At 36.0% G+C, this 103,347-nt stretch carries 64 protein-coding genes and 3 tRNA genes (1 of these 67 cut by a window edge); 42 read left to right on the forward strand and 25 right to left on the reverse strand.

What is annotated here, in order from left to right; translation table 11 throughout:
- The 8 genes from A8B35_RS08425 to A8B35_RS08460 all read left to right on the forward strand — a co-directional run.
- Positions 1 to 348 carry the 3' portion of a FecR family protein gene (locus A8B35_RS08425; RefSeq protein ID WP_075602688.1) on the forward strand. The gene continues 819 nt to the left of window position 1, outside the view, so only the last 348 of its 1,167 coding nucleotides appear in the window; its start codon lies off the left edge, out of view; the stop codon is at positions 346 to 348.
- A gap of 226 nt (positions 349 to 574) precedes the next feature.
- Positions 575 to 4,105, forward strand: a complete 3,531-nt coding sequence (locus A8B35_RS08430) for a SusC/RagA family TonB-linked outer membrane protein (protein ID WP_222844124.1) — start codon at positions 575 to 577, stop codon at positions 4,103 to 4,105.
- 13 nt (positions 4,106 to 4,118) lie between these two features.
- Positions 4,119 to 5,708, forward strand: a complete 1,590-nt coding sequence (locus A8B35_RS08435) for a RagB/SusD family nutrient uptake outer membrane protein (protein WP_083634377.1) — start codon at positions 4,119 to 4,121, stop codon at positions 5,706 to 5,708.
- Between the two features lie 16 nt (positions 5,709 to 5,724).
- The gene (locus A8B35_RS08440; protein WP_222844125.1) at positions 5,725 to 6,663 is read left to right on the forward strand and encodes a zinc-binding metallopeptidase; all 939 of its coding nucleotides are present in this window, start codon (positions 5,725 to 5,727) and stop codon (positions 6,661 to 6,663) included.
- Between the two features lie 20 nt (positions 6,664 to 6,683).
- Positions 6,684 to 8,081 carry a DUF4302 domain-containing protein gene (locus A8B35_RS08445; RefSeq protein ID WP_075602691.1) on the forward strand — a complete coding sequence of 466 codons (1,398 nt, stop codon included), beginning with the start codon at positions 6,684 to 6,686 and terminating at the stop codon, positions 8,079 to 8,081.
- Between the two features lie 72 nt (positions 8,082 to 8,153).
- The gene (locus A8B35_RS08450; protein ID WP_075602692.1) at positions 8,154 to 15,800 is read left to right on the forward strand and encodes a GLUG motif-containing protein; all 7,647 of its coding nucleotides are present in this window, start codon (positions 8,154 to 8,156) and stop codon (positions 15,798 to 15,800) included.
- Positions 15,801 to 15,855: 55 nt separating this feature from the next.
- Positions 15,856 to 18,384, forward strand: coding sequence for a T9SS type A sorting domain-containing protein (locus tag A8B35_RS08455; RefSeq protein ID WP_075602693.1), 2,529 nt, complete (start codon positions 15,856 to 15,858; stop codon positions 18,382 to 18,384).
- A 123-nt stretch (positions 18,385 to 18,507) separates the two neighbouring features.
- Positions 18,508 to 18,951, forward strand: a complete 444-nt coding sequence (locus A8B35_RS08460) for a DUF4625 domain-containing protein (protein ID WP_083634379.1) — start codon at positions 18,508 to 18,510, stop codon at positions 18,949 to 18,951.
- Between the two features lie 873 nt (positions 18,952 to 19,824).
- Here A8B35_RS08460 and A8B35_RS08465 read toward each other — a convergent pair.
- Positions 19,825 to 19,906 (reverse strand) — tRNA-Leu (locus A8B35_RS08465).
- 265 nt (positions 19,907 to 20,171) lie between these two features.
- Here A8B35_RS08465 and A8B35_RS08470 point away from each other — a divergent pair.
- Positions 20,172 to 20,840, forward strand: a complete 669-nt coding sequence (locus A8B35_RS08470) for a hypothetical protein (protein WP_075602695.1) — start codon at positions 20,172 to 20,174, stop codon at positions 20,838 to 20,840.
- A 3-nt stretch (positions 20,841 to 20,843) separates the two neighbouring features.
- Here A8B35_RS08470 and A8B35_RS08475 read toward each other — a convergent pair whose 3' ends face one another.
- Together A8B35_RS08475 and A8B35_RS08480 are read right to left on the reverse strand one after the other, a co-directional pair.
- Positions 20,844 to 21,458, reverse strand: a complete 615-nt coding sequence (locus tag A8B35_RS08475; protein ID WP_075602696.1) for a deoxynucleoside kinase — start codon at positions 21,456 to 21,458, stop codon at positions 20,844 to 20,846.
- An 89-nt stretch (positions 21,459 to 21,547) separates the two neighbouring features.
- Positions 21,548 to 23,062, reverse strand: coding sequence for a GH3 auxin-responsive promoter family protein (locus A8B35_RS08480; protein WP_075602697.1), 1,515 nt, complete (start codon positions 23,060 to 23,062; stop codon positions 21,548 to 21,550).
- A gap of 114 nt (positions 23,063 to 23,176) precedes the next feature.
- On the opposite strand from A8B35_RS08480, the gene A8B35_RS08485 reads away from it, so the two are divergent.
- Positions 23,177 to 23,698 carry a CvpA family protein gene (locus A8B35_RS08485; RefSeq protein WP_075602698.1) on the forward strand — a complete coding sequence of 174 codons (522 nt, stop codon included), beginning with the start codon at positions 23,177 to 23,179 and terminating at the stop codon, positions 23,696 to 23,698.
- Here A8B35_RS08485 and A8B35_RS08490 read toward each other — a convergent pair.
- The 3 genes from A8B35_RS08490 to nadB all read right to left on the reverse strand — a co-directional run bounded on the left by A8B35_RS08490 (position 23,695) and on the right by nadB (position 27,381).
- Positions 23,695 to 24,444: a glycosyltransferase family 2 protein gene (locus tag A8B35_RS08490; RefSeq protein ID WP_075602699.1), complete on the reverse strand. Its 750-nt coding sequence runs from the start codon at positions 24,442 to 24,444 to the stop codon at positions 23,695 to 23,697. The genes A8B35_RS08485 and A8B35_RS08490 overlap by 4 nt on opposite strands.
- A 5-nt stretch (positions 24,445 to 24,449) precedes the next feature.
- Positions 24,450 to 25,718 carry a glycosyltransferase family 4 protein gene (locus A8B35_RS08495; protein WP_075602700.1) on the reverse strand — a complete coding sequence of 423 codons (1,269 nt, stop codon included), beginning with the start codon at positions 25,716 to 25,718 and terminating at the stop codon, positions 24,450 to 24,452.
- Positions 25,719 to 25,806: 88 nt separating this feature from the next.
- A complete protein-coding gene (gene nadB, locus A8B35_RS08500; protein ID WP_075602747.1) occupies positions 25,807 to 27,381 on the reverse strand; it encodes an L-aspartate oxidase in 1,575 nt (524 codons plus the stop codon).
- Positions 27,382 to 27,590: 209 nt separating this feature from the next.
- Here nadB and A8B35_RS08505 point away from each other — a divergent pair, with 209 nt between their 5' ends.
- Positions 27,591 to 29,177 carry a glycine--tRNA ligase gene (locus tag A8B35_RS08505; protein WP_245820779.1) on the forward strand — a complete coding sequence of 529 codons (1,587 nt, stop codon included), beginning with the start codon at positions 27,591 to 27,593 and terminating at the stop codon, positions 29,175 to 29,177.
- 90 nt (positions 29,178 to 29,267) lie between these two features.
- Here the strand turns inward: A8B35_RS08505 and A8B35_RS08510 are convergent, their stop codons facing one another.
- Entirely contained in the window at positions 29,268 to 29,495 is a 228-nt protein-coding gene (locus A8B35_RS08510) for a hypothetical protein (protein WP_075602701.1), read from the reverse strand.
- A gap of 131 nt (positions 29,496 to 29,626) precedes the next feature.
- Positions 29,627 to 30,250 carry a hypothetical protein gene (locus tag A8B35_RS08515; protein WP_083634380.1) on the reverse strand — a complete coding sequence of 208 codons (624 nt, stop codon included), beginning with the start codon at positions 30,248 to 30,250 and terminating at the stop codon, positions 29,627 to 29,629.
- Between the two features lie 313 nt (positions 30,251 to 30,563).
- Here A8B35_RS08515 and A8B35_RS08520 point away from each other — a divergent pair, with 313 nt between their 5' ends.
- Positions 30,564 to 31,322 carry a response regulator transcription factor gene (locus A8B35_RS08520; protein ID WP_075602702.1) on the forward strand — a complete coding sequence of 253 codons (759 nt, stop codon included), beginning with the start codon at positions 30,564 to 30,566 and terminating at the stop codon, positions 31,320 to 31,322.
- Here the strand turns inward: A8B35_RS08520 and A8B35_RS08525 are convergent.
- Entirely contained in the window at positions 31,319 to 32,074 is a 756-nt protein-coding gene (locus A8B35_RS08525; protein ID WP_075602703.1) for a ThiF family adenylyltransferase, read from the reverse strand. The genes A8B35_RS08520 and A8B35_RS08525 overlap by 4 nt on opposite strands.
- A 214-nt stretch (positions 32,075 to 32,288) precedes the next feature.
- On the opposite strand from A8B35_RS08525, the gene A8B35_RS08530 reads away from it, so the two are divergent.
- The 8 genes from A8B35_RS08530 (at position 32,289) to A8B35_RS08560 (ending at position 43,185) form a co-directional block, all read left to right on the forward strand.
- Positions 32,289 to 34,079, forward strand: a complete 1,791-nt coding sequence (locus A8B35_RS08530; protein ID WP_075602704.1) for an ankyrin repeat domain-containing protein — start codon at positions 32,289 to 32,291, stop codon at positions 34,077 to 34,079.
- 317 nt (positions 34,080 to 34,396) lie between these two features.
- Complete coding sequence (locus A8B35_RS08535) at positions 34,397 to 35,086, forward strand: hypothetical protein (protein ID WP_075602705.1); 690 nt, start codon at positions 34,397 to 34,399, stop codon at positions 35,084 to 35,086.
- A gap of 189 nt (positions 35,087 to 35,275) precedes the next feature.
- Entirely contained in the window at positions 35,276 to 36,250 is a 975-nt protein-coding gene (locus A8B35_RS08540; protein WP_075602706.1) for a helix-turn-helix domain-containing protein, read from the forward strand.
- A gap of 540 nt (positions 36,251 to 36,790) precedes the next feature.
- Positions 36,791 to 36,958 carry a hypothetical protein gene (locus A8B35_RS23285; protein ID WP_171973175.1) on the forward strand — a complete coding sequence of 56 codons (168 nt, stop codon included), beginning with the start codon at positions 36,791 to 36,793 and terminating at the stop codon, positions 36,956 to 36,958.
- 161 nt (positions 36,959 to 37,119) lie between these two features.
- Positions 37,120 to 38,697 (forward strand): arylsulfatase, encoded by a 1,578-nt coding sequence (locus tag A8B35_RS08545; RefSeq protein WP_075602707.1) that lies wholly within the window; start codon positions 37,120 to 37,122, stop codon positions 38,695 to 38,697.
- Positions 38,698 to 38,860: 163 nt separating this feature from the next.
- A complete protein-coding gene (locus A8B35_RS08550; RefSeq protein WP_075602708.1) occupies positions 38,861 to 40,117 on the forward strand; it encodes a BamA/TamA family outer membrane protein in 1,257 nt (418 codons plus the stop codon).
- A gap of 226 nt (positions 40,118 to 40,343) precedes the next feature.
- The gene (locus A8B35_RS08555) at positions 40,344 to 41,708 is read left to right on the forward strand and encodes a DUF1254 domain-containing protein (RefSeq protein ID WP_171973176.1); all 1,365 of its coding nucleotides are present in this window, start codon (positions 40,344 to 40,346) and stop codon (positions 41,706 to 41,708) included.
- 40 nt (positions 41,709 to 41,748) lie between these two features.
- Positions 41,749 to 43,185: a DUF1254 domain-containing protein gene (locus A8B35_RS08560; protein ID WP_083634382.1), complete on the forward strand. Its 1,437-nt coding sequence runs from the start codon at positions 41,749 to 41,751 to the stop codon at positions 43,183 to 43,185.
- A gap of 120 nt (positions 43,186 to 43,305) precedes the next feature.
- On the opposite strand, the gene A8B35_RS08565 is transcribed toward A8B35_RS08560, so the two are convergent.
- Together A8B35_RS08565 and A8B35_RS08570 are read right to left on the reverse strand one after the other, a co-directional pair.
- The gene (locus A8B35_RS08565; RefSeq protein WP_171973177.1) at positions 43,306 to 44,640 is read right to left on the reverse strand and encodes a WG repeat-containing protein; all 1,335 of its coding nucleotides are present in this window, start codon (positions 44,638 to 44,640) and stop codon (positions 43,306 to 43,308) included.
- A gap of 576 nt (positions 44,641 to 45,216) precedes the next feature.
- The gene (locus A8B35_RS08570) at positions 45,217 to 46,857 is read right to left on the reverse strand and encodes a tetratricopeptide repeat protein (protein ID WP_075602710.1); all 1,641 of its coding nucleotides are present in this window, start codon (positions 46,855 to 46,857) and stop codon (positions 45,217 to 45,219) included.
- A 182-nt stretch (positions 46,858 to 47,039) separates the two neighbouring features.
- Here A8B35_RS08570 and A8B35_RS08575 point away from each other — a divergent pair, with 182 nt between their 5' ends.
- Positions 47,040 to 49,241 carry a glycoside hydrolase family 3 C-terminal domain-containing protein gene (locus A8B35_RS08575; protein WP_083634383.1) on the forward strand — a complete coding sequence of 734 codons (2,202 nt, stop codon included), beginning with the start codon at positions 47,040 to 47,042 and terminating at the stop codon, positions 49,239 to 49,241.
- A gap of 293 nt (positions 49,242 to 49,534) precedes the next feature.
- Here the strand turns inward: A8B35_RS08575 and A8B35_RS08580 are convergent, their stop codons facing one another.
- Positions 49,535 to 52,417 carry a carbohydrate-binding protein gene (locus A8B35_RS08580; RefSeq protein ID WP_075602711.1) on the reverse strand — a complete coding sequence of 961 codons (2,883 nt, stop codon included), beginning with the start codon at positions 52,415 to 52,417 and terminating at the stop codon, positions 49,535 to 49,537.
- Positions 52,418 to 52,816: 399 nt separating this feature from the next.
- On the opposite strand from A8B35_RS08580, the gene A8B35_RS08585 reads away from it, so the two are divergent.
- From A8B35_RS08585 to A8B35_RS08625, 9 genes are all read left to right on the forward strand, one after another.
- On the forward strand, positions 52,817 to 54,475 hold the full coding sequence (locus A8B35_RS08585; RefSeq protein WP_075602712.1) for a DUF6377 domain-containing protein: 1,659 nt from the start codon (positions 52,817 to 52,819) through the stop codon (positions 54,473 to 54,475).
- A gap of 250 nt (positions 54,476 to 54,725) precedes the next feature.
- Positions 54,726 to 55,397, forward strand: a complete 672-nt coding sequence (locus A8B35_RS08590; RefSeq protein ID WP_139314846.1) for a hypothetical protein — start codon at positions 54,726 to 54,728, stop codon at positions 55,395 to 55,397.
- A 34-nt stretch (positions 55,398 to 55,431) separates the two neighbouring features.
- Positions 55,432 to 58,386 (forward strand): SusC/RagA family TonB-linked outer membrane protein, encoded by a 2,955-nt coding sequence (locus A8B35_RS08595; protein WP_075602714.1) that lies wholly within the window; start codon positions 55,432 to 55,434, stop codon positions 58,384 to 58,386.
- A gap of 69 nt (positions 58,387 to 58,455) precedes the next feature.
- Positions 58,456 to 59,946, forward strand: coding sequence for a RagB/SusD family nutrient uptake outer membrane protein (locus tag A8B35_RS08600; protein WP_075602715.1), 1,491 nt, complete (start codon positions 58,456 to 58,458; stop codon positions 59,944 to 59,946).
- A gap of 10 nt (positions 59,947 to 59,956) precedes the next feature.
- Complete coding sequence (locus A8B35_RS08605) at positions 59,957 to 61,642, forward strand: SusE domain-containing protein (RefSeq protein ID WP_075602716.1); 1,686 nt, start codon at positions 59,957 to 59,959, stop codon at positions 61,640 to 61,642.
- 63 nt (positions 61,643 to 61,705) lie between these two features.
- Complete coding sequence (locus A8B35_RS08610) at positions 61,706 to 63,166, forward strand: glycoside hydrolase family 30 protein (RefSeq protein WP_222844126.1); 1,461 nt, start codon at positions 61,706 to 61,708, stop codon at positions 63,164 to 63,166.
- 81 nt (positions 63,167 to 63,247) lie between these two features.
- Positions 63,248 to 64,708 (forward strand): glycoside hydrolase family 30 protein, encoded by a 1,461-nt coding sequence (locus A8B35_RS08615; RefSeq protein ID WP_075602718.1) that lies wholly within the window; start codon positions 63,248 to 63,250, stop codon positions 64,706 to 64,708.
- 90 nt (positions 64,709 to 64,798) lie between these two features.
- A complete protein-coding gene (locus A8B35_RS08620) occupies positions 64,799 to 65,887 on the forward strand; it encodes a hypothetical protein (RefSeq protein WP_075602719.1) in 1,089 nt (362 codons plus the stop codon).
- A gap of 185 nt (positions 65,888 to 66,072) precedes the next feature.
- The gene (locus A8B35_RS08625; RefSeq protein ID WP_075602720.1) at positions 66,073 to 66,405 is read left to right on the forward strand and encodes a hypothetical protein; all 333 of its coding nucleotides are present in this window, start codon (positions 66,073 to 66,075) and stop codon (positions 66,403 to 66,405) included.
- Between the two features lie 104 nt (positions 66,406 to 66,509).
- Here the strand turns inward: A8B35_RS08625 and A8B35_RS08630 are convergent.
- A tRNA-Gln gene (locus A8B35_RS08630) sits at positions 66,510 to 66,582 on the reverse strand.
- 315 nt (positions 66,583 to 66,897) lie between these two features.
- Here A8B35_RS08630 and A8B35_RS08635 point away from each other — a divergent pair.
- Entirely contained in the window at positions 66,898 to 69,264 is a 2,367-nt protein-coding gene (locus A8B35_RS08635) for an arylsulfatase (RefSeq protein ID WP_083634385.1), read from the forward strand.
- A gap of 229 nt (positions 69,265 to 69,493) precedes the next feature.
- Positions 69,494 to 71,827: an arylsulfatase gene (locus tag A8B35_RS08640; protein WP_083634386.1), complete on the forward strand. Its 2,334-nt coding sequence runs from the start codon at positions 69,494 to 69,496 to the stop codon at positions 71,825 to 71,827.
- Positions 71,828 to 72,646: 819 nt separating this feature from the next.
- Here the strand turns inward: A8B35_RS08640 and A8B35_RS23290 are convergent.
- The 4 genes from A8B35_RS23290 to A8B35_RS23295 all read right to left on the reverse strand — a co-directional run bounded on the left by A8B35_RS23290 (position 72,647) and on the right by A8B35_RS23295 (position 75,630).
- Positions 72,647 to 72,820 carry a hypothetical protein gene (locus tag A8B35_RS23290; protein WP_171973178.1) on the reverse strand — a complete coding sequence of 58 codons (174 nt, stop codon included), beginning with the start codon at positions 72,818 to 72,820 and terminating at the stop codon, positions 72,647 to 72,649.
- Between the two features lie 130 nt (positions 72,821 to 72,950).
- Positions 72,951 to 73,604, reverse strand: coding sequence for a response regulator transcription factor (locus A8B35_RS08645; RefSeq protein ID WP_075602723.1), 654 nt, complete (start codon positions 73,602 to 73,604; stop codon positions 72,951 to 72,953).
- 4 nt (positions 73,605 to 73,608) lie between these two features.
- Positions 73,609 to 75,375: a sensor histidine kinase gene (locus A8B35_RS08650; RefSeq protein ID WP_075602724.1), complete on the reverse strand. Its 1,767-nt coding sequence runs from the start codon at positions 75,373 to 75,375 to the stop codon at positions 73,609 to 73,611.
- A 182-nt stretch (positions 75,376 to 75,557) separates the two neighbouring features.
- Positions 75,558 to 75,630, reverse strand: a tRNA-Gln gene (locus A8B35_RS23295).
- A gap of 523 nt (positions 75,631 to 76,153) precedes the next feature.
- Between A8B35_RS23295 and A8B35_RS08655 the strand changes: the two genes are divergently transcribed.
- From A8B35_RS08655 to A8B35_RS08675, 5 genes are all read left to right on the forward strand, one after another.
- Positions 76,154 to 79,246, forward strand: a complete 3,093-nt coding sequence (locus A8B35_RS08655; protein WP_075602725.1) for a glycosyltransferase family 117 protein — start codon at positions 76,154 to 76,156, stop codon at positions 79,244 to 79,246.
- A 65-nt stretch (positions 79,247 to 79,311) separates the two neighbouring features.
- Positions 79,312 to 79,920, forward strand: a complete 609-nt coding sequence (locus A8B35_RS08660; RefSeq protein WP_083634390.1) for a polysaccharide deacetylase family protein — start codon at positions 79,312 to 79,314, stop codon at positions 79,918 to 79,920.
- 51 nt (positions 79,921 to 79,971) lie between these two features.
- Positions 79,972 to 81,243 carry a phosphoribosylamine--glycine ligase gene (gene purD / locus A8B35_RS08665; RefSeq protein ID WP_075602727.1) on the forward strand — a complete coding sequence of 424 codons (1,272 nt, stop codon included), beginning with the start codon at positions 79,972 to 79,974 and terminating at the stop codon, positions 81,241 to 81,243.
- Between the two features lie 204 nt (positions 81,244 to 81,447).
- Positions 81,448 to 82,254 (forward strand): DUF6427 family protein, encoded by an 807-nt coding sequence (locus tag A8B35_RS08670; RefSeq protein ID WP_139314848.1) that lies wholly within the window; start codon positions 81,448 to 81,450, stop codon positions 82,252 to 82,254.
- Position 82,255: 1 nt separating this feature from the next.
- Positions 82,256 to 83,902 carry a carbamoyltransferase C-terminal domain-containing protein gene (locus tag A8B35_RS08675; RefSeq protein ID WP_075602729.1) on the forward strand — a complete coding sequence of 549 codons (1,647 nt, stop codon included), beginning with the start codon at positions 82,256 to 82,258 and terminating at the stop codon, positions 83,900 to 83,902.
- 8 nt (positions 83,903 to 83,910) lie between these two features.
- On the opposite strand, the gene A8B35_RS08680 is transcribed toward A8B35_RS08675, so the two are convergent.
- From A8B35_RS08680 to A8B35_RS08690, 3 genes are all read right to left on the reverse strand, one after another.
- Positions 83,911 to 84,162, reverse strand: a complete 252-nt coding sequence (locus A8B35_RS08680) for a DUF4834 family protein (protein WP_075602730.1) — start codon at positions 84,160 to 84,162, stop codon at positions 83,911 to 83,913.
- A 112-nt stretch (positions 84,163 to 84,274) separates the two neighbouring features.
- Positions 84,275 to 85,897 carry a S41 family peptidase gene (locus A8B35_RS08685; protein WP_075602731.1) on the reverse strand — a complete coding sequence of 541 codons (1,623 nt, stop codon included), beginning with the start codon at positions 85,895 to 85,897 and terminating at the stop codon, positions 84,275 to 84,277.
- 22 nt (positions 85,898 to 85,919) lie between these two features.
- A complete protein-coding gene (locus tag A8B35_RS08690; RefSeq protein WP_075602732.1) occupies positions 85,920 to 86,381 on the reverse strand; it encodes a dCMP deaminase family protein in 462 nt (153 codons plus the stop codon).
- Between the two features lie 245 nt (positions 86,382 to 86,626).
- Here A8B35_RS08690 and A8B35_RS08695 point away from each other — a divergent pair, with 245 nt between their 5' ends.
- Positions 86,627 to 88,981, forward strand: a complete 2,355-nt coding sequence (locus A8B35_RS08695; RefSeq protein WP_075602733.1) for a hypothetical protein — start codon at positions 86,627 to 86,629, stop codon at positions 88,979 to 88,981.
- A 57-nt stretch (positions 88,982 to 89,038) separates the two neighbouring features.
- On the opposite strand, the gene radA is transcribed toward A8B35_RS08695, so the two are convergent.
- From radA to panC, 4 genes are all read right to left on the reverse strand, one after another.
- Positions 89,039 to 90,400 carry a DNA repair protein RadA gene (gene radA / locus A8B35_RS08700; RefSeq protein WP_075602734.1) on the reverse strand — a complete coding sequence of 454 codons (1,362 nt, stop codon included), beginning with the start codon at positions 90,398 to 90,400 and terminating at the stop codon, positions 89,039 to 89,041.
- 24 nt (positions 90,401 to 90,424) lie between these two features.
- A complete protein-coding gene (rfaE2, locus tag A8B35_RS08705) occupies positions 90,425 to 90,913 on the reverse strand; it encodes a D-glycero-beta-D-manno-heptose 1-phosphate adenylyltransferase (protein WP_075602735.1) in 489 nt (162 codons plus the stop codon).
- Positions 90,914 to 90,987: 74 nt separating this feature from the next.
- Entirely contained in the window at positions 90,988 to 91,341 is a 354-nt protein-coding gene (gene panD, locus A8B35_RS08710; protein ID WP_282037537.1) for an aspartate 1-decarboxylase, read from the reverse strand.
- Positions 91,338 to 92,189 (reverse strand): pantoate--beta-alanine ligase, encoded by an 852-nt coding sequence (gene panC, locus A8B35_RS08715; protein ID WP_075602737.1) that lies wholly within the window; start codon positions 92,187 to 92,189, stop codon positions 91,338 to 91,340. Before panC ends, panD begins: the two co-directional genes overlap by 4 nt.
- A 243-nt stretch (positions 92,190 to 92,432) precedes the next feature.
- On the opposite strand from panC, the gene A8B35_RS08720 reads away from it, so the two are divergent.
- From A8B35_RS08720 to glmS, 4 genes are all read left to right on the forward strand, one after another.
- On the forward strand, positions 92,433 to 93,239 hold the full coding sequence (locus A8B35_RS08720; RefSeq protein ID WP_075602738.1) for a glycogen/starch synthase: 807 nt from the start codon (positions 92,433 to 92,435) through the stop codon (positions 93,237 to 93,239).
- Between the two features lie 34 nt (positions 93,240 to 93,273).
- Positions 93,274 to 94,713 (forward strand): DUF4270 family protein, encoded by a 1,440-nt coding sequence (locus A8B35_RS08725; protein WP_075602739.1) that lies wholly within the window; start codon positions 93,274 to 93,276, stop codon positions 94,711 to 94,713.
- 112 nt (positions 94,714 to 94,825) lie between these two features.
- Positions 94,826 to 96,763 (forward strand): DUF4954 family protein, encoded by a 1,938-nt coding sequence (locus A8B35_RS08730; protein ID WP_075602740.1) that lies wholly within the window; start codon positions 94,826 to 94,828, stop codon positions 96,761 to 96,763.
- A gap of 118 nt (positions 96,764 to 96,881) precedes the next feature.
- Positions 96,882 to 98,717, forward strand: coding sequence for a glutamine--fructose-6-phosphate transaminase (isomerizing) (gene glmS / locus A8B35_RS08735; RefSeq protein ID WP_075602741.1), 1,836 nt, complete (start codon positions 96,882 to 96,884; stop codon positions 98,715 to 98,717).
- Between the two features lie 90 nt (positions 98,718 to 98,807).
- On the opposite strand, the gene A8B35_RS08740 is transcribed toward glmS, so the two are convergent.
- Entirely contained in the window at positions 98,808 to 102,773 is a 3,966-nt protein-coding gene (locus tag A8B35_RS08740) for a peptidase associated/transthyretin-like domain-containing protein (RefSeq protein WP_139314849.1), read from the reverse strand.
- Between the last annotated feature and the right edge of the window lie 574 nt (positions 102,774 to 103,347).

Raw genomic sequence — 103,347 nt, forward strand, 5'->3', positions numbered from 1 at the left:
AAGGTAACTACCGAATCCAACAAAGGTTTAATTATGAAACCAAATGATCAGGTAGTCTTTAATAGAACAGATCAATCTATAGAAATTAATCAGGTAAATGCCAGAAATATGAGTTTATGGAAAGATGGTGTTTTCTATGCCGATGCAGAACCACTTTCTGAGATAATGGAACGTTTGGCACGTTGGTATAATGTAGATGTAAGTTATGATTCGCCAATGTTAAAAACAAAACGTTTTAGTATTGAGGTGAAAAGATATGAAGATATATCAAAGGTGTTACACATTTTAGCTGCAACACAAAAGGTTGATTTTGATGTGGAAGGAAATAAAGTAATTGTAATGAAATAAAAATAAAGCAAAAGTTGCGCCAACAACTTTTGCCCATTTAATTAATTCAATAGTTCCCGAGCGGGGAACTATAATGTAAACCTTATACAAATTTATGTTATTATTTAAACAAAAAAACTTTTATAAAAGAAAGTTTCGATTGGCAACACCTGCTTTTGTAGTGCATTTGCTGCTATTGTTTATGTGCTCTGTCTCCGTAAACGCTAGTGTTTACTCCGAAAATTATATGCTTAGTGTAAAAGGCAAGGATAAACTTTTAACCGAAGTATTTAAAGAAATTCGAAATACAAGTGAATTTACTTTTGTATACGATCACTCCGATGTAGTTGGTATTGTTATCGATGAGGTTTCTTTTGAAGAAGTTAGTGTAGAAGATATATTAGACAACTGTTTGGTTAATACAGGTCTGGTATATGAAGTGATTGACAATGTAATAGTATTAAAAAGACTTGCAGTTAATACATCGCTTAACCAGCAAAGCAAAAAAAGAACCATTACCGGTATTGTAAAAGATGATAAAACTGGTGAATTAATGCCAGGTGTAGCAGTTGTTGAAAAAGGAACTGCTAATGGAACTGTTACAAGCTTCGATGGCGATTACTCTATTGAGGTTAGTACAGAGGGCGCTATTTTGCAATTCTCTTTTATAGGTATGGATATTCAAGAAATTCCTGTCACTTCAGCAATTATTAACTGTGACTTAAAAGAGGAATCGGTGATGATGGATGAGTTGGTAGTAGTGGGAATGCACAAAGTAGATAGACGATTTTTTACTGGGGCTACCGATAAAGTTAAAGTTGAAGATGCTCGTTTGGATGGTATGCCCGATGTTAGTAGAATGCTTGAAGGGCGTTCTGCAGGGGTATCAGTTCAAAATACGTCAGGTACTTTTGGTGCAGCGCCTAAAATTAGAGTAAGGGGTGCCTCTTCAATTTATGGTAATCAAAAACCTTTATGGGTAGTTGATGGTGTTATCCTTGAGGATATAGTTAATGTTGGGGCAGATGAGCTTTCATCAGGAGATCCTGCAACATTAATTAGTTCCGCAATTGCCGGATTAAATGCCAACGATATTGAAAGTTTCCAAATTTTGAAAGATGGATCTGCAACTTCTATATATGGTGCGCGTGCTATGAATGGTGTTATTGTAATTACCACTAAGCGAGGTAGTGCAGGTATGACAACCTTCAATTATTCGGGTGAATTTACCACTCGTATGACACCCAATTACGCCGATTTCAATATTATGAATTCTCAAGATCAGATGGATGTATATGTTGAGCTAGAGCGTAAAGGTTGGCTAGGGCATGCTGAAATATCGAGAGCTCAAAATGGAGGTGTTTATAATAAAATGTATAACGAAATAAACACCTATAATCCAGTTACTGGTTCTTTTATGTTGGAAAATACTCCTGAATCAAGAGCCCGTTTTCTGAATCAATATGAAATGGCAAATACAGATTGGTTTAATGAGTTATTTAGTGCTAAACCAATGCAAACGCACTCAATAAGTATGTCAAGCGGAACCGATAAAGCACGAACATACGCTTCTATTAGTTATTTTGGCGATCCAGGTTGGACACCAGTTTCAGAAGTTCAGCGCTTTACGGCAAATATGAATGTGGCTTATGATATAAATGAAAAGTTAACTCTTACATTTTTAACTAATAATTCATTCCGTAATCAATTTGCGCCAGGTACACTTAATCAACAAGTAGATGTAGTAGCAGGACAACTCTCGCGCGATTTTGATATTAACCCTTTTAGTTATGCTTTAAATACATCGCGAGCCATGACGCTTTACGATGCTGAGACAGGCCAAAGAGAGTTCTTTAGAAGAAATTATACAGAGTTTAATATTCTTCATGAGTTGGAGAACAACTTTATGGAGTACAATGTGGCAGATCTTAAATATCAAGGAGAAATTGACTATAAAGTTACACCAAAACTCCAAGCCAAAGCTTTAGGATCATTTCGTTACTCATCAACTAAGCGTGAGCATAGTATCAAAGAAAATTCAAATCAAGCAAATGCTTATCGTGCGGCTGGTAATCAATTTGTTATTGATAGTAACCGTTATTTGTATTCAGATCCAGATGACCCTAACGGTCAGCCAATGGTTGTTTTACCAGTAGGGGGTATTTACGATACTCAAAACTATTCTATGAGATCATATGATTTACGTGGAACTCTGAATTATAACAATACCTTTTCTGCTGTACATAGTCTTAACTTATTTGGTGGTGCAGAGCTTAGGGCTTCAGATAGAACAAACACGTGGTTTCGTGGGTGGGGTTATCAATTCGATCAGGGAGGAATCCCTTTTGTTGATCCCAATTTAATGAAACAGCAAATCGAAGGGAATAACGATTATTATAGCCATGCTTTACTACATGATAGAAGTACTGCATTTTTTGCAACAAGTACCTATGCTTATAAAGGTAAATATTCTTTAAACCTGACTGGTAGATATGAAGGTTCTAATCAAATGGGGAAATCTCGTTCATCACGTTGGTTACCTACTTGGAATATTGCAACCGCATGGAATATGCATGAAGAAAGGTTTTTTAAATATCTTAAGCCTGTAATGAGTCATTTAACCACAAGGGTTTCTTATAGTTTAACTGCCGAACGTGGTCCTGCTAGTAATGCAGCTGCTTTCTTTCGTAACCAAACAACATATCGCCCTTTAGTTAGTGATAAGGAAAGTAGTATTTTGCTTGTTGACCTTGAGAATAGCGAATTAACTTGGGAAAAGAAGCATGAGTTCAATGTAGGTTTAGATGCTGGTTTTATAGCCAACAGAATTAATTTATCAGGAGATTATTACGTTAGAAATAACTTTGATTTAATTGGTTTAATCAGAACCTCAGGAGTTGGAGGTCAGGTAAGTAAGTTAGCTAACTATGCCGATATGAAATCTAGTGGTGTTGAACTTTCATTAACTACTACCAATATAAAAAGTGAGCGCTTTTCCTGGACAACGAACTTTACTTACTCCTATGCTCAAAACGAAATTACAAAGTTAGACAATACACCTAATATGATGGATTTGGTTTCGGGTAACGGAACTGCCATTGAGGGATATCCGGTAAGAGCATTATTCTCACTGCCTTTTGAAGGATTAAATGGAGAAGGCTTACCAACTTTTGGTACGCATGATGGTGGTACAACCATAACCGATCATAACTTTCAGGAAACCATCGATCTAGATCATTTAGTATATGAGGGGCCGGTAGATCCAACTGTAACAGGTGGTTTTGGGAATGCATTTAGTTATAAGAATTTTAAATTAAATGTATTTGCAACCTATTCTTTTGGAAACGTTATTCGTTTAGACCCGTATTTCTCATCTTCTTATTCCGATTTAGATGCATCACCAAAGGAATTTAAAAATAGGTGGGTAGTTGCTGGAGACGAGAAGTATACAGATATACCTGTAATACCTTCTAAAAGACAAGATGCAGAAATAGCTGATTTAAATGTAGCCTATAATGCATATAACTTTTCAACGGTGCGTATTGCTGATGGTGGTTTTATTCGTATGAAAGAAATATCGTTGAACTACGATTTATCAAAAGAAGTTATTGAGAAGTTAGGCTTAGCATCAGCCTCAGTGCGTTTTCAGGCACTGAACCCATTCTTAATTTATGCCGATAAAGATTTACAAGGACAAGATCCCGAGTTTGTACGTTCAGGAGGTGTAGCTATGCCTGTGCCTAAGCAATTTACATTAACCCTACGTGTTGGATTATAAAATAGAATCGAAGATGAGAAAAAACTTAATACATAATATTAAGACTATAAGCCTTGTTTTTTGGCTAGGTTTTAACATGGTTGCTTGTAACGACTTTTTAGATCAACAACCAGATAATAGAACTGAAATTGATAATGTAGAAACCGTTGCCAAACTTTTAGTAACCGCTTATCCCAATAGTTCACATATTGAGATGGCTGAATTAATGAGTGATAATGTAACGGATCTTGGACCGGCCTATACTTCAATGCAAGTTTGGAATAAAGATATTTACAAATGGGAGCCTGTTATAGATCTAAATCAAGATACACCAGCTGCATTTTGGGCAGCTTGCTATTCTGCTATCGCAGCTGCCAATCATGCATTGGAAGCTATTGATGAATTAGGAAGTACTGATGAACTTTTACCTTATAAAGGAGAAGCTTTACTATGTCGCGCATACAGTCACTTTATGTTGGTAAATATATTCTCGCAACACTATAATGCCAACACTGCAGAAAGTGATTTAGGTGTTCCTTATGCCACAGATCCTGAGGTAACAGTTTTAGCGGATTACAAACGTGAGTCAGTTGCCAAGGTTTATGAGTTAATAGAAAATGACCTTACCGAGGGTTTAAGTATGCTTTCAAATACTGCCTATACAGTACCCAAGTATCATTTTACTATTCAGGCTGCGAATGTATTTGCCTCAAGGTTTTATTTATATAAAGGCGAGTGGGAAAAGTGTATTGAACACGCCAATATTGCTTTGGGTGATAATCCTTTGGTATATATGAGAGACTGGGAAACTTACGACACCTATACGCCGAATGAGTTTCTTGAAATGTACACACGTTCCACTGATAATGCTAATTTACTTATGATGGGATCAGCATCATGGTGGGCCCGTGCATATACAAGAAACCAATATGGAGTAACCGTTCAAAAGCGCGATTATTTTTATGGTTATTACAGTGGTTTGCACCCTTGGGGTGGTGGTCAAGAAGTAGGTTCCGGAACATATATTAATACAGGAACCTATGCCATGAAAAATATTTACAACATGGGAGCTGATATTTGGTTTACGCCAAAATGGGATGAAAAATTTAAATACTCCTATCCTGGTGCGAATACAGGAATTGGTTATATAATGCAACCTATCTTCACAGGCGAAGAGGTTTTACTAAATCGTGCAGAGGCTTTAATTATGGCTGGTAAAACAAGCGAAGGTATTGCCGATTTAAACTTATGGGTAGATTCACATTGTCCATATCCTGGTTCTATACCAGAGTATTTAGAAACCTATTATGGTTATAGGCCTCATGCCGATCTAAACCCAGGTTTTAATATCCCTGAAGAGAATAAGTTGTTAATTCAATCGGTACTAGATATCCGACACAGAGAATTTCTTCATGATGGTTTGCGATGGTTCGATATTAAACGCTATAACTTCCAAATAGAGCACGAAATATTCGGTGGCGTTAGTTTAGTATTGCCACCTAACGATCCACGACGAGCCGTTCAAATACCACAGGACGCGCTTAATAATGGTATAGAGCCCAACCCCCGTGAACCACTGAATTATTCAGACAATGATTACATAACAGCAACCTATGACTTGTAAAATAGATATGATTAAGATGAAGAATTTACTATTTGTATTTATAGCCTTAACTGTACTATTAACGGGCTGTAATAAAGAAGAAGATCTTGGGGAAAGTAGATTAGATACTACAACACCTCCTTTAAGCGAATTAGATCAATGGTTACGCAATACCTTTTTGCCATATAACCTAGAGGTAAAATATAAGTGGGATGATTTTGAGGGTGATATGAAAAAAAACCTTATTCCAACAGAAGAAGATAAGGTAAAGCCCTTAATGGATGTGATGGATAAGGTTTGGATTAAATGCTACGAAGAAGAAGGGGGTGACGATTTTATAAAATCATACATTCCAAAGCTTATTTATCTACTTGGTGGCGCAGGAGTTAATCCTGAAGGAACAATTACCCAAGGTACTGCTGAAGCAGGACGTAAAATTGTGTTGTATGAAGTAAATAAATTTGATGCTACAGAGGCTGCTCGTATCAATCGATTCTTTCATGTTATGCACCATGAGTTTGCCCATATCTTGCACCAAACTACACTTTATGAAGTGATTGGTTACGAGGCAATTTCAAAGGGTAAATACAGAAGTGATTGGAGTAATGTAAGAGAAGCTAATGTGGAAGAATATTTAGGCGAAGGTTTTGTTTCTCCTTATTCGATGTCTTCGCGCGATGAAGATTTTGCAGAAATTATTGCCTATATGTTAACACGTACTCGCCAAGAGTGGGACGATTTTATAAGCCAAGAGGGCGCAAACACAGAGAAACTAAAAGCCAAAGAAGCTATTGTGGTTGATTACTTCAGAAATACTTGGGGTATTGAATTATTTGATCTCCAGGCTTTGATAGCTGAAAAGATTGAAGAAATAACAACTGTGGTTCCAGAAGAACAACCAAAATACATTTCTCCATTTAAATTACAGAGCGACTGCGCCCAATTATGTAGTTGTCAGGAAGTAGTACATGATTAATTAACCTAATGAATACTATTATGATTTACAATTATATAAAGTCAATATTGTTCTTCATTACAGCTTGTCTAGTAGTGAGTTCATGTGTTCCCGAAGCCGAGGATGTTTTTGAGCTATCAGCCTTAGAGCGTGCCGATAAAAACAAAGAAGAATGTTTCAATGCCTTGATAGATGCTGAAAAAGGATGGTTAGTAGAGTACTACCCATTGGTTAAACATTATGGAGGTTATACGTTTATAATGAATTTTACTGATGAGGGTAGAGTGGAAATGACACCCGAAGTTGCCTTTGAAGAAAATGCGACAAACTCTACGTTTAGAGTGCATTCAGGGCAAGGAACTGTATTGTCATTTGATACTTACGGCGCCTTACATCATTTAGCCGATCCGGAAGAGTTACTACCAAAATATAAGAACCAAGATATATCATGGGCCGATTTAACAGAAAACCCGTATGTTTCTTTTGGAACTGGTTATGGAGGAGATTTTGAATTTACCCTTGACTCTATAGGTGAGGAGCAGATTTACTTTACGAGCTTAAAGAGAAAAACGCGTGTTGTTTTTACTAAAATTAAAGACACTAGTGGCAAAGATTATTTGCAGGCACAAAGTGATATGAATGCTATTCTCGAAGAAAAGGCAAGCGATGGTCTTTTTTTGGAGTATAACGGAAAGCAGTTAGAGCTAACGTATGATTTCTTCCATAAGTTTAATATTTATCAACACGATAATATAGGGGTTTATGCTGAAGAACCTATGCCTTTTGTGGTAACAGATACCGGCATTAAATTGTACGAAGCTTTAACTATAGATAACGTGACAGTTTCGGAATTTGATTGGATTGAAGGCGAGGGCATATTTAGATCTGAAGAGGGTGCAATGTTGGTACAAGGACGTACACCGCGTTCAGAATTTACAAGTCCAACTGATTACGCTATTCACTGGGTTAACTTTAAATTAAGTAGCCAAGCATTTTTAGACGATGTAAAAATATTAGAGGCTGAAATGTATAATGCCTCGCAAAACCCAGGCTTATTTGGTGGAGTAAAAGACATCCGTTTTATTATGAATGGATATCCTACAGCTCAAGCTTATTATGGAGGTTCTCACCGTATCGATATTTATTCAGAAATAGCAGCAGTAAGAGAGTCTAACCTTTACTTAATTGGTACTACAGCAATTAGCATGACTGAAACTGCCTTTAATTTTGCACTTAGCTTTGGAGATGGTTATGGAGGTACTGCCGGTTATGCACCATTTCATTCTTTGGTTAATAATTGGCTTTATAACATACTGTACCGGCCTAATGTTTTCAGTGTAGAAGTGGAAGAGCGGTGGAGTTTGGGAGAACGATACACCAATATAAAATTAACCAAAAAAGATAATCCTAATTATTATATCATACTTGAATTAGAATAATTATAACACGCAAGCGAGTTTAGCAAGGTTAGGCTCGCTTGCGCGTAAGTCTATTTTTTTAAACCATTACTTATGAATGCAAAAACTTTACATTTATTCCTGATGCTTCTGTTTACCTGCGCTTTTACAGCAAGGGCACAGTATAGCGGAGGTAGTGGTACGGCCGAAGATCCGTATCAAATTGCCACTTTAACAGACTTAAAAGATCTTTCTTTAACAGAAAGTCATTGGAAATCACACTTTATTTTAAAGAATGACATTGACGCATCAGTAACCAGTGATTGGGATGATGGTGCTGGTACAATAGTTGGATTTAAGCCTATTGGTTACCATATTAATAACTCCTTTTTAGGAGTGTTTGATGGTAAGGGTTACACTATTAGTAATTTATATATTAATAGACCTACCGAGAGTAATGTTGGCTTATTTGGATATCTTGGTGATAATTCGAATTTCGCAACTATTAAAAATATTCATCTTAAAGACGCAGACATTACTGGATATACTTATGTTGGTGGTTTATCAGGTTATGGAGCATATGCTTCAATTAATAATGTTTCTGTATCAGGTATTATTGCTGCTGATGGAGTTAGTAGAGTGTATGCCGGTGGTATTGTAGGTTATTTAAAAGGAGAAATAGTTAATTCTAAAAGCTCAGGTACTGTTACAGCTGCAGATTATGTTGGTGGTTTAGTAGGCTATTTATATTATAAGCCTGATTTTGAATATGCTGCATTTCGTTGCTCTAGTTCAGTTACTGTAACTGCTACTAGCGCTTCTCGTTCTTATTCGGGCGGATTAGCAGGTTATATTTATGGTAAAGTTAATGGTTGTTATTCTACTGGTACAGTCTCAGGAGGCTCGTATGTTGGTGGGTTCGCTGGTAACTTTTCCTACTCTTCAGGGGTAATTTCAAATTGTTTCGCCACAGGAAATGTAAGTTCTACTTATACTACTTCTGCTTATACAGGAGGTTTTATTGGTTACTCTACAGGTACAGTACTTAATTGTTATTATTTAGGTACTTTAAGTACAGTAGGTACCAAATATATTGGTGCTTTTGTAGGATATTATTCAGCGTATTCGCCTAAACTATATAATTGTTTTTATAATTCTGATACTGGTATATCACAAGATGTAGATGGTATTAGTGGCATTTCAATGGCTTCATTTGCTCTGCAATCGTCTTTTCCAGAATGGGATTTTGCATCAGATTGGGAGATGGGAATAAATACTGAAGTTTCGGCATCTAGCTTACCATATCCAAAAGCTTTATTATACGATTCGTATATTAGTTATGATCAAACTATTACTTCAGCAGGTACTGTTTCAGGAGATAAGGGATGGTATAATAATGGTGATCAAATTACATTTACAGCTTCAGCCGCAGTAAGTCCTTATGTATTTGCTGGTTGGTATAAGGGAATCGAAAAATTAGCAGAAACACAAAGCTATACCACTACTGTAAACGGCGATGCGAAATATACAGCACGATATAAAGCAGAGTATAGTGGAGGTGAAGGAACCGAAGCTGAACCGTACGAAATAGCTAATTTAGATGATTTACAATTGTTAATTGATACAGAGGAGGACTTTGACAAGTATTTTATTTTAATTAACGATATTGATGCAAAGGAAACATCGACTTGGGTTGATGATAACGATGTTGACAAGAAAGGATTTACACCTATTGGGAATTATGAATCTAAAAAATTCACAGGAAGTTTTGATGGACAAGGCTATACCATTTCAAATTTATATATAGATAGACCAATTGATCCATATACTGGTTTCTTTGGGTATACATCATTTGCTGAAATTAAAAATTTAAATTTATTAAATCATACAATAATAGGAGGCGATAATACAGGTGCACTGATAGGATCTTCTGCCAATACAGACCTAGAAAACTGTAGTGCAAATGGTTCTGTACAAGGTAAAACTAATGTAGGAGGTTTGCTTGGTAAGTATTCTTCCGGAATGACAGCTGGAGTATCTAAAGGTAAGCTTGAAAACTGCTATTCTGAGGGTTCAGTTAAAGGTTCTGGTACTTATGCTGGAGGTTTAGTAGGTATTGCATCTGGGGAAATTATTGAAAGATGTTATTCTAAGGCTAATGTATCAGGTTACCAAACAGTGGGTGGCTTTGTTGGACGCGCCTCATCAGATTTACAATATTGTTATGCAACTGGTGATGTTGAAGGAAGATGCAGTGTTGGTGGTTTTGAAGGTCAAGCAGGTAGTAGTCAGTCTTCAGTAAGTTTCTGTTTCGCCACAGGTAGTGTATCTCAAAAAGATTTAGGTAGCTCTCAGGATGAATATGGATATGTGGGCGGATTCATAGGTGAAATGACATCTTATTCATATGTTGAGTATTGTTATTCAACAGGTGAAGTTACTAAGCAGTCAAAATATGGTGGTTTTTATGGTGATCTTGGTATGCAAGTAAATAACTATAAAATCGAAAATTGTGTATATGATTACGAAACATCAGATCAACCTGACCAAAATAGAGATGGTATAACAGCCTTATCTACTGCTCAATTTGCTGATATTGCAAACTACCCTGCAGGATGGGACGAAGAGTGGGAGATTGGTGTTATTGAAGCAATCGATACAAAAATCCGTTCATACTCAAAAGTATTGTTAGGTTACGATTATCAAATTTATTATGAAATAGAAAATAATCTTGCAGGTTCGGTAAGCTCAGATAAAGGTCAAGGTTGGTTTAAAGATGGAGATGAAATTACATTAACTGTTACAACTGATTTTGGTTACAAATTTGATGGCTGGTATATTGATGAAGAGAAAGTGTCAGATGAATTAGTTTATACATTTACCGCTTCTCAATTTGCAACCTACACCGCAAAACATATTGGTACCCCATTAACATTCTCAGGAGGTAGTGGTACTGCTTTAAATCCTTATAAAATATCTACGCTCGATGATTTAATTTTAATGGGTAATAGAATAGTAGATGTTAAGGATTCACATTTCATTCTAATTAATGATATTGATGCTTCTGCTTCTACCAATTTAAATGATGGATTAGGTTTTGCACCTATTGGTGAATTTTGGGGAACATTTAATGGCGATGGTTATACTATTTCTGAATTATATATAAATAGACCAAGTGAATCCAAAGTTGGTTTATTTAGTTATTTGTATAATGCTTCTGTATCAGGCTTAAACATGCAAGATTGTAATATTACTGGTGGAGATGAAACTGGTACGCTTTGCGGAAGATTGCATTATGAGGCCCTCTTAAATCGATGTAATATAACTGGAGGTTCTGTTAACGGTAGTAACAGTGTTGGTGGAATGCTGGGTATGGGTTTCAGTTATATATCCTATACTTGGGGTAAAATTGCAAAACTAAATTATTGCTCTGTTGAAGATATTACAATTAGCGGAGGCACTAATGTTGGAGGTCTAGTAGGAGACATGAAAGGAGTTATTAACTCATCTTATGCTAGTGCTACTGTTAATGGAGATAGTAATGTAGGTGGGTTAGTTGGTCTTATGCAAGGCGATTCTGGATTGTATACCGAGTTTAGTTATGCAAAATCTATAGTTACAGCCAAAAATGCAGCAGGTGGTTTAGTGGGTTACATGCAGCGTTCTGCAAATATAAAGAAATCGTATGCCATAGCAGATGTAACCTTAAAAGAAGGAAGCGGAACTACTGATGGTTATGGTGCCGGAGGTTTAGTAGGTTATATTAACGCTAGTACCATTACCGATTCTTACTCAGTTGGAAGTATTTCAGGTCTTGATTTTATGGGAGGTTTAGTGGGCTCCGCAGCATCTCGAAGCAGCATTAGTAATTGCTACACAACAGTAGGAATTAACGCATTTGGTTCTACAAATGCAGGCTTAATTGCTACTATAGATAATGATAATGTTACAGTTACAGATTGTTATTTTGATACAGAATTAACAGGGTATTCTGAAGGTGTGAAAGTTGATGCCACAGAGATCTCTGCCATAACCGCTTTAACAACTGCAGAATCTGCTCTTGAAGCTAGCTTTACTTCTTTTGATTTTGATGGAGTTTGGAATGTATTAACTAACTCTGAAATTGATGATAATGCACGCCCTTATTTAAAATGGGAAACTAATTCAACTAATATTACTGTAAGCGCACAACCAGAAAATCGTGGTAATGTGTTTGGCGAAGGTTGGTTTAACCTTGGAGATGAAGTTACCTTAACAGCACAAACCCTACCGGGTTGGAAAGTAGAAATGTGGAAAAATGGTAGTGATACAGTAAGTGTAAATGCATCTTATGTATTCGATATAGAAGAAGATGCTATTTATAATTTATCAGTAATTTTTGTCGAAGATTTCTCAGCTGCTGGTGAAGGTACAGAAGCATTCCCTTACGAGATAACTTCATTAGATCAGCTCGAACAATTAGGTTATCTGCCAAGTCTATGGGATAAGCATTTCATATTAATGAATGATATTGATGCTTCGGCTACTTCAGATTGGAATATGGCTGATCATGATCAAGATATACAAACACCAGAAGTACCTTTGGGATTTTCACCTTTAGGTGATCATAATACTTACGGTTTTAGAGATAGAGTTGCATTTACAGGTAATTTCGATGGTCAGGGTTATTCTATATCAGGCTTATATATTAATAGACCTTTCGATAATTATATTGGTGTGTTTGGTTTTACTAAAGGTGCTACCATTAAAAATCTTACCATTGATGCAGCTAACTTTTTAGGTGGAAGTTATACAGGAGGTTTAGTAGGGTACACATTTAAAAATCAACTAAAAGAAGAGGAATTTCAGAGTAAATTTGAAAATTGTAATATTATCAACAGTAAAGTATTTGCGAATTCATATGTAGGTGGATTTGCAGGTAACATGTATTATGATATTGTTACAAACTGTTCCGTTCAAAATATTGACTTAACCTCAAGCTCTTATTCTGGAGGATTTGTGGGTGAATTAACTTATGAATCCAAAATAGATGGTTGTTATTCTACTGGTGTAATGAACACGTATGGTGATAATAATGGTGGATTTGCTGGTAGAGCTGTAGGTAATTGTACAATCACAAACTCTTATTCTTCTGTTAATATTGAAGGAAATCAGCAATTGGGTGGATTTGTTGGATACTTCGGACGTGCTGGTTTAATAAGAAATTGCCATGCAACGGGTTCAGCAAAAGCCTATAGTCCTTATGGTTTAGTAGGTGGTTTTGTTGGTTATATTAATAACGGTAAAATTGAAGACTGTTATTCTACAGGTGATGTTACCGCTATAGATTTATTTGCAGGAGGTTTTGCTGGTTATGGTGATGCAGGAGATTTATCTCATATTACCAAGTGTTATACAACAAGTAATGTTTATGGAAGGAGGTATTTAGGAGGTTTTGCAGGTCAATACGACGGTAAAATATCTTACTCATATGCAACAGGTACTGTTGATGGATCTTACGATGGGGCTTACGGGCATACTGACTATGATATTCACTTTGCTGGTTTCGTTGCCTATTTGGGTTCTAATGGTCACATCGATAATTCATTTACATTCTCCACGGTAAAAGGATTTAACTATGTAGTAGGATTCGTTGGAGTGAATCAAGGGTATGTAGAAAGCTGTTACAGTGCTGGAGAACTAGAAGCAACAGGAACAGGTATGGCCGGATTTGCCGCCTATTCTTCAGAAGAAGATCAATCTCAAGTTATCGGATGTTACTTTGATAAAACTTTAGCAGGAACTACGACAGCAATAGGTGCTGGTAAAGTAACAGGTGTTACTGCTCTTGAAACAGCTGCTTTTGCACAAGAAGCAAATATGCCAGAATTACCATTCGAATCTGTTTGGAAAATTGGATTAAATGCTGACTTAGAAGATAATAGCCGCCCTTACTTAAAATGGGAAGAAGGTGGTGCAAGAATAGAAGTAGAATTTACACATCTTAATGCAGGAAACTATAGCGGACATGGATGGTTTGTTGAAGGTGAAGAAGTAAGTTTATCTGTAAACAATGTACAAGCAGGTTTATCATTTAGTCATTGGGAAGTTGATAGCGTATCTGTTTCAACAGATAATCCTTATATATTTAATTTCTCAGGTAATAAAGATGTTGTATATACAGCGCATTTCGTTGAAAATAATATTATTGCTGAAGGAGATGGATCAAAAGATTCACCTTATATCATTAAATCTTTTGAAGAGTTAGTTTGCTTAACTAATGTTACATCAATTTGGGATAAGCATTTCGAATTAGGAAATGATATCGATGCATATGATTCACGAATAGTAAATCAAAACTATGGTCTTTCACCAATTGGGGTAGGATACGAAAAACGATTTACTGGTAATTTTGATGGAAAAGGCTTCACAATATCTAATTTGTATATTAATAGATATGACTCAGAGTACGGTCAAGCCCTTTTTGCTCATGTAGGAGATGAAAATGGAGACCCAACAGTAATTGCAAATGTAAACTTATCTTCAGTATTAATTGGTGGCTACCAAGGTGTTGGTGCATTAGTTGGTCAAATGACTAATACCTATATTGAGAACTGTAAAGCTGATGGTGAAGTTATAGGTATAGGAAGTTATATAGGTGGTTTAGTAGGACGTTCTGAGGATCGTAGTTATATTAAATCATCAGCATATAAAGGTTATGTATCTTCACCAGTTTTAACTTCAAGTATTGCAGTAGGAGGTTTAGTTGGGTATAGTTCAAACACGAACATTGAGTATTGTTACGCAATAACAGATTCTATTATTAGTTCAGGTTCTTCAGTTGGTGGTCTTGTAGGGTATAGTCATGATATCGCCAAAGCTGATGATGCAAGTATAGAAGCTACATATGGTATAACTAAATCGTTTGCTGTAAGTAAAGGTATTAAAGGTGCTTCATCATTTTCAGGTTTAGTTGGAACTAATAACAATGCATTTGTTAAAGAATCTTATGCAGTAGCTAACTTATATGCAATAAATAGTGATTTAACCATGAGTGGTGGGTTAATTGGCACAGGATCAGTTAACTCAGTACAAGATTCTTATTTCAACAGTGATAAAGATGGAGTTGTATATAATGGTTCTGGTAAAGGTATTACTACTGAAGAGTTTGCAGATGAGTTAATTTTCTCAAGTTGGATTTTTGGAACGGAAGGCAACTGGAAGATGGCTTATGGTCAAGGTGGTGAAAAGCGTCCTTGTTTCTATAACATGGATACTTATACAGTTACTTTTAAGGCCGATGAAAATGGTTTGGTTTCAGCTGCTTTAGAAACCCCAGTATCTGAAATTACCGATGATATATTAATGGGTGAAGACTCACGAACTATTACAGCTGTTCCCGATTCAGAATACAGTTTCGCTAGTTGGGATATTGAAAATGGTGGTCACTGGGATATGGATAATATATCTACTTATGTTCCAGGTGCTAAATCAGAAGATATGGTTCTTGTTGCAGTATTTACTAACAATGATGTTAGTGTAAACGATAAAGCGTATGCTTCAATTCAAGCCTACCCAAATCCTGTAAATGATATCTTATATATCGATAATGTGTTGGCACAAACCCCTATACGTTTTGTTAATGTAGCTGGAAAAGTTGTATTCATTGAAAATAACTTTAATGGAGTTTCTATCAATATAGCACACCTTAATCCGGGTGCATATGTAATGATGATAGAAACAACTACAGGAATGCAAAAAATTAAGGTGATTAAAAAATAAATATAAAAATATAGAGCAGCAAACATGTGTTTGCTGCTCTTAAAACCCATTTATTATGAGACAACTATTTCTCTTATCTTTATTTGTGATGGCACTTACACAAGTAAAGGTTGCGGCATGCTCTCACGATTTATCTCATGCTTGTAAATCAAGTACTAATATAAATCACGAACATGATGATGCAAATTTACCAAGTGTTTGTTGGTGGGAAGGCTCAGGTAAGGTAAATAAAAAATTTACACCTCCACCTACACTTCTAAAAAGTGGTTCTGAGAAAAAAACAGAATTTATAGTTTATAAGTTTGGGTTTCCGTCTAAAGAGGCAGAAATAGCATTTGATTATGCAATCTCTATATGGGAAAGTTGTATTCCATCTGGAGTTCCAATTTCAATTGCAGTTGAGTGGTCCCGTTATATGCCTGAAGGAGCTTTGGCTGGCTGTTCACCTAATGGATATAAAAAGTTTTACAATGATCCTTTTTTAACCAATACGCTATATCCTTTTTCTTTATACCATAAATTAAGTTATGAGAATGAGGAATGGGTTCCGGATATGAGTATTACAATTAATTCCAACTTTGAAAATTGGTATTATGGTATAGATGGTAATACACCTGAATCTAGTTATGATTTTGTGACTGTTATGTTACACGAGTTGGCTCATGGTTTTGGTATGCAGGGTGTTTGCAATGGCTATGGAACAGGTTTTGTTTTTGATAAAGAAATTGCCTATACAATTTTTGATAGACATTTAGAAGACGTAGCTGGAAATAAAATTGATAATAGAACTATTTATCCTAAAGGTTCTAACGAACTTTACGATGTTTTAAGAGATAGTTTAATTTTTAATGGAGAGAAGGCAAAACAAGCTAATAATAATGTTAGAGTTGGCTTATATGCACCAGATGCCTTTCAAGCAGGTTCTAGTATTTACCATTTAGGTGAAGATTTTAAGTATGATGATGACAATTCACTTTTATTCTTTCAATTAGATTTAGGTAGAGCTATACATAACCCTGGACCAGTTTTATTAGGGATTTTAAGTGACCTGGGTTGGGATGTAGCCGACCTTGTTCACACATCAACAGATATGGATAATCCATCTGCTAATACTAAAGAAATTACTTTTGAAGTACGAAGCGAGTATAAGCTCGGTGATATTAAAGTATTTTATAAACAGTCTGAAGAAAGTGTTGCTTCATATGTAGAAGCAGTAGTAACACATATAGAAGGAGATTCATATAAAGCTACATTTGAGAATTTGGTATATGGTAACGATTATGGATACTATATTCAAATTAACGATAATGCAGATATCGAACCTAGAAGTTTTTATTACCCAACTACAGGAGCAGTTAAGCCAAAGTATTTTAAGTTTGGACCAGATACTATTAGTCCAGATCTTTATGTACTCGATTTTAATGCAGTAGTTAGAGTTCCTTATAACTATGGCTTTGAAGTTTCGGCCTATGCAGAAGATAATTACGAAATAGATAATGTGTCTATATTTTGGAAAATAGATGGTGTTGAACAGCCAAGTATACCTCTTCAACTAAGCGAAGATCAAGTTAATGTTCATAAAGGACTTATAACTTTACCTGAAACAGTAACGAGATACTCAGATGTAGAGTTTTGGTTTGTAGCCACAGATAACGCCGCTGTACCTAATTTAGTATACTCACCAGAGGCTGATAAACCGGGGCATAAAGTTCAAATAATGGAGTTTGAACCCCTACAGGGTGACTATTTTACTAATTTCGACACTGTGTTTTACGATAATGATGAGAGAATAAATGTATCTCATGATTTTTACATGGATGGGATGAGTATCTTAAAACCATCAACTCATTTTGAATCAAATAGCTTAAATACCAAGCATCCATACGAACTTAAAGAAATACACAGTGCTAGTTTTGCTTATGAACTTGAAGTTCAGGATGGAACTAAAATCAGTTATGATGAAATTGTATTAGTTGAGGAATCAAAAGAGGGGTATACCTTCCCATCATATTATTTTTACGATTATGTAGCTGTTCAAGCTTCTTTCGATCATGGCGAAACCTGGGAAGTTTTAGATAAAGGCTATGATGCCGGAGAGTATGATCCATGGAGACAACTTTGGTCATCATGGCTCGAAACAGGTGATAACGAACCACCAAACTCGTATGCATTTGCAACGCCAGATTTATACGCACATAAAGAAATTGACTTAGTTAATGATACACACCTTGAAGTAGGAGATAAAGTATTAATACGCTTTGTATTATATTCAGATCATATCATCTACGGATGGGGTTGGAGTATTGACAATTTAAGCATTAAATACGAAGAGCCTGATGTAAGTGTAAAAACCAATCACATGGCCGATATTCAGATAGCTCCAAACCCTGTAACTAATCACTTTATGATTCAAAGTGCAGGCTTATATTCAGTTGATATTTATAGTGTAACGGGCTCTAAATTGCAGTCGATAAGCACCTATGGTTTCACGCCAATTTATGTTGCCGACTTAACAAATGGAGTATATATAGTGAAAATAAAAGGAGAGAGTGGTTCTGTGACTAAGAAACTGCTTAAACAATAATTATAGTGTGTTAGTGCCTTTGAGAAATGACAATGCTTAAGGCCTATTAAGTAAGAGTCTGTTTGTAAAAACAAACAAGGCTCTTGCTTTAAATAATATGAAATCGAAAAAAAACGAAACAATATGAAAAATGTAATAAATATTTTAGCCCTGTGCCTACTAATGATGACCATCGCTTGTGGTAAAGACGATGAAAAAGAGTCTACATCTGATCAAACAGCTCCTGAGTTAATCATTGAATCGCCTGTAGATAATACCGATCTACTTTCAGGTAATCAAGTATTCGTAAAGGCCCTTTGTAAAGACGATGTAGCACTTTCAAAGCTAACTGTTACCCTTTCTAAAAAAGCATCAGAGCAAGCCACTACAAAGAGTGTAAAAGAGCCTTGGACTGAAGATGATTTAGTAATTGACCTGAGCGGTACTGAACAGTCTGTTGATGAGTTATTCGGAGAAATTTCGAGCGATGCGCTTGCAGGCGTATATCAATTAAACTTTACTCTTGTTGATGAAGCAGGTAAAACTACCTCAGAAACCATCTCGCTTAATGTAAACATGAATCTTTAATGCGAAGTAATTAGCAGCTAATATTAGATTATTTCGGTAATCAATAACAACTAGTATTGTTATAATATAACAAGCCCCTAGTGAAAAACTCTCAAAGCCATTCTTACAAAAGTAAGGGTGGCTTTTTAATTATAACCTAGTGACTTTCTTACTCAATTGGTCTCCTCTTTTTTCTAGTTCCTTTATTAGCGCCACACTATATATTCACCATAAGAGGCTTCCCCTGCGGGTCGTGCTTTTCGCTATATCTTTGCTTCGCCATAAGGGGCTCACAAAGGATGCCGCTACAATCACTAAGCCAGGCCAGCATAAACAATATGGATAGCAAATAACATAGCCCGCCAATAGCCTAAACGCATGTAGGTTTACGCAAAGCCCCGCTGCAAAACTCCAAAGGCATGCAGATTTACACAAAGCTCCGCTGTAAAAAAATGAAGGCATGCAGATTTACGCAAAGCCCCGCTGCAAAAAATCGAAGGCTTGCAGTTTTACGCAAAACTCCACTGTAAAAAATTGAAGGCATGTAGGTTTACGCAAGGCCCCGCTGCAAAAAAAATGGAGGCTTACAGTTTTACGCAAGGCTCCGCTGCAAGAAACGGAGGCATGTAGGTTTATGCAAAGACTGCCTAAAATATCAATAACAAGGGTGTGTAATACAGGAGGTTATTGTTCTGAAATAAGATTATATATACCTGAATAGTCTTTGAGACCATTAATTATAGTATCGGGGTTACGCATGTAATTAATTTTTATGAATAAATATTACACTACTGCTGCTGTAGGTTAACTTAGGTTGGTTGTCCAATAGTTGTGCAAAACAAAAAAGCCAGACTAATTAAAGTCTGGCTTTCTTTTAGATACAGTTTTAATCTGTACCCAGAGCCGGGGTCGAACCGGCACGGGTTGCCCCACTGGTGTTTGAGACCAGCGCGTCTACCAATTCCGCCATCTGGGCTTGCAAAGCATTGCTGCTTTTTTGCGTGTGCAAATATATATAAAAGATTATATTTCGCAAGTCACTTATCCCAATCTTTTTACTCAGGTCTATCTTTTTTGTGTAACACAGCTGTAGGCATCCTATTAACAAACCTTGTAAGTCACTTTGATAAGCAAATTTAAGCAGCCTACATGCACATAGAAAAACTAGACCTCATAAATATTTAAGAGCTGAAATAAATTGTGATAGAATTATTAAATTCGCCTCTTAATAATTTAGAAATATGACATTGAATAAGATATTCTTACTACTTATATTTATTTTATTATATCTAATGCCAAACCTATCAGCTCAAAAAAAAGAATTTTGGTGGGGTGGAGGAGTGGCTTATCAAGTGCCTACAAACCTAATGGCAGATAAAGATTTTGGTTTTGCCACAGTAGCTAAAGGTGGAGCTGGCTTTTTTGGTACAGGTACTTATTTTTACAATCCGCAACTGTCCTTAACAGGCGATGTGGGCTATAGTTTCTTCCCAAAAGATAAGGAGTTTTGGGATGTGAATAATTATGGCGATGTGAATATGACCTATCAAATGTTGAGTGCCACATTTCAGGGTAACTTTTATTTGAGCGAAGGAGAGGTACGCCCATACTTTGGAGCCCTATTTGGTTTTTATTACTTAATGAATAAAATGAGCTTTACATCTAATAATGAAATCAGTAATCAATCAAAATCTTATAAAAGCAACGAGCTTCAACCCGGAATGGGCTTAGAGTTTGGAACTCTAATTCAGATGGCTAAGAAAGAGAAATTATCCATCTCTCTCCGTTTCTCATATATCCCAAATATCGAATCGAAGTATTTACCCGATGAGCAAATAACCATTAACCCACACGGCAAACAAAACCATTGGGGCTTAGCGCTTAAATACTATTTTGCAGGTAAACGCTAAAGCCTATTTGATATCTTCAAGTTGGGCATCTATTTTTTCGGTAAGTGTTTTAAAAGCCTCTTTGTCGTTGATAAAGTCTAATTCATCAATATCGATTATGAGCACCTTACCATCCGTATATTCATTTATCCAATCTTCGTATCTGTCGTTTAAGTGCTTTAGATAGTCCACTCTAATATTACTCTCGTAATCACGACCTCTACTTTTAATTTGATCAACTAGTTTTTGTACCGATGCTCTAATGTATATTAATAAATCAGGAGCCTGCACTAACGAATTCATTAGTTTAAATAACGATGAATAGTTATCAAAATCTCGTTTGCCCATTAAGCCTAAATCAAATAGGTTGGGCGCAAAGATATAGCCATCTTCATAAATAGTTCTGTCTTGAATTACGGTTTTGCCAGAGGTGCGAATGCTATTCACTTTAGAAAAACGATTATTTAAGAATTGAATTTGAAGGTGGAACGACCACTGCTTCATATCTTCATAAAAATCTGCTAAATAAGGGTTGTCATCTACCTCTTCGTAGTGCGCATCCCACCCATAATGGTCAGATAAAAATGAGGTTAATGTAGTTTTTCCGGCTCCAATATTTCCTGCAATGGCAATGTGCATTATAATTTAATTTAGATATACCCAATACAAATAGATAAACGATAATAGGATTCTTTTTTAATGGCGCTTAGCTATTTAGATTTTGTACTTTATTTATTATTTAATGTTTCGAGTTCTTCTATTATTTTTCTGTTGTTTGATAAGCGAGGCACCTTGTTTTGTCCGCCAAGTTTATCGTGCAACTTAAGCCAATCTATAAATAAATTACTTCTTCCTTTTTGTATTAAAGGAAAATCAAGTGTTATATCATTATATCTTTTGGCTTCATAATCTGAGTTCACATCCTGAAGTTTTTGATCTAAACTCTGTGAGAATAGCTCAAAATTATCGGGCTCTTTTTCAAACTCAATAATCCACTGGTGCTTACCTTTATCTTCAGTACTCATGTACATTGGAGCAGCCGAGTAATCTTTAATAACGGCATTGCTTTGTTGGCAGGCATGCTGAATGGCAGTATCTGAATTCTCAATAATGAGTTCTTCGCCAAATGCATTGATAAAATGTTTTGTTCTGCCCGATATAATTATTTTGTGCGGGTATTTCGATGTAAATTGTACTGTATCTCCTATTCTATAACGCCATAATCCACCATTGGTAGTTATAATAATGGCATAGTTGGTATTCAACTCTACTTCATCAATAGTTAAGGCCAAGGGATTTTCCTTTTCCAATTCACTCATCGGAATAAATTCATAGAAGATACCATAATCAAGCATCAATAACATTGAACTCGAAGTAGGATCATCTTGAATGGCGAAAAATCCTTCGGATGCATTATAGGTTTCGAGATAATGCATTTTACTTGATGGAATAAGCTTTTTGTATTGCTCTCTATAAGGCGCAAAATTGATTCCTCCATGTATAAAAAGCTCTAGGTTGGGCCAAATATCAAGCAAATTGTCTTTGCCAGTTACCTCAAGCATATGCTTAATTAGCACTAAAAACCATGAGGGAACTCCGGTTAGTGAAGTCACATTTTCATTAATAGTGGTTTCGGTAATTTTCACTAATTTCTCCTCCCACTTATTCATTAATGCAATGGATTGTTCTGGTGTTCGTATTAAGTTTACCCAAAAAGGAAGGTTGCCAATTAATATGGCAGATAGGTCGCCATCAAACGAATCGTTTCTAAATTGGTTGAGTTGTTGGCTACCACCAAGTGTTAAACCTTTTCCTTTAAACATCTCGTTTTCGGGATAAAGTTGGTTGTAAATAGCCAATACATCTTTGCCTCCTTTATAATGACACTCTTCTAATGAGCTTTTAGAAACTGGGATGTATTTACTTTTAGATGAGGTTGTACCCGATGATTTAGCAAACCATTTGATATCCTCGCCCCATAAAATATTCTTTTCTCCCTTGCGAACCCTATTAATTTCAGACTCTAAGCTTTCGTAGTTACGGATGGGTACTCTCTTCTGAAACTCGCTTATGGCCTTAATTGTATTAAAGTTAAATTCTTTACCTATGGCTGTATGTTCAGCTTTCTCTAGTAAATCGAATAATTGATTGCGTTGCACATCAGCAGGCCTACTTTTAAACTCATCAATTTGAGTGAGCCTTCTGTGGTTTACCAATGATATTATCGAATTGAGTATGGGCATAAATAAAAGTTTTGTGAGCTAAATATAGTTAATTTGCCTCTATCCAATGTCAAATTATGATGAATAATGCTTCTATTAGCTATGAGTATATTATTTTAGCAAAAAATACACTGAATGAATTATTTCGATATTATTGTTGGCGTAATATTAATTATTGCATTGGTAAAGGGTTTTAAGAACGGACTAGTAATTGAACTGGCCTCATTAGCTGCCCTTGTTTTGGGGGTAATTGGAGCTATAAAGTTTTCTGATATTACAGAAACATGGCTGCTCAATTACTTCAATAGTAACTATATTGGTTTAATATCTTTCTTAGTAACCTTTATTGCCATTGTAGTAGCTGTACATTTAGTTGCGAAAGCTGTTGATAAGTTAGTTAAAGCGGTTGCCTTAGGTACCATAAACCGAGTGTTGGGAGCCGTTTTCTCCTTGGTTAAAATTGGTTTTATAGTGAGTATTCTTCTTTCCGTATTCGTAAGTTTTGATCGTACATTTGATATCATCCCGAAAGAAACCCGAGAATCCTCAATTATTTATGAGCCCCTATCAGAGTTTGCACCAAGCATTTTCCCTTATCTTAACTTTGATAAAAGTGCGAAGGATAAACTAGAGGAAACCATTGGAACAGTTGTTTAAAAGCGACCATTTTTTCCCCAGAACCAGAAGAATTTGAATGCTATAAATAAATGCTCATATAGAGTTGGGATTAATCCATAGTACTGACTCATTATTTTAAAGCGCTCTTTCAAACCAGCTTTAATATTCTGCTTGGTAACACCACCATCTAAAAATAAGGACAGGGTTAATTGTGTATTTATGATTTGCGTAGCTCTTTTAAGTGCAATTAAGCACCATTCAAAGTCGGCAGAGAAGTGATATTTTAGATTATACAAATCAACAATGCTTCGTTTTACAATAAAGGATTGATGACTGACAAGCATGCCTTTTTTAAAGCTTTTCCAATTTAAGTTTTTGGGAGGTTGTAAACGTCGATTGCCAATTTTATTGCCGTTTTCATCAATCATGGTAGTATCGCCATAATAGATGTCAGCATTTTGGGCTAAATTAAAAACCTTGCTTAAGGTATCAGCTTCAGCTATTTCATCGCCAGCATTCATAAACCACAGGTAGTCTCCAGTAGCCAAATGAATACCCTTATTCATGGCATCATAAATACCATTATCTTTTTCGCTGATCCATTTTATAACGGAGTTGCTATGTGCCTTTATAACTTCGGTAGTATGATCAGTAGAAGCGCCATCAACAATAATATATTCGATGTTTTTATAGCTTTGAGCGGCAATGCTTTTAATGGTTTTATCAAGATCGTTTGCAGCATTATACACAACGGTTATAATACTTATTGTGGGCAATGTGTTCATTGGTATTATTTGTTATTAAGCACTTTGTTGTAAAGCTTATGGTACTGTTCAGCTACAACGGCATTTGCATAATTTTTTAAAACAAAATCACGCGCCTCGGTTTGTAATTCATCAATATTCTGATGTTCTAATACACTAATAATACCCTTGGCAAGAGCGTCACTATCTTTTACATTGGCTAAATAACCCGTTTTATTGTGCTGTATCATCTCAGGTACGCCACCTACATTAAAAGCCACAACGGGCGTTCCACATGCTAAAGATTCCATTACTGTATTGGGCAAATTATCTTGTAGCGAAGGCAAAACAAATGCGTCTGCAGCATTGTATAGTTTTATTAAGTCGGTTTTGCTTTTTATAAATTTAAGATTATGCGTTTTATACGGAAACGAGTCTAATAGTTGTTTATCTGTTTTACCAAATACAACCAGTTCCATTTTGTCATTCCATTTGGGATGGTTTTGCTTAATGTAAGCTAAAGCCTCAAGAAGATATTTAATTCCCTTGCGCGGTTCGCTGCTATTGGCGGCCCCAAATAAGATTAGTTTTTTTCGGATAGGAAGTTTAAAGCGTTTTCGGCACTCTTTAAAATCAAGAGGTTTAAATAAATCGGTGTTAATCGGATTTGGTATAGATATAACAGGTTTACTTTTAAGAAGCGTACTATCCAAAGCCAAATTGCGTAACCAATTACTACAAGTAACCATATTTAAATTCGCATCTTCCCAAATTTTATGCTTGTGTTTTAATATACGATAGGATAAATCCTTATCACTTGGTTTCTTTAAGAAAGGGCAGTTTCCGCAGGATTCAATATACTCAAAACACGAGCCTGAATAATGACAACCGCCGGTAAAAGGCCACATATCGTGCATGGTCCAAACAATAGGCTTGCCCAATTTAAATATCCTATTAAGTCCTTTTAATGATAGGAAACCATGATTGATCCAATGCAGGTGTATAACATCTGCTTCTTGTACTAATGGATGATTTACTATATTCTCGCCTGAGGCAGCGGGAGAGAAAGTGTAGCGTACGCTTTTATCCTTTTCAAAAGGTAAAAAGGATACCCTTTCTGCTACAAATTTACCAAACGAGCGTTGTTTGCCCTTGAAAGAATTACTGAGACTATGCACACCCAATTCAGATTTGGCACTATCCTGCACCAATAAATTAACTTCTACACCATGTTTTTTTAGTGCCTCAAATAAGCGAAAGGCAGCTACTGCTGCACCACCTTGAGTTGCTGATTTATTGATGAGTAGAATCTTCATAGCTTATATTTTTTAGAGACAGTAAAACATAAGTTACAAAATAATATACAATTTTGCCTACTTAAATATATACTGCGCAAATACTCTGTTAGCGTTTCGTTCTAAGTTTATTATGGTCGCTGGTGTAATGTAAGCCTTTACTTTCTTTACGGGCCATAGCCATTCTGATGGTTAAATATCCCACGTTTATTTCGTTACGCAGTTCACACAACTTACGTGTAACTGTTGAACTATCGAATAAACTTTCTGTTTCGCGGTAAATTAATTCCAGTCGGTCTAAGGCTCTTTTTAAACGAAGGTTAGAACGTACAATGCCCACATAGTTGCTCATTATTTGCTCAACCTCTTTGTTGGTTTGCGTAATTAAAACCAACTCTTCAGCGTGCGAAGTACCTTCATCATTCCAATTGGGAATTTTAGTTTTAAACTCGGTCTTAGCTATTTTTTTAATGGCATGTTTGGCCGAGAAATCAGCATAAACAATGGCTTCTAATAAAGAGTTTGAAGCCAATCGGTTGGCACCATGTAAGCCCGTTGATGAACATTCGCCAGCCGCATAAAGATTTTTAATGGAGCTACGTCCCTTTTTATCCACCTTGATTCCACCACATAAATAATGGGCAGCAGGTACAATAGGAATCCAATCTTTGGTAATATCAATGCCTAACTCTAAGCATTTGTTATAAATCGTAGGGAAGTGGGCTTTTGTTTCTTCTGCATCCTTGTGGGTTACATCTAAAAATAAGTAATCTTCACCCGTATTTTTCATTTCGTTATCGATGGCACGCGCTACAATATCACGAGGAGCTAATGAACCACGCTCATCGTATTTTTTCATAAAAAGCTCTCCATCGCGGCGACGCAATAAACCACCGTAACCACGCATGGCCTCAGTAATTAAAAACGAAGGACGTTCTTTGGGATTGTATAATGAGGTAGGATGGAATTGTACAAATTCCATATTTTCAATAATGCCTTTGGCTCTATAGGCCATCGCAATTCCATCGCCAGTAGCAATAGTTGGGTTTGTTGTAGTTTGGTAAATATTACCAATACCGCCAGTGGCCATTAAAGTTACCTTAGCTAAAACGGTATCTACTTTTTCTGTTTCCTGATTGAGGAGGTAGGCACCGTAGCATTCAATATCATCGCGCCAGCGATAAGTAATTTCGCCAAGGTGGTGCTGTGTAATAATATCAACGGCAAAGTACTTGTCGTTAATTTCAATGTTAGGATGATTTTTAACTTGCTCAATAAGGGCACGTTGAATTTCAAAACCCGTATTGTCTTGATGATGCAGAATGCGATGCTCAGAGTGACCGCCTTCGCGATGTAAATCGTATCGCTGATCATTGGCTTTGTCAAAGTTGGTTCCCCAATCAATCAGTTGTTTAATCTGATCGGGCCCATTTTCAACCACCATTCTTACTACATCTTTCTTAGAAAGATGATCGCCAGCAATCATGGTATCTTCAATGTGTTTTTCAAAATCATCAGGTTCATACATCACTGATGCAATTCCGCCTTGAGCGTACGAAGTATTCGTTTCTCCTATTTTGGTTTTACTTACTACGAGCACTTTACCGTGATCTGCAACTTTTAATGCAAAACTTAAACCGGCAATCCCTGACCCAATAACCAAAAAGTCAACTTTTTTTCTCATCCTAATTGTGTAAACAAAGGTTTTCCTCGGTGCAAATATATAAATAAGATTAGAGCCAAACAGGCTAGAGCAGAACAAATAGCTATAGATCGTATCTGAATATTCGGAAAAACAGATTTTTAGCTTATTTTTGCACTCTGAAAAGCAAATCCAATGATTTTGGTAAGCTTTTGTTACATTTTGAATTAAAATTTTGGAGGTGAGTGCAAATGCAATTACCATCCTATATTTATATATTGGATATGGCTCAAGAAGATGTTTTTAAAAAGTTAGTGGCCCACTGTAAAGAGTATGGGTTTGTGTTTCAATCAAGTGAAATTTATGATGGACTAGGTGCCGTTTATGATTATGGTCAGCTTGGTGTTGAATTAAAAAACAACATTAAAAAGTACTGGTACGATGCCATGGTGAAGCTAAACGATAATGTAGTTGGTTTAGATTCTGCTATTTTTATGCACCCTACTACTTGGAAAGCTTCGGGCCATGTTGATGCTTTTAACGATCCTTTGATTGATAACAAAGACAGTAAGAAACGTTACCGTGCCGATGTTTTAATCGAAGATTTAATTCAAAAGTTTGAGGTTAAAATTGAGAAAGAAGTAGCAAAGGCGAAGAAGCGTTTTGGCGAATCTTTTGATGAGGCACAGTTTAAAGAAACCAATCCTCGCGTTTTAGCTAACCAAGAAAAAATTACTACTATTCATACGCGTTTTGCAAAAGCATTAAACGATAATGATTTAGAGGATTTAAAACAAATTATTGTTGATTACGAAGTAGCTTGTCCTATCTCGGGAACTAAAAACTGGACTGATGTGCGTCAGTTTAACTTGATGTTCTCTACAGAAATGGGTTCTACGGCCGATTCATCAAGCAAATTATATTTACGTCCGGAAACGGCTCAAGGTATTTTTGTAAACTTCCTGAATGTTCAAAAAACAGGTCGTATGAAAATTCCTTTCGGGATAGCACAAATTGGTAAAGCATTCCGTAACGAAATTGTAGCACGTCAGTTTATTTTCCGTATGCGCGAGTTTGAGCAAATGGAGATGCAGTTCTTCGTTCGTCCGGGTGAAGAGATGAAGTGGTTCGAGTACTGGAAAGAATTCCGTATGAAGTGGCACAAAGCCTTAGGAATGGGCGATGAGAGCTACCGTTACCACGATCACGAAAAATTAGCGCACTATGCTAATGCAGCAACAGATATTGAGTACCGTATGCCATTTGGTTTTAAAGAGGTTGAGGGTATTCACTCACGTACTGATTTCGATTTAAGTTCGCACCAAGAGCACTCAGGTAAAAAGCTACAATATTTCGATCCTGAGTTGAATAAAAACTACGTTCCTTATGTGGTTGAGACTTCAATTGGTGTAGATCGTATGTTCTTAAGTATTATGGCTGGTGCCTACACCGAGGATGTTGTTGAAGATGCAAAAGGTAAAAAAGAAACGCGTGTTATGCTTAAATTACCACCAGCATTGGCTCCGGTAAAAATGGCGGTTCTTCCTTTAATTAAAAAAGGTGGTTTACCAGAAAAAGCACGTGAAATTGTTAATACTCTTAAGTTTGATTATAACTTACAGTACGACGAAAAAGATAGTATCGGAAAACGTTACCGTCGTCAGGATGCTATTGGTACGCCTTTCTGTATTACTGTTGATCACGAAACATTAGAGGATAACATGGTAACCATCCGTTACCGTGATACTATGGAGCAAGAGCGTGTTGCCATTGCTGATTTAGAGAAAATACTTGAAGAGAAAGTAAGCATGAAAAACTTATTTAGAACTATTGTTTAGCACCTAGAATCTAAGGTATATAAATAGAGGATGATCATTACTGATCATCCTCTTTTGCATTGGTCTTTTATTATAGATTAAGTGTATTTTTTATTGTTCCTGCTTTGCAAAGGAAACAATAGACTTTTTAAAATTACTGAGCTCTTCATAATTGATTATAGTTTTAAATGTTTCGTCCGTACCATGACGGAAGAAAGATAGTTGGTGACCATTGTGAATTAGCTTTGCTAAAAATCTAAAATATGGATGTACAAGGCTGTTGTTTGACATGTCTTCAATTGTGTCAATTGCAAATAAGATTTCTTTTTTTTGTGTCATAATAATTCGGGATATGAATGATTAATAATGTGTATGTGTGTATATTCTATTAATTTTTCAGTTTTAACTTGTTAATCTCCATTGAATTCTTTCATCTGATGATTTATAATAAGTGGTTTTACAGACATTTTTTAAATATTCACAGTACTTTTCTCTTGATAAGCTATATTTTCCTTATAAAAAGAGATGACACTGTTGTAGGATAATAATATTGGAACTGTTTCAGAACCTAAGTATTCTATTGACTCTCCGATTATCGAGGCTTTAATACCTAATAAATACAAAATTCGTAATAGCTTTTTATCGCACTCAGCAAAAGCCATATTATTTTTGTGTTTACAAATTGGTTCAACAGCCATAACCATTAGCTGCTTTAAAAGAGAAGTGTCTGTTACTCCTTTTTTTATAGCAAATCTTCCAATGTGAAAAATATCTCCAGTATCTGAACTTACCTTATTAGCAATTAGTAATGGATCTATGCCAAATAGTTTCTGTATCGGTAATATATCTCTATGATTCCATTTAACTATTCGTATTGACCCAATTATTGAATTGTTGCCATCTGTAGAAAAATATATTTTTGAATTGTCAAAGAAATTTAACTCTTCCTTAAAGATAGAGTTGATGTCTTTGTTTATTTCTAATAAGGATGGGCTGTTTAAATGATGATTAATATTCTCATATACTATGAATTCAGATAGGTCAAATAATTGGTATTTTTTGAGTAATTCTACTCTTTGTACGGTTTCTTTCATGGATTAGGATTAGTATCGTTGTATATAAAATTATTTAATACTAATATATTTGTTCAAATCTTATATTGTATTACACTAAAGTGTGGTTGTAGGTTAATATCTTATAATTCTCAATAAATAAATAACGTGCTATGAATTAGAGTCTATGTTTTGGTTGTATTAATCATAAAATATATCTTGCTGCACTTTTACTTGTGTTTTATTAAAAAGAGAAGTAGAATTTTATATAGATGAACAATGAATTTATTATTTATTTTAAGCTAAAATAACCCAGTGGCTTAATCGTAAAGTAGTTGTATAATTAGCAAAGGAAATGACAAATATTGATGATTTTTTTTCCTCAAGAAATAGTATTAACCATACTGAACAAGAATTTTTAGATAATCAACCTACCTATTTAGAGGCTTTTAAGGCAATGGCTAGGACCACGTATAATAGTATATACGTAATTGATTATCAAAATAAAAAATTTGAATATGTATCAGACAACCCGTTATTCTTATGCGGGCACTCTGCCAATGAAGTGCAAGAGATGGGATATGCTTTTTACTTTAAGTATGTTGTAGAATCTGATTTGGATTTACTTTTAAGAATAAACAATATTGGCTTTGAGTATTATGAAGGTATACCCATAGAGCAAAGAAAAGAGTATATTATATCATATGATTTTCATATAAGAAATCAGAATGATCAAGTTATTTTAATAAATCAAAAGTTAACGCCAATTATGCTCGATAAAAATGGGCGTATGTGGAAAGCTTTATGTATTGTATCCTTATCCTCAGAAAGAAGCTCAGGAAATATCAGAATATTTAAGAATGGAGAAAATGTTTTTGCCGAGTATAACGAAGAAGGTAATTTTTGGATGAAGTCGGCAAAGGTAATATTAACCGACCGAGAAAAAGATATTCTGCATTACTCGGTCAGGGGATTAACCATTAATGGTATTGCTGAAAAGTTATTCCTTTCGCCAGATACGATAAAGTTTCACAGGCGAAAATTATTTGATAAACTTGATGTTTCAAATATCTCCGAGGCAATTTCGTATGTTGTTAGTAATAAGTTAATTTAACTGTGCATTAATGTTGATAAGTAAAACTCAGGAAATACCTTTACATCTTTATTTGTGGCAACATTAAATAATACATGGGTACATATACCTCCAAGCATCCAACTAGCAATGGATAGTTGAGGAGGAGAAAGCTTTTCTTTCTCGTTCTTATACTTCCAAATAATTTCTTCTAACCACTCTTGTTTGTTGCCCCAATATTTAAGGTAACTTGAGGCGTACTCAACCACATCAATTTCGTTGAAGCGCTTATTGGGTTTGGCAATGCTTGATAGGGAACATCCTCCAGGATCGATGATGGTGATTAAACCTCCCCATCCTAAATTATAAGGATGAAGTACTGGAATTTGCAATTCTTGACAAATGGAATCAAATAATAGGGGAACATCAGAGGAAAAATCCAAAGCATTGATGGCAATCTTATGGCCTTCAATAATTCCACGCAGATTTTCCGTAGTTAAGTAGTAATCCAGAACGGTTATTTTTGCTGTTTTATTAATTGATTGCAACCTGTTTTTTATGGTATCAGCTTTACTTTCAGATAAGTCGTCTTCTGTATAGTTTTGTCTATTTAAATTGGTGAGCTCAATAGTATCACCATCTACAATTGTTATATTCTCAAAGCCTAACCTTAATGCACATTCGGCAATAACACTGCCAATGCCACTTCCACCTAGTATTATAGGAATATCCTTAATCTTCTCTTGTTCTTCTGGGGTAATGTATAATCTATTCCTATCATATCTAGTTTCCATATTTTGTGTTTTTGGCGCTGTAAAAATAGTGCTTCCTCTATCTAATTGCACTACCCGTTCTTGTGGTTTAGTATTATTTTGTCTGAAATGAATTAAGATATAATACTATGAAAAAAGAGTGCTGTATAGTTAAATAATGTGGTGTTTCTATGATTTAATCCCACTAGTAAATTGAAATAATTAACGAGATTTGCGGCCCACAAAAATATCTTTAATGCATACATCAAAATCCGCGTTATCTTGTTTACTTTTCGTACTAACAGCTTTTTGTTCTTTTGCTGAAGCAAATAAGAAAGACCGTTTGTATTTTGTACAGAATAATACAACTCAGGTTGTTGAAGGAAACCATACGCATATTTCATTACAGAAAGCACCATTTGAAATACAATTTTATAACCACCTATATCAGCCTAATATAGGCTTGCATCATTCAATGCGCATTACAGCGTTCTACAATACAGAACAAATTCCGGAAATGAAAGAGGGAATGCCAATTGCCGATATTCCTTGTTTTAAGCCGGGTACAAGTATGGCGCTAAGTACTGATGGTTGCTATCATGGGGTAAGGTGTAATGCCGAAGCACATGCTTATTTGTTTTATACTGATGCCGAATATAATAGGCTTCGCTTAATAAAGAAAAAGAAGAAATTGAGCAAGTTTAGTTTTTCGGTTGATACCATAAGGGTTTATCATTTTGAAGAGGATGCCATTTCAGAAACTTCTATAGATGTTATTCACTTGGCTTGGGTAAAAGATTTGAATCAGAACGAAGTGTTAGATGAAGGCGAATTCGGTGTTGTTTCAATACATTTTTCCGATAAAAATAATGATCAACAAATACCTTATTGGAACCAACAAGATTCTGTTGGCAGAAGCCCACTTCATCGCTTAATGTTGCGAGATATGAATAACCTTAAACGAGCTCGCTTAATTCACGAAGCTCTTTCGTTCTCCACTACTGATCCGAATCTTAAGGATTCGTATGGTAATACAGCACTGCATTATGCCATGGTTAATGGCAGTACGAATTCACACTATTTTGCACCCCACTATAATTATTCCGGATGTCCCGATGGTCTTTGTGTGCTTGTTTTTTTAGATGACAAAAGGGTAAATCCTAATATCAAAAATTACTATTTTCAGTACACGCCATTGCAGTCATTCTTGGCACTATCCGAATGTGGAGTTAATAGATTAACTCCTTTATCGCTCCTTTTTATGAAGGTGATTAATGAGAATGCTCAATTTAATAAAGAGAGTAGAGATGCCGTAGGAATGAGTGCCTACGATTATGTATTGAAAAGAAGTTTTATGAATAATGAAACCGGAGGCATAGTAGAATTGCTAAAACCAGAAACCAGTTTCAATGCAAATGTAGCTGACGAGATGGTAAATTTTCTTACGCAGATAGATTTCAACACTCCGCTTTCCGACAGTACTTTCTATTTAGAGAATACTCAAACGTTATTGGATTACGAGGTATATCCTAATACTTTTACAGGAGGTCAAACCATATTTCATTACCTGTGCGATGGACGATTTCGCCCCTATGGCTATAGTCACGAAGAAATCATTGCCAACTCCAGACTGCGGGCATTGGTGCTCACCAAGCTATTCGATAGTCCTAAATTAGAAATTAGTTTGGCCGATTCTGAGGGAAATAATGCCTTGTTCTATGCCATTGATGATTGTAACCCTATTATTCTATCAGCACTTTTGGCACATCCCGATATCGATATTTATCAAATCAATAAAAATGGAAATACACCATTAATGAAGCTTCTGAAGAACGGAATTTCAAGTACGCGAATGGAAAATTGGGAGGCATGTTTTAAAATGCTAACTGCTCAGTTTAGTTCAACACATGTATGCGTTAGTAGCTATAATGGAGAAACTTTATTGGATATAATGGATGACTTCATTTTAAAATATGATTATAGATCGATGAGCTCTGTCGTCGAAGTGGTTAAGGATTTTCGGAATAAGCTGATTCCTTCCAATTAATACTGGAAATTTTTTGATATTGAACTAGTACGTTTGTCGACTATTTGATTCAGCTTTTGTTGGATAAGAAAAAACTACAGATAAACTCAATAATAGATTAACTTTTCTTATAATTGCGCTCGCTGTTATATAGCCATTAGTATGATGTTATAAGTCTAGTAAAGCGGCCTAGAATAAGTACGTCAGTAATCTTCTACTGCACAGTAGATTTATCTTTCTTAGATTTGGAATACAACGATTATAAAATTACCATGAGTGTTGCTCAAATAGTGTCCCGACCAACTCAACATAGGAGCTTTTTCAAAAAGTATAGTATTGTGAATAAAGGTGCATTGCTTCTTTCAATATTTTTGTGCTTTTTTTTTAGTGCCAGCGCACAAATGTGTTTAACCGATGTGGAGATTGATAAACTAAACAAGTTAAGTATTAGCGACTACATACAAGCTCAAATAGACAAGGATATTAAAACCTTTTCTGAAGTTAAACCTTCGTTGCAAACAAATTCGAATACGGTTGGCTTCCAATATCATGAGCGTAAATACATTGTAAAAGATTCCTTGCATAAGGTATGGTCGCATTATGTAAATACTAATCCTGCAAAGGCATGGAATACAAGTAAGCTTAATTTTGGCTTCATGTATTGTAAAAATGCAGACCAAATGGTTTATCCCAATGGGCATGTTGATAAGGTTGAAGAGGGGCAGGTGATATACTTGAATTTGCTATTATTAAAGATTAAAAACCTTGCAACAGCATTTGAAATAATCACTTTGAATGAGTTGCAGAAGGTGATGGCATTTAGTTATGTGGATGATAATATTACGAGAGGTAAGCAGCAGCTTAATTTTGAGCAAACTGCTGATGGCCATACAAAGATTATTCATCGAAGTTATTTTAAGAGCAAATCAAAAATCAGAGATCGCTATTTCTATCCCTTTTTTCATACGCGATTAACCAATAGTTATCATAAAAATATGAAGAAGTTGTTCGTAAGGGGAAGTGCATGATCATTATCTTATTAAAGCTGTAATTTAAAGACTAAAGCTCTACCAAAACTGAAGGATGGGATAATATCTTATGCTGAAATAACTTAATTCAAAATGATCTTGCAAAAGGAGTAGTTGTGCTAATTTAGTATTTCCATTCTTACTTATTAATGATTAATATTGTAAGACCTATTTTATCTGAATATTATTATGGCTGTACATATTATCAATTCCTCAATAGATCAGTTTTATCAAATATTAGAAGAGACTTGTACTAAGGTTGATGAGTCTAACTATGTTGTAAATGCAGAGGTAGGTTCAGGCAGTTTTAAACGTTATCAAAAAGCGCATTGGGATTTATACATTGGCCACTTTAAATTAAAGCAGGATCTTCGTTTTCAGCGTTTCCCAGATACTAGTAAAATAGGTAATTATAGTATTTCTTTTCAAGCTTTCTCCAACGACTTAAATACGGATACTTGGTTGAAACCTGAAATTAAAAAAGCAAGTGAGGGTATTGTATTCTATTCAGCGCAATCTACATTAAATAGTATCTGGCTTAAGGATATTGAATGTAGCATGGTTTACATGTCGTTTAACGAGGATTGGATTACAGAGATTGAAAATACTTTGAGATTCCCCAAAGTAATTGGAATAATGCTAGCAGAACGACCTAATCCCACATTCCACGTTCCATTAACTAGCGATATTAGATATTGCCTTCGTCAGATGCTTTACCTACCAAAAGATGTGCAAGGAGATTTTGAATTTCCATACCTCTACACTAAGAGTGTTGATTTATTTACACAGGCAGCAAGTGCAACTATGCTTCGTGCAAGCCAGCAATTAGAAAAGAATGCCATTCATCCGCAGGATCTGAACCTGCTAGAACAGGTAAAGATTCAGCTTATTAACATGTATCAAGAGCCTCCTACATTGAGTGAGTTGGTTGATGCAACCGGGATGAGTAAAAGTAAACTGCAGCGATTATTTCAAAAAGCCTATGGTACTTCTGTTTACCAGTTTATAAAAAACGTAAGACTCGATAAAGCTATGGAACTTCTAATGCAAGGTAATTCGGTTAGCGAGGCAGGATATGATGTAGGCTATTCATCTATTCCGAATTTCTCTTCTGCTTTTAAGGAGCGTTTTAGTTTAAATCCAGGAGAAATCCAATCTAGGTAATTCTGTTTTATACCAGTTCATATCAGAATTTAAGGGCTATATATTAAGAGTTTTATTGCATGTTCTGAGTGTCCGAGGTGATTTCTATATATAAGCGTAAGCTATAAGCGAATAGTTCGTTATTAGAATGTGGTTTTTCTTATGTTTGTATTTATGGGTCATGTCAGGCTTGGCCTCTTTACAAAAGGCTTTTGTTTTATTTGGGACTTTAGTAAGACTGGCTAGCTGAGAGCTTTGCTCTTAGATCCGCCAGCCGCACTTAAGTTTCAAATAAATAAGAAAGTTTTTTGTAAAGCAGCCTTGAATTTCTTTGCTTACGTTTCTTGCTTCAAGGCATCGGGACGATTAAGAATTGAGTATTCTTAATTGTTTCAGGATGAAGTTGGGTTTGGGCAAACAGCCCAATACGTAATAATATTTAGGATAACATTGATTGCATATGAATCTTTTCGATATGCAAATAACTTTTTTCGATAAGAAAGCACTACTAGTATGCTTCATCTTTGTAATGTTAATTAGTAATCAATAAAACAAAACATTATGAAGACGTTTAGTAAAATTTCAATGGCATTGGTATTATTAGCAGGTATCTCTTTTACCTCGTGCAATAAAGATGAAGAAGAAATTGTAATGGAAGAACCAATTCAGCCACTTCCACCAACAGCTGAGCAACCTTTGCCGGAAGCACCTGTTGTGTCACCCTATTAGATTATGGTAGGCTAAAAAGCCCCAAAGAAATTTCCAGGGGCTTCATGATTAACTTGTTATTGAAGGATTTGTATGGTTGCTCTTCTTAACTGCATATATAATTTCAATAATAGATAATAAAAGTATTGTAGTAAGTAGATTAACCATAAAATTATATAGATATGAAACAGATTATTTTCAGCACATTACTAGTGTGCATTTCTTTGGTAACTTTTGCCCAAAAACCAAATATTGTTGTTATTACAACAGATGATGTGGCACCTATGGATATATCAGCATACCATAGAGGATTAGGGGCAGTTAGTACGCCAAATATTGACAGAATTGCTGAAGAAGGGATGATGTTAAGCGATTTTTACGCACATCCGAGTTGTACCGCAGGTAGAGCTGCATTTATTACTGGTCAGTATCCTATACGTACCGGACTAACTTCTGTAGGTCAGCCAGGCTCACATTTAGGCCTGCAAGCTGAAGATGTTACGCTTGCAGAGTTATTAAAAGATAAAGGTTACGCCACTGCTCAGTTTGGTAAAAGTCACGTAGGTGATCGTAATGAGCACTTACCAACCGTACATGGTTTCGATGAGTTCTTTGGAGTTCTTTATCATCTTAATATGATGAACCAACCGGAGCAACCAGAATTTCCAAAAGATCCGAATTATGTGGGACGCCCACGAAATGTACTATACACTAAAGCAACAGATGTAGATGATACTACGGTTGATCCTCGTTTTGGTAAAGTAGGCAAACAGACTATTGAAGATCGTGGAACCTTATTTGCTGATAGACAAGCTACTTTTGATGATGAGGTACTTGAGATTTCAGAAAACTGGTTAGATAAAGTAACGGACGAAAAAGATCCATTCTTTTTATGGTTTTGCCCTACACGTATGCACCAAGAGATATTTGTAAGCGATGAGTGGGCAGGTAAAAGTGGCCATGGAAAATATTCAGATGGATTAATGCACATGGATTACTTAATTGGTGAGCTATTAGACAAATTGGATGAACTTGGTGTAGCAGATAATACAATTCTATTATTTACCTCAGATAACGGTGTAAACCTTTCTCACTGGCCAAGTGCTGGAGCAGCTAGTTTCCGTGGCGAAAAAGGAACCACGTGGGATGGTGGTCATAGAGTACCTATGTTAGTGCGTTGGCCAGGTAAAGTGCCTGCAGGAGAATATAGTGGCGAATTATTTACTGCTGAAGATTGGTTGCCAACTATTATGGCTGCTGTAGGCGAAGACGATATTAAATCAGAGCTTAAGGAAGGAAAGAAAGTAAACGGAACTGAGTACAAAGTACATATTGATGGTTACAACCAGATGGATGTAATTACCGGCAAAGGAAAATCAAACCGTCGCGAGTTTTTCTATTTTGGTGAGAACGATTTAAATGCCATTCGTGTTGACAATTGGAAAGTTCATTTGGCTTTAAAAAATGAGTGGGTAAAAGATAGAGAAATATTACCAGCTGGTATGATTGTAGACATAAAACTTGATCCTTATGAAAGATCACCTGAAACACCAGGTCACTTTCTATGGCAAAAAGAGAAAACTTGGATTCTTCCTCAAATTGCAGGACCAATTATGGAATTCAATAAAAGTCTACAAGAGTTTCCACCACGTCAAAAAGGAGCTGGTTTAGGAGCTGCTGCTATCATGAATCAGATTAACAAAGCAATGGATTCGAATGCAGGTATCGATACACAAGGAGTAAAAAAACCTACTAATTAATGTGATCTTAACTAGGTAGTATAAAATAAATCGGATGTATTAACTGGTTTATTACTGATCAAGTGCAGCATAAAGTAAAGAAGAACTGTTATTCATTGCAGAATAACAGTTCCCTCCCTTGCTTAAACCATCGTCTATTATAACGTATTTAATAAATATTGATATGACACAGTTAATAAAAACCAAGGTTAAAACAACATTTTTGTTATTGGGTTTATTTACTGCTATGATGGTTTGTGCTCAGGAACAGACTGATTCTATAGCGGTAAGTATAAAAGAGGAAAAGCAAAAAAACGTTTCTTTTATTCCATTGCCAGTTATTTCATCCAATCCTACCAATGGGTTTATGTATGGTTTAGCGCCAGGAGCTACTTGGTTTATGGGTGATCCAACAACAACAAGTGTGTCGTCGGGTCTAGGGTCTGTTATTTATACCACAAATAAGCAGTTAATATTAACAGCTAAAACCAATATATTCACAGAGAATGATAATTGGAATTTTTTAGGAGATTGGCGTTACTTTATTACTTCGCAACCAAATTATGGTTTGGGTACAGGACCAAGTTCAAACCAAGTTGTTGACGCAGGTTTTGAATACGAGGATAATATGTGGAGTGCACCCATTGATGGAGCTCAAATGTTAGAGTTTAACTATATCCGTTTTCATGAAACAGCGATGAAGCGCTATAAAGATACCCGTCTTTTCTTAGGAGTAGGTTATCATTTAGATATTCATTCTAATATTCAAGATAACCTACTCGATTTAGAGAGTGAAACGCCCGTATTAACAAGTCATTATTTATATAATACAGCGCATGGTTTTTCTACAACAGGCTATACTATGTCCGGAGTCTCCCTTAGTGCATCCTACGATAGTCGTGATAATACCACCAATCCTTACTCAGGAAGATATGCATACATTAACTTCAGAATGAATCCAGAATGGTTGGGTAGTGATCAGGGGTCAACAATGTTATGGGCCGAATACCGCGATTACATAAATTTAGATAAAAATAGACCGCGCCATATGTTGGCATTCTGGACTTACGCATCATCCGTTACTTCAGGTAATGTTCCCTATTTAGATTTACCAGCATTGGGTTGGGATCAGTTCGGGAAATCAGGAAGGGCTTATACCAAGGGGCGCTTTATGGGCGAAGACCTATGGTATGCCGAGATGGAGTACCGCGTACCTTTGCAGAAAATTAAAGATACATTTGGGGCAGTTGCCTTTGTAAATGCTACTTCGGCCAGTAATAGAATGAACGATGTTCATTTATTTGATCATGTTGATATTGGTGCAGGAGTCGGTTTACGTATCATGATTAATAAAAAGCGTAAAACAAATTTAACGCTTGATTATGCCTGGGGTCAATACGGAGCTAGTGGGTTCTATCTTGGTATTAACGAAACATTCTAATATTATTTCATTTTTTATATTGTAAATAAACAAACCTAACCCTAATTCTTTTCTCACTTTCAATACCTCTGTGCAAAAAGGGGTGTTTTTTCTAGAAATTCAAATAAGAGAAATTATGCGTTTTAAAAATATAATTTATTCAAGTGCTATATTATTTGCGGTATTCACATCGTGCTCGCCTAAGACAGAGAGTTGCAAAAGTAGCTCAGATCCTAAAAAAGCCATTATGAATACTGTAATTGCACAAAAAGATCCGATAATAAGTGTAGCTCCAAATCTTGAAATAGCAGCCATGGGCGACTATGCTGATGCCAAATCAATAGGTACCTTGGCATATGAGTGGGGTTATGCAATGGTGCGTATGGAACAAGCTATGCGCGAATATATCGATGTGCCTAACCCTAAGCCACAAACCAGTTATCGTGCACCATTAAACGAAATAGGTTGGGCTAGGAGACTACCTACAGCAGACGATAAGGATATGCCTACAGCAAATAATGATACCTATTACATGAGTGCAGTTGTTGATTTAACTGAGCCTTACATATTAGAAACTCCAGATACAGATGGACGATATTATGTGGTAAATGTTTTTGATATGTACCACAATTTAACCGAGTATATTGGAAAAAGAAATACGGGTACAAAAGCTCAAAAAGTGGCTCTTGTGCCTCCGGGTTGGACAGGTAAGTTACCTAAAGGCGTTACAAAAACAGTAACATCAAATACAAAGAAAGTATGGCTTTGGGGTAGGGTACACGTACTCGAAGGTGAGGATGTTGCAAAGGTACATGGTTTGCAAGATCAGTTTGTGTTAAAATCTTTAAGTGAATTTGGTGGTAAGCGTAATGTAGTTAAAACAACTACTTTACCTGCTATGCCTGAGTATCCAGTAACAGATTCTTTACGCTTTTATAAATACCTTGCTTTTGCAATGAGTCAAAACGAAATACTAGCGGATGATAAATCTTTAGTGGGACAATTAGAGCGCATTGGTATTAAAGATGGTAAATTTCATGAGTCGGAGCTTAACGAGCATCGTTTAAGAGGATTAAAAGAAGCTGCAGTTGATGGACCATTAGCAATATTAGCTTCTATGTATTCATCTTCGTTTGTTAATAACGGTTGGAACGTAGCCTTAAAATTAGATAATTATGGTTACGATTTCTCTTTCCGTTCTCTTATTGCAGGTCCATATTTAGGTGGTCAGGGCGAAAAAGAAGCCATGTATCCAATCCGATTCACCGATAGTGATAACAAACCTGCATTGGGTGTAAATACTTATAAAATTCACTTTGATAAAGAACCACCAGTAAATTCTTTCTGGTCCTTAACTCTTTACGATGCTACCAATAAATTATTTGTTGATAATGAGTTAAATCGTTATAAGTTTAGTTCAGAGTCTGAAGCACTAAAAAGAAATGAAGATGGATCGTTTGATATCATTCTTCAGAATAAAAAGCCAGAAAATACCGATAACTGGTTGCCTGCTCCGGAAGGAAATTTCTATCTGATTTTAAGAATGTATGAGCCTAAGCAAGAGGTTATTGATTTAAGCTATCAATTCCCACAAATGGTTAGGATGAACTAAATCAGATTATTTATTAGGGTTGCTCATTAAATTATACATTATGGATATGAAAAATATAAGCTTAACGCTATTAGTCATTTTAATGGGGCTTAGTAGTTGTCAGCAGACAAGAAATACTAAAGAAAGTTCTACCAATAATAAATTCAATTCCATTGAGGAACAAGTAGCCTACCAACGTGCTTTTGAAGCCGTGGTTTGGGCTACTCCTGCAACGGCTATTTATCGCTTGCGCGAAGGATTTTTAGATGTACCTGGGGTAGACGATAATGTGGTTGTGGCCTATTCGAAGCCGGCATTATCTATACATAAAGCCATCACAGCAAATACGGCAACACCATATATCACCGCTTATACTGATTTACGTAATGGCCCAGTTGTTTTAGAGGTTCCAGCCGTAAGTGAAAAGGCAAGTTTATACGGTCAAGTTGTTGATGCATGGCAATCAACAATTGCAGGTGTTGGCCCTTCGGGTGCCGACAAAGGAAAAGGAGGGAAGTATCTATTAATACCGCCCAATTACAATGGTCCTATTCCAGCATCGGGTTATATTCCCGTGCAATCCACTACGTATCGCTTGGCGCTTGTTTTTCGTTCAATACGAGGGAAAAATGCTACCGATGAAGATGCTTATGCCTACACGCAAAGTATGAAAATGTATTATTTGGGAGATAAAACCACAGAAACAAAATTTGTTGATGGAATACCTCATAAATTAAATACGCTTCCGCGATATGATTATAGAGCCTTGGAAGATATTCATGCTATTTTTAGTGTGGAGCCAGTTCTTGAAAGGGATAAAGTGATGATGGGTATGTTGGCCTCTATTGGTATTGAAAAAGGAAAACCCTTTAATCCAACTCCGCGCATGAAAGAGATCTTTGATATGGCTGCTAAAGATGCTTATGCCTATATGCACAATTTAGTAGATCAACATCATACAGATGGATTGTATTGGGAAGATAGAAACTGGAGTTTTGTGATGCGATCAGATAATGCTGATGGTTTCGAATTTGTATCAGAAGATCAAATTCAATTAGATAAACGTGCTGCTGCGTGGAGTTTCTTTACTCTTTATCCTAAAAAATTAGGAGAACGTCCCGCTACTGTATATTTAGCGCCAACTGCCGATGATGCGGGTAATGCTTTAGAGGCAGGTAACTTGTATAAAATAACTATTCCTAAGGATATACCAGCTAAGCAGTTTTGGTCTGTAACAGTATATGATGATGTTACTTGGGCATTTATCGATAATGAAATGGAACGTTCTGGTCTGGGTTTATTTAATACCCCGGATATGCAAATGAATGAGGATGGCAGTGTTGATGTATATTTTGGTCCGGAAGCGCCTAAAGGATTAGAGTCTAATTGGGTTCCAACAGAAGGAAAGAAACCATACGTTTGGTTACGTTTATATGGGCCCGATGAGGCATTTTGGGATAAGTCTTTTGTTATGCCAGATGTACAATTGGTAAAATAAACATCTTTTGTTGTATAGTGTCGTTGTTAGCCAACTGGCTAATAACATTGTGTTATGTATGTGAGAAAGGGGTTATGGACATAGTCCATAACCCCTTTCGAATATTTTAAGAAGCCTGTGCTATTTGGCTAATAATCGCTTTAAAGTTGCCATTCCTTTAGCTTTGATATCTTTAGCGGATTTCAAGTTAAAATATAATGAACTTTCTGTCTTCCATACAGTTTTACCCTCTTTGTTAATGTAGCCCCATCCATTTGAAAATTCGACTTCAGCTAATCCATTAATAAATGGATAAGCATATTTAAATTGAGGATTAATGGAGTATTCACCTTTTGTATTTATGAATCCCCAGTAGCCATCCTCTAAAACAGGCGCTAATCCTTCGTTAAACCACATAGCGTATTCATATCGTCCATCAACAGCTTGGTTACCTTCTTTATTGATGAATATCCATTTGTTACCTTGTTTTACAGGAGCAAGTTCATTTATAAACTGCCATGCATCACTATAACTAGGTTCTATTATTACATTGCCTTCTGAATCCATAAAACCATAATCACTACCATTTTTCGTAAAGTAGGTCAAACCATCGTTAAAAAATCCTGCCTCCTCGTAAATAGCAGGGATGGCAATAGCACCTTCTTTATTAATAAATCCTATTTTATAATCCTCTGTCTGAACAAGCGATAATCCCCCGTAAAATGAATTGGGATATCTAAAATCTGAATTTAGGGTAAATTTTACATTAAATGTATTTCCTTTATATTCTATACATTTATAACTATTCTCATTACTTTCTCTTACAAATGCTAAATTGTCATAGAATTCACTCGCGTAAGAATAGGTATCTCCTATATTTACCCCTTGTTTGTCAATGTATTGTACCTTCCCATTGCTGTACGTGAGTGCAAGTCCATTTTTAGAAAATTCATATGCTTCTCTGTATTTATAATCAATAACAGGTTCTAGATTATGGTTAATATAGCCATACACTTCTGTTGTGCTTGTTTCTTCAGTATAATATGGCACTAGAATATAATAATTATCATAGAGGTCAGAATCATTTAGGTTGTCACCATTCTTATTGTAGTGCTTAATGTTATCATTATTTCTATAATAACCATAGTACTCAGTTTCTTTACTATTGTTATAATCCCAAAATGTACTAACAACATCGTTATACTCTGTTTTTTCGGTAATCTCGCGTGTTTTAGAAACGGCAGCCATGTCATAGCTAAAATGTTGTGCGAATTCGAATTCTAGAGTTTTTACATTACCGTCCTTGTCTATATAGCCTCCTTTGTTAGCTTCATGAATTGGCCAGTATTTGTTACTACGACCACCTGTTAATAAGCTCGATCCTGATTCTCCAGGTTTGGGGTCATCTTTTTTACAGGATACTGTACATAATGCAAGGGCTATAAATGCAAGGCCAGCTAGTTTTAAAGTTTTCATATTCATATGTTATAATTAAATGTTTAGGAGTTAAATAGTTTAAACAAGCTTCTTACCCTATTTTATTAATAGAGCAACAGGGCTTTATTGTGGAATTATAAATTGGATGTGTGTTTGCTTTTTATTTAGGTCGCAATATTATAATAAAATGTAATGGTGTGCAATGTTAATCATAATATATTTTTAGTCATTCGTAAAATATCTGTTATGCTGACATTAGATGGATCGATACTTAATATAACTATAAAAGGATGGTAATTGAGGTACTTTTATTCGGTATAGATAATACATTTAGCATATTTTTGATTCCTATATGCAAGCAATTTTCCTTTAAAGCTATTGTAGCTAATATTTCATAGGTATCGCGCAAATATTCCTTACCTATGGAAAAAAAATTCCATAGGTAAGGAAAAAAAACTGCATAGGTATGGAATTTTACCTCCTTGTATATGTTTGATTATCAATAATTATTAAAGGTGAAGAAATCACCTTTTTTAAGGTGTTATCCGGGTTGATAAATAGAATGTAGTTAAGCTAAAGCTACAGTGATGTTCGTTATGCAAAATCCTACTTTAGTTATTTGGCTCCACCAATATTGGTCATGTATGTACTCAACTTTTCTTCGTGCGCCAATCCTATTTTTTTTCGGATGCGATAGCGCGATGTATGCACACTTTGTAATGAGATGTTGAGTATCTGTGCCATTTCGTTACTGTCAAAATTAAGTTTTATCAATGCGCAATGTTTCTGTTCTGTAAAAGTAAGTTCAGGATGCTTTTTCTGCAGTTCTTCGTAAAAACGGTCATTAATTTCTTTGAATCTTACATCAAAATCGTTCCATAAATTCTTTTTCTGATTCAGATGTTTGTGCTGTAATTCCTTATACTTTAATGGTAAATCTTGCTTTATAATATTCAATAGCTCATTCACAGCTTGCTCTTTCTCTAGCATTTGCAGGGCATTGCTGGTTAAATCTTTATTTTTAAGTTCGAGTATGGCATTACTTTTTTCCTTTTCCAATTCTTGCTTAACCGTTATGTTTTTAATTTTGCTTTGATGGCGGTAACGCAGATAAACCACAAAACCACTAAGTATCAAAAGTAGAGAAATCAGTTGCCACTGAAGTCGAGAAGAGTTTTTCGATTTAATAATTAAGTTCTGGGCATTAATCTGATCTTCTCTTTTATTAATGGTCTCTTTATATCTGTTCTTAACTTCAAAAAGGTTTTGATTGCGTTTGTTGGTTAAATTAAACAAGCTGTCAGCCGCATGGGTTGAGGCTAATAAATTACTATAGGCTTTATTCATTAAGCCTTTTTGTTTATAGATTTCCGATATTTTAAGATATAGCTCAGGTTTAAATTCTACATATGCACCATAACTTTCCATTATATCTAAACTCTTGTGGTAATAAAATAAAGCACTGTCTACCTCTTCTTTTGCAACCTTCAAATCTCCCAGAAAAGAGTATATCACTGTTTTGTACTTTTCTTCGTTTTTACCTAAATATTGAAGCGATTTATATAAATGTGTTTTAGATCGGTGGTAACGCCCAAACTGTAAATAAATATATCCTTTATTGGCATCAACATACGGCAAGTGTTTGTCCTTTGGCTTGTTGTAGCTGCATGAATCAAGGTAACTAAACGCAACATCATATTGCTTTTTATCCATATAAAGTGTGGCGATGCTAAAATAGGTAGAGATGATTTGAGAAGTGAAATGATCATTTTCAATTTCTTTGGCTAAGCGCAAGGCATATTCAAAGTGTTGCAGTGCTTTAACTTCTTTATTAAAAATGTTGTACAAAATACCAAGGTTTCGGTTTATGGTGATAATGTAACTCTTAGGGGTGTTTGAACTAACATTTAATTGGGCTTCCCATAAGTTATCAAAGGCCGTTTCGTAGTTTCCCCTAAATCTGTCAATATCGCTTAGGCCAATTAGGCATTTGATGGTATTTATAGAATCGTACTTGCTTTTTGCAGTTGTTAATAACTGGCTCAATTCTCGATACGATTGATTGGGTGTGCTGTTGATATTACTTATGGAAGCCTTCAGTTCTTTTTCTAATTTCACCTTGGATGAATCAATATTAGATTGTGCATCTGAGTAGTGGCTAAATAGAGTGATAAATAATAGCAATAACAGTGGTGTTTTGATTAAGTGTTTGATTTGTAGTGTTCTATTTAATTTTATACTTGCTATATCAATCATTTTATAGGCTTTAAGAGTAGCGTTAGACTAGCTTTATATGTGAGCTGACTAGTTATTGTTCAGTGATAAAATGTTAAATCGGGATGTCAATATAATACTTTTGATGGAAACATTTCATGATTAAATATTTCATTTGCTTATCGTAGCCATGGGGTTTAATTATGAGCAAAAACTATTCGCTGATGCAAAATAAAAAATCTATTGTTTATGCCTTTGTACTATTTGTATTTGGCTCATTACAATTATTAAAAGCACAAGAGCTTGATTTGTCCTATATGGATCCTAACTTACCCATTGAAGAACGGGTTGAGTTACTCGTTAGTCAAATGACTTTAGAAGAAAAAATTAGTCAGATGGTAAATTCGAGTCCCGAGATACCACGCCTGAATGTAAAGAGCTACGATTGGTGGAACGAGGCTTTACACGGAATTGCACGTAATGGAAAAGCTACCATATATCCACAAGCCATTGGTTTAGGAGCAACTTTTGATCCTGAGTTGGCAAATCGTGTAGCATCGGCAATCTCTACTGAAGCCCGTGCCAAGTATATTATTAATCAAGAAATGGGAAACCATAGCAAATATGCGGGTTTAACTTTTTGGACGCCCAATGTAAATATCTTTCGCGATCCGCGTTGGGGAAGAGGGCAAGAGACCTATGGCGAAGATCCATTTTTAATGGCTCAAATGGGCGTTGCTTTCGTGAAGGGATTGCAAGGAGATGATCCTAAGTTTCTGAAATCAGCAGGTTGTGCCAAACACTTCGCTGTTCATTCGGGTCCCGAAGCAGACCGTCATCATTTTAATGCCGAACCCAATAAGCAAGATTTATACGAAACTTATTTACCTGCCTTCGAAGCGCTTGTAAAAGAGGCTAAAGTTGAAGGTGTTATGTCGGCATATAATGCAGTCTATGGCGTTCCGGCCAGTGCGAGCAAACTGTTATTAAGTGATATTTTGCGCGATCAGTGGGGTTTTAATGGATACGTAACTTCCGATTGTGGTGCCATTAGTGGTGTTTGGAATAAACTAAAATACGTAAAAACACCTGCCGAAGCTGCGGCTGTTTCTGTTAAAGCGGGTACCAATTTAAATTGTGGAGGAACTTATAAAAGCCTCAGCAAAGCAGTAGAACAAGGTTTGATTACCGAAGAAGAAATAACTGAGTCTGTTTCTCAACTATTTCGCACGCGTTATAAATTAGGTTTGATGGATGAGGATTTAGACCACCCTTATTTTAAGGTTGGGAAAGAGCATATTCATAGTGATGCCAATGTTGCCTTAGCGCGTGAGGTTGCCCAAAAATCTATTGTACTTCTAAAGAATAGTAATAACACATTGCCTTTATCAAAGGATATTAAGATTCCTTATGTAACAGGTCCTTTTGCCAATTCTGCCGATATGTTAATTGGTAGTTATTATGGAGTAAGTCCTAACCTAGTAACAGTTCTTGAAGGGGTTGCCGATGCTGTTTCTTTAAGTAGTTCATTAAATTATCGTTCGGGAGCATTGCCATTCCAAAAAAATATTAATCCAAAAAACTGGGCCCCTAATGTGGCTGCCGAGTCGGATGTTACTATTTGTGTGGTTGGTTTAACCGCCGATTTTGAAGGAGAAGAGGTGGATGCCATTGCTTCGGGTAACATTGGTGATAAGGTTGATTTAAGATTACCACAAAATCAGATTGATTATGTGCAGCAAATTGCCAAAGTGAAAAAAGGCCCTTTGGTGTTATTAATTGCAAGTGGTAGTCCGGTTTCCCTTGAGGGGATTGAGGAGCATTGCGATGCGATAATGCAGATTTGGTACCCAGGTGAGCAAGGAGGAAATGCTGTGGCAGATGTTTTATTTGGAGATGTATCGCCAAGTGGACACTTACCTATTACATTCCCTAAGAATGTTGCGCAACTTCCGAGCTATGATGATTATTCAATGCAAGGCCGCACTTATAAATACATGACTGAAGAGCCGATGTTTCCATTTGGATTTGGATTAACTTACTCAGAAACGGTTTTGAATGATTTAAAAGTAAGTACAGCCAAAATGAAGAAGAACGATGTGCTGAATATAACTATTGATGTGGCCAATACAGGCGATTACGATATTGATGAGGTAGTGCAATTGTATGTGAGTCCGGTTGAAGTAACAGGAAATATACCGCATACAAGCTTAAAGGCTTTTAAACGTATTTCTCTAAAGAAGGGCGCAACACAAAACGTAAGTTTCGAAATAGAATCAGACGACTTGAAAGTGGTAAATACCGATGGTGAAAAAGTTTGGCGTAAAGGTGCCTATAAAGTAATTGTTGGTAATGCTTCTCCTGGAGCATTAAGCGAAAGATTGGGTGCTGCTAAGCAATTAGAACAAACTATAGTATTTAAATAACGGTTCAAAATTTTTGCACAAAAAAAGGGATGTAACCGTTGTTGCATCCCTTTTTCTTAACCTAAACCCTAATCTATGAAAAAAAACTTCTTATGTCTGTTTAAAGCGGATTTCTTAAAAATTGGAACGCTTTAGAAGCGTTCCAATCTTATAACCTAAACCCTAACCTAATCTATGAAAAACTCTCTTGCTCTTCGATATGGAATATTGCAAAGCGTGTGCCATAAAATTAAGTACAAGTTGTTTTAACTCCAATTAACATTTGATCTAATTTTCTAGGGTTATTTCAGTATTTATTTCTTGATAAATTTAAATAAGTACGCCTCTCCGTTATAAGTAAATCTCAGGATATAAATGCCATTTTGTAAAGAGCTCAGATCAATGCTATTACCAAAATGCTGAGCAACCTTATTTCCAGTTAAATTGTAAACTTCAAGTTGAGTTACTTCAGATAATCCTTTTATGTTAATCCTATCTGTAGCAGGATTTGGATAAATTTCAAAGTTAGGATGTTCTATTATTTGTGCCGATGTAGATATTGCACCATTTTTTAGTCCACTTGGTATAATCTTCATCCAATTAAAATTAAAGCCAGATTTTGTTACGGCTATTGCTAATTCTAAATTACCAGCATTTAATGTAACATCATGAGAAACGCTTGTCCAGCTTTGCCAATTACCCGTTTTAGGAACGGAGATTGTTCCAAAAACCGTTCCTCCACCAAATTCTTCAAGCTGAAACTCAGCTCCGCCGTTTTCACTAGCCACTCTATATTCAATGGTATAGATACCTTTGCTTGGTATGTTAACATGGTATCCCATCCAGTCACTATTATCAATCCATCCAACATTTAGCCCACCTCCAATATCACTAGTGTTTTCTGTTTGAATACCTGACATCTCAAAATAATCTTCGGCTTCAATTAATATTGAACCTTGATCAGTTGGTTTTTCAACAACCGTTATTATGCAATTGGCATATATATCTTCAACACTGGCTTTAATAGTGTATGTTCCGATTTCCTCTCCCACGAATAAGCCATCAGAACTGATGTTGCCATTCGCAAGTTCCCATATTTCTGAAACTGCAATTTCATTGCCGTTTTGATCATATCCTTTTGCTTCCAACTGAATGCTTTCTCCAAGGTAGATTGTGCTTTCTAATGGTTCTATTGTCAGACTATTGAGATAAGGTGGCTGATCTTTTGAGATGTTAAGCTTATCAAAATTTAATGCGCCATTAAAAACCAAGCGAATAACCTGGATACCGGCATTTAGATTTATTGTTTTGCTTTTAGTTTCCCACGCATCCCAGGCTCCAGTATTCGGAATATCCATTGTTGTTATGGTGTTTTCGTTTATTTGCAATTGAATTTCTCCAGTTTCTTCAGGACTAGCAACAGTATATTCTATCTTATAGGTGTTGGTACTTTGCACATTCACCGTGTATTCAAGCCATTCGCCACTTTCTATCCAACCAATTGCATAGGATCCGTTATATCCTTCCGTTATATCCACATTCTCATCCCTATAGTCAATTCCATGGTTGTGGTCTGATAACTCATAATAAGCAGAACATCCAATATCAAAGTTCTCGCCTTCAATTAGACCTGGAATTTGTGCAGGACTGCCTAAGTATGGGCTTTGGTTTCCAGAGCATATTGTTTTGGCATTTGTTGTAACATCAGAACTTGTGCAGTCTGAGTTAAATGAGACTAAGGTAAACGTATAGTTGGTGGACTCGCTTAAATTTGAGAAAGTGTATGTTGTTATATCTTGCTCAAGCTCCACATTTTCTCCGTTAGAACAAGTAATAATATAACCATCTTCATCACTTGCATCTTTCCATGTTAGGCTAATAGAAGTAGCAGATATGTCACTTGCTGTGAATGTGCTAGGTACATCAATTGTACAAGGAGGAGTGCTAGGTTTCACCGCATCGTAAAAAGATTGATCCCAAATTAAGCCATGTGATCCATTTGCAATATTATTATTGCAAAAATCAATCATGTTGTTATAAAGATCAGCAGGTCCTTCCGAATTTGAATTGATTGCATTTTTAAGTTCCTCATAGGCACTGTTTGGTTCAATGGTCCATAGGCACTTATCGTGAGACATTTTTTTAAATGACCATGGGAAGTAATCTACATTATTGTTCACACACCAATCGGTCATGTTTCTGAGGTTGTGCATATCGCTTTCTCCATATTCGCCTAAAATTAAAGGTACGTTTAGGCTATTGCACAAGCTTAATCGGCTATCTAATTGAGATACATCTGTAGAATAATGGTGTGTTTGATATACCATATTGTCATCCCATCTTGTTGAAATACCTGATGTACTTTGTACTTGTGTATTATTCCAATCTAATTTAGCCATATCGGAACCCCACCAGCTACCTTCAGCAACAATAACGTGGTTGTTATCAACTTCTCTAATTGCATTTCTCATGCTAACCATTGAGGCTAATAGCTCAAATTCTCGTCCAGGTTGAGGAACAGGTTCGTTTATTAAATCGTAACCCCATATTATGGGTTCATCGCTATAGTAACTTGCTATGTGTTTCCATACCTTGCTTGCGATTTGCACATTATCATCGTCCCAAAACTTTACCGTTTCTCTTGGTTGACTAGCATTAGAGTTAATATTATCAGCATGGTCGCCAGGATTCTGATAGCCGGGCGCTGCGTGCATATCTAATAAAATATAAATATTATATTTTTTGCAGTATTGAATGAGGCGATCAAAGTATTGAAAGCCATCATTTTTTACAGTTGTTCCATCCCAGAATAAATTATAATGAAAAGGAACTCTTACAGAGTTAAACCCAAGGGAAGATAAATCTGCAATGGCTTGCTCAGTTACATAATTCATGCGCCATTGATGTTCAAATTCTTTGGCTTTATCCATATCGTTACCAAATGCGGTTGATAAGTTATTTAAAAACTGTGTGTGGGTTCTATAATTGAAATCACCCATCATTAAGTACCCTTCCCATAGTAGCCAGTTGCCTAGGTTCATTCCGTTAAAGTAGATATCATTTTCATTGGCGTCAACAATCTTAGTACCGTTGGTATGAATATACTGAGCCTTTATGTTAGCATTTAGGCATAAGAGTAACAATGACAACAATAGAATGTGGCCTTTTTTAAGTAGTGTTTTTTTGTTTTTTTTCATAGTGATTTTATTATTAATTAATAATGCCAGTCAATTAGTAACTGGTAGTAGATAGTATTATAGTAAAAGGGACTAGTTACTCGTAGTTATCAGTAGGTTAACGATTATTAACAAATCTATTGATACAGTTAGCTGAATAAAAACTTAGGGAACAATAAAGTGGATGATAGTTTGTTTTTTATGGGGATAAGGCGTTGTTAAAGAGTGCTTAAGGAGATTGTGTTGTTTTAAATAAAGTGGATTGAATGTTTAAATAGTATCTATATTTATTCAATTATATTAATACCTAAGATTAAAATTTAAAATATTTAGTTTTATTTGTTTTAGAATCATCTCTAGTTAAGAACTGCCTGTCGTTTTTATCATTCTTAAAATGGACTTTAACGTTATTAAGTTGTTATGAAAAATATCTATACACTAATTGTATTTCTGTTTACGCCATTTATCCTTAATGCATCAGAGTTAGATTCACTTATGAATGTGTTGCAAACAGACATCAATAAGAGACCAGCGTATGACGCACAAAAGGAAAATCGTTTAGAAAATTTTACTAAGCTTATTAAAGAAAGAAACTTACAAGGCGAAGAGTTATTTTATATAAATAATCAGTTGATTAAAGAATATGAAGCATACTCTTACGATTCAACACAGCATTATATCAAGAAAAACCTTCAATTGGCTGAATCGATTAACAGTTCTAAATTAATTGACTATTCGCGTTTGCGTTTGACTAATATTTTGGCAAGTTCTGGGCGATATTACGAGGCGATAGAAATGCTTAATAAAGTAAATGCAGCTAATTTTGAGGATGAGCAATTAATAGACTATTATCAAGATAACATTAAGATATTCACGGATCTTAGTGTATATAGCCCACTAAATGATAACTATCAAAAGTATGCTGCAATTGCCCAAAACTATACAGACTCACTTATTCCTTTATTAGGTAGTGATTCAGAAGAATTGCTGTCGATTAAAGAAAAGGAATACCGCGATAAAAGGGAGTTAGAAAAGTGTATGCAAATTAATGATATTCGTTTATCGAAGGCTAAAATGGGCAGTAGGAGATACTCCTTAATAACCTTTGAGCGTTCTTTAATCTATCAGTTGCAAAATAATACTGCGCAAAGAAAAAAGTATTTAATACTTTCTGCCATATCAGATATCAGATCGGCCATTAAAGACAATGCATCGCTTACCGAGTTAGCCTTGATTTTACACAAAGAGGGGGAAGTTGAATTGGCTTATAACTTTATAAAAGTAGCATACGATGATGCATCCTTTTATAATTCGAGGCTGCGTTTTACCCTTATTTCTAATATTCTACCTGTAATTAATCAGGCCTACTATATTAGGGGAGAAGAACAACGAGCCAAAATGCAAAATTTCTTAATCATCATTAGTTTCCTGTCGCTACTTTTTATACTCTCGCTATTTATAGGTTATCTTCAGTTGCGTACGCTTCGTAAGGCGCAGGCAAAGCAACATGAATCTAATCTTTATCAAAAGCAATTAAATAAAGATTTACAGCAAATTAATATACAGTTACAAGAAGTGAATGATGATTTAAAGGAAGCAAACCTTGTTAAGGAATATTATATAGCAAACTTTCTTACCATTTGCTCTAACTATATTGATAAGCTCGATAGCTACAACAAAAATGTATACAAGCAAATTACAAATCAAAAGGTTCAAGCCTTATTAGCTTCTTCAAAATCTAATAAATTACTAGCTGCAGAGGTAAAAGAGTTTTACCATAATTTCGACAGTACATTTTTACATATATTTCCGCACTTTGTTGAAGCGATTAATGCCTTGCTCAATGATGAAGATCAAATTATACTAAAGAATAAAGAAGCCTTAACAACTGAATTAAGGGTTTTTGCTCTAATTCGATTAGGGATTAAGGATAGCTCTCGTATAGCAAAGTTACTTCGCTACTCTGTAAATACCATTTACAACTACAGGGCAAAGCTCAAAAATATGGCTAAAGGCGATCGAGATTCATTTGAAGAAATGGTAATGAAAATTGATGCAACCCATGTGTCAATGGATTAAAAATTAACAATTCTGTTAATATCTGTTAACTAATTAACTCATTTATAGTCCACTTTTTTAGAATAGGCTTATTTTTGTAATCGCCTGTATATTAGTGGTTATTAGTATTTGGGTGTTTGTATTTATCCACTTTTTGAGTCCCTAGCTTCGCAATTCCTCTTTTTTTCAATTCTCTTTACATTCCAAAGATTGATAGGTTAAATCATCTATGTATGCATTGTATATGCATCTGGAATTAAAAGAAAATGAAATGAAAAAACTACTACTAGGTCTGATGATGATGATATGCATCGTAACTGCAAATGCACAATATAACGTTACGCTAAAAGTGATCGATAATCAAGCAGGAGCTTTAACTAATAATGTGGATGACAATAACGAAACGAATGTGTTTTGTTGGGCTGGAAATGATGATGGTACTTTATATGATGGAGATTGGTGGTACCCAATGTATACTGGAGAGTTAGGTAGAGATAATGGGTCATTATTAAAAGAAGATGGAGTATGGACTTGGCAATGTACATTTCATAATGTTGCTCCAGGTGATTACAGTTGGAACCCACATATGAAAACAATTGGTTGGCAAGCCATTAATACACTTTATTATTATGCTGATGATGCAAACCTTTCTTTCACAGTAGCCAGCGATGGCTCTATTAGTGGTAATACAACACTATCTCTTCCTTTAACTTCTACTCAGGTAAGTACAAAAACTTCAGAGCAGTATAAGGTTTACGCAAATAACAAGCGAATTATGGTTGCTGGCATAACAGATATGACACAAGTATTGGTGTATAACATGGCAGGAACATTAGTTAATAAGGTAACAACAGCAGATACAAAATATGCAGTGGAAGTAGATGAGCCAGGTTTGTATTTGGTGATAATAGATGGATCTACATTTAAGGTGAGTGTTAATTAGTCTATAGTATTAAATATCTAAATATTTATTTTTTATGAGTAAAATTCTTAGAAGGGGATATTGTAAACTCCTCTTATGTACAGTGTTGGGGTTGATTGTGTCCAGTAGCGTAGCTGCTCAGCAATCCAAATTGAGTGGTGCAGTATCCGATACAAATGGAAATCCTATTCCAGGCGTATCAATTCAAGTGAAGGGATCAATGCTTGGGACAATTACGGATATGGATGGAAAATATGCGCTTAGCTTAGAGGGAAATACACAGAGCGTTATTGTGTATAGTTTTATAGGTATGCAAAGTCAAGAAGTGGTATGGACTAATCAAACTACTATTGATGTTGTGTTGCTTGATGAGGTTCACGGACTAAATGAAGTTTTGGTTGTAGGTTATGGAACGCAAGAGAAGAAGGATATTACCGGAGCTGTTGCTTTGGTAGGAGCCGAAGAATTAGAGTCGCGACCAAATACACAATTAGGGTCCTTAATTCAAGGTAGAGCTGCAGGTGTTCGTGTAGCTTCAAGTTCTGGTAAACCATCGCAAGGTTTAAGTATTAGAGTGCGTGGTACAAACTCTGTTACGGCAGGTAGTGAGCCACTATATGTAATAGATGGTATACCTACCAGTGATACGCGATCTATCAATCCGGCTGATGTGGAAACCATTACGGTGCTGAAGGATGCCTCTTCAGCCGCTATTTACGGATCGCAAGGTGCCAATGGAGTTGTTTTAATTACAACAAAAAAAGGAACTACAGGTAAACCAACAGTAACTTTTGATGCATATACCGGATTCTCTGAAGTATGGAATACTCTACATGTATTAAATGGTGAGCAGTATAGAGATTTAATGACCGAGATGGGACAGTCAACGGATTGGAACAAATACAATAAGAACACCGATTGGCAAAATGAGATTTTTCAGCGAGGCGCATCTCAAAACTATCAGTTATCTATGTCTGGTAAAAGTGAGCAAACGTCTTATTACGTTTCTGGAGGATGGGTTCAGCAAAAGGGTGCCGTTAGAAGCTCTGAGATGGATCGTGCTAACTTTAAAATTAATTTAGATCAAGAGGTAAACGATTGGTTATCTGTTGGAACTCGAATTGCTTATACAAAGTATCGCGATGTTGATGTAAACGATAACAATGCAGTTAATCAAGGTGGTGTTTTAACAGGAGCCTTAAATACACCGTCGGTAATTGGTATTTATAACGAGGATGGCACTTTTACGAGTAATCCATTTCAAAACTGGGAAAATCCTGTGGCAAGTACCGATGGATCTGAGCGCGAATATAACAGCGAGCGTTTCTTAGGTAATATGTATGTTAAAATACAGTTTCTTAAAGATTTTAACTTCAAAAGTAATTTTGGAGTAGACAATAGTAATGGTGTTTACGATTACTTTTTAGATCCTTACCGCACCAGTTATGGTCGTGCTAAAACCGGAATTGGAACTAATAATACGGATAGATCAAGCTATTGGATGACTGAGAATATCCTTAGTTTTAACAAAAAAATCGGAAATCATAATATTGAAGCTTTAGCAGGTAATGTTATTCAGAAATACCTTTGGGAGAATGCATACATTACTACAGAGAATTTTTCTAGTGATGGCATTACAACCACAAATGGAGGTTCAATCATATCGAGTGCAGGAAATACCAAAGCTGAAAAATCAAATGTTTCTTATTTGAGTCGATTAAATTATGGCTTTGCAGATAAATACCTTATCACAGCCAACTTTAGAGCGGATGCATCTAGTGTTTTTGGTGAGGATAACAGATGGGGTTACTTCCCTTCATTCTCAACAGGATGGCGTATGTCTCAAGAATCATTTATGCAGGATATTTCATTTTTAAATGATTTAAAGATAAGAGCTGGTTGGGGTATTGTAGGTAACGATCAAATTAGAAATTATGCCCACTACGGAACTGTAGGTTCTAACAATTACCCAATTGGAGGTAGTTTAATGCCCGGAACTTATCCTCAAACAATGGATAACAAATCCTTAAAATGGGAAGAATCAGAGCAAACAAATATTGGATTAGATATAAATGTATTTAACGGAAGAATTCAATTTGTGGCAGATGCTTATTTGCGTAAAACTCGCGATTTATTATTGGATGCCCCACTTCCTACAAGTACGGGTTATACTTCTGCTCTTCAGAATATCGGAAACCTTGAAAATAAAGGTCTTGAGTTTAGCTTGAATACAACCAATATAGATAAAGAAATAAAGTGGACATCAGGCTTTAATATCTCGTTTAACCGAAACGAAGTTACAAACTTGGTAGTAAAAAGCTTACCAATGGGTAATGTTGCAGGAAGAGGAGAAGCCATCTTATTAGAAGAAGGACAGCCCTTAGGTACTTTATATGGTTATGTATGGGGAGGTGTAGATCCTGAAACAGGAAATGCCTATTATTTAGATAGCAATGGGGAGAGTACTTTTAACCCAACAGCCGATGATCGTACTGTGATTGGAAATGCGAATCCTGATTTCTTTTATGGTTTTAGTAATACTTTAAGTTATAAAGGAATTGGCTTAAATATTTTCTTTGAAGGTGCACATGGTAATGATATGCTTAATGCTACGCGAATTGATTCGGAGGGTATGATTGATCCTAAAAATCAGCTTGCAACTGTTAACAATAGATGGAGAGAGCCAGGTGATGTTACAGATATTCCAAGAGCAAGTTGGGCAAATACTGATAATTCGCGCATCTCAACCCGCTTTATTGAAGATGCTTCTTACCTAAGATTAAAAACGGTTAGTTTAAGTTACGATTTGCCACAGAGTTTACTATCAAAAATAAACCTTAGCAATGTGCGAATTTATGCAACCGGTGAAAACTTACTCACTTTTACAAACTACAGTGGTTTTGATCCTGAGGTAAATGCTTTTGGAGGTTCTAATACCATGCAAGGAATTGATTATGGTACTTATCCGCAAACGCGAAATTATATTTTTGGTTTGAATGTTACATTTTAATCTTCATTACTACGAGAATATTTAGTAGCAATTTAATACACTTATTATTCTCCCATTAATACAAGCAATATGAAATTACATAAATATATATTAGCATTAGTTATTGGCGTTTCGGCCTCGTCGTGTAACGACTTTCTGGATCTAAAGCCAATTTCGGAAGAAACAACTGCTAATGCCTACAATAAATTAAGTCAAATAGAGGCAGCTCTAACTGGTACTTACGAATCATTTCAATCTGATGCGTATGTATGGAATAATGTACAGTTTCAAGATGTTCGCTCAGATAATCACTATGCAGGTGGCGATAATCCATTTTTTTATGAGGTAGATTATTTAGATATATCTGCAACAAACGAAAAAGTCTATCAAAGTTGGTCTAATATTTATAACGCCGTATTAAAGGCGAATATAGTATTGGAACGTATTCACGATGTTACAGATCCTTTGTTAACCGAAGAAAGAAAAAATGAAATTATTGGAGAAGCGTTATTCTTACGTGCATTTCATTATTACAATCTGGTAAATCTATACGGAGGTGTACCTTTAGTACTTCAGGTAACTAACTCTACAGATGCTTCAAAAGTGAATATCCCGCGTTCAACGGCAACAGAGGTATTTGCACAAATTATTACAGATTTAGAGGAATCAAGTCAACTTTTACCCGATACCTATGGATCGGATGCCAATGTAAATAAAGCACGTGCTACAGCTGGTGCAGCATGGGCATTGTTAGCAAAGGCGTATGCACAAAAGCCGAACCCGGATTATGCCAAGGTGCTTGAATGTATTGCAGAGCTTGATAAAAGTGCTGCAAATTATAGACTGATAGATTATACTCACCTGTTTGATGGTGCACATTTTAATAACGATGAGTCGATACTTGAAGCACAATGGATTGCTGGTTCTGATGGTAACTGGGGCCCACAAATGTTATTGCCACCTTCAATAAGTGGCGATGATTGGAGAAAATTTGTAACGCCTTCTCAAGATTTAATAGCCGCCTTTGATTCAGAAGGTGACGATATCAGAAAAAATGCTTCTGTGTTAATGGAGAACGTTTCATGGATTGATGAATATTATGGTATAGATCAGCCAAGTGATGATAATCCACTACCCAATGATGTGGCTTTTGCTTACAAATGGAAAAATGCATCGGGATGGTCAAGTGCCGACAGACAGTATTTTTTACGCTATGGCGATATCGTATTGCTTAAGGCAGAAGCTTTAAACGAAACAGGGCAATTGGGATTAGCTGCCGATGAAGTAGATCGTATTAGAACGCGAGTTAACCTACCTAAGTTAACGCCAGAGCAAAAAAGTTCAAAGGAAGTTTTAAAGATGCGCATTTTAAAAGAGCGCAGATTGGAGTTGGCGCAAGAGGCGCAGCGTTGGGATGATTTAGTACGTTATGGAGTAGTGGTTCAAACAATGAACGATTTGGTTGAGATTGATTTAAGAAATAATACGCCAATAGATTATAACATGACAGAATCGAAGATTCTATTACCAATTCCACAGCAAGAGCTTGATAGAAATCCTGAACTAGTTCAAAATCCTTAAAACAATAATGATGAAAAATATAATATTGGTATTATTAGTATCCCTAATGGTTTGGGGATGTGAAGAAGAGAGTAATCTCGATCCAAGTGGGAATTGGGAGTTAAGTGAACCTGCGGTAAAAACCTTTAATGAGGGTAATACACTGGTTTTAGACGAATCAAAACCACAAGAGATAATCACCTTTAACTGGGAAGCTGCTGTTTCTTCCGAAAGATATGGTGTATACTACACCGTACTGATTGATTCTTTAGATGCTGAAGATAGTAGTGCTCCAATTCTAAAAATAGATGCTTTAGAAGGAGGAAAAGCCCTGTCGGCAACAACAACTTATATGGAGTTAAATGATGCTTTATATATGACGGGTTTTAAAGCTGGTGAAGATTTGGAATTAACATGGACGGTTGTAGCCAATTGTTTAAGTAAACAAACACAAGCTGGCGAATCGTTAAAAGTAAATAGATACGATGACGATAAACTGTTTTTAGCCGGAGCTGCAACAGAGGTGGGTAACGATGCTTCAAATGCAATTTTAATGTACCGTAATGTTAATGGAGCAAACGAAAAACTGCATTTATTTGAGTCTTACACTTTATTAAAAGCCAATGAGCCTTTCATGGTTTATAATGGTAGGAGTGAAAATGCGGTGCAATATGGTCTTTCCGAAGATGGTAAACTAGTTAAGGATGGTGATCCGATTGTTGTAGATACAGAATCGGTTTATAGAGTTGTTGTTGATTTTGATCAAATGACAATTGAATTAAATCCTATTGAAAGATTAGGGATTATTGGAGCTCCTCTTGAAAATGGTTGGGATTCTGACGAAATGTTAGCCTATAAAGGTATGGGTATTTGGCAATCTGACATTAGCTTTGTTGGTACCGGGAGTTTTATTTTCAGAACAAATGACAACTGGAGTTATAACCTGAAAAAGGTAGTCGGTTCAAGCAATACTATTATGTCAGAAAGCTTTGCTGGCGACCAGGGTATTGATGTAGAAGACTTCTCTATGGATGAACCGGGTTATTATACACTTACCGTAAACTTGGTTGGCGAGGGTTATACCTTAGATGTACAAAAAGCGCCAGAGTCGCGTATGTATTTAATTGTAAACGGAAGTAGTCACGAGTTAACTATGGTAGGCGATGGAATATTTACTACAACTGAATATTTGGCGCTACAACCTACTGATGCATTAATAATTAATACAGAATCTGATGGTTCAGGAATGAGCTATAGCACAAGTGATGCCATTGAAAGTGGTAGTGGCGATAAAGTTGAGGGTACTGTTGCTCTATCGAATATGGATGCAACTTTTTCAACAAGTTTCGATCAGGCTTTTGGTTTTACAGTAGATGTGAATGCTGGCGAATTAACTTGGCACCACTATAATATTAAATTATTCCATTGGGATGATGATGCCGAAGGTGGTTGGGATGATAAAGTAGAAGTACTAATGACTTATTCTCATCCTTATACATTTACCGCTACAACAGATTTGCAGGCAGATTTCGAATCTAAGTTCTTTTCTCCTTGGGATGTTCAGTTTGGCGCTGATGATCCTAATGCCTTGGCGGGATCTATGACTAACGGAGGAGGTTCAAACTTCACTAATATAAGTGCCAGTGGAAGCTATGATGTTACAATTGTTGTGGCTGGTGATTATGCAACAGGAACATACGAGTTTAAAGCCAGATAACTACAGTTGAAACTAGTGTCTGTTACTTTAGCAGACATTAGTTTCATTATTTAATTAATGACGATGATGAAATCAAAAAATACAATTTCAATTACCTTTCTGTTTTTACTAGTTTTCAGTATGATGGGAGCTCGTTGTAAAAAGGATACGGAAGAAACTCCAAAACCTCCAGTTACCCCTGAGGTAATTGATGTTACAGCTTATCTTTCATCTAATGATGGTAGCTCTAAGTTTCAGAAACAAGATTGGACTTTCTCTGAAATCTCAGAAAATGGGAAGCCTACGATTGTAGTTGATGCTGAAACACAGTTTCAGGAGATAGATGGCTTTGGATATACCCTAACCGGAGGTAGCGCCATGCTCTTAAAAGGTATGAGCGATGTAAAACGTAGTGTTTTATTAAACGAATTATTTGGTACACAGGACAATCAGATAGGCGTAAGTTATTTGCGTATTAGTATTGGGGCTTCTGATTTAGATTCTTATACTTTTTCGTATAACGATTTACCTCCAGGCGAAACCGATGTAGATATGACTCAGTTTTCTTTGGCTCCTGATCAAGATTTCTTGATTCCAGTCTTGAAAGAAATATTAGCGATAAATCCTACTATTAAAATATTAGGATCGCCTTGGTCTCCTCCTGTATGGATGAAGACGAATAATGCCACAAAAGGGGGCGAATTAAAAGAAGAGTTTTATCAAGCGTACGCCAATTATTTTGTAAAGTATGTGCAAGAGATGGCTCAAAACGGGATAATTATCGATGCCATTACAATTCAAAACGAACCATTGCATCCGGGCAATAACCCAAGTTTATATATGCCAGCTCTTGCGCAAGCAAACTTTATTAAAACAGCACTTGGACCAACTTTTGAGGCCAATGGCATAAAAACTAAAATTATTCTTTACGATCATAATGCAGATAAACCAGAATATCCGATCTCAATACTCGACGATCCAGAGGCGAAGAAGTATGTTAATGGTTCAGGGTTTCATTTATATGGTGGAGATATAAATAATTTGAGCAAGGTGCATAATGCACATCCAGACAGAAGTTTGTATTTTACAGAGCAGTGGATTGGAGCGCCGGGTAACTTTGGCGAAGATTTGGTTTGGCATACCAATAATCTAATTATAGGTGCTACTCGCAATTGGTGTCGTAATGTATTGGAGTGGAATTTAGCATCAGATCCTAATTTAGGGCCTCACACAGAGGGTGGGTGTACCGAATGCCTAGGTGCTTTAACTATCGATAATGATGATATAACCAGAAATCCCGCTTATTATATTATAGCTCATGCTTCAAAATTTGTACGTCCAGGATCTGTGAGATTAGATTCCAATGTACCATCAAACCTTAACAATGTGGCTTTTTCAACACCCGATGGAAAAACTGTAGTGGTGGTGATTAATAACGCAGATTCTGAACAGGAATTTAACATGCAGGTGGACGGTAAATTAATAACTAGCAAATTGGCTTCAAAAGCTGTAGCTACTTATGTGTATACCCCTGAAGCGGAGTAGGCACGCAGATTAACTAACGCAAAACAAGTAGGATTATCTTCCTCCATTTCGGGAGGTAATCCTAAAAAATAAAGAGACTATATGAACTTTAAAAATTTAATTGCAATAGGGCTTTTAGCTGTGGCATGTTCACCACAAAAGACATGTGAAAAAGAAGTGCCAGCTAACATTGAATGGTCGCATAAATCTAACATTTCAGTTTACGAGACTTCGGCTAATACTGATCATAGGTTATCCGCAACACCATCAACTAGTTTTGGTAAGGCAATACAACCTTTAGAAACAGAATTGGCAGTTTTTGTTAATCCATCTAAGCAGTTTCAAACCTTTATAGGTATTGGTGGAGCAATAACTGATGCGGTTACCGAAGTTTTTGATCAGTTATCAGCTCCAAAGCAAAAAGAATTAATGGATGCTTACTACGGTCCAAATGGTATTGATTATACTTTATTGCGTACCACAATTCATAGTTCAGATTTTGGCAGCGAAAGCTATACTTATATTGAGGAGGGCGATAAAGACTTAAAAACTTTCTCTATTGATAGAGACAAAAAGCTTCGCATTCCAATGATTAAGGAAGCCATGCGATTGGCAAGCGACTCTTTACTATTTTATGTGAGTCCTTGGAGTCCGCCTGCTTTTATGAAAGGACGAGAGAACATGCTTAGAGGTGGTTCATTATTACCAGAATTTTATCAGTCGTGGGCATCGTATTACGCTAAGTTTATTAAGGCTTATGAAGCAGAAGGAATGCCAATTTGGGGACTTACTATTCAGAACGAACCAATGGCCGTTCAAACTTGGGAGTCGTGTGTGTATACTGCTGAAGAGGAAAGAGATTTCTTAAAAAAATACCTAGGGCCAACCTTAGAGAAAGAAGGATTAGGCGATAAAAACATTGTGGTTTGGGATCATAACAGAGACTTAATTACGCAACGTGCCAATACTATTTTTGGTGATCCTGAAGCGGCTAAATATGCATGGGGAATTGGTTTTCATTGGTACGAGCGATGGGCCGGTGGCGAGTCGATGTGGGATAACCTTAAAAATGTAAAAGAATCCTATCCTGATAAAGAATTGTTATTTACAGAAGGTTGTATTGAGTCATTCGACGTAACAGAATATCAACGTTGGTCGAATGGTGAGCGATATGGAAAATCAATGATTAACGATTTTAATGCTGGAACAGTAGGGTGGACCGATTGGAATATTTTGTTAGATCATACCGGTGGACCTAATCACGTAGGCAATTTTTGTTTTGCACCAATCCATGCCGATACACGCACAGATGAATTAATTTATACACCATCGTATTATTATATCGGACATTTTTCAAAGTTCATTCGTTCGGGAGCTAAAAGAGTGAGCACAAGTTGCAGCAGAAGTTATTTTCACAGCACTTCGTTCTTAAATGCCGATGGAAGCATGGTAACTGTTGTAATGAACGATACGGATGAAGCCATCAATTATAAATTAATTGTTGATGAGCTTGAAACCAAATTAGAGATTGCAGCCCACGGAATTCAAACGCTTGTTTATTAAGGCGTCTACAGTTATACCTATTTCTTAATAAGTGCACATTTTTATAACAGTTATGCCCAGCTTGAATTCATATTAAATCTTGATTAAACAATGAACCAAATTAAACTGATCATTATAGCATTAACAATTTCTTTTACAGCAAGTAGTCAAACAGCACATGTTAACTATTTAAAAGAAAACAGTAATGAACCCTCTGCGTATTTGAATCATCTATTTAGTCAGAATGATTTGGTGTTTTTATGCGAACGAATGCATACTGAAATGACTCAGTATGATTTTGTACAAGAAATTATATCAACAGACTGGTTTATCAAAAACGTTGGTTTTGTTATAACAGAGATGTGTACACGAACAATTCAGGATAAGCTTGATAGTCTTCTGTTATCAGAAGACTTACCAAGCGAAGACTTACAGAATGCCCTAATAAGCATATGTCGAAACAATTCAGTACATACTTTATGGAGTAATTCTAGCTTTTACAATTTTGTAAAACACATTTACGAATTAAATCAAAAGTTAGAAGGTGATGACAAGGTTCGTTTAATTGGTGCCGATATCAGTTATTCTTGGGATTCAATAAAAAGTAAAAATGATGCCAAAATTGCCATTCAGCCTAATAGAGATACAGAAATGGGGCAATTTATTGTAGACTGGTATAACAATGATTCTACCCGGAAGGCATTAGTAATTATGAATACAAGGCATGCGTATTTTTCAAAGTACTCTGCTGCAAAATATACAAAATGGAAGTTGCCGCACACTACAACTAATGTTTACTTAAATGAGTGTTCAATGTCAGGAAAGCTTATAAATAAGGGTGTTTGGGACAATTCATTTGAAACTTTAGGTAATAAGCCGATGGCTTTTAAACTAAAAGGCTCTCCATTTGGTAAAGACCCATTCGATCATTTTTATAACAATAAACAAAAACTAATTTGGGAAGAGGTATTTGACCATCTCGTATTCTATAATCCTATAGAAGAGATGTACACTTCTACAGGAGTGAGCGGCCTAGTTACAAGTGATTTTGAAGCGGAATACAACAGACGGCATAAATTCAGGTGGTATAGAAAACCTAAAACCTTTTTTCAAAGAAGGCTTAGAAATAGTAAGCATCAAGAGATAAAAATCAAATTATATAGAAAATCAGGGAACCGTGTTTACTTACGGAAAGGGTAATGACTGATTGAATGATAGCAGGGCATAACAATGTATCATAAGTAATGCGTTAAAAGTATTATTATAAACGATATAGTAGTTAATAAATGACGGTGTAAGCTGATAGTTTGGAGGGGAAACCTCCAGCTACTCATTCTCTCACCGATATGTGCACTTTATTCTATGAAAAACTTAAATCTAAAATAATGGAAAGAAATACATTAGTAGGAAGTGATAGAGGTGGAGGTGAGCAATATTTATCTAATTCTGGAGCAAGTCTTAGTTCAGAAGATTTAATAGCTGTAGGTTTTAAAGAACAGCATCATTTTATTGCACGCAATGCCGTAATTTTTAAACTATCGCGAAATAGGCATTTGTGTTTGGCCAATATTGGTACTATTGAAGAAGAACTCTGGCTTTGCGAATCTGACCATCAGAATGACAAAAAGATTATTGATATGGTTAGCCTCCATAATTATAAATATAACGGATATATAGATATTCAGAAAGTAAAAGGAATCTTAAGTCTAGTAGACTAAAGGTTTAAAGTAGCGAGACATTATATCGTTAACAAGGTGTACTAATATTGCTAAGTATGGCCATAAAAAAAGCCCGATATCAATTTGATATCGGGCTTCTTCTGTTGTCCCACTAGGGCTCGAACCTAGACTCTTCTGTACCAAAAACAGACGTGTTGCCAGTTACACCATGGGACAATCCTAGTCTTTCTCTGTGAAAGCGATGCAAAAGTAATTTATTTTTTAAAACTGACAAAATAAAATACTCAGATTTTCAATCTTTTTTCATATTTATCAGATGTAGGCATATTAGTATATTGTATTGCAGTGATTTAGGTTTTGTGTCTTTAATTTCTCTAACTTTAATAGTCAAAAACTACGTGATACACCTAATTATTAGATATCAGTTAGACACCAATATATTTTATGGCTTAATATATCACCTTTGTTAAGTCTCTTAATTGAGTGTATTCAGGATAATTAAGAACTGTGTTTAAATTTAAAATATACGATATGAAAACGAAGCTATCATTAATAACAACATTAATTCTGTCCTTTATGGGAGTAATTAATGTTATAGCGCAAGAGGTTTTGCCCTTTGCGCCTATACCATCGGCATCAGTAGCCGGAAGAACGCTTGGAGAATCCAGTCATCAGAAGCGAAGTGTACCCAAGCACCTGCCTGATGATGCTCCCAATATTATTATCGTTTTATTGGATGATGTTGCGCCTGGGCAAGCAGGTGCTTACGGCGGAGAGATTAATACACCGACGCTTGAAAAAATTGCCAACGAAGGTATTAGTTACAATCGCTTTCACTCTACGGCTATGTGTTCACCAACTCGTTCAGCTTTGCTTACCGGACGTAATCATCATAGAGTAGGCAATGGCGTTATTTCTGAATATGCCAATGATTGGGATGGCTATTCAGGTGTTATTCCTCAAAGCAGTGCTACAGTAGCTGAGGTGCTTAGGCAATATGGTTATGCTACTTCTGCTTTTGGGAAATGGCATAATACACATCCTTCTGAAACCAGTGAAATGGGTCCTTACGATCGATGGCCAACAGGCTATGGTTTCGAGCATTTTTACGGATTCTTAGGAGGGGAGGCTTCGCAATATGAGCCAACATTAGTAGAGAATACCAATTTAGTTGATCAAAGTAAAATTCATCGCGAGGGTTATCATTTAAGTGAAGATTTGGCTGATCAAGCTATTGATTGGTTGCATAAACACAAATCACTTCAGCCAGAAAAACCGTTCCTCCTATATTGGTCTAGTGGAGCAGCGCATGGTCCGCATCATGTTACTAAAGAATGGGCAGATAAATATAAGGGTCAGTTCGATGATGGTTGGGATGAGTATCGCAAGCGTGTATACGAAAGAGCTAAGAAAATGGGGTGGATTCCGGAGAATACACAATTAACCCCACGCCCAGAATCTATGCCTGCATGGGGGGATATACCTGAAGACGAAAAGGCTTTTCAAATTAGGTTGATGGAAGTTTACGCTGGGTTTATAGAGCACGTTGATGTGCAAGTAGGGCGCATGATTGATGAGGTTGACGAATTGGGATATAAGGACAATACCATTGTGTTTTATATCTGGGGTGATAATGGAGCTTCAGCAGAAGGGCAGAATGGAACCATATCTGAATTGTTGGCGCAAAACACCATAAAAACCACAACTAAACAACAAATTGAAGCACTTGAGAAAATTGGAGGTTTAGATGAAATAGGCGGACCAAAAGTGGAGAATATGCAACACGCCGCTTGGGCATGGGCAGGAAGTTCTCCTTATAAAGCCACAAAATTAGTAGCATCGCACTTTGGAGGCACACGTCAGCCTATGGCAGTAAGGTGGCCTAAAAAAATTAAGGCAGATGCAACACCTCGTGCGCAATTTCATCATGTAAATGATATAGCACCCACTATCTACGATATATTAGATATTACACCACCACGTGTTGTAAGCGGTATAGAACAAGATCCGATCGATGGTACAAGTATGGCATATACTTTTGATGATGCCGAAGCTGAAGGCACTAAGAAAACCCAGTATTTTGAGATTATGGGGAGTCGTGGCATCTATCACGATGGTTGGTATGCCTGCACCTTTGGGCCTCGTATCCCTTGGGTACCTGGATTACCAGAAGGATTCAATACTTGGACACCTGATAACGATACATGGGAGTTGTATAATTTGGATGAAGATTGGTCGCAAGCAAACGATTTAGCAAAGAAGCATCCTGAAAAGTTACAGCAGATGAAGGATATATTTTTAATGGAAGCAACCAAAAATAAAGTTTTACCTATTGGTGGTTCCTTTTGGTCAACAGCGGCTATGCATCCTGAAGATGCTCCTATGAAACCCACTACAGAATGGAATTTCCCTAGTCCAATAACACGTATTCCTGAAGCCAATGCACCACGTATAGGTAACACTAATAATTCGGTTGTAATTAACGCCGAAGTCACTGAAAAAACCAATGGTGTGTTATATGCTTTAGGTCCTCATGCAGGGGGTATTAGTATGTTTGTTGAGAATGGTTATTTAAATTATGAGTACAATTTGTTTTTAATGGAGCGTACTAAAATTAGAGCCAAGAAGCGTTTGCCTAAAGGGAACGTAAAAATAGAAGTAATCTCTCGCATGGAAGAGAATAAAATGTTTGCACCACTTATGGTTACCATAAAAGTGAATGGCGAGGTGTATGCCACGGGCAAAGTGCCTAAAACAGCTCCCTCAATGTTTTCATTTAACGATGGTTTCGATATCGGCACCGATCTAGGTTCTCCGGTTGCAGAATCATATTATGATAAAGCACCATTTGAGTTTGATGGAGAAATAAATACTGTAGTCATAAAATATATTGATTAAGTGTAATTGTGTATTGTAGTAGCTAATCTATACCCTTATCTTTAACCTCCTTTGGTGCTTCTTTAAGTACTAGAGGAGGTTTTTATTTACCCAAGAACTAGGTGGAACACCTATATTTTTAAACTAGGGGTTCAGCAAATAAAAAGGCGGTACTGGTACCCTATTTTTGTTAAAGGAAAATAGTTCCGTTTTAATTTTTGAGTTATTAACAAGTATAAAATAAATAGCTATGCGTAAATTATTAAGCTTCCTATTAATATCCCTGCTAGTCTCATGTACGATGCCGGATGAGGAAAAATCAAAAAAGGAAGGTAGTATTCTACCAATAGGGTGGCCAGAGTTTAGTGGGAAGATTGGTAAAACCTTTGAGGACTCGGATGAAGATTACCCGCAGCCCCTTGAGGCGCCCGAAGAATCGCCCAATATCCTAATGGTTATTTTAGATGATGTTGGTTTTGGACAACCCAGCACCTTAGGCGGCCCCATAGATATGCCTGAGCTTGATAAGCTGGCAGAAGAAGGGCTATTATATAATAAGTTTCATACAACAGGGGTATGTAGCCCAACACGAGCTGCACTTTTAACAGGTAGAAACCATCACCAATTAGGTTTCGGAACCATCTCTGAAATGTCTACAGGTTTTCCGGGCTATAATAGTATTTGGGATAAGGATGCTGCTAGTGTTGCCGAGGTATTAAAGCAAAACGGATACAATACAGCCGCATGGGGTAAGTGGCACAACACGCCCGATTGGGAAACCAACCAAACAGGTCCTTTTGATCGATGGCCAACAGGTTTAGGTTTCGAATATTTTTATGGTTTTATGGGCGGCGAAACCAGCCAGTACGAACCTCAATTGTTTAAAAATACTTTGCCAACAGAACCTACTTTAAAGCCCGAAGATGGTTATCATCTTACAGAAGACTTATCTAAAGATGCTACGCAATGGATACGTCAGCAAAAATCTTTGAATCCCGATAAGCCTTACTTTGCTTATTTCTCAACAGGAGCCATACATGCGCCAATTCATGTGCAAAAAGAATGGATTAAGAAATTTGAAGGCAAGTTTGATGAAGGATGGGATGTACTAAGAGAGCATACCATTGCGCGTCAGAAAAAAATGGGCATCATTCCACAAGATACCAAGTTAACAGAACGACCTGATGCGATTCCTTCATGGGATGAGCAAACGCCGGAGGCAAAGAAATTATTTGCACGACAAATGGAAGTAGTAGCTGGTTATTTAGCACATACCGATCATTACGTAGGCCAATTAATTGAGGCTGCTAAAAATGTGCCGGGCGGAGAAAATACCATGATCATATATGTTGTGGGAGATAATGGGGCTAGTGGCGAAGGAACGCCAATGGGAACCATTAATAATATGATGGTGCAGAATGGTTTCCCTGATAATTTAGAAGATCAGTTAAAAGTGATGGACGAATTGGGAGGTAAAGATTTCGAAAACCATTATGCAGTGCCATGGTCGTGGGCAGGCTCAACGCCATTTCAATGGATGAAACGTGTACCTTCACATTTTGGCGGCACCAGAAACGGATTGGTTATTTCGTGGCCAAAACATATAAAGGCTAGTAACGAAAAACGTTCGCAGTTTCACCATGTGGTAGATATTACTCCAACCATATACGAGGCTGCAGGTGTTCAAATTCCAACAGAAGTAAACGGGGTAAAGCAGGCGCCAATGGCAGGTGTTAGTATGGCATATACCTTTAATAATTCGCAGGCCAAAGATCAAAGAACAACGCAGTATTTTGAGGTTGGCGGACATAGAGCTATATATCACGAAGGCTGGGTAGCATCATCTTTTCATGGTGTACCATGGGCATTTACAGGCTCAGTAGGTTTCGATAATGATGTGTGGGAACTCTATAATGTTGATGAAGATTTCTCACAATCTAATGATTTGGCTGAGCAATATCCCGATAAACTTGAAGAATTAAAGCATATATTCGATATCGAGGCAAATAAATACGATGTGTATCCGCTTGATGACAGGTATGCCGAGCGCGCTTTAAACCCGCTCCGTCCGTCCATAACGCGCGGCAAAACACATTTTAAATACTTCCCCGGAACAGTGCGTATACCAGAGGGAGGAACCCCGCCAGTGTATTCACGTAGTCATACCATAAGCTCAAAAATCAATTATAAAAAAGGCAACCAAGGAGTACTTGTGGCGGTTGGCGGTAATGTGGCCGGCTATACCATGTACATTAAAAACAATAAGTTGCACTATACTTATAATTTCTTTAACAAATCACGATACACCATATCCTCAAGTAGTACCTTGCCAAACGGACCCTTAGAGCTTAAAATGGTATATACCCAAGAGTCAGAAGAGTGGGGTGGCGGAGGATCGGCCAAGCTATTTGTGAATGGTAAAGAGGTAGGTTCAGGAAACATTGATAAAACTGTTCCAATCAGATTTGCAGTAACAGAAACCACCGATATCGGAATGGATTTAGGTTCGCCCGTAACATCCGATTACGAAGCTCCTTTTGCCTTCGATGGTGATTTACAATGCGTCCAATACGATTTAGATTAAGCAAGTAATACAAGAATCAGCCAAAACGAAGAGGTAGCACTAAGCTGCCTCTTTTTTTTGTATAAAGCCACTATTGTCCTAAATAACATTATGTATTGGGCAAATAGCCCAAAGGTAGGGCAAAGAAATTCAAGCCTTTTGTAAAGAGGCCTACCTGACGGCGCTTAAATACAAGCCTGCGAAAAAATACATTCCAATAAAAAATATTCTTCAGGGGGGGCTTCCCTTGCAGGTCGGGCTATGCGCTATATCTTTGTTTCGCCAAAAAGGGCTCACAAAGGATGCCGCTGCTATCCCTAAGCCAAAACTACAAACTCAATATAAATCTGTTTAATACTGACTACTCACAGTGTAATATGTTAAATAAAGGAGTGCCTTTTTTTTGGCTTCTACATCTATTATTTTTTAAAGGTTTAAGGAAGTGGAAAAACGTATAGCATGACCTTAAAAAAAAACACGTGTCTTTTTTAAAAAATCACACGTGTTTTTGGTAAAAATGTAGTGTCTTTTTATCTAAAATATAGTGTCTTTTTTTTGAGCGCTAAGCAAAGTGTGAAAGTCAGATGTCAATTCATTTATTAATAGGTAGTTGTGGCTTTGTTTGTAACGGGGTAAATGCATTAATTCAATCCATTAATTAAGCCTTGGGTTTTATCATTTACAAACAATAAACCTAGCTCATTAGAGCTGATTTTTTGGCGAATTCGACTCTGCTTAAATTAACATAATTAATGTATATAAACAACAAATCCCCCCACCAAACGATGAGAGGAAATGTAAATTCAGATACTATCCTAAAATATCAGAATGCTTCTTTTTTTAGAAAGGGCTAACTGTTGGGTTTTCCGGAAGTGGCTGTTCAGCCGTTGGAGGAAGTGGTTGAATTTTCTCAGGCACTTCTGGTGTTACTTCTTCTTCATCTTTGTTGCACGATGCTAAACTCATTGCACCAATCATGGCAACTACTGCAAATAAAAATTTTAAATTCTTCATCATTCAATTCTTTAATGGATAATTACTTAAATATTACCCTACAAAGATGAAGCAATCTGCAGTCAACTCATTTGGTGATATACTAATATCAAGAAAATAGGTGTATCCCTTATTTATAAGTATGCCAATGTTATATATCGCTAAACAGCTTTTTCTCCAGGGCATAAATAACCAAGCCGGCTATGTTTTTGCAGCCTGTTTTTTCCAATAAGTTTCTTTTATGCGCTTCTACAGTACGGTTCGAAATAAATAACTTTTCTGCTATTTCAATATTCGAGTGTTCTTTACAAATTAGGTGTAAAATTTCAGTTTCGCGTTTGGTTAAGGGTATTTCAACCGCAACTCTATTGGGTTTAGCTTGCGGTGTAAGGCTTTCCATAATAATATTAGTAACCTCTTTGCTATAAAACGTTTCTCCTTTATTAACGCTTCTAACCGCTTCTCTTAATTCATCCTGCGTGCAATCCTTTAAAATATAGCCGTGTGCACCGGCGGCTAGCATGTTTTTAATGTTTTGCCTTTCGTTTAGCATGGTAAGGGCAAGTATTTTAACTTGTGGAAATTGCGAACTTACATTTTTAACCAATTCAATGCCGTTCATTTCGGGCATCATAATATCAGTAATTAAAACATCAATATTTTCTGTTTTTAAAAGTTCAATGGCTTCTATGCCATGTTGAGCCTCAGCAACTACCTTAAATTCATCATTATCCAAAAAAGTCTTTAGTCCCTGTCTGATCATTATATGATCGTCTGTTAATAGTATCTTAATAGTGTCTTCCATATTTTTAGAGCGATAATTCAAATAAAACTTGTGTTCCGTTACCCACTGAGGATTCAATTTGTAGAAAACCTCCAATCAAGTTAGCCCTTGTTTGCATGCTTGTTAAACCAAAAGTACCCGCGTTCTTATCTAGGTCAAAACCTTGTCCATCATCTTCTATGGTAAGGGTAATAATATTTTTATGTTTTAATAGCTGTATGGTACAGCTCTCAGCTTTTGCATGCTTATTTACATTATTAATGGCTTCTTGCACTATTCTATAAATGGTCATTTCAGCTGCCACTTTAATCCTCTCGTCTTTTAGGTTATGGTAAAAGCTAAATGTAGTTCCGGCTAATTCCGATTGCAGATTTATCAAGTCCTCAATGGCTGGTGCTACACCGCGCTGGTCAACTACCTTGGGCATTAGCTTGTGTGCTAAAGATCGGCTTTCGTTGATAGATTCCTTTAGGTAATCATAACCCTGCTGAAATCGATCCTTTGCCATATCGTCAGTAAAACGAACGATAGATCTAACTTTTTCAAAACTCAATAGTGCTGTCGACATGGTTTGTTGCAAGCTATCGTGAATTTCTCGTGCAATTCTACTGCGTTCTTTATCTTCAGTTTCTAAAATGGTATTCATCATTTTTTCATCTTGCAGAACGTGCTCCGTAATATCGGCAAAAACACCCACAATACGACTTGTATTATTTTTCTCGTCTTTCGATGATGAGCCTTTGCATCGGTACCACCTTAATTCATTATTCTTGGTGTAAAATCTGGCTTCTATATTAAATGCTCCACTTTCACTTATGGGGGAGTTTATATAGTTCTCGAATCTTTCCTTGTCATCCCTATGAATTTTTGAAATTAAGAAATCCCAATTTGATTCAATTTCGCTACTGGTATATTCTAGTAAGTTGCAGTCTTTTGGATGCCAGTTTACGCTTTGGTCTTTTACATTATAATCCCAAATTATGGCCTCAGCTCCAATAACGGCCAAAGTAAAACGTTCGTCGCTCTTCAGTAATTCATCTTGGGTATGTTCCAGTGTTCTGAAATTACTTTGTAGTTCTTTGTCTAATAATTCCTTCTCTTTTAGTTTTTTGTATATCAGGTAAAATGCCAATAAAGAAGCGGTTAATACTAACGCAATTAAAATGAGAACAAGGTAGTACAGGCGCATTCCTTCCGAAATGTTTTTTATCCAAATCTCATTTGTATTATTATTTATGATCTGTTCAAATTGTTTAATCTCCCTAATTAGTTTTCGTTTTAGCGAGATATATTCATCGCTACTAATTATTGATAATGCTTTATCTCGTGCAATTAAATATGCATCGCTTTCAATATCACCCTGCGAATTAGAGGATTTAATTATAGAAAATATTTCTTTTTCTAATTGAGTGATCTCGTGTGATATTAATATTGTTTTCTGTAAAAGGCCCTGTTCTCTCTTGTTTAAACCAAGGTGACTTAAGCTATCGGCAATGGAAGTAATGGTAGTTTTAGAGTTTGGCTGTGTTTTTTTATTAATATAAATCAGATCTAAGTAGGCTTTTTCCCAAACAGTATCTTGGGTAATAATAAACTGCATGCAGTAATGGGTAAGGTTTTCGTTACGTTCTCTAATTTTATCGCTTAAATTAATTACTTGTGTACGATTGAATTGACTCTCTCCAAATTCTGAACGGTTTTGAAATAGCAACAGGAATGCGATGAAAATAGCAGCCAAAAACAGAATAATTGTACCGTATAGTATCGAAAAAGAAGTTTTAATATTAGGCATACTTTGTTTGTGAATTGAATTCGCTTATTTTCTTTTTAATTAAGCTCTTTAAAATCAAAGTTATAAAAAGGATTAGAATACTAATTTTAGTAGGTTCAATATAAAAACTAAAGTGAAGGAATAAAAGTGGAGGAGTATAAAAAAAGAAAAGCCCGATATCGTAATGATATCGAGCTTTTGTGTTGTCCCATTAGGTTTCGAACCTAAACTCTTCTGTACCAAAAACAGACGTGTTGCCAATTACACCATGGGACAATCCTAGTCTTTCTCTGTGAAAGCGATGCAAAAGTATATCATTTTTGGATAACTGCAAATTTTTGAAAAAGATTTTTTTCAATTGTTTTTACTTGCCAAGTAGCGCTTGTGCGTATCCTACAGATTATCTTTTAATTATATTATTAATGCTATTTGCATTTTTTTTTGAGGTAAATAATTAATTTCTCTTTTTAAAGACTATTCAAATCATTTTGCACACCATTTTACAGATCATAATCTTTGAAAAAGAGTGTCTCTACAATTAATGATTATGGATGTTGTTTTTTCATCATTAGTAGATGATGAAATAAAAGCTTGGGATAGTTAATAAGCTAAACCAATTCTTAATATATAGTTAAACTCTAAACATTACTATATAATACAAATAGGTTTGAGAAAAAAAATCTTATTTTTGGCATCGAAAGTCAAAAGAAAATAATCTGATGACTGATATACAGTAAGATAGTATATTGTTAAAGTTCTGAATATTACGTTAAAGCGATTATAATACTCATTATTTATTATGAAGAATCATAAGTTTTTGAATAACCTAGTAGGTTGGCTCACTTTTTTTATTGCAGCTGTTACCTACATATTAACGATAGAACCTACAGCGAGCTTTTGGGATTGTGGTGAGTTTATCTCAACATCTTACAAGCTTTTGGTCGGACACCCTCCAGGGGCACCATTTTTTATGATTGTAGGCCGATTCTTTACTTTGTTTGCACCATCACCTGGCGATGTAGCCTATATGATAAATGTAATGAGTGCTTTAGCAAGTGCCTTTACCATTCTATTTTTATTTTGGACGATCACACATTTCGCACGTCGTATTTTCATGACAAAGGAAAATGAGGCTTGGCGTTCATGGGCAGTTATAGCAGCTGGTTTTATTGGAGCTTTGGCTTATACATTTTCTGATACATTTTGGTTCTCAGCAGTTGAGGGTGAAGTGTATGCAATGTCGTCTTTATTTACTGCCATGGTATTTTGGGCTATCCTTAAGTGGGAAGATGTTGCTGATGAGAAATATGCAAACCGTTGGTTGGTGTTAATTGCCTATTTAATGGGGCTTTCAATCGGGGTTCACTTGCTTAACTTACTTGCAATACCTGCCATTGTAATGGTATATTACTTCAAAAAGTTTGATGTAACTCGTAATGGTATAATTAAGGCTTTGCTTATTTCCGGGGTTATTTTAGTAGGTGTATTATATGGTATAATACCATACACTGTTAAAATTGCTAGTTGGTTTGAGCTATTGTTTGTTAACAGCTTTGGTGCTCCATATAACACAGGTATAGCAATATACTTTACTTTATTGCTTTGTGGTTTAGTATTTGGGATTCTTTATACTCACAAAAAACAAAAAGCAATTGCCAATACTATATTGTTAGGGGTTACGGTTATTTTAATAGGATACTCTTCATTTGCGATGATTGTGATTCGTTCTTACGCAAATCCAACCATGGATCAAAATTCTCCTGAGGATGTGTTTTCAATGATGGGTTATTTAAATCGTGAGCAATATGGCGATCGCCCTTTATTTGTGGGGCAGTATTATAATACACCAATCGATCGAGTTAAGTCAAGTGCTAAAGAAGGAGCACCTGTACGTATTAAACAGACTGATAAATCGAAAGATGACGAGTACATAATAGTAGATCATAAGCCTGAATACGTATTTAATGATAAGGCAACTACTGTTTTTCCTAGAATGTATAGCCGTGAAGGTAGACATATAGAGCAATATAAAGCTTGGGCAGGAGATCAAAACAAAAATAATGTTAGAATACCGAATCCAGAAACCGGGCAAACTGAGACCGTTTCTTTACCATCATTTGGTCAAAACCTGAAGTTCTTTTTTAACTATCAGGTTAACTATATGTATTTCCGCTATTTTATGTGGAACTTTTCTGGTCGTCAAAACGATATTCAAGGACATGGTGAAATTCACAAAGGAAATTGGATTTCGGGTATACCGTTTCTTGATAATGCTCGTTTAGGAGATCAATCAAGGCTACCAGATACTTATAAAGAAAACAGAGCCCGCAATAAATATTATATGTTGCCGCTTTTATTAGGAATATTAGGTTTATTATTCCAATACAATGCAGGTAAAAAAGGCAAGCAAGGTTTTTGGGTAGTAATGTTATTATTCTTTTTAACAGGTTTAGCAATTGTTATTTACCTGAATCAAACTCCGCTTCAGCCACGTGAACGTGATTATGCATATGCTGGTTCGTTTTATGCCTTTGCCATTTGGATTGGTTTAGGAGTACTATATGTAATTGATGGTTTGCGCAAACTACTGCCTAATAAAATGGCTGTTGGTATTGCGTCAGCATTAACATTAGTTTTGGTGCCTGGTATTATGCTTGCAGAAAACTGGGACGATCATAATAGAGCTCACCGTTTTGTAGCGCGAGATTTAGCGTTTAATTATCTCGATTCTTGCGAGGAGAATGGAATCATATTCACAAATGGAGATAATGATACCTTCCCACTTTGGTATGCGCAAGAGGTTGAAGGGTATAGAACAGATGTTAGAGTTTGTAACTTGAGTTATTTACAAACCGATTGGTATATCGATCAAATGAAACGCAAGGCATACGAGTCTGATCCAATGCCATTTTCATTAACGCACGATCAATATGTAACAGGTACGCGCGATGTTGTGCATCTATTACCACGTATCAAAGGAAGAGTGGATATGCGCGAGGCGATTAAGTTCTTGGCTAGTGAGAATCCAAAAACAAAACAAATACCTGGTTACGAAGGTCGCATTGAGCACTTGCCATCAAAAGAATTTTCGGTTCCTGTGGATAGTTTAAAAGCCATTCAAACAGGATTAGTTAATGAGCGTGATGCTGAAGAGATTGTTAGTCAGTTGGATATTACATATAATAAAGAGTACATCCTTAAAAATGAATTAATGATCTTGGATTTGATTTCAAATAACGATTGGAATCGTCCTCTTTATTTTGCAGTTACTGTTGGTCAGGATAACTATGCCAATCTTCAAGATTATTTCCAATTAGAAGGTTTTGCATATAAGGTTGTGCCAATTAAAACTAAAAATGCAGATGGTCAATTCGGGCGCATTGATACCGAAAAAATGTACGATCGTTTTATGAATAAATTCCGATGGGGTGGTTTTGATGACCCAAGAGTTTATCTCGATGAGAATCATCAGCGAATGGCCATGAATATCAGAAATAACATGTCGCGATTGGCATTGGCTTTAAATAAAGAAGGTCAAACTAAAAAGGCTGTTGATATACTCGACTTAGCAAGTGAGAAGTTGCCGTCAGATAGAGTTCCTCATAATTATTTCTCTCTGTTTTTAGCCGAAGGGTATTATCAGGCAGAAGATCTTGATGATGGCGATAGAATACTTAATGAGCTATCTACGCAATGCTTACAAGAAATTAATTTCTTTTCGTTATTGCCTCCAAAATTGCAGAATTCAGTGGGTAGCGATTTACAACGTAGTATGGCAATTTATTTTGAGCTAGCTAAAGTGGCTGAAAAATATAACCGTAAAGGTTTAATGGATCAGTTTGAAAAGGATTATCAGAATACAATTTCAGGAATGAACTTTTTAGGTAGATAATATTTATAAATGGGAGGGCATTAATGTGCTTTCCCATTTTATTTATATCTGCATTAATTAATATAATGATACAACCACATAAGTTTTTAAGTAAGGTTTTTAAACAGGCAACTTGGGAAGAAGATGATAGTAAGAACGAGGTTTTTATAACCTTCGATGATGGTCCAATTCCTGAGGTAACCCCATGGGTGCTTGATGAAGCAGATAAATGGAATGCCAAGCTTACTTTTTTTTGTGTTGGAGATAATGTTCGAAAATACCCCGATGTTTTTAATGAAGTTTTAAAGCGTGGCCATGCAGTAGGTAATCATACCTTTAATCATTTAAGAGGGTGGGCTTGCAATAAAGAAACTTATTTCGATAATGTTGACAAAGCTTCAGAATATATTCAGAGCGATTATTTTCGTCCACCGCATGGGCAAATATTTCCTTGGTATCAGGATGAGTTAAAGAAACGTTTTAAAAAGATTGTAATGTGGAGTTTACTCTCGTATGATTATGATCCAGATAGAACAGGTAAGCAGGTTTTTAAAACCGTTGAAAAAAGAATTAAACCCGGATCGGTAATCGTATTTCATGATTCGCTTAAAGCACAGGAGCGAATGCGTTACGCCTTTCCTAAAACCTTAGAGTTAATTGCTCAAAAGGGATATAAAACTCAGGTTTTTAAGTAAATACCTAGAGAAATAATTTATTAAAAATTCGTAATATAAAATTTCAATAGCATGAACGTACTTTTATTAGGATCAGGAGGAAGAGAGCATACAATCGCCTGGAAACTGAGCCAAAGTCCTAAATTAACTAAGCTATTTATTGCACCTGGTAATGCGGGAACTGACGCATTGGGAACCAATATAGAGATAAATCCAAATGATTTTGAGGCTGTTAAAAAAGCAGCTATCGAAAATAAAATAGACATGCTGGTTGTTGGTCCTGAAGAGCCTTTAGTAAGAGGTGTTAGCGATTTCTTTGCCAATGATAGCGAGTTATCATCAATACCAGTTATTGGCCCTAGTAAAGCAGGTGCTCAACTTGAAGGAAGTAAAGATTTCTCAAAGGAATTTATGGAGCGTCATAATATTCCAACCGCAAAATATAAAACAGTAACTGCTGAGAATTTAGAAGAAGGATTATCGTTTTTAGATACCATGAAAGCTCCTTATGTGCTTAAAGCAGATGGTTTAGCAGCAGGAAAAGGGGTGTTAATCATTAGTGATTTAGATCAGGCTAAAGCCGATTTAAAAACAATGCTTGATGGGCAGTTTGGTGATGCCAGTAAAAAAGTGGTTATCGAAGAGTTTTTAGATGGAATAGAATGTTCTGTTTTTGTTTTAACAGATGGATTATCTTATGTAGTATTACCTGAAGCTAAAGATTATAAGCGTATTGGTGAAGGTGATACTGGTTTAAATACTGGTGGTATGGGAGCTATTAGTCCTGTGCCTTTTGCCGATGAAGTATTCATGAAAAAGGTTCATGATAGAATTATTGAGCCAACCGTAAATGGATTAGCTAAGGATAATTTACCATACAAAGGATTTATTTTCATCGGATTAATTAAGGTAGATAACGAGCCATTGGTAATTGAGTACAATGTTCGTATGGGTGATCCTGAAACGGAAGTGGTTATGCCTCGTGTAAAAAGTGATTTATTAGATCTTTTTGAAGCAACTGCAGCAGGAACATTAAACGAGAAATCAATTGAAGTTGATGAGCAGACAGTAACAACCGTTATGATGGTTGCTGGTGGTTATCCTGAAGCTTATGAAAAAGGTAAAGAAATTACCAACCTCGATCAGGTTGCTGATGGTATGGCTTTTCACGCAGGTACAAAATTAGTTGATGGCAAGGTGCTAAGTAATGGTGGCCGAGTTATTGCAATGAGTGCATATGGTGCTAATATGCAAGAAGCGCTTGCTAAGTCGTATAAAAATGCAAATGCAGTTTCTTTTGAGGATCATTATTTCCGCACAGATATTGGCTTTGATTTAAAATAAGAACTGAATTAACTAGGATCAATATAAATGATCATAAGAGCTATAAATAGTAATAGAATAGGAGCCTACTTGATAGTGCTCCTATGTGCTATTGTCAGTTGGATTCGCCCACTGGTTTCTCCAATTGCTGCGGATAATACCTTATCAGTAATTAAGATGCCCTTTTGGCAAAGTTTGGAGTTGTTGCTTAGCTCCTCTGAAATATTGGCATCATTTATAGTCATGTTTTTTGGTTTGGTAATGGCTTTCGCTATCGCTCGATTTTCCTTAAGACATAATCTTTTAAATAAACAGACCGCCCTACCAGCCTTTATGTTTGTGCTTTGTGTTGCAGCATTTCCGCAAAGCCAGACTTTCACTCCCTCTTGGATTGCTGCCTTAGCTTTGCTGGTTAGTTCATCATTAATTTATGAATCACATAGTAAACGAAAGCCAGCCATTTACTGTTTTCTGGCAGCATTCTGGATGGCAGCAGCTAGCCTATTCTATTATAAAGCTATTTTTATTTATCCATTATTGTTCATTATAATAATAACGGTACGCTCCTTCAATTTTAAGTCTTTATTAGCCACTATTTTAGGTTTCTTATTGCCATGGTATCTGTATTTTGGGCTACTTTATGTTCAGGGTGCTGATGTGATGGAAGTAGCAGAGAGTTTTGCAATTAAGAAGGAGATGTTTTTAAACTACGCAAAACTACCCTTGCAAGCATGGATTAATTTCGTACTGTTGGGCCTTTTTGTGTTAATGGCATTTATTTCCATTGCTCAGCATTATAATACCAAAAAGATATTTATTCGGGTGCTTTATAAAGTACTTGTTATAACTACAGTATACTTAACTGTTGTGGCCAGTATAATCGGGTATTCTTTTGAAAGTATTCCTATTATAGCTGTACCTGTTTCCATTTTGTTTGCCCACTTGTTTGATAATATTAAGTCCGTTCGTTGGCAAAATATTTTGATGCTCATTTTAATGGGAGTTGTTATTGTATCACAGATTTTAATGTAATATGAATTCTTCAAAGCCAACCTTATCCATATATGCTATTCAGGATAGGTTAGATAGCGAAACGCCTTATTTTGTTCACGATCACGGTATCACTCTAATGGATCAAGGGAAGATTATAAAGCACCTTACCTTTGAGCGAACATCAAGAAATAAACACGATAATAAACTACAGAATTCGCTATACGATGTTTTAAAAGGTGAGGGGCTATTACATCCAGACGATTATGATTTAGTATTTACAGATAATGTAGTTGGTAGGAGTGTGATTAGTAAATGTGGTAGGCTACGCTTCGAAGCGCCATTATCTGATACTTTATTATCTAATCCTGAAAAAGGAAGGTGTTGGTGGCTCGATCATGAGCGTGATGCATATGCAATTAATCATGAGTTGGCACATATTGGTAGTTGTTTGCCATTTTATGGTGGGTATAAAGAAGATAGTTTGCTTATTCATTTTGATGGAGGAGGGAGTTTATCTAATTTCTCAGCGTGGCACTATATGGAAGGAAAAGTTCAGAATATTGAATTTCATTGGAAGTTTAAATATTTATCTTCCTTTTTTAATGCCAACCCTATCGTATTCGGAATTATTGGTGCCAAATATAATCAACAGAACTCAGTGCCGGGTAAAATGATGGGCTTGGCTTCTTACGGAAGTTATAATGATAAAATAGAATATTGGTTAAAACAGAATAACTACTTTGCCAACCTTTGGGGAAAGAAGGGTGCCTTTTATCAGTTGGCACAAAAAGAATTTGGGTGGAAAGGAAATCAATTACATACTAACGACTCTTTTTTGCAAGATATTGTAGCAACAATGCAGTCTATTTTTATTCGAGAATTCACAGCAGAACTGAAAATATTGCAACAACGAACTAGTGCAAGGCATTTGTATTATACAGGAGGTTCAGCTTTAAATATAGTTGCAAATAAGCATATTGTGGATGCAAATATATTTGAGGATGTATTTATCCCTCCTTGTACAGAGGATAGTGGTTTGTCTTTGGGTGCAGTAGCATATGTGGAGTTTTTAAAGCATGGGAATGTAGCAAAACACTCACCTTATCAATTAAATTGGGGACTAAGTAATACAGCTATATCATTAAATGATATTCCGCAAATTGCAAAGGCTTTGTCGGAAGGTAAAGTAATTGGCGTTTGTAATGGATCAGCTGAGTGCGGACCAAGGGCTTTAGGAAATCGAAGTATATTAGCCCTAGCTAATAGCACAAAATTAGCTAAAAAAGTTAGCGAAGAGCATAAAGGGAGAGAGTGGTATAGGCCCGTAGCGCCTATTATGCTTAAAAAAAATGCACTGTATTATATCGGAGGTAAATCAATTCATAATTTAGCTGATTTCATGCTTTTGGATTTTGACATTCAGGAAGATAAGCAGAATGAGATTGAAGGTGTGGTACATGTGGACGGAACAGCTCGTATACAAACCATCCGTTCAAAAGAACAGAACGCTTTCATGTTTGATTTATTGAGTTACTTGGATAGTAACTACAATTGCAAGGCGCTTATAAATACTTCATTTAACAAACGCGGTGAGCCAATAGTACATTCGCATCAAGATGCTGTTAAATCGGCAAAAAATATGAATCTTGATGGAGTTGTTTTAGATGGAAATCTTCAACTGTTTTAATACAAGTACTATTTTACTTCTTCAAAGTTTACGTATTCTCCCATATCATCAGGAGTCATCTTCTTGTGCTCTTGTGTCTTCTTAATAGTAACCTGTCCTTCGTTACGTTTGCTTTCTCTTCGGAAGTCTTGTTGGCTTTGATTGCCAGTCATTTTATTCACTCTATTTGTAATAAACATAGGTAAAAATACTTTCCCTATTAAGCGAAAAATAAAGTTGAAAACTATAAATATGACTATTACTTTAATTAAAAATCCCATAATATTTCTTTTAACCTTAACGAGAAACAAATATAATATTTGTTTCTCGTTTATAATTATACACTTTTTGTGCCAAAGCTCTAAAATGCCAGTTTGTCAGAATATCACCTAATTAAATTGCCGCTTTGCCATCTTCCAGAAGTTTTAAGGCTTCTTTAAATACTTCATCTATCTCAGAAATTAATGGATAAAATCCTTCATCATCAATTATATTACGGGCTATGTAGGCATTTAATTGAACGCGGATAATATTTTTAGAAATATTAAACTCCTTTTTGTTTAGTTTAACTCCTTCTTTGCTAGCATATTTAACAAAGTCGTTAACCACATTTCTCGATTTAAGAAATTGATCAATCTCTTTCGGTGTTTTGAGTTTCTTTAATTCCTTACGATTGTTATCAGAATATTCTAATGCATAACGATACATCATCGCGTTAGCGGATACCTTGTAGTAATAATTGGTAAGTTGCGTTGTGTCTCTTGCCACAAAGTAATCGGGCATAATACCGCCACCGCCATATACAATTCGTCCTTTCTTGGTTTTATATTGAATCGTATCAGTTACATGTATGCTATCTTGGTTAAAGAATTCTCCGTTTTCAAAACGTTCAATTATATCAAGGTTATATTCATCTACACCTTCTTCGTAGGGTTTTTGAATGCATCTGCCAGCAGGCGTATAATATCTCGAAATGGTTAGCCTTAAGGCTGAACCATCAGCTAATGGAATCTGGTTCTGAACCAACCCTTTACCAAAAGAGCGACGACCAACAATTATTCCTCTGTCGTTATCTTGTATGGCACCAGCAAAAATTTCACTTGCCGAGGCTGAAAATTCATCAATTAAAACAGCTACTTCTGTATCTTGGAAGCTGCCTTTTCCGTTGGCATATACTTCTTGTCGCGGATTCGATTTTCCTTGTGTATATACAATCATATCTTTATCCTGTAAAAACTCATTACATAGGTTAATGGCTACATCAAGGTATCCACCTGAATTTCCTCTAAAGTCGACAATAAGTTTTTTGCAGTTTTGAGCTTTAAGTTTAGCCATTGCTGTTAAAAACTCACCGTAAGTATTTTGTGCAAATCTATTTACTTTAACATAGCCAATTTCATCGGTTGCCATATAAGATACATCTACACTATACATTGGTATTTCGCCGCGGGTAATCTCAAAATTAAGGAGCTCAGATGAATTTCTACGTTGAATACCAACATTTACAATGGTGCCTTTTTCTCCACGTAGTAGTTTTAAAACAACCGGATTTTTAATGCCATTACCCGCAATTAAAGAATCGTTAACTTCTACAATTCTATCGCCAGGTAATAATCCAACTTTTTCTGATGGTCCGCCTGATATTACCGCCACAACCATAACGGTATCTTTTTGGATACTAAATTGAACCCCTATACCACTAAAATTGCTAGATAACTCTTCGTTTACGTTTTTAAGGTTCTTAGCAGGAATATATACAGAATGCGGATCGAGCTTTTTTAGCATTTCAGGTATAATATCTTCTTGCATTTTCACTACATCCACGGTATCAACGTAATCCTCTTTAATTAAGTTGAGGATTGCATCAATTTTATTGGATTGAGGGTGTATTACTAAGGGGCTACTATTGCCTGCGCTTTTCGGCATTACAATATACCCAATTAATATACCTGCGATTAATATTAATCCGAATAATAGAGGAAGTAATATTTGTTTTTTTGTGTTATTATAACTCATAGTTTTATTTGTTCTTAATTGGCTATTGATCAGAGCTGATAGCTATATGAATAACTTCAATATTTGCTCTCTTTAAAAGGATTACTCCATCTTCAATTCGATATTTTTCCGAAAAAACCACTCTATTAATTCCTGCTTGCACAATTAACTTAGCGCATTCAATGCAAGGTGAAGCTGTTACATATAAAGTGGCTCCTTCTGAACTATTATTTGAGCGTGCTACCTTTGTTATGGCATTTGCTTCTGCATGTAAAACATAGGGTTTCGTTAAATTGTTTTCATCTTCACAATTGTTTTCAAAACCAGAAGGGGTTCCATTGTAACCATCGCTAATAATCATTTTATCGCGTACAATAATTGCACCTACTTGTCGGCGAACACAATAAGAGTTTTCGGCCCACACATATGCCATTCTTAAATATCTTTTGTCTAGCAATAATTGTTTTTCACTTGCGGGAAGATCTTTCTCGTTTATTTGGCTCATTAAGTTTAATCTTAAATTGGATTCCTGTATATATTACTGAATCCTGTGAATTACAAAAATAGAAGAAAAAACAGATTATGAGACATTCTACCTAAGTAAGTTCTATTTATAATACGCTTGTTGGGTAAATTTTATAGTTTCTCAATCCGCTTAAATGTTTATCTTTCTAGTGTGTTAAAATATTTTGGCAAGAGAATTGCTATACATATTAACACAACTACTATTACTCACTACAAAACTACTGCATGAAGAAGTTACTAGTACTACAAATACTTCTGTTTTCTTTTTTATTTGCTTACGCCGATGAATTTGAAAGTACAGAAGGATGGCCACGAGTCTTTACTCATGGCAATGCTGAGTTTACAATATACCAGCCACAGATTGATTCATATAAAAACAATACAGTTGAAGCAAGAATTGCAGCTTCGGTTAAATTTCCTGAAAAGGATTTGATTTTTGGAGCAATATGGACTAAAGCCAAAGTAAATACGGATAAAGACAACCGTAGGGTTGCTTTTGATGAGTTACGTGTAACTCAGTCAAATTTTCCTGAATTTGATGAAGCCAACACTGATTTGGTAGAATCTATATTGGCAGAGCGTCTACAACAGTATGACCTTGAAATGTCTTTAGATCGTTTTATGGCATCGTTAGATACCAATACAAATAAAGATGTGGTAAGCCAATTAAAAAATGATGCCCCAACTATTTATTACGAGTCGCAACCAACGGTTTTAGTTTACATTGATGGTGAGCCAATTTTAAAAGATGTGGAAGGTAAAGATTTCGAATACGTACTTAATACTCCTTATTTTATTGTAAAGAGTACTAAGAGTAATCAGTATTATATGCGAGGAGGCGAATGGTGGTATGTATCCAAAGATATTACTTCAGGATGGGTTGAAACTATTCAAGTACCTGCAGATATAGTTGAGTTTGCCGAAAGTCAGTCTACAGAATCAGACGAAGTGCAAGAACTCCCTGAGGATACAAGAACTCCTAAAATTATTGTGACTTTAGAGCCTGCTGAATTAATTACAACCGCAGGAAATCCGGATTATGCCGCACTTTCCGGAACCTCACTGTTATATATAAAAAATAGTGAAACTGATATTATTATGGATTTGGGTACGCAGATGCACTACATCCTAATATCTGGTAGATGGTATCAATCGAAAAGTTTACGTGATGGAAAGTGGTCGTTTATTGAACCTGATTTATTACCAAAAGATTTTGCAAAAATTCCTAACGACAGCGAACTGTCCAGTGTAAGGCATAGTGTTCCGGGTACCGACGAGGCTAATATGGCTTTGTTAGAACAGAGTATTCCTGAAACAGCAACAGTGGATAGGAGTAAAGCAAGTGTTTCGGTACAGTATGATGGCGATCCAAAATTTGCAGCCATAGATGGAACAAGTATGCAATATGCCATTAATGCTGATAAAACTGTGATTAAATATAATAATGAGTTTTATTGTGTGGATGATGCCATTTGGTTCGTGTCGCAAAACGCCAATGGACCATGGGTAGTTAGTACTAGTAGGCCAACTGAGGTAGATAAAATACCAGCAAGTTCTCCGGTTTATAATGTAAAATACGTTTATATTATTGATTATACACCCGAAGTTGTTTACGTTGGATATACTCCTGGTTATACACATGCTTATACTTATAATGGAGTTGTGGTTTATGGTACAGGATATCATTATACACCATGGTATGGACATTATTACTATCCACGTCCTGTTACTTACGGTTTTAATGTGCATTACCATCCATATAGTGGATGGGGCTTTTCGTTTGGGATGAGCCATGGATGGTACGGATGGGGATTCCATCATCATAATTATTGGTGGGGACCGCATGGTTATCACTATGGATATAGATATGGTTGTGGTTATCCTGGGTATAGACCAGGACATCGTCCGCCAAATTATAATAGACCGCGTCAACCTAGACCAGAACACTATAACGCTTATCGCGATAGAGCATCAAGGCCAAATACAAGGCAAGATACTAGGCCAACTCAATTGCCTACTAATAGACCAACAAGGCCTAGTAATGGATCTTCAAGCACGCGTCCTTCTCGACCGTCAGAAAATAGACCGAGTACTAGACCTACAAATCCAAGTGTTGATAGGCCAAGTACACGACCAACTACTCCATCAGGTGGAGGTTCAAATTCAAGGCCATCAACACGCCCTATTGAACCTCAAAATCCAGCTGTTCGTCCTAGTCAGCCAAGTAATAATGCAAGGCCAACAACTAGAGAAAACAATGTTTATACCGATAAAAATGGGAATGTTTATCGCCAGAATAGCTCAGGTACATGGGAGAATAGAAGTAATAAAAGTTGGACACCTACGCAGCCTAGTAACAGCAATATAAATAGAGATTCGCAAATGCGAAACAGAGGCACGCAGCAGAAGCAAAATTATCAGCAAAGTAGGCCTGCTCAACAATCGCGACCAACACAGACGCGACCAGCCCAAAGTAAACCCTCTTATTCGAGTCCGAGTCCATCAAGATCGGCTCCAAGTTCTCGACCAGCACCAAGTAGAAGTGCTCCAACGAGATCTGCGCCAAGCAGAAGTAGATAATAGATAGTTATATTATATAGCCTCCCTTAGAAATAAGGGAGGTTTTTTGTGTTATTTTTAAGCAAATAGTAATTTGAATGCTTCTTCCAACTTGCTTACTTGTGTTACCTGTATAGAGTATTTTGACAGGTCCATATCTTTAGTAAATCGAGGAATGATAATTTGATCAAATCCTAGTTTCTCGGCTTCACTGATTCTTTGATCTATCCTGGTTACAGGTCTTATCTCTCCACTTAAACCAACTTCGCCTGCTAAGCATATTTTTGATGACATAGCAATATCAATATTGGAGGATAAAATGGCAGAAACTACAGCTAAGTCTATAGAAGGATCATTTACTTTTATCCCTCCTGCAATATTTAAAAAGACATCTTTAACAGCCAATTTAAAACCAGCTCTCTTCTCAAGAACTGCTAAAAGCATATTAAGTCTTCGCAAATCAAAACCTGTCGACGACCTTTGCGGAGTTCCATAAGCAGCAGTGCTTACCAATGCTTGAACCTCAATTAAAAAGGGACGCATGCCTTCAATGGCTGCAGCAATAGAAATACCACTTAAATTTTGATGATGATGAGAAAGTAGTAATTCCGATGGGTTGGTTACTTCTCGTAATCCATCACCAAGCATCTCAAATATTCCGATTTCAGAAGTTGAACCAAAGCGGTTCTTTATAGATCTTAATATTCGATACATATGGTTTCTGTCTCCTTCAAACTGAAGTACCACATCTACCATGTGTTCTAATACCTTGGGACCAGCTATATTTCCATCCTTATTAATATGTCCGATAAGGATAACTGGTAAGTTTTGTTCTTTAGCAATTCGCAATAGTCTTCCGGTGCATTCGCGCACTTGTGATACGCTACCCGGAACTGATTCGATTGCCTCGCTACTCATCGTTTGAATTGAATCAATAACCAATAGGTCCGGATTTGTATTTTTAATGTGGCCTTGTACCTTCTCTATTGAAGTTTCACTAACCACATGGCAATTCTCCGAATCGTTGGCAATTCTATCAGCTCTAAGTTTTATTTGTTGCGGGCTTTCCTCTCCAGAAACATACAAGACTTTTCTGGATTGAATTTGAAGGGCCATCTGCAATACCAAAGTAGATTTACCAATACCAGGTTCGCCACCAACTAAAACCAATGAGCCAGGAACCATTCCACCACCTAAAACTCTATTGAGTTCATTATTTGAGGTGTCGATTCTTGGTAAATCAGCAATAGGAACGTTTTTAAGTAATTGTGGTTTTTGCTCGGTTGATTCAAAAGCTAAGGCAGTAGGTACACCCTTGGTTTTTACTACAACTTCCTCAACAAAAGTATTCCATTGGCCACACGAAGTACATTTTCCTATCCACTTTGGTGAGTCCAATCCACAGTTCTGACATACGAATACTGATTTTGCTTTGGCCATTTTTTGCTGTTTAAAGTTTAGATCTTACTTAAGTTCATTGGCAATTCGTTCCACAATGTTAGAGGTTGAAAATCCTTCAACAAACGAAATTGTTTCAACTGTTCCTCCTTTTGCAGTAACAATATCATAACCTACAATATCTTCCGCATTGTAGTCGGCTCCTTTAACGAGGCAATCTGGTTGAAGAGCTGAGATAAGTTCATACGGTGTATCTTCATCAAACAATACAACCAAATCAATAAACTGAAATGCGGCCAATAAAATGGCTCTGCTTTCTTCATCTACAATAGGTCGTGTTTCACCTTTTAGCCTTTTTACTGAAGCATCAGAGTTCAAGCCTAAAACCAGTTTTTGTCCTTTCTCTGCTGCTTTATTTAAATATTCAACATGGCCTCGGTGCACTAAATCAAAACACCCATTTGTAAATACAACTTTGTCGCCATTTTGTTGCCATTTTGAAATCTGTAATTCTGCTTCTGAGCGAGATTTAATTTTTGAAAAAAAATCAGACATATTTTATTGGTTTATATTGTACAAACAAAAAACCCCGGATAAACCGGGGTATGTATCTTATCGTTAAACCTAAATTACACCAACTGATTGGTTGCTGTATCAGGGAAAATAAACGTAGGATTAAACTTTTTTGCTTCATCTAGAGGCATAGATGCATAGGTAATAATAATAATTACATCATTTACAGCAACTTTTCTTGCAGCAGCTCCATTAAGGCAAATTACCCCAGAGCCTCTTTCTCCTTTAATAACATAGGTTTCTAATCGTTCCCCATTGTTATTATTCACTACCTGAACTTTTTCGTTCTCAATAATATTGGCAGCATCCATTAAATCTTCATCGATGGTAATACTTCCAACGTAATCAAGATTTGCTTCAGTAACCGAAACATTGTGCAGTTTCGATTTTACAACTTCAACATTCATCATGCAAGTTTTTTGTAAATCAAATTATCAATTAACCTTACTTTGTCGGCAAATACAGCTATGCAGCCAACAACAAAATCACTATCTCCCCAGTTGTCAACAGGCTGGAGAGTATCTCCATCAACAATTTCAAAGTATTCAACTTCTAAAATTCCTGACTTATTAATTTCATCGGTGACAAAATTAATAACTTCTTTTATATTTTTAGTACTCAATAAGTTTTTAGACTCAAATAATTTTTGAGCTATTATTGGAGCTTCGCTTCTATATTCGTCCGTTAACAACATATTTCGAGAACTCATTGCCAAACCATCTGATTCTCTAATTATTGCACATGGAACAATTTTAATTTCGTAACCCAATAATTTAGTCATTTTTTTGATGATAGCCAACTGCTGAAAATCTTTCTCTCCAAAAAAAGCTTTGTCAGGATTAATTAAATCGAAGAAGCGACTTACCACCTGTGCCACACCATTGAAATGGCCTGGTCGGAATTGACCTTCCATAACCTTATCAAGTTGCCCAAAATCAAATATCCTTTTATCCTCTTCAGGATAAACTTCTTCTACACTAGGATAGTATAAAATTGCACACTTTGTTTGTTCTAACATCTCCCGATCCTGATCTATAGTTCGGGGATATTTATCTAAGTCATTCGGATTGTTAAATTGGTTTGGATTAACAAAAATGCTTACAATCACTACATCCGATTGCTTAGAAGCCTCGTCTACCAATGAAAGGTGTCCTTTGTGCAACGCCCCCATTGTAGGAACAAAACCTACAATTAATCCGTCCTTTTTATAGCCGCTTATTAGTGCGTTTAATTCTTTTGATTTCTCAACAATTTTCATGCCTCTATCTTACTTCTGAATAATAAATATTCACCATTTCTCCAATCTGAAAAACCGCGCAAAGTAAATAATAAAATTGATACAATAAAAGTATTACATTGCTAAGCTTTGTTTAGGTGGTATATTTTTGCTAATTTTGCGGCTTATATTCTGAAATAAAGCTGAATGATTTAGTTAGTTCAACAAAATGAAAGCTTATTTGAGTAATAGAAAATAGGAAGCTAAAAAGTACAAAACGATAAGATGGACAAAACAAAGGTTTTATTTATTTCTCAAGAAATTACCCCTTACCTACCAGAGACAGAAATGTCTAAAATAGGTCGCTACTTACCACAAGGTATTCAAGAAAAAGGTAAAGAAATCAGAACATTTATGCCTCGTTATGGATGTATAAATGAACGTAGAAATCAACTTCACGAAGTGATTCGCTTATCAGGGATGAACTTGATAATTGATGATACCGACCATCCTCTTATCATTAAAGTAGCTTCAATACAAGCTGCTCGTATGCAGGTGTATTTTATCGACAATGAAGATTATTTTCAAAGAAAATCTACATTAGTTGATAAAGAAGGTGCTGAGCATTTAGACAATGATGAAAGAGCCATTTTCTTTGCACGAGGTGTTTTAGAAACAACTAAAAAACTTAGATGGGCTCCAGATGTAATTCACTGTCATGGTTGGTTCACAGGCTTAGTACCTCTTTATATTAAGAAAGCAATGAATGAAGATCCTCATTTTGCTAATTCTAAGTTGGTTTACTCAGTGTATAATGATGATTTTACAACTACATTCTCTGATAGTTTTCGCGATAAGTTAAAACTTGAAGGAATTGAAGATTCAGATATTGAAGTATTAAATCCTTGCAATTTTGAGAATTTAAGCAAATTAGCAATCCAATATTGTGATGGTATTATTCAAGGTCATCCTGATGCTAATAGCGAAATTATTGAATATGCAAAGAATTCAGGAAAACCAGTTCTTGATTTCCAAGCAGAAGATACTTATGTAGATGCGTTCAATTCTTTCTATGACGATTTATTGGGTTAGTATAAATTAATTGCCACTTAACTAAGTACACATTATGCGCTTATCACAATTAATCATGGCTGCGGCTGTAGTTGTATTATCAGTTTCATGTAACGATGATTTTTCATCAGTAGGAGGGAATGTATTGCCTGGTGATGAAGTAATATCAACGCATGTTGAAACAAATACTCTGCAAGCATTGAGTGAAATGTCAGATCCAATTAAATCATCAAACCCAACATCCTTTATTTTAGGAGAGTTGCAGGATGAATATTTTGGGGCATCTAAAGCCGACTTCATTACTCAGTTTTCAGTAGGAACAATTGATGGGACTAGGGATACTACAAGCCTTAAGGCTGCAGATAACTACGAGCTTGATTCAACAAGATTACTGTTAAAGTATCCTTTGAATTCGTGGACAGGAGATACCTTAGCAAATCATATCGTTTCAATTTATGAATTGACAAATTCTTTATCGCCATCGAGTTCTTATAACTCAGATACTAAAGGAGCAGATTTGTCTGATCCAGAAGTTGTTGGTACGATTACCTTTAATGTACTGAATGGTAAAAATGATTCTATCTGGAGTCAAGCAAGTTATGTAGATACATTATCTATTCCAATAGATGATGCAATTGGTGAAAAGATATTTACTGTGGGTGTTGATACCATTACGAACAATACCTTATTTCGTGATTTCTTTAAGGGGTTTTATGTTACTAGTGAATTAGAAAGTGATGATCCTGATGCTGAAGGTTCACTTGTTAAATTCAATCATCGCAGTACAAGTCAAGAATTGGTATTGTATTACAAGCGATATGAAATTGATGCTACGCTAGGTGATACGATTGGTACTACTTTATTTGAAAGAAAGTTCCCAGTTAATAGTGAGAGTGTAAAGATTAATTCTTTTGTACATTCTAATTCTTCCGTTGATCAGTCGGATATTTCAAAATTATTTGTACAACCTATGGCTGGGAGTATGGGAAATATTAAGATTGATAATGCTTTTAAAGAAGCTTGGGGAGATTCAATAGAAAATATTGACTCAGACTATCATTTAGGTATTGCCGCTGTTGATATTAATGTTTTTATAGATACAACAGCTACAAATTATAGAACTTACGCTCCACCTCAATCGTTAAGTATCTATAGAAAGAACGATAAAGATGAATTAACAACACCAACTTTTTATAATGATAATGGAACTTTGTCTTCTGGTATTGGTAGCGGTCTGCTTTATACTGATGTAAATGAAAATGATGAAGTTTATCCATCGCATTATAAGTTTTCTTTTACTCCAGGTTATTTCGAAGAACTAGTAGCTCCTTCATCTTATAATATTGATTTAGTTGATTTTGAAGATATTTATATTATGCCACTAAGTCCAGAATCGAATTTTGATAGAGTGATTTTGCACAATACAGAGATCATTTCTACAACGGATACTATACCTGCTCCATACATTGCGATTAAGTATATTAAATTAAAATAGAAACTTATATATCTTATAATAGCCCTTTCAATTATGAAAGGGCTATTTTTTTATCTAAACGTTTAAGTATCATTTTCTATTTTAGTAATTTTATCAGACTAAAATTTAACAAATGCAATACAGAAATCTAAATGCCGTAGAAATTACTAAGCTAGAGTCTCAAGGTTGTATAAGTGATGACTGGCAGGATATATTTGTTCATCCAAAATTCTCCTCTGATAGGGTCTGTAATTGTGAGTTCTCAGGAAAAAATCACATTGGAGAGCTCAATATTGAGGTTACACTGCAGCATGGCCTAAAAACTAAAGCGGGATTGTATAATTCATGTTTTCATAACTGTAGTATTGGAAATGGTGTTTTTATTAAGAATATTGGTAATCTAATTTCGAATTATCTTATTGAAGATAACGTTCAGATCGTAAATACCAATGAAATAATATGCTCTGGTGAATCTTATTTTGGTAATGGCACACAAGTCTTAGCGGTTAATGAAGCTGGTGGGAGGGAAGTAACTATATATAATGAACTCTCATCCCAAATAGCATACTTACTTTGCTTTTTTAGGCACGATCAGAACTTAATTAATTCTCTTAACAGTAAAATAAAAGCTTATTGTAATACCATTAAATCTGATATAGGCAAAATTGGGACTCACGCAAAAATTTATAATGCAGGGAGTATTTTAAATGTCAATGTGGGTGACTATGCTATTGTTGAAGGTGCTTCTTTATTAAATAATGGAACAATAAATAGTTCAGAGAAAGCGCCTTCATATATTGGAAAAGATGTGATTGCCAGAAACTTTATTTCCACAAGAAATGCAAAGATCACTGATGGAGCACAAATTAATAATTGCTTTATTGGTGAGGCTGTAGAGGTAGGCGGTGGTTTTTCTGCTGAGAATAGTTTGTTTTTTGCCAATAGCCAGGCTTTATTAGGTGAGGCTTGCAGTATTTTTGCTGGACCATATACAGTTACTCATCATAAATCTACTTTGTTAATTGCGGGTAACTTCTCTTTTTATAATGCAGGAAGCGCAACAAATCAAAGTAATCATATGTATAAACTCGGACCAGTTCATCAAGGAACCTTGGAGCGAGGATGCAAAACAGGCAGCGGTTCGTATATTTTGTGGCCAGGTAAAGTGAGCGCCTTTACAATGATATTAGGTAAGCATTATAACAATCCTGACACATCAGAATTTCCATTCTCATATTTAATTGAGGATAATGGAAAGAGCGTACTTATGCCAGGCCAAAATATGTTTAATGTTGGTACTTGTCGTGATACCCAAAAATGGCCTAATCGCGATAAGCGTACTTCAGATCTTCCCCTAGATCTTATTCACTTTGATGGTTTGAATCCTTTTACGATTAATAAAATTGTAAAAGGAATAGAAGTGTTACAAGCCCTAATGAAAAAGGCAAAGCCTGATACCAAGGCGCTCATGTATAGAGGCGCTCAAATTTCTGTTGCATCAATAAAGCGCGGTATTACCTTATACGAGCAGATGTTAACAACTTACATAGGTGATATTGTACTAAATAATTATGATGAAATTGAAAATGGGAACCTGTCACAATCCGATAAACTAAGTGAATGGATAGATCTTGGAGGTTTATTTATTAGGGAAGATAAGCTTGATGCTTTAACTAAGCAAATTGTGGAAACTGACATATCAATACATGAGATTGGAATGTTTCTTCATAATGAATATAAACAGCTATCTCAACTTAGTATGGCTCATGCCATTAGTATTGCGAATTCCTATTTTAATAAGGATTTATACAAAAACGAAAGCCTTTCAGAGTTTCTTGCTAGTTACCATGGTCTTCTAAAAAAGAATGAAACTGCAATAATATCTGATGCCAAAAAGGAGTTTAATGTTAAGAGTAAAATTGGTTTTGGTTTGACATCAGAAGCATTTAAAGAAGACGATTTTCTTAATGTACGAGGCGATGTGAATAACAATAATTTTATAATTGACCTACAAAAAGAATACCAGATAAAGGATGAGAATGTTGAAAATAGAATCAATAACCTAAAATAATACGTGTTTAAGGCCTTAAATGTGTCATATACCAATTGAAGAGAAATTTATTAAAATAATGAATTATATTGCTTCGGTTAAATAAGGTGTTCGCGTTTTACGAATAAATGAAAAAAGTATGTGTGGAATAGTTGCTTACATAGGGGAACGAAAAGCTTACCCAATATTAATTAAGGGATTACAAAGACTTGAATATAGAGGATATGATTCTGCAGGAGTTGCTCTTGTAAACGGATCTATCAATAGTTATAAAAGAATGGGCAAGGTGAAAGACCTGGAAGAGTTTGTTGGTGATAGTTCAACTGATGGGACTATAGGTATTGGTCATACGCGCTGGGCTACTCATGGAGAACCTAATGATACAAATGCGCATCCACATACTTCGATGAACGGAAAGTTTACTTTAGTGCATAATGGAATTATTGAAAACTATGCGCATTTAAAGAAGGAGCTTGTAAATAGAGGGTACGACTTCAAAAGTGAAACGGACACTGAAGTTCTGGTAAACTTTATTGAGAATATTTATCTAGAGCAAAAAGTTGATGCGGAGTTAGCGGTTAGAGTTGCCCTATCAAAGGTGGTTGGCGCCTATGGTTTGGTAATTTCTTGTGCTGATGAGAAGGATAAGTTAATTGCAGCCCGAAAAGGTAGTCCTTTGGTAATTGGAGTTGGCCAGAATGAATATTTTTTAGGTTCAGATGCTTCACCAATCATTGAATATACCGATCAGGTTATTTATATGAACGATGAAGATGTTGCTATTCTTACGAAAGAGGATCTTGTTTTAAAGAATATTCAGAATGATGCCCAGAAGCCTAAGATTCAGAAAGTCGAACTAACGATTGATGAAATTGATAAGGGCGATTACGAGCATTATATGCTGAAAGAAATATACGAGCAACCTACATCAATAATGGATACCATTCGTGGTCGTATCACAATGGATAAGTCGAAGATTTTCCTTGGGGGGATTAATGACGAAATGCAAAAGCTGACCACAGCAAAGCGAATTATAATTGTTGCCTGTGGTACATCATGGCATGCAGGTATGGTTGGTGAGTATCTTTTTGAAGAATTTGCACGTGTACCAGTTGAAGTAGAATATGCTTCAGAGTTTAGATACCGTAATCCGGTTATTAATTCCGATGATGTATTAATTGCTATTTCTCAGAGTGGAGAAACTGCAGATACCTTAGCCGCTATTAAGATGGCCAAAGAACAAGGTGCAACAATTATCGGTATATGTAATGTTGTGGGGTCGTCTATTCCAAGAGAAACCCATGCAGGGGTTTATACCCACGCAGGTGTTGAGATTGGTGTTGCCTCAACAAAAGCCTTTACTTCTCAAGTAACAGCGCTTATGATGATGGCCTTTACTATTGGCCAGAAAAGAGGTTCGTTATATGATGAATTGTATAAGCAACTAATTAATGAGTTGACTTTAGTTCCTGAAAAGATAAAAACGATTCTTGAAAAAACAGCAGATATAAAAGATATCGCATCCTTATATAAAGATGCTAATAATGCACTTTACTTAGGTAGAGGATATTTATTCCCGGTTGCTTTAGAGGGTGCTCTTAAATTAAAAGAAATTTCTTATATCCATGCAGAGGGTTATCCTGCTGCTGAGATGAAGCATGGACCAATTGCCTTAATTGATGAGAATATGCCTGTTTTTGTTGTGGCAACAAAAGATAAGTCATATGAGAAAATCGTTAGTAATATTCAAGAGGTTAAGGCAAGAAATGGTAAAGTGATTGCCGTGGTAACTGAAGGGGACACAACTATTAAAAAAATGGCTGATCATGTTATTGAGGTACCGGATTGTCATGAGGCAATTGCACCTTTATTAACGGTTATTCCATTGCAGATTATTTCATACCATATTGCTGTTTTACGTGGTTGCGATGTGGATCAACCACGTAACTTAGCCAAGTCGGTTACTGTGGAGTAGGGCAGATATATTTTATACAACTATAAAAAAGAAGGCTTCAGTATAACTACTGAAGCCTTTTTGTATTCTGCTATTTTGTAATGCAGTAGCTTATTGCTTCTGCTTTATAAAAGTAACCTCATGTAAGAAGTTAATCTGCTCATTAATGTCTTTGTCGGCAGGTAATACCCATGGTTGACGCCAGTATTCCGGGTTGTAGTTAACCGTTTTAATCATCATTCTACGCTTATCCATTTTATCAACAGAAGTCTTTTTAAACTCATCAGGTTTTTTATCAAATACCTCGGTTGTTGAGAACTCCCTTTTGTACGCCAGTTTAATATTGTCAATGCGTAACTCTGCCGATTGTGATACATTTTTTAAATACCACTTGCCATCCTTTATGTGATAAGAAGCAGTATTATTTTGCTCAAGCACCTCAAATTTCTCGATGGTTTTACCCGGCATTAAAAATTGTATTGGTAAAAGGTACTTACTAGCCGTTTCACTATACTTCCAGTTTAACGATACTAAGGCGAAGGTTTCTTTATCAATAAGCATTGAGCCATCGTAAAGAGCCTTACGAACTTCGGGGTTTTGTGTAAAACTAATTTTGTAACATTTACGCCCCTGAAATTCCACAACACCTTCTGCTGTATATTTATAATCTTTACGGTTGTCGTACTTCAAGAAACTTAAATCCTGATGCAATGGATCAATAATTGGCATTAAATCATCGGTGGTATTTAAAGGCTCATATTTAATTTGCATTGGATAATCCTCAGTGCGGTACTCACGTCCCTCTAATGGCATTGTTTCATGTGTAATTATCGGACCGTAATAATTCTCCTTCTTTTGAATTAGCCCAAAGTCTGATACTCTAAATAGATCGCCATTCTTTTTAATGGTTTCTCGGTATGCTCCCTTAATAAAGATGCTCGATAGAATACTATTTGATCTTTTCTTACGACCCATTTGCTGAATAATCTTTTCGGCATCTATCTTTTCGCTTGTATCCAAATTATTTTGAAGCTGAACCGATTTATCTCTCAGTAAATCATCCACACTCAACTCCGCAGAACCAAAATTAAGGGAACTTATTATAACAATATCGCTGCCACTTACTTCATCAAGATTGATGATAAAATCACCATCGCGGTTTGTTGTGGTAGCAAAAGGTTTTCCTTTAATAGTAATATCGGCGTAAGCTAAATTGTTATTGGCAGGGGATTTCGCTATTGCAGCTCCCAATTTATATTCTTTTGAAAGCGCAAGGTTTTCAACAGTTTCCTGTTCGTAATCAGAAGCCATATCATTTGTGGTAGCCTTTCTATTGCTATTTGTAATGCTTCCTTTTAATACAATTTGAGCTCCGGGTGTACCATCAACAGAAAAACCAGCTACATCAAACCTGAGTTGTTCTGCGGCGTCTGAATTATAAAATTGAATAGATCCTTTACCTAATGAATCCGTTTTTATGGATGGCGACCAATACAAAGTAGAGCGCTCATCGTTAACTACTTTTAAATCGTCGGTACCATCATATTGTGGCGCATAAAACTCACGTACTTTCTCAAAGCCATATAATCTGAAGTTGGCCATTCCTTTGTTGTAGCTCTGTGCATAAACACCAGTTCCTTCCTTTGTATAAATAGATAGTATTGCCTCGGGAGCTCCTGATATATCAATATCGGCAGTAGTTTCGGGCATAATATCAAACATAGGTGAATTGCGCGGCGAGAATACTAATTCGATAGACTTAATAGCCGTAGGATCCATCGACATAAAATCATCGAAGCTATAATTACTATCCATTGTTGCCAATCGTCCGTTCGAGTTGGTCATCCCAATTAAAGAACCATCCACATAAATATAAAAGCGGTGCGGACTTTTACCTGTTAATACAAAATCAACCGTTCGCTGGTTACGCAACTCGGTAAAGCCATCATCATCCGAAAATATTGAATCCTCTTCTGCAGCAAAGTCATCTTGTATGCCGCCCATGTCCTCCGGGTTGCTCACTTCATATACTCTTAAACCCGGAAATGCATCGTACAATAAACTTGTTAAACCGTAGTACCATGGCGTATCTTTCATTAAGTCCTCCAGTTGCGATTGGCCTACCACATAACTTGGGGCACCAAATTGCTCCACCATATTCTCTTGTACAGTGCGCTTTTTACTGGCAGTAACATTAATGTTATCTAAGAAAATATCGGTTGTATCCTGAAAAAGAAAGGCATCATCATCTCTTTGCAGTCGTTCTTTTGTTTTGCCTTTACTTGCTTGTACTTCATCTGCTTTTATGGCTTCGCTGCTAAAGAATGTTGTGGCTACCTTTTCGCTAAGCATCATTCGTGCACGAGCGTTATTATCAGCAGGGTCAAAGCGTAGATTCGAATTTAAATCGATATTAAAATCTGCTTTACTGTTCGATCTGTTTACCGTTTGCACCAACACATCAACGGTATCGTTAAAATCTTGTACATTAAACTTAAAGTGACCTTTCGAGTCGGTTGTAGTTTTCATCACCTGGGTTTGGTCTCCAGATAACATCATGGTAACTTCAATGCCTTTCGGAGCTGCCTTTTTCCCACTCTTACGTTTTAATTTTCCATCAATATAAATACCCGTTTCGTATTGGTATTTAGGCGTAGTAATAGTATCAGCCATTACTTTTTCCCATTTAAATCGGCGCCATCCGTTAACTAGCATAATAATATCAAGGTTATTAAAGGCCTCGGCATTATTTTTCAATAGCGATCCAATATTATTAATTTTACCTGGTAAATTGGCACTTAGTAACATGTGATTTACTAAATTTATTTGGCTATAGGCTTTATCATCTACCAATGCAGCATCGGTTACCGACATCGAAAATTCACCCTCAACAGGGTTTCCATTTTTATCACTTACGCTAAGCTGAATATCTATAGCCTCGCGACTATTGTAATGGTCTTTAGCTCCCTCAATAGAAATATTTAAAGCATCGTAGTGGTTTACAAAAACCAAACGCTCAGCCTCCGGAATCATATCACTGTTTAATAGGGTTAGCTGAACAATGCCTGTGTTAACAAGCTCTTTGGGTATTAAAAAACGCAGACTACCATTTGTAATAGTGCCCTCAAGCATTTCAATAATATCTCCTTCTTGCTGTACTAGTAGGTTAATGTTCTCTTCACCGTTACCCGTATTCGATTGGATATGTATATCTAAGTTTTCGTTATTCCATCGATTACTCACACTTAAAGAATACCCCTGAGCCATTACCTTTGGAAGCGGAAAAGTGATGCTTTCGTTATTATTGCCTTCAATTTGAGCAAAGTATTGTTTGTTAAGTTCGGCTTTAATAAAAATAAAACCTTTGCCATCGTAAATGGGTTGTATTGGCGAGCAAAAATTACCATCCTGATCAACAACTGCACCCTTAAAGTCCATGGCATCGCCAGCTTGGTTTACGCCTGAAAAGGCAACACGTGTAGTAATGCCATTCACTAAATTTCCTCCTTCAGGATAAAACTGTAGGTTTAACTTAGCAGTTGAAGTATTATTGGCGTTTATAACTGTTTCTTCAGTTGCTGGTTCTGTAGCTGTGCTGGTGCGCTCTGAATTTGCAACGGCCATCTCTTCATCCACATCCTCGGCATAAATATGCACTTCTTTTTTAAAGAAGAAATCAGAGCCTTGGTTACGCATCCAGTTGGTGTAAGCAACCATCAAATACTTTCCGGTTGCCATATCCTGATCCAACTCCATATGCCCGTAACACTTTCCCTGGTTTAATATAAACATGCGTTTAGAGGCAGTTACCCCATTAGGGTTTATCAGCTCAACATACAATACGCGTTCATGTATCTCGGGTAAATGCGTAATGGCATTAACCAAGTAAGATTGAAACCATACATCATCACCAGCAAAATATACCGGTTTATCAGTGTGTATAAATAGTTTCTCGGGGTACGACGATTTATTATATCGGTTAACTTTATTTATTAACGTTTGTGCTTTTTCGGCACTATTAAATGAACATAGCAACAAGGCAGCCATGCATGCCATTAAAACCTTTTTAAACAACATGTATACGTAATATATAATGAATAATTACCCAAATATAGTTTTAAATATCAGTATCAATGCGTGTGTCAATACATTAAAAAGGGAGGGGAGTTTAATAATTATGCTCCATAGTTCAGTAACTGTACTTCTCACGCCTGTCTAGTATAATAATAAATTGGGCGTGCCCCTAAAGGGTCGAGCTTTTCACTGCTACTCCTCGCTTCGTGCCTCGCTGTGGGGTATCCGTTGCAATCTCTCACGCAGCTGGGTTGTTGCCAAGAATAACCACTCAGCCAGTAGCATGTTTTTTACCAAGCACGCTGAGTTTGGCCATAATTTGTAATAATGCCCTTGGCTCTGCATTAGTATTTCTGTTAACTGAATGCATGTTTGTAATATTTGTACTAAAAAAATGCGCATCTGAACCTGCCTAGGCTATAATTCTGCTCAGTCACGTTATAGCGTGTAAGATTCTTCCACAGGGGATTCATTTTTTTTGCCTTTGTACCAATTTTTTCTGCTTTGTGCCACTAAATTTAGCTCTTGTACCAGGTACAAAGGCAGAATTACGAGGTACAAACCAAAAGTGAATGGT

The sequence above is a fragment of the Saccharicrinis aurantiacus genome (assembly GCF_001660705.2).
In the GTDB taxonomy this organism is placed as follows: domain Bacteria; phylum Bacteroidota; class Bacteroidia; order Bacteroidales; family Marinilabiliaceae; genus Saccharicrinis; species Saccharicrinis aurantiacus.

Excerpts from the sequence above, each read along its gene's own strand:
- A8B35_RS08590 (WP_139314846.1), top strand. The coding sequence starts at position 54,726 with ATGAAAAAACTACTACTAGGTCTGATGATGATGATATGCATCGTAACT.
- A8B35_RS08610 (WP_222844126.1), top strand. The coding sequence starts at position 61,706 with ATGATGAAATCAAAAAATACAATTTCAATTACCTTTCTGTTTTTACTA.
- A8B35_RS23290 (WP_171973178.1), bottom strand. The coding sequence starts at position 72,820 with ATGAAGAATTTAAAATTTTTATTTGCAGTAGTTGCCATGATTGGTGCA.
- rfaE2 (WP_075602735.1), bottom strand. The coding sequence starts at position 90,913 with ATGTCTGATTTTTTTTCAAAAATTAAATCTCGCTCAGAAGCAGAATTA.
- A8B35_RS08485 (WP_075602698.1), top strand. The coding sequence starts at position 23,177 with ATGAATTATTTCGATATTATTGTTGGCGTAATATTAATTATTGCATTG.
- A8B35_RS08555 (WP_171973176.1), top strand. The coding sequence starts at position 40,344 with ATGAATACTGTAATTGCACAAAAAGATCCGATAATAAGTGTAGCTCCA.
- A8B35_RS08625 (WP_075602720.1), top strand. The coding sequence starts at position 66,073 with ATGGAAAGAAATACATTAGTAGGAAGTGATAGAGGTGGAGGTGAGCAA.
- A8B35_RS08540 (WP_075602706.1), top strand. The coding sequence starts at position 35,276 with ATGGCTGTACATATTATCAATTCCTCAATAGATCAGTTTTATCAAATA.
- A8B35_RS08560 (WP_083634382.1), top strand. The coding sequence starts at position 41,749 with ATGGATATGAAAAATATAAGCTTAACGCTATTAGTCATTTTAATGGGG.
- A8B35_RS08430 (WP_222844124.1), top strand. The coding sequence starts at position 575 with ATGCTTAGTGTAAAAGGCAAGGATAAACTTTTAACCGAAGTATTTAAA.
- A8B35_RS08635 (WP_083634385.1), top strand. The coding sequence starts at position 66,898 with ATGAAAACGAAGCTATCATTAATAACAACATTAATTCTGTCCTTTATG.
- A8B35_RS08565 (WP_171973177.1), bottom strand. The coding sequence starts at position 44,640 with ATGAAAACTTTAAAACTAGCTGGCCTTGCATTTATAGCCCTTGCATTA.
- A8B35_RS08720 (WP_075602738.1), top strand. The coding sequence starts at position 92,433 with ATGGACAAAACAAAGGTTTTATTTATTTCTCAAGAAATTACCCCTTAC.
- A8B35_RS08725 (WP_075602739.1), top strand. The coding sequence starts at position 93,274 with ATGCGCTTATCACAATTAATCATGGCTGCGGCTGTAGTTGTATTATCA.
- A8B35_RS08655 (WP_075602725.1), top strand. The coding sequence starts at position 76,154 with ATGAAGAATCATAAGTTTTTGAATAACCTAGTAGGTTGGCTCACTTTT.
- A8B35_RS08585 (WP_075602712.1), top strand. The coding sequence starts at position 52,817 with ATGAAAAATATCTATACACTAATTGTATTTCTGTTTACGCCATTTATC.
- A8B35_RS08475 (WP_075602696.1), bottom strand. The coding sequence starts at position 21,458 with ATGCACATTGCCATTGCAGGAAATATTGGAGCCGGAAAAACTACATTA.
- A8B35_RS08440 (WP_222844125.1), top strand. The coding sequence starts at position 5,725 with ATGAAGAATTTACTATTTGTATTTATAGCCTTAACTGTACTATTAACG.
- A8B35_RS08660 (WP_083634390.1), top strand. The coding sequence starts at position 79,312 with ATGATACAACCACATAAGTTTTTAAGTAAGGTTTTTAAACAGGCAACT.
- A8B35_RS08600 (WP_075602715.1), top strand. The coding sequence starts at position 58,456 with ATGAAATTACATAAATATATATTAGCATTAGTTATTGGCGTTTCGGCC.
- A8B35_RS08505 (WP_245820779.1), top strand. The coding sequence starts at position 27,591 with ATGCAATTACCATCCTATATTTATATATTGGATATGGCTCAAGAAGAT.
- A8B35_RS23285 (WP_171973175.1), top strand. The coding sequence starts at position 36,791 with ATGAAGACGTTTAGTAAAATTTCAATGGCATTGGTATTATTAGCAGGT.
- A8B35_RS08605 (WP_075602716.1), top strand. The coding sequence starts at position 59,957 with ATGAAAAATATAATATTGGTATTATTAGTATCCCTAATGGTTTGGGGA.
- purD (WP_075602727.1), top strand. The coding sequence starts at position 79,972 with ATGAACGTACTTTTATTAGGATCAGGAGGAAGAGAGCATACAATCGCC.
- A8B35_RS08575 (WP_083634383.1), top strand. The coding sequence starts at position 47,040 with ATGCAAAATAAAAAATCTATTGTTTATGCCTTTGTACTATTTGTATTT.
- A8B35_RS08640 (WP_083634386.1), top strand. The coding sequence starts at position 69,494 with ATGCGTAAATTATTAAGCTTCCTATTAATATCCCTGCTAGTCTCATGT.
- A8B35_RS08470 (WP_075602695.1), top strand. The coding sequence starts at position 20,172 with ATGACATTGAATAAGATATTCTTACTACTTATATTTATTTTATTATAT.
- A8B35_RS08445 (WP_075602691.1), top strand. The coding sequence starts at position 6,684 with ATGATTTACAATTATATAAAGTCAATATTGTTCTTCATTACAGCTTGT.
- glmS (WP_075602741.1), top strand. The coding sequence starts at position 96,882 with ATGTGTGGAATAGTTGCTTACATAGGGGAACGAAAAGCTTACCCAATA.
- A8B35_RS08510 (WP_075602701.1), bottom strand. The coding sequence starts at position 29,495 with ATGACACAAAAAAAAGAAATCTTATTTGCAATTGACACAATTGAAGAC.
- nadB (WP_075602747.1), bottom strand. The coding sequence starts at position 27,381 with ATGAGAAAAAAAGTTGACTTTTTGGTTATTGGGTCAGGGATTGCCGGT.
- A8B35_RS08460 (WP_083634379.1), top strand. The coding sequence starts at position 18,508 with ATGAAAAATGTAATAAATATTTTAGCCCTGTGCCTACTAATGATGACC.
- A8B35_RS08615 (WP_075602718.1), top strand. The coding sequence starts at position 63,248 with ATGAACTTTAAAAATTTAATTGCAATAGGGCTTTTAGCTGTGGCATGT.
- A8B35_RS08580 (WP_075602711.1), bottom strand. The coding sequence starts at position 52,417 with ATGAAAAAAAACAAAAAAACACTACTTAAAAAAGGCCACATTCTATTG.
- A8B35_RS08690 (WP_075602732.1), bottom strand. The coding sequence starts at position 86,381 with ATGAGCCAAATAAACGAGAAAGATCTTCCCGCAAGTGAAAAACAATTA.
- radA (WP_075602734.1), bottom strand. The coding sequence starts at position 90,400 with ATGGCCAAAGCAAAATCAGTATTCGTATGTCAGAACTGTGGATTGGAC.
- A8B35_RS08450 (WP_075602692.1), top strand. The coding sequence starts at position 8,154 with ATGAATGCAAAAACTTTACATTTATTCCTGATGCTTCTGTTTACCTGC.
- A8B35_RS08520 (WP_075602702.1), top strand. The coding sequence starts at position 30,564 with ATGACAAATATTGATGATTTTTTTTCCTCAAGAAATAGTATTAACCAT.
- A8B35_RS08650 (WP_075602724.1), bottom strand. The coding sequence starts at position 75,375 with ATGCCTAATATTAAAACTTCTTTTTCGATACTATACGGTACAATTATT.
- A8B35_RS08680 (WP_075602730.1), bottom strand. The coding sequence starts at position 84,162 with ATGGGATTTTTAATTAAAGTAATAGTCATATTTATAGTTTTCAACTTT.
- A8B35_RS08480 (WP_075602697.1), bottom strand. The coding sequence starts at position 23,062 with ATGCCCATACTCAATTCGATAATATCATTGGTAAACCACAGAAGGCTC.
- A8B35_RS08435 (WP_083634377.1), top strand. The coding sequence starts at position 4,119 with ATGAGAAAAAACTTAATACATAATATTAAGACTATAAGCCTTGTTTTT.
- A8B35_RS08515 (WP_083634380.1), bottom strand. The coding sequence starts at position 30,250 with ATGAAAGAAACCGTACAAAGAGTAGAATTACTCAAAAAATACCAATTA.
- A8B35_RS08455 (WP_075602693.1), top strand. The coding sequence starts at position 15,856 with ATGAGACAACTATTTCTCTTATCTTTATTTGTGATGGCACTTACACAA.
- panD (WP_282037537.1), bottom strand. The coding sequence starts at position 91,341 with ATGATGAATGTTGAAGTTGTAAAATCGAAACTGCACAATGTTTCGGTT.
- A8B35_RS08495 (WP_075602700.1), bottom strand. The coding sequence starts at position 25,718 with ATGAAGATTCTACTCATCAATAAATCAGCAACTCAAGGTGGTGCAGCA.
- A8B35_RS08490 (WP_075602699.1), bottom strand. The coding sequence starts at position 24,444 with ATGAACACATTGCCCACAATAAGTATTATAACCGTTGTGTATAATGCT.
- A8B35_RS08525 (WP_075602703.1), bottom strand. The coding sequence starts at position 32,074 with ATGGAAACTAGATATGATAGGAATAGATTATACATTACCCCAGAAGAA.
- A8B35_RS08740 (WP_139314849.1), bottom strand. The coding sequence starts at position 102,773 with ATGTTGTTTAAAAAGGTTTTAATGGCATGCATGGCTGCCTTGTTGCTA.
- panC (WP_075602737.1), bottom strand. The coding sequence starts at position 92,189 with ATGAAAATTGTTGAGAAATCAAAAGAATTAAACGCACTAATAAGCGGC.
- A8B35_RS08595 (WP_075602714.1), top strand. The coding sequence starts at position 55,432 with ATGAGTAAAATTCTTAGAAGGGGATATTGTAAACTCCTCTTATGTACA.
- A8B35_RS08550 (WP_075602708.1), top strand. The coding sequence starts at position 38,861 with ATGACACAGTTAATAAAAACCAAGGTTAAAACAACATTTTTGTTATTG.
- A8B35_RS08675 (WP_075602729.1), top strand. The coding sequence starts at position 82,256 with ATGAATTCTTCAAAGCCAACCTTATCCATATATGCTATTCAGGATAGG.
- A8B35_RS08645 (WP_075602723.1), bottom strand. The coding sequence starts at position 73,604 with ATGGAAGACACTATTAAGATACTATTAACAGACGATCATATAATGATC.
- A8B35_RS08620 (WP_075602719.1), top strand. The coding sequence starts at position 64,799 with ATGAACCAAATTAAACTGATCATTATAGCATTAACAATTTCTTTTACA.
- A8B35_RS08685 (WP_075602731.1), bottom strand. The coding sequence starts at position 85,897 with ATGAGTTATAATAACACAAAAAAACAAATATTACTTCCTCTATTATTC.
- A8B35_RS08570 (WP_075602710.1), bottom strand. The coding sequence starts at position 46,857 with ATGATTGATATAGCAAGTATAAAATTAAATAGAACACTACAAATCAAA.
- A8B35_RS08530 (WP_075602704.1), top strand. The coding sequence starts at position 32,289 with ATGCATACATCAAAATCCGCGTTATCTTGTTTACTTTTCGTACTAACA.
- A8B35_RS08695 (WP_075602733.1), top strand. The coding sequence starts at position 86,627 with ATGAAGAAGTTACTAGTACTACAAATACTTCTGTTTTCTTTTTTATTT.
- A8B35_RS08730 (WP_075602740.1), top strand. The coding sequence starts at position 94,826 with ATGCAATACAGAAATCTAAATGCCGTAGAAATTACTAAGCTAGAGTCT.
- A8B35_RS08545 (WP_075602707.1), top strand. The coding sequence starts at position 37,120 with ATGAAACAGATTATTTTCAGCACATTACTAGTGTGCATTTCTTTGGTA.